Raw genomic sequence first — 115,343 nt, forward strand, 5'->3', positions numbered from 1 at the left:
ACATAAAAAAGCACTGACTCTTTAAGTGGAGTCAGTGCTTTTCATCAAAGCGCTTTAAGTAAAGTGGAATGAATCGTACGCAGGACATCTCCCCGGCTGATCACCCCGACCACCTGTTTCTGATCGTTCACAACCGGTATCTTCTTGAAGCGATGTTTGGCCAGGATGTTCACTACATCCTCCATTTCGTCATCCTCGTGGACAGTGACGATCCCGCGTTTCTTCGCCAGATTCAATATAGGACGATCCTTCAGTTCATCAACGATCTTATCGATTTTCTCGGCTTTGAAGCTTACTGTAAGCAAATAATTAAAGACGATTGCATCCTTCGGCTGGATCCCCCGCAGAATATCGCCGTCACTGACGACGCCTACGATGCGCTGTTCTTTGTCCAGTATCGGCATGCCGCTGATCCGCCGATCAACAAACGTTTTAAGTACATGCTTTACCGTATCCTGTTCGTTCGCTGCTATTACATCTGTTATCATGAAGTCTTTTGCTTTCATATAAAAGCCCACCTTCTATATGGGATGAATGCTACAACTTTATTATACGCTTACATGACTGAATTTGCTAAAAAAAAGACATCTGCCAAATAAGCAGATGTCAAAAATCATCATTCTTTTTCGAAATGCTTCGTACTCCGGACTGTATCGATCGGCCGTACAAGTTTTTCGATTTGTTCGCGTTTTGGTTCCAGGAACGGCGGCAAAGAAAGTTTCTCTCCAAGTGTCTCATACGGCTCGTCTCCCATGAATCCAGGACCATCCGTCGCGAATTCGAATAGAATTCCTGGTGCAACCCGGGAATATAGCGATTCAAAGAAATGACGGTCCACGTAGCCGGATGTCTGGAACTGGAAGCTGTTCATACGTTCGATCCACTCTTCCAATACCGCACGATCCTCTACACGGAAAGCAGCATGGTGCACAGTCCCGAATCCTTGTCTGCCATCTGGCAAAATCGTATTGTGCTCGAGGATGACGCTCGCTCCGTTTCCGCCTTCGCCCACTTCATACAAATAAAGGGATCCTTCTTGGGCAACCGGGCGGAATACCAGTACTTTTTCGAGCATTTCCTTGAAATAATCGATATGCGCTGTCCGTACAAAAATCGGCCCCAGCCCTGTGATGGCAAATTCCAATGGTACTGGACCATTCTGCCATGGTGTCCCGGATGCAACACCCTCATCGAGTTCGTCACTGATCAGCTGGTATTGCTGCTCATCAAAATCCTCGAAGGATAATGTCTTCTTGCCGAATTGCTCTTTGATGCCATGATGTTTCACTTGCAGACGATCGAATCGATTCACCCAATAATCCAATGCTGCGTCAGTCGGCACTCTGAAGGATGTCTTGTAAATCTCATTCGTGCCATGGGTCCCTTTTGGAATACCAGGGAAATCGAAGAATGTCATATCTGTTCCGGCACTGCCTTTGTCATCTGCAAAGAATAAGTGATATGTTTGGATATCATCCTGATTCACTGTTTTTTTGACCAGACGCATGCCAAGTACATATGTGAAGAACTCATAGTTTTTTTCTGCACTGCTCGTAATTGCCGTTACATGGTGTATACCTTTTAAATGATTCATCTTTATCACACTCCAGCCTGATGATGGAATTACCTCGAATTCGAGATAATTATATTATGACGTATCTGCCGCATGATGTCAAACAAATGAAAGCTAAAGAAATAGCACCCACACTTTCAATTTCTTCAATCTCCTTCAATTTTATCTGCAATTGAAATGTGAGCGGCGCGGTTTTTACTCACTGGCTTTTATAAAGAGCCCCAGTTTCAGCCTCGGATCTTCTTTACGATAGATTTCAATTTCAAGCAAAAACAATAGAGCTCATTCTTATCGGACAGAATGAGCTCTATTTCTATAGTTGATATTCTTTTAGTCTCTTTGCTTTTCTTTTTAGCATATAAACACCAAAGGCACCCAATAACGTTATCGGCGCTATCATCATCCCTATCCAAAGAGGCGCTTTGCTTCCGCTCGAAATGATCGGCAGCCAGAATGATAGTATATGCATCAGGACAAGAAATAAAATGGCATTAGATAAATGCTTATATTTAGCCGCTTTTGATTGGGCGTCTGTATATATTTCCAATTTATCCGTCCCGTCGTCTTCTTTGCAAAAATAATACCAGCCTCCAAATGCACTGACCAGCTTCCAGCCATCTTCCTCGAACAGCATGAAATAGTCTTGGTTTCGAATACCGAATTGATAATCCAGCCGATATATCAATTTGGACGGTCCGGCAGCTTCAAAGGTGTAGGTGAACCAGCTGTATCTCTCCAGGATCCACCCTTCCTGCGCCATCCGCTGCAGCCATACCTCTTCTTTCTCGTCGCTCCAAGCCCAAAAAAATTTCCTTATCTTCTTTCTCTCTGACATAATTCTCCCCCTGCTTGCTTTTCACTGATGCCAATCCAGTTTTTTTACCTCATCACTCATGGTTTATTTTGTTTTGGTATAAAGAGCTTTCATTTCTTTTACTGTAATCATGCAATTCTGCCAGAAAGGCATCTTATCCCATTATTATATCGAACCGCGATATATATCGTATAACGATATAATACCATAATCTTTACAATTGAGGCTATCGATATTTTTTATGACGAATGGTAATATAATGGAAAAGGAGTGTGATATTCTGCGTAGTGCTATTTTTGATAAACGTTTCTTATTCTTGACGATAGCTGCCCTTTCGTTTCAAGCGGGTGCCATATTGCTTGCTGTGTATGAAAAGGACGCCTTTGCGGTACTTTTGATAATCGGCATTTTGATGTCGGCATTGTCGGTAAGAAGAGGGATCATTTATTATCATTCCCAAGATAAAAGCGCCTGAACGGTGTCCAGGCGCTTACCAATGCTTGACATCTTTGAAATCCCGCATGATGATGCGCGACTCTTTGATATCCTGATATAATCGATATGGTTTGCTCGCCAGCCGGATCGGCAGCGTGAAAAGGAACTGACTGAGATCATCTTTGTACTCTGTCGTCATCCTGGAAGGCTTGGAAAGGATGCGATTCTGCCATTCTTGCTTGAATTCCTTCTGCAAATCGAGCCGGACATCAATCGCATGATGACATTGAGTACAGCAAATCGTCTTGAGCTTGTCGTTGATGTAGGTAATGGTGAATGGAGACTCCTCGCGACAATGGATACAATATAACTCTGCTTCCATGCAGCTTCGTTTCACTGTTATCTCCTCTTTCCTGTGTCTGGCTTTTTAGAACCCAAAAGGCTTCTGCAGCTTTTTTATCCTTCCTACTCAGAACATTTCGCTATCTGCATGCCAATATCCTGTCTATTTCCATCAATTTATATGCATGTTTTTCAACTCTTCGTATACGATTTTCAATAGTCGTTCTTCTATTCGGGGTCCTTCTTCTTCATCCAGCAGCCCATTCAGCAGAATCGAGAAGACTATTCGTTCACCTGATTTTGTTTCCATATAGCCCGACAAGGAACTGACTCCAGTCAGTGTCCCTGTCTTTGCCTTGATTTTTCCGGCCAGCTCACTATCGGCGAAGCGATTGCGAAGTGTTCCGCCAATCATCCGTTCCGGTTCGCCAGCGACCGGCAGGGAATGTTCAAAAGCATGGGACCAAGGCTCGTTCTGAACATGTACAAGCAATGCTGTCAGCTGCCTGGCAGTTATGCCATTCACATGTGAAAGACCAGAACCATCCCGAATGACCATTTGCCCTGTCGGTAATAGTCCATCAAGATAGCGTTCGATTTGTTCGATACCATCTTCCCAGTTCCCAGCTCTTTCCTTGCTGCCCATATGCTTGACATACATCTCGGCATGGCCATTATTGCTTAGCTTCATGAATGGAAGCAGCAATTGCTGAAGCGGTGCAGATTCCTTGCGCAAAAGCTCCGTCGTCTTTGCTGGAGCCTTTGCTGTTTTACTGCCGCCATCCACCTGAATTCCTGCAGCTTCGAGATTCTCCTGGAACAAATGCAGTACATATTCGGCAGGTTCCCAAACAGCTACCCATTCCTGCTCTTTTTCACCTGGAGCAATTGTGCCTGAAATGACGATATCATTGTTTCCATGCGTTCGAACCACTTCCAATTCTGCTTCACCCTCTTGGGAAATGACTGCATGATTATGTATGGTCACATAATCCGTTGCAGGGATGATGCTCACATTTGGTTTTCCTGATGAAGACGATGCATCCACCACAACCTTTACGGTTCCTGTATCATGATCGGTATCCGGCGCTGCCGTCAAAGCGCTGATTGCGGCACCATAATAGGCCGACTCATCTTTCCAGGTAGTATCTTCACTATATCGTTCCTGATCAAAATATGTATCATCAGCGATGATATCACCATGTATTTTCTTGATTCCTGCTTTGCGAAGCTGTTTTGCCAGCTGCCCGATGTCCATATATGTCAAAGACGGATCACCTTTACCAATCAAATATAAGTTCCCATGAAGCTGTCCTGCCGAGATGCGGCCGTCGGTGGCAATGATCGTTTCGAACCGGTGTTCTGCCCCCAGTCCATCCAAAACAGCTGCAGCAGTCAAAAGCTTCATATTGGATGCAGGACGCATGCGCTGATCGGCGCTTCTTTCATAGAGTGTCTTGCCTGTTTGGCCTTCAGCGATATGGATTGCAACAGCCGCTCCCTGCAATTGTTCCTCGCTTGCCAAGTATTCATTAATCCTTTCTTTCATCGCATCCTCTTTTCCGGCTACGCGGATATGCCCGTGAGGGATCAAACAAGCAAAAAACAAAAGCATTACAGCTAATAATCGCGCAATTTTGCGAAGCATCTGCAATTCCTCCTTTTGCATACCCTGCTTAACCTGTACGTTTTCATCTATATGTATGTAGTGTAACAAACTATCAGATAATTTAAAATATTACTCAAAGGTAAAAAAAAGACACCATCAAAGGGTGTCTTCATTCTTGATATATAAGCATACGGGGCAATGGTCGCTGCCCAGCGTCTCTGCATGTATCTCCGCTTCTTCTATTTTGTCCTTCCATCTCTGGGAGACGATGAAATAATCAATGCGCCAGCCGATATTCCTCTCCCTCACCTTATTCATATAAGACCACCAGCTGTAAGCATCCTCGCGATCCGGATATAGGAAACGGAAACTATCCACGAATCCGGAAGCAAGGAAGGCTGTCATCTTTTCCCGTTCTTCTTTCGTGAAACCGGAATTACCATGATTCGTCTTGTGATTCTTCAGATCGATTTCTTGATGGGCCACATTCAAATCACCGCATAAAATGACTGGTTTGCGGCTGTCCAGCTCCTGCACATACGCAAGGATCCTGTCTTCCCACTCCAGCCGCTCCGCCAATCGCGTCAAATCTCGTTTGGAGTTCGGTGTATAAACCGTCACCAAATAGAAATTATCATACTCCAGCGTGATGATGCGTCCTTCAGGCTCCGTGACGCCTTCTTCCAACCCATATGTGACATGCAGCGGTTCATGCTTCGTGAACACAGCAGTACCGGAGTATCCTTTACGCTCTGCATAATTCCAATATTGATGATAACCAGGCAGATCTAATTCAATTTGACCCTCCTGGAGCTTCGTTTCCTGCAAGCAGAAGAAATCTGCATCTTGTTCCTCAAAATATTCAAGAAAGCCTTTCTTTACACAAGCTCTGATTCCATTGACATTCCATGATACGAACTTCATTTTCTCTATTTCCCCCGTTGTCTGTCTCTAATCTGTGATGTGCAGGATTATTTTCCCTGCATGTGTTCTGCTTTCCATTAGCTGATGCGCTTTGAACGCATCCTCGAGCTTGAATTCTTTTATGCTTGGAAAAGTAATATCTTCTTTTTCTACGAAGCTGATAACTCGATCAGCAATAAACTTCAAATCTTCTGGGCGTTTTTTGCGAGTCGTTCCCAAGCTATAGCCAAGCAGAGACCGGCAGCTTGCGTGGACGTCTGATGTTTTAATCCCCCCGGCTGCGCCGCTCGCATTCCCGTAGTTTACTAATCTACCATAGGGTGCAAGACAAGTAAAACTATCTTCCATTATATTTCCGGCAAGCGAGTCTAAAATTAGGTCAACACCAGCTCCATCTGTCAGGTTCCGAACCGAATCTGGGAAATTATCATAAGTAATACAAACATCAGCACCAAGTTCCAAAGGCAAAGCTGCTTTCTGATCTGCGCTTACGGTTCCTATTATTTTGCCTGCACCTAGTTTTCTTGCAAGCTGAACCAATGTAAGGCCTGTCCCGCCTGATGCAGCATGAACAAGCACAGCTTCTCCTTTGCTGAGTCTCCCAACGCGCTCGAGCAGCATGAACGACAAAAAGGAAGGAACCGGACAAGCCGCAGCGACAGACGAATCAACATGATCTGCAATCGGATAGACAAGCACAGCATTCGCTATAGCATATTCCGCATATGAGCCTGATTTTGCAAATGCGATAACTCGATCGCCGATATGAAGTCCTTTGACATCTTGCCCTAGCTTATCAATGATTCCGACAGCATCCAGTCCTAGTATACCAGGGGTGCCAGACCCCTTTGTGCCCTTTCGCTTTTTTATATCAGCAAAATGGACACTTGCTTTTAATACCCTTATCCTTACTTCCCCGGCTGATGGTTCAGGTACTGTAAGATTTCTAAATTCGAGCACATCTGGACCACCCGTGCTTGCTGCTACAATCGCTCGCATAATAAGCCTCCTATTGATTGGGACATAGATGCTCAAGTCATAATCAGCTTTTCTCTGCATATTTTATCATATTGCAGTATATTTTCCGTTCCACAACTCTCGAGAAAAGGAGCTGTATCATGAGCCAGGTCAACATGGAAGATCTGAAGACGGCAATTGAGAAGCGTATAGGAAAGCTTGAAGAGCTGCAGCAGAAGGATGGATCTTGGCGCATGTGCTTTGAAGGTGCTGTTTTAACAGATTGCTTCTATATAATCACTTTCACTTCATTCGATAGAGAAACAGATACAGTCGAGAAACTTAAAATTGAATTACTGAAAAAGCAGCGAGACGATGGAAGCTGGGCAGCATATCCCGGCGAAAGAAACGGCAACTTATCGGCTACTGTTTTGGCTTATGCAGCACTTCGTTTTTCAGGAATCCCTGCTCAGGAGCTCCGAGCAGCAGAACGCTTCATCAGCACAAACGGCGGCATCAACAAAGCGCACTTTATGATTCGCTTCATGCTGGCTGTACACGGTATGATACCATGGCCAACTTTTTTAAAGTTCCCAATGACCGCTCTGCTTGTACCGACCACATTCCCAATCAATTTCTTCCAATTCAGTTCATACGCCAGAATCCATTTTGTTCCCATGCTGCTGTTATTAAATAAAAAGTTCAAACGGATCAGCTCGCACAGTATCCAGCTTGAACATCTATTATATGAAGAAGAATGGGATGATTTTACGGATGCTCGTTCGCCATTTCGTTCCATTACCAATGAATGGAGCCGTCTGGCTCGCTTGCCAGCTCGGCTGCATCGAGCCGGCTATCGATACGCGGAACAATATATGCAGGAACGTACGGAATCAGATGGAACACTCTACAGCTATGCAAGTGCTACCTTCTTCATGGTCTACGCCTACCTGGCGCTAGGATATGAAGAAAATAATCCTAGGATACAGCAGGCATTAAAAGGGATACATTCTCTTGTCAATGAAAACTGCAACGGCATCCATGTAGAGAATTCCACTTCAACTGTTTGGGATACAGCATTGCTCAGTTATGCACTTCAGCAAGCAGGCGCTCCAGTAAAACAAAAGATGATTCAATCAGCCAATCACTATCTGCTGCAGCGGCAGCATGTCCAAAAGGCGGACTGGCAAATTCATCAGCCAGGAGCCGAGCCAGGCGGCTGGGGATTTTCGGATATCAATACGAATCATCCCGATAACGATGATACCTCCGCTGCACTCCGCGCCATCACAAGGCAGGCCCGTGAAGATCTTTCCATCAAGCGTGCCTGGAAAAAAGGAACGGATTATTTGCTGGCAATGCAAAACAAAGACGGCGGCTGGGCTGCATTCGAGAAGGATACAGATTGGTGGATCCTTGGTAAGCTGCCGATCGAAAATGCTGAAGATGCAGCGATCGATCCATCTACTGCAGATCTGACAGGTCGTGTCATGGAATATCTCGGGACTTATGCCAGTTTGAAAAAAGACCATTCCAATGTGAAAAAAGCCATCCGCTGGCTTTATAAGCATCAGCAGTTAAATGGATCATGGTATGGCAGATGGGGAGTTTGCTATTTGTACGGTACATGGGCTGCTTTGACTGGCCTTGCAGCAGTTGGCATAAAACCGTCAGAAAAACACGTGAAACGTGCTGTAAACTGGCTGAAAGCTGTTCAGCATGAGGATGGCGGCTGGGGGGAATCATGTAGAAGTGCGGAAGTAGGAACGTATGTAGATTTGCCGATCAGTACTGTCGTACAGACTGCTTGGGCAGTTGATGCTTTGATTGCCAGCGGCGAACAGGATAGCAAGGAGGTACAGCAAGGCATCAGCTTTTTGCTGAGAGAACCTCTGCTGCAGGCCTCGATCGACTACCCGACCGGGATCGGACTTCCCGGCCAATTTTATATCCGTTATGAAAGCTATCCGCACATTTTTCCACTGCTTGCTCTGAGCCATTACCGGCTCAAGGCAAAGGCTTAGCTTAGCCAATACTTTTAACCATACCGCCATCAATGACGAAAGCCTGTCCGGTAATATAGGAATTAGCTGAAGAACAAAGGAAAACGGCCATGTTGGCAAATTCTTCAGGCGTACCATATCTGCCCATCGGGATAGCCGCTTGGCTTTGCTCCTGGACTTCATCCAGCCTTTTTCCAAGCTGATCGGCTGTCTTCTGATCCAGTTGGTCAACGCGATCGGTATGTATTTTCCCAGGCCCCAGTGTATTGATTAAAATATTGTCTGGTGCCAGTTCCTGTGAAAGTGACTTTGCCAAGCCGACAATCCCAGCGCGAAATGTATTGGACAACAGCAAGTTATCAATGGATTGCTTAATGGAGGATGAAGCGATATTAAGAATATGACCGCCGCCATTTTCCTTCATGATAGGAGCTGCTGACCGAATAAAACGAACGAAGCTCAATAGATTCAGTTCAAAAGCCTGCTGCCAGTCTTCATCGCTGAAATCCAGCAGTTTACCGGCCGGCGGACCGCCAGCATTATTGATTAGAATATCAATTGAACCAGTATGCTGCTTAGCGGATTCCACTGCACGGGAAATGTCGTTTGCATCCGTAATATCACAAACAGAATAATAAACAAGCGCATTACCTGATTCTTTGATGATGTCATCCCTTGTCTGTTTCAGTGCTTGTTCATCCCGGCTGATGATATGGACACAGGCGCCTTCCTTGGCGAACTGCATGGCTGTTGCCTTCCCCAGACCTTTGCTGGCAGCTGCGACCAATGCTGTCTTCCCTGTCAATCCTAAATCCATAAAATCCCTCCTTACTCTGCTGCTTTGGCGATTTTACTCCTGATCCAGCGAGCTGCTGTGTCTTCTGGAATCTCGTATGTACCGCCTTCACGGAGCAGTTGGTTTTTATACATCGTTTGGACGAGCATGATTACTTTCATCTGCTGTCACTCCTTCCTTGGTCTCATTATACACCGAAGCCGCCGAGCAGACAGGCTTGGCGGCTTGTTCACAGCAATACGATATAATCTCGATGCACGACGGCCCTATGCCATACCGAAGCTGGATCGGACTCCCGGCTGATAAGCATTTCCCTAAGGTCCGCCGATGAAATATCACTGATTCCGCGAGCGATAGTATCTCCATCCGATGTCCTGATATCGACAACAGCTGATGCGGAAAAAGTGCCTTGCACCTCTGTGACACCGATCGGCAGCAAGCTTTTGCCGTTCTGCAGCAATGCCTCGGCTGCGCCGGCATCAATGGTAAGACTGCCTGTCGCCCTGGCATGATGCGTCAGCCATTGCTTGGTTTTGCGCTGTACTTCGGATGCTTCATCCCCGATATATGTCCCAGCGCCGTTCCCTTTGGCGATCTCGAGCAGCGTCGATGACTCATTTGTCGTGCCGATGAATACCGGCACGCCCAACTCGAGTGCAGTCTGGGCTGCCAGCACCTTGGAATACATGCCCCCGGTGCCGACTTTGGACCCGGAAGTCTGTTCGATGGAAGCCTGCATTTCAGCCGGAATCCTATCCAGGCGCTGATAACGCTTCGCATCAGGATATGTATTCGGATTCTTGTCGTATATCCCATCCACATCCGTGATCAAAATAAGCAAATCAGCTTTGACAAGTCCGCTGACATAAGCAGATAACATATCATTATCACCAAATGTGAGCTCCCGGATGGATACAGAATCATTTTCGTTGATGATCGGGATGATATTCCGCTTCAGCAGCTCCTGCAGCGTGTTATAGCTGTTATTATATTGATCGGCATTTGTGAACACATCTCGGGTCAAAAGCAGCTGCGCGCATTTCATATCATATTTACCAAATGCTTCTGTATAGGCTTGTACGAGCAAGCCTTGTCCGATGGCGGCTGCAGCTTGCTTCCCTTCGATCGTCACAGGTCTTGACGGATAGCCGAGCTGACGGAAACCAGCTGCCACTGCACCGGATGATACAAGGATGACCTCGTGCCCCTCCCTGATCAAAGCGGCGATTTGATCGGTATGCCGGCGGATTTTCGCTTCGCTCATTCCCCCACCTTGTTCCGACAGCATGCTGCTGCCTATTTTTACGATTATTCTCTTCATCACTCATTCACCTTTTCGTCCAATAACTCATTTTAGTAACGATTATATAGCAAAATATCGGAAGCTCCTAGCTTAATAACAAAAAACTTCATTGAAAATGAATAAATAGAACAGGGATCGGAGCATCCGCCGAAGCAAGCATAGGAATGATATTTATTAATGATCCAAAGGATGGGGAACGGATAGTATGAGCCCTGGCATCAGGAGGGGCAATAAGATTGAAGCTGGTTTCATAAAAAAGAACAGCACCCCCACGACGCGGCGATGGGGGTGCTGCTTACTGTCTTCCCTACGGATCATCTCAGATAGTTAATGCACTTCGACTGTCCAGCCGAATGTATCTTCCAGCTCGCCCTTCTGGATGCCGACGATCGTATCATAGACCCGTTTTGCTACTTCACCAGTGACACCTTGGTTGATCTCATATGTTTCGCCTTCATGGAACAGTTTTCCGACAGGAGAGATGACTGCTGCTGTACCAGTACCGAATACCTCTTCCAGTCTGCCTTCTTTTTGAGCCTGGATCACTTCGGCGATCGACACACGGCGTTCTGTCACAGGATATCCCCAATGCTTCAATAGATGAAGTACGCTATCTCGTGTGACACCTTGCAGGATGCTTCCATTCAGCTGAGGCGTGACGATTTCACCGTCGATTTTAAAGAATACGTTCATACTGCCGACTTCCTCGACATATTTCTTCTCCACTCCATCAAGCCAAAGGACTTGGGAGAAGCCGGATTCTGCTGCAACTTCCTGCGCTTTCAGGCTGGCAGCGTAGTTACCGCCGGTTTTCGCGTCACCGGTACCGCCTTTGACTGCACGTACATAGTCATTCTCCACTGCGATGCTTACCGGATTGATACCTTCTTTGTAGTAAGCTCCCACAGGGGACAGAATGATGATGAATTTGTAGCTGGCAGATGCAGCTACGCCAAGGAACGGTTCCGTTGAGATGATGAACGGACGGATATAAAGTGATGTTCCTTCTGCAGTCGGGATCCAATCCTTTTCGATCGAAATAAGCTGTCGCAATGCTTCCAAGGCCAGTTCTTCATCCAAGCGCGGAATGCATAGTCTGTCATTCGAGCGGTTCATACGTTCGAAGTTCTTATCCGGACGGAACAGCAGAACCTTACCTTCTTTCGTCAAATAGGCTTTCAAGCCTTCAAAAACAGTTTGACCATAGTGGAAACACATGGCTGCAGGATTTAGTTCGAGCGGTGCATATGGTACGATTTGCGGATCATGCCAGCCAGCTTCGGCAGTGTAATCCATCGTGAACATATGATCGGTAAACACCTTTCCGAATTGAAGCGTGCTTGCTTCCGGTTTCTCTTTTAAATTTTCGCTGCGTGTAAAAGCAAAGGTTTGTTGTTTCAAAGCTAGGACTCCCTGTCATTTTAGATTTTCTTTTTCTTTAAATTGTTCCTAATGATAGAATATTGCGACAACAATATCTTATCAACAGATTATAAAGGAGAAATCAGTCAGTTTCAACCTAAAATTTTAACAAAATCACTATCCATGTGTTACGATGGACAAAGATCAGGGAAAAGAAAAGCAGATACATAAAGGAGGGACGGCATATGGAAACGGGTACAATCATGTGGATCATTTGTGGCATCATCATAGTCGCTGCGCTCGCAATAGCAGCAGTCATGATCATGAAGGCTGCGAAATCCATGCTGGCGACGAAGAACAAAATCAATAAGACGATGGCACCGATGCAAGCGGATATGCAGACGATCAAACAAGAACAGGCTGTACTGCAGCAGCATCAAAAGGATATTCAGGAAAATATCCAATCCATCACAGAAGGAACAAAGACAGTCATCTCCTCGATCAAACAAGCACCCTCAGCATTAAAGCAGCAATTCAAACAAACATAATCTGAAGACAAATAACCAGCAGTCGATCGACTGCTGGTTTCTTTATGCTTCTGTCAATTCATTCAATTGACGCAATATGCCTTCAGCTTGCAGCATGGCTCCCTTTACATCCGTGAGCTCAGCCGAAAATCGTTTGATGCTTTCCTCGGTACGGCTGCTTATTTGTTCATTGCTTTGGGAATGGGTCATGATGTTATCGAATTTAGTCGTTACATCATCAAGCTGTAGCGTCCCGCTGGCAATCAGCTCTTCCGCGGCTGCCATATACTTGCTTACATTGCTGATTTGCGAATGGGTATCTTGAATCAGCGCTGTGACATCGGATACGGATGTTTTCGTCTCTTCCGCCAGTTTCCGGACCTCGCTTGCTACAACGGCAAATCCTTTCCCTTGCTCCCCTGCACGTGCCGATTCGATCGAAGCATTCAACGAGAGCAGATTCGTCTGCTCGGCAATGCCCTCTACCAGGCCTACGATGCTGCCGATTTTAGCAGCTGCTTGCTCCAGCGCTGTCAGTTCTTTCTGTACCATATCCATCTGATCCCCGATGCGCTGCATCCGTTCCTGCTGAAAGACAAGTCCTGCTTGTCCTTCCTCGGAGTGGTTCACGACTTCTTTTGCTGCCTGTTTCGTCTCATTGCTCTGCTCTGTCAGCGTCGCCGAGAATGCAACCAGTCCCTCCACAGCATGGTTCACTTGCATGAATATACTTGTGAGGCTTTCGGAGGTAGCTTGAATACTCTCATGCAGTTTATTCTGCGTTTCGATATGTTCTATATGTACACGTTCATGTTCGGTATTATAAGCATCCAATACGATTTGCTGTTCAATATTGAATATTTTCGTCGTAGTCAAAACTACGGTACGGTAATCATGAAAGTCGGTAATGTGTTTTTCATAAATGGACAGCATCTGCTGCAGAAGGTCCTGGAAAGCCCCCATATACCATTTTGGCCCCAAGCCGATTTTGGCATGTATCAAGGCAATGCGCTTGCGCTTCTCCACATAGTCTGCGTCGACTTTGCCATCGAACATTTCCTGGATGTGGCGCTTCAGCGTCTGCTTCAGCCTGTCAACGGAACTATTATTTTCGATGATCGCCAGCAAGTTATCCTGATTCGTGATGTTTTGATAAAAACGGGTCACGATACTCTCGATCTCCTGTTGGACCAGCGGCTGCATCCTTGCAAGCACACGCAAGTCCCCTTCTGTCAGATGAATCATATCCAGCTGTTTTTTGAGCTCGCCTTCGACTTTCATGACAGCCTTGGTTCCTTTTGTAAAATCGATACCGCCCGCTGAGTCTGTTTTTTTCTCTTTTTTGCGTTTCAATAACATTATGTTCCTCCTTATTGAATCCCCCATTTCCTAATTATCGGTTGAACAGCCAAAAAATGAAGGAGTCCTGCCAAAATACTGGCAGGAATTCTCACAAGTTGCTGGCTCCTTCTCCTTTTTCAAGCCATAATAAAAGCAGAACTTCCGCCAAACGGAAATTCTGCTTTAAGTTCAAGGTAAAACCGTCTCCCCCATCAGCTGGAGATCGACTTGTTTGGCCACATCTCTTCCTTCGTTGATCGCCCAGACGATCAGACTCTGTCCGCGGCGGGCATCACCGGCAGCAAATACGTTCTCGACATTCGTGCGATAGTCTCCGTATGCTGCTTCGACCCGTTTATTCGGTGTTACATTGACGCCGAATTCAGTCAGAAGCGGCGTTTCGGTACCTTCAAAGCCGATGGCGATCAATACAAGCTCGGCAGGCCATACTTTTTCGGAGCCTTCGACTTCTTGGTAGACGAACATACCTTGCTCATTACGGACCTTCTGCATATCAATCGTATGCAATTCTTTCAGATTGCCTTGCTCATCCATGACGAATTTTGTGGTCTGGATGGAGTATTGGCGCGGGTCTTCCCCATAGACCGCCTTCGCTTCTTTATGTGCATATTCCAAACCGAATACATGCGGATATTCGGGCCATTGATTATCGGCACTGCGAGCCAGGGGCAGCTGTGGATGCTTGCCGAATTGGGTGACGCTTTTGGCTCCCTGGCGGACGGCGGTCGCGATACAATCGGCACCGGTATCCCCGCCGCCGATGACGATGACATCTTTACCAGCCGCATCGAATTCAGGCTGAATCGTCCGTTTGTCATCCAGCAGCGCTTTTGTGGAAGCTGTCAAATAATCCATTGCGATGTGGATTCCCTTTGCTTCCCTTCCTTCGATGACAAGATCACGCTGCTTTTGGGCACCTGTACAAAGGATGACAGCGTCATACTGTTCCCGAAGCTCATCGGCACTGATGTCCTTGCCGATTTCCGTATTCAGGATGAAGTCGATTCCTTCCTGGCGCAGTAAATTGATCCGGCGCTCCACCACTGCTTTATCCAGCTTCATATTCGGAATGCCGTACATAAGCAAACCGCCAGCTCGATCGGCACGCTCGTAAACCGTTACGGAGTGGCCGGCTTGGTTCAGCTGATCGGCACTTGCAAGGCCCGCCGGACCAGAACCGACGATCGCCACTTTTTTGCCCGTCCGTTCCTGTGGGATGCGCGGCGTAATCCAGCCGTTCTCAAAGCCTTTATCGATGATTGCCCGCTCGATATTCTTGATGGCCACTGCCGGATCGCTGATTGCCACCGTACAGGAGCCCTCGCAAGGCGCAGGACAGACGCGCCCTGTGAATTCCGGGAAGTTATTTGTCAGCATCAATCTTTCCAATGCTTCTTTCCATTTACCCTTATACACAAGATCGTTCCACTCAGGGATCAGGTTGTAAATCGGACAGCCGGATGTGCTCCCGCCGATTTCCATACCGATATGGCAGAACGGTGTACCGCAATCCATACAGCGAGCCCCTTGTGTCTTCAGTGTAGCATCAGAGAAAGGAGCGGCGTATTCGTTCCAGTCCCCGGTGCGCGTTTTTGGATCGCGTTCCCTTGCTTCTTCTCTTTTGTAGTCGATAAAACCGGTTGCTTTCCCCATACTTCCACCTCTTTCTTAATGTACAGCTGCTGGCTTCTCGGATTCTTTCACTGGCTGCGGCTGCTGGTTCTTCCATACAAATGCTTCCATCACCGCTTCCTCCTGCGAAAGTCCAAGCTCACGCTGTGCATCGATTTGATGCATCATGCTGCGGTAATCGATCGGAATCACTTTGACAAAGTAAGCTAGTTCCGTTTCCCAGTTTTCCAGGATGAAGAGTGCCTTTTCGCTTTCTGTGTAGGCGGCATGCTTCTCTATCATAGTGCGAAGTTCCGCAATCTCTTCTTTATCCGTCAGCTGTTCAAAATCAACCATTTCCTTATTGCAAAGTTGTTTGAGTCCTTCATGGTCGCCTGTATGGATGTAGGCGATTCCGCCAGACATTCCGGCAGCGAAGTTCTTGCCGACTTCACCGAGTATGACAACCTTACCGCCAGTCATGTATTCACAGCCATGCTCGCCGATTCCTTCCACGACAGCTGTCGCACCGCTGTTCCGCACAGCGAACCGCTCACCAGCCTTGCCGTTGATATACGCTTCACCGGATGTGGCTCCATACAGCGCCACGTTGCCGGCGATCACTTGTTGAGCAGCGGATGCCCGGAATGCAGCCGGTTTTTTGACGATCAGTTTTGCACCGGATAAGCCTTTTCCGACATAGTCGTTGGCATCGCCTGTCACTTTCAAGGTCATCCCTTTTGGCGTGAAAGCGCCAAAGCTCTGACCTGCAGAACCATGGAAATGCAGATTCACGGAATCTTCCGGAAGGCCCGCTTCGGCAAATTTTTTGCTGATTTCACTGCCTGCAAGCGTACCGGCCACACGATTGATATTGCGGATCGGCATTTGCAGATTCACTTTTCCTTCGCCGTTGAGTGCCTTTTCCAGCTGCGGCAGTATATCTGTCGTATCCAACGCGATATCGATCTTATGGTTTTGCGGCGTACTGTAAGTCTTCGGTCCATCGATTTGATGAAGCAGTCTGCTCAAATCAAGCTGCCCTGCTTTCCAATGTGATTTTGCTCGTTCGGAAACCTCCAGCACATCTGTACGGCCGACCATCTCTTCCATTGTCCGGAAACCGAGTTCCGCCATGATTTCCCTTACTTCCTGCGCAATGAAGGTCATGAAGTTGACGACATGGTCTGGATCACCCATGAATTTCTTGCGCAGCTCCGGGTTTTGCGTCGCGATGCCGACTGGACATGTATCGATATGGCAGACACGCATCATGACACAGCCCAAGACTACCAATGGAGCCGTTGCAAAGCCATATTCCTCCGCACCAAGCAAAGCAGCCATGACGACATCGCGCCCAGTCATCAGCTTACCGTCGGTTTCCAAACGGACGCGGTCGCGCAAACCATTCAGCATAAGCGTTTGGTGTGCTTCCGCCAGCCCGATTTCCCATGGAAGACCAGCGTGCTTGATACTTGTTTTCGGAGATGCACCTGTACCACCGTCGTATCCACTGATGACGATGACATCAGCGCTCCCTTTTGCCACACCGGCAGCAATCGTACCGACGCCGCCTTTGGCAACCAATTTAACGCTGATCCGTGCATCTCTATTGGCATTTTTCAAATCGTGGATCAGCTGCGCCAAATCCTCGATACTGTATATATCATGGTGCGGCGGCGGAGAAATCAAGCCGACACCTGGAGTGGATTTCCGTACATCAGCAACCCATGGGTATACTTTCTTACCCGGCAGCTGTCCGCCTTCCCCTGGCTTTGCTCCTTGCGCCACTTTGATTTGCAGCTCATTCGCCTGTACCAGATAGGAACTCATGACACCGAAACGGCCGGAAGCAATCTGCTTGATGGCGCTGCGGCGGTAATCTCCATTTTCATCCATCGTATAACGTTTGGGATTTTCGCCGCCCTCGCCGCTGTTGCTCTTGCCGCCTAAGCGATTCATCGCGATCGCAAGAGCTTCATGGGCTTCTTCACTGATGGATCCAAAGGACATCGCCCCTGTTTTGAAGCGAGTCACGATGCTTTCCACCGATTCCACTTCATCAAGCGGAATCGCCTTCTTTTTCTTGAAATCGAATAGGTTGCGAAGGAATCCGAGCCGTTCCTGATCGGCAGCTTCGGTATACTCCTTGAATAAGTCATAGTCGTTTCGGCGGCACGCCCATTGCAGCGTATGGATCGTTTTGGGATTGAACGCATGATGTTCCCCGTTTTTCCGCCATTGGTACTCACTGCCGGTTTCCAGGGCTGCCGTCCTTGATTTATAGGCAGCTTGATGACGTTTTTTCGCCTCCAGGGCAATGGTGTCCAAATCAATTCCATCAATTTGGGACGTCGTACCAGTGAAATACTCGGAAATAACATGATGACTGATACCGACTGCCTCAAAGATTTGTGCCCCGCGGTAGCTTTGTACAGTGCTGATGCCCATTTTGGACATGACCTTGACGACGCCTTCGGTCAATGCGGCAGCATATTCCCTGATGGCCTCAGGATAAGTCAAGTCAATATCGCCATGATCGATTGCTTCCTTCACTGTTGCATACGCCAGATAAGGATGGATCGCATCTGCCCCATAGCCGAGCAGCGTCGCGACATGATGGACCTCCCGCACTTCCCCGGCTGAGGCGATCAAGCTGACCTTGGTCCGAAGACCTTTGCGGATGAGATGCTGATGCAGCCCGCTCACAGCAAGCAGAGCAGGAACCGGTACGTATATATCAGACATCAGGCGGTCAGTCAGCACAAGAACGCTGACGCCCTTCCTGATTGCTTCCTCTGCCTCCTGAAAAATGCGCTGCATGCTCTTCTGGAGGTTTTTCCCGAATAATGTATGGATCTCCTGCAGCTTGAAATCACCGCTTTTATCGGTTATCAGCTGTTCCAGCTGGTTATTCGTAATGACAGGTGATGCCAATTTGATCCGTCTGCAATTCGTTCCATCCGGATGCAGCAAATTGCCCTCTTTTCCAAGATAGGAAAGCGTGCTGGTAACGATCTGCTCCCTGTATGCATCAATCGGCGGGTTCGTCACCTGGGCGAACAGCTGCTTGAAATAATTGAACAGCGATTGCGGCCGGTCCGACAGCACAGAGAGCGGCGTGTCATTCCCCATCGCCCCGATCGGGTCTTTGCCCTCTGATACAAGCGGAACAAGATACTTCTTGACATCTTCATATGTGTAGCCGAATGCCTTTTGTTTGGTGACAAGGTCCTCGACAGCACTATCATCTGCAGCCGTCTGATCGCGGAGCTCCACGATATTATCATCCAGCCACTTTTGATACGGCTCTGCAGCAGCCATCTCCTGCTTGATTTCTTCGTCAGGAATCAAACGGCCTTGCTCCAAATCCAATAGCAGCATTTTGCCCGGGCTGAGCCGATCTTTAAGCAGGACATTCTCTTCCTCGACATCGATGACTCCCACTTCGGAGGAGAGGATGAGATGATCATCCTTCGTCACATAATAACGACCGGGACGCAAACCATTACGGTCGAGGATTGCGCCGATTTGTTTCCCATTCGTGAACGATATGGCTGTCGGACCGTCCCAAGGCTCCATCAATGTGCTATGATAAGCATAAAAAGCACGTTTTTCCTTATCCATATAGGGGTTCTTATCCCATGGTTCCGGAATCATCATCATGGCAGCATGAGCCGGTTTACGGCCCGCTAGCACGAAGAATTCAAAAGCATTATCCATGATGGAGGAATCACTTCCGTCCGTATCCAGAATCGGCAGGATCTTAGCTGCGTCCTTACCGAAAGTTTTGGTAACCAGCTGCTCCTGACGGGCGCGCATCCAATTGACATTCCCTTGCAGCGTATTGATTTCCCCATTATGGATGAGATAACGGTTCGGATGGGCCCGTTCCCAGCTTGGGAAGGTATTCGTACTGAAGCGGGAGTGCACAAGTGCAAATGCACTCTCAAACAGCGGATCCTGCAGATCCAGGTAGAACTGATCGACCTGCGCGGAGGTCAGCATCCCTTTGTAGACGATCGTCTCACTGGAAAAGCTCGCGAAATACAGATGCTGCTGCATTTCTTTTGCTTCGTTTTCCGCTTGCTTGCGGATCACGTACAGCTTCCGCTCAAACGGGAGGCCCTTTTCTGTCTGCTCCCCGATTCCCACGAACAGCTGGCGGACATAAGGCTTCACGTCCTTTGCCATGATGCCGATGTGCGTGTCATCGACAGGTACGGTGCGCCAGCCGATTACGTGCTGACCTTCCGCTTCCACAAGAGAGCTGATTTTGCTTTCCAATTCCTCCTGCTGGGAGTCCTGCGTGTTGAAGAAAATCATCGCCACGCCGTAAGCACCCGCTTCAGGTAAAGAAAATTCGGTCTTTTCGGAAAAATAACGGTGTGGAAGCTGCACCATGATCCCCGCTCCGTCCCCTGATGCAGGATCGCTCCCTTGACCGCCGCGGTGATCCAGCTGACGCAGCAGCTGCAATCCTTTTTGAACGATATAATGGGCTGCTTTCCCCTTCATATGCGCGTACAAGCCGATACCGCATGCATCGTGCTCGAATTCCGGTCGATAAAGGCCTTGTGCTTTTGGTAGAAAATGAAATGCCATTATTAATCCCTCACTCTCTGTCTCGAAACCGACATGTTGTCTTATAGTACATTGTAGGTTTTCTAATTGATCGAAACAATATATAATTTAGATAGAATCAATCTCATTTTGAGATAGAAAGGAGGAGTGCAGCATGGAATTACGTCAACTGCGCTATTTTATCGAGGTTGCCAAACGGGAGCATATGTCGGAAGCTGCAGAATATTTGCTTGTCGCTCAGTCCGCCATCAGTCGGCAAATCAGCAATTTGGAGGATGAATTGGGTGTGGACCTGTTCGAACGCGAGGGGAGAAATGTCAAGCTGACCAAAATAGGACGTACCTTCCTAACCCATATCGAAACAGCCATGCAGGCAATCGATTATGCAAAGAAGCAAATCGATGAGCATTTGGATCCGGAGCGCGGGTCGGTAAAGATCGGCTTCCCGACCAGCCTGGCCGGCCAGCTGCTGCCTACGGTCATTTACTCTTTCAAGGAGGCCTATCCGAATATCCAGTTTCAGCTGCGGCAAGGTACTTATCAATTCCTGATCGAACAAGTATCCCGGGGCGATATCGATATCGCATTTATCGGTCCCGTCCCGCGGGATCATGACCGCATCGATGGCGAAATCCTCTTTACCGAAAGCTTCTCTGCGCTCCTTCCTGTCGCACACAGGTTCGCTGAACGTGAGCAGCTGCAGCTGAAAGATTTACAAAAGGAGCAATTCGTCCTTTTCCCTGAAGGCTATAAATTGAGGCAGCTTGTGATGGATGGCTGCAAGAAGGCGGGTTTTGAACCGACTGTATCATCTGAAGGAGAAGATTTGGATGCAATCAAAGGGCTCGTTGCAGCCGGCATCGGCATCAGCATTTTGCCGGAAAGTACATTTTATGATGCCACCCCGCGGATGACAGCGAAAATTCCGATTACATTTCCGGAAGTGAGGAGATCTGTCGGCGTCATCATGCCCAAAGAGAGGCAAGTGGCACCATCGGAACAACTGTTTTACGATTTTGTCCGTGATTTCTTCTCCCGCTTGCAGCAATTCAGATAAAAAAAACGATTGTGCATGACGCACAATCGTTTTTAGTTTACGACGCTGTCAGCCGGGCTCAAAAGACGGCTCAGCTTTGTCAGTTCGAATTCTTCGAGCATCGCTTGCTTCTGTTTTTCATCCACTGCCCAAACAGCATCTTCAAGAGGACAGCTGATCGGAACCTCGCAATGGATTGCAGCAAGCTTTCTGCTCAAATGTAAATTGTCCAAATCCGACTCGATTTTCTTCCGTACACCATTAGGAAGCTCGGCGAGATTCTCCAGTATATTATCGATGGTTTCAAACTGAGTCAGCAGCTTGATGGCTGTCTTTTCACCGATGCCCTTGACGCCCGGGTAATTGTCGGAGCTATCCCCCATCAAGCCTTTCATATCGATGATTTGCGCCGGAGTCAGTCCCTTTTGTTCCAAAAAGGTGGCTTCCTGGAATACTTCATAGTTTCCCTCGCCTTTTCGCATGATGGCAACGTCCACATTCGGCTGGACAAGCTGCAGCATATCCTGGTCGCCGGTAAGTATCGTCACTTGATGCCCTTCAGTTGCATAAAGGCATGCCAATGTCCCGATGCAGTCGTCTGCTTCATAATTTTCCAGGCCGATGTTGGGGATACCATAACCAGCAGCAACCTGCTTGACCGCATCGAATTGCGGGATCAGTTCGACAGGCGGCGCCTCACGATTGCCTTTGTACGTATCCAGCATCTCGCTGCGGAATGTCTTCGAGCCCATATCCCAGCAAGCAGCCACATGCGTCGGTTCGAAATGATCAACTGCAGCAGCCAGATGACGGATAAAGCCATGCAGCCCATTGGTCGGCATCCCTTTTGAGTTGATCATAAAATAATTACGGTAAGCTGTGGCATGGAATGCGCGGAATAATATCGCCATGCCATCTATCAATAAGATGTGATTTTTCATAACCGTTTCATAGTCTCCTTCTTTTCTTTCATCCTTCTAGTTTATCATACTAGTACAACTTATATATATAGGGTAAAATAAGTCATATTACACCAGGAAGGAGCTAGGAAACTATGACAACAAACTTTGCCAAGGCAACATTCGCAGGAGGATGCTTCTGGTGTATGGTGAAGCCATTCGATCAATGGGATGGCGTGGAATCGGTCATCTCCGGCTACACTGGGGGCCATGTCGAGAATCCCACCTACGAGCAAGTGAAAACAGGGACGACAGGACACTATGAAGCTGTCGAAATCACGTATGATCCAGCGAAGATAACATATCAGCAAATACTGGACCTATATTGGCCGCAAATCGACCCCACCGATGCTGGCGGTCAGTTCCATGATCGCGGTGATCAGTACCGTACCGCTATCTTTTATCATGACGAGGTGCAGGAAGAGCTTGCGCAGTTCTCCAAAAAAGCACTTGAAGAAAGCGGCAAGTTCAAACAGCCGATCGTGACCGAGATCCTGCCGGCAGCTCCCTTCTATCCTGCCGAGGATTATCATCAAGACTTCTATAAGAAAGAAAAAGAAGCTTACGAAGAAGATCGTGCAAAATCCGGCCGGGATGAATTCATCGAAGAACACTGGAATAAATAAAGGAGCGATTTTTTCGCTCCTTGTTTCACACACTTCAGTTTACATAATATAATTATGGTCTACCGATTGTTTGATCAGTTCATATGATTTCCATTTTGCTTCCTTATCATGGATATTGGTTATGATCATGAACTCATCTGCTTGGTAGAGATCCTTCAGTCTTTCAAGCTCCTCTCTTACTTTCTCAGGTGTGCCGATGACACAGCGTTTGCGGTTTTGGCGGATGGTTTCTTTATCCGCTTCCGTCAGCTGACGTTTCTTGATAAGTTCCGGGGATGGAATCTGCGTATCACGTCCTTTGCCGACACTCAGAAGCCAATGATCCTGACTCTCCGCCAACGCTTCCGCCCGCTCTTGTGTTTCTGCACAAACAACAAAAATGCAAACAATCCCATATGGCTTCTCCATGGACACAGATGGACGAAACGCTTCCTTATATATAGGCATCGCATCGGGCTTAGCCGGGCTGATGAAGTGACCGAATACATAACCGATCCCCAGTTCCCCCGCCCGTCTGGCGCTTCCCTCCGATAAGCCAAGCACCCATAATGGCGCAGGATCTTTCACTCGCGGAGAAGCTTTCACCGAGCGATAAGGATGCTCACGCGGAAGTGTATTATGCAGAAAGCCTTGCAGCTCCCGCAGCTTTCTTGGAAATTCCCCCATGCCGCTATCGGCACCATCCGCCAAAGCACTCCTCGTCTGTTCATTGCCGCCTGGCGAACGGCCGACTCCCAAATCGACCCGTCCAGGAAATAATCCCGCCAAGGTATGAAAGGTTTCCGCTACCTTCAGCGGACTGTACTGCGGCAGCAATACCCCTCCTGTCCCGACCTTTATTGAATTCGTCGCACTGGCAATCCGCGTAGCCATTATTTCAGGGGCGACGCTGACCAATCCGTTTGTATTATGATGCTCTGCAAACCAATAACGCTCATAGCCTAGCCTTTCTGCATGCTGTGCAAGCTCTATCGCTTCTTGCAATGCCTCCTCCGGCGTCATTCCCCTTCTGATCGGTGCCTGATCCAATACGCTGAGCTTCATGCGCCCACCTCTTCCCTGCAACTAATTATCCATCTTATTGTAGGTAATGAAACGGGAAGCATACAAGGTATTCGCTCAGGAAATCCATGCAGAAGCATTTTTGATAGGCACATACATCTTTCCATTTGCATACTATTTTCAATTCCTAAAATAAACATCCCGTATAATCACAGAAATAAAACAAACCCTGAAATTCCCCAATCATATAGGAATTTCAGAGTCTGATATGTCATCTAATCCGTTTTATCCATGTGTTGCGACCAAATGCTGGAGAAACCCCTAATCAAAGTTTAATCTACATAACCATCTAGAAATTTACTCGCCTCACTATTAAACTTCCACATTACCCCAAATTTATCGACTAACATTCCAAAGCTTGCTGACCACGGCGTTGAGGATATCGGCATGATCACAGTACCACCCTCTGAAAGCCCTTCAAAGTATTGCTTATTCATTTCTGGATCAGCATCTATAATACTGATCAGGATGGTATTCCCATTTGTGATTTCGCCTGTCGCAGCTTGCATAAAAGGCGGAACATCAGAGATCATTAAAATATTCCCTGCAAACTCGATACGAGAATCCATAATCATATTTTGTTCCTCTTCCTTTATTGGAGCATTTGGATCTTGGCCAACATCACCAAACCTCGCCTTTTTAACACGAGTTGCTGCTAATGTCTTTTCATAAAAGGCCAACGCTTCTTCTGCTCTTCCATCGAATTGCAGATAAGTTATTGCTTTCATATTTTATTCCTCCTTTTCATATTTGAAGTATAATAGGGCATGGGCGACATATGTATGTCATATATCGGAGGGAAATATGAAAAAAATTGAGCGACTTATCTCGATAGTGATGATTTTGTTACAAAAGGAAGTCGTTTCAGCATCAGAATTCAGCCGACTTTTTCATGTGACAAAACGAACGATCCAACGTGATATGGAAACATTACATTATGCAAACATCCCTATTTACGCAGAATATGGTGCTGAAGGGGGATATGCGCTAATGGAAGAGTATAAATTCGATAAGCGATTACTGAATCACAAGGATATTGAAAATATACTTATAGCTTTAGGTGGCGTTGAGGGACTGATTACCGATCAGGGGATCCAAACGACTATTCAGAAAATCAAAGGAATGACCAGCGCAGATATTTCTCCAACACTTGATTTGACTTTCTACGATTGGCCGGGAAGAAGCCAAATCAACGAAGAAGTGCTATTTATCAGGCAAGCAATTGAGAAAAATTGGTTATTGAAATTTGAATATGTGGATCAAATGGGAAATAAAACGTACAGACTCGTAGAGCCCTATAAGTTACATTTCAGGGAGAGGAATTGGTATCTCTTTGGTTATAGTCTAGAACGGGAAGATTATCGGACATTCAAGATAACGAGGATATTACATATCCAAAAAGACGGTTTTTTTGTTCCAAGGACTGACCAGGAATTTCAACATAAAAAACAATATAATGAACAAAAAAATTTGGTTAATGTGCATCTATCGATAGATGTTGCTGTAAGGGATCAATTTATCGAAAGGTATGGGAAAGATGCCATGATAAAAGGAACTGCTGGTAGTTACCTTGCAGTGATTGAATTGCCTGAGCATCAATATGCCTATCAATTTTTAGCCGGATTCGGTAATAAAGTCAAGATCATCAAGCCAAAAGGTTTTATTGCGAAATATATAAAATTTTTGGAGGAAGCAGTGAAACTTTACAAATGAAGTGTTCGTAGATGGTCCATCCAAGATAGTGTACTTAATCGAACGGTGTAGGTGTATATTTACGAGAAATATTATAACTGTCCTTGATACATCTACCATATAATGATGATCTATTTGAATTCTTATTTCTCTAAATTTAAAGCTGGATATTACATTCCTTCCATTTGTTTAACATACCATAATTCCCTGTCCATCCTGAATGTATTATCCTTGTATTGAAAGGGGGAATTGAAATGAGAATATTTGATGCTCATTTTCACATTATTGACTTCGATTATCCTGTTATTGAGAATCAAGGATATACCCCACCCAGCTACGTTACAGAAGATTATCTAACAGAGACTGCTGATTTAAATGAAGCGATTGTATCTGGATCATTTCAAGGTTTTGATCAAGAATACTTACTGAAGGCACTTAAACAAATGGGAACAGCATTTTGTGGCGTTATACAGTTGCCTTATACAGTAACAGATGAAGAAATCTTAAAATTACATACCAATGGAGTAAGAGCATTACGATTTAATATTAAACGCGGCGGATCAGAGGATTTGTCAAAATTTGATTACTTTGCAAGAAGAGTGTACGATTTGGCCGGATGGCATAGCGAACTTTATATTGATGCGATACAGCTACCTGAGATAGCAGCAATCATCGAGAAACTACCTGCTATTTCAATCGATCATTTAGGATTGTCAGAAGAAGGGCTACCACATCTTTTAAGATTAGTAGATAAAGGCATACACGTAAAAGCCACAGGGTTTGGACGAGTTGAACTAAATATTGAAAACGCTTTAAAGTCTATATATAAAGTAAACCCGGATGCTCTATGTTCGGTACAGATTTACCATCAACAAGAGCCAAAAGGCCTTTTGAGCACAAAGACATTGAATTAGTTCAGAGTTTATTTGATGATCAAGCTACGGATAAGATTTTGTATACAAATGCTATGAAGTGGTATTTCAAATAATATTTTAAATGAGTTTTTCTATTGCCTCCCTCATTCCAAGGAAAGTTGAATTTTTAAGTTACTAAGATATAAGAAGGTGATCTTAATGAATTTGAATCAAATTATCTTTAGAGAGGCAAAAATTCAAGATCTTGACAGAATAGTGTATATGTTATCAGATGATATTCTAGGAAGTAAGAGAGAAGATTATAAACACCCCTTGCCTGATAGTTACATAAATGCATTTCAATCTATAAACTCTGACCCAAACAATGAACTGATAGTAGCCTGTTATGGCAGTGAGATTATCGGTGTTCAGCAGATTACGTTTACTCCGTTCATTACTTATCAGGGCGGATGGAGAGCTACAATTGAAGGTGTTCGCACTGCATCTATCGTACGTGGGAAGGGTGTAGGATCTGAATTGATTAAATGGGCAATTCACCGCGCAAAAAAACGTGGATGTCACTTAGTTCAATTGACTACAGATAAAAATAGACCCGAAGCACTTCATTTTTATGAAAAGTTAGGATTTAAGCCATCACACGAAGGTTTAAAGCTACACCTGTAACGCAAAAGCACTTCCCTTATGTATTTTTTTAGCAATGACGCTCCTACTCACATTAATAATCAAGTCAAGGAGTTATCTATTTCTTTTCTCAGTAGGTATCTACCAAAGCATTCAAGTCATCATTAACCATGACTGCATATTACAACCTTTTCCTTCACATATTGATGGATCGGCCGCCTGGATCCATTCAGATGGCTGTCTGGAATTTACAAGATATCATTCACAAACCACAACCTGCCTTGAGAATGATGCCTTGAGCCCCTTGTTGGCAACACAGCGGTCAATTATCACAAAACCCGCCTTCTTGATCATCTCATCCATATCTTCGATAGTCAGGATGACGACTTTATCGGCTATCCTTCGTGCTTGCTTAATAATGGTATATTGTTCCTCCGCAGTGGCACGAGCATACAAATTATAAGGCATGTCAATGATTGCCACATCATAATGACCTTCCTGCTCGGCTATGTCTTTTACAGCCACAGCGCCTTGGTAATTGAAATGCGCGATATTTTTCTGTGCACCCTTCACTACAAGTGGATTTCGATCGGCTCCGAGAATGGGAATACCCATCGAAAGGGCTTCCACGAGGACCGTGCCAATTCCGCAGCATGGATCGATCACGCGGATACCTGCTGGATCCGGAACGGCGATATTCACAACGGCTCTGGCCAAACGAGTGCTTAAGGCCGTCGAGTACTCATGTGGTTTCTTTGAATGTTTCAGCCACAGTGATTCGCTCGCTTGATACTTTCCAAAATACCAGCGTCCTTTAAAGGGAACGATTCCGAAGAGAAAATCCGGATTTTGCATTTTGGCCTTCCCTATAATATTCCATCCAACTTCCTTCTCAATAGCCCGCTGTTCGTCAAATTCTATCTTCCGTCCATCGGAAAGGTCATTAATTTTTATGTAAAGTACCTTGAAGGTTTTGTCATTTAGCTCCAACAGACGGACCTGCTGGGCAATCTCGACGATAGACGCTCCTGAATAGAGAATGGAAAGCCTGCCTTTTATGAATGGACTCCTGCTTGGATCGATTTCTTTCGTGCTTTTGATAATGTTGTCTGCTTCTTGTCCGAAGAGCATTCTTTGCTCCAATTTGCGAAGCGAGTATTCTTCCCTGCTTGTCGTATAAGTGTATAGATATTCCGCTGGTGCAATCACTGCAGTCGTCATGTATCTGCCTTTCTTTAACCGTGATTTCTTTTATAGATATCCATTATAACAGAACCTGTGCATTTGTCCCGCGGCGTATAAAACCACATAATGAAGAAATTGCCGCAGGACTTCCAAGTTTGTTCAGTCATGGAATCCCAGACAGGTCCGAAAAGGGAACAGACAGGTTGGGGAAGGGTTTATCTTAGAAGAGGCATGGAAATGAAAAGAGGGCCAGGCCTCCCAGCAGACCTGGCTTAGATTCTTGATAAGACAATTGACGGATCCTAGGATGGATATTTTGCAATTAATTCCTGAATGCCTTAAGTTGTTGATTTAAGCCTTTGGTAGAAACATATACTTCCTGATAAACACGGAATAATTTTTTGTATCTTTGCACATTTGCAGCAATCGGCTTGAATTCTTTCATTTTTCCAGTAAATACATCGGCACATTCTTCAAGTGTGGAAAACCATCCGGCACCGACAGCTGCCAGCATTGCCGCTCCGACACCAGGACCTTGTTCACTCTTTAAACGCACAATCGTGGCGTCGAAGATATCCGCCTGCATCTGAAGCCATGTATCATTTTTTGCTCCGCCGCCGATAGAGACAATGGTATTGATGACTTTGCCATTTTCACGGAAAATTTGGATGGATTCATGGAGGGAAAATGTGATTCCCTCCAGTACGGCCCTGACAAAATCCTTGATAGAGTGAGCAGCATCCATTCCGATAAAACTTCCGCGAATGATCGAATCAGCAAAAGGAGTTCGCTCGCCGGAAAGATACGGTGTGAAAATCAATCCATTGGATCCGATTGGTACCTTGTCGATTCCGTCCAGCAAAGATTCAAAGTCTTGATCTTTGGCGAAAACATCTTTGAACCAATGAAGGCTGTACCCTGCCGACAGAGTGACACCCATTGTATAAAACGCATCCTTCTTGCCATGATTGAAATAATGCACCCTTCCACCAAAATCCAATTCACCATTGTCTTCATAAGACAAGATGACCCCAGAGGTTCCGATACTGCAAAGGGAGTCTCCTTCCTTTAAGATTCCGGATCCAATGGCTCCGCAGGCATTATCTGCCCCTCCAGCAAACACAGGAGTTGACGGGGACAGCCCTGATGCCGCAGCAAAAGCGGAAGTCAATGTCCCGACGCACTCATGCGATTCCACAAGCGGTGGACATAAAGAAGGTGGAATACCCAGGATTTCACATATCTCCCCACTCCATGTTTTTTCACTTATACTTAATAAGAGCGTTCCGGCGGCATCGGAATACTCGGTCGCTATGTGTCCGGTCATACGGTAACGGACATAATCTTTTGGAAGCAGGAATGTCGATGCCTTGCTGAATGATTCTGGTTCGTTTTCTTTTACCCATAATAATTTCGGTAGGGTAAATCCTTCAAGTGCCGAATTTTTGGTGACTGACAATAGCTTCTCCATGCCGACTCTATCATGGATTTCCTTACACTGTCCGGTAGTGCGTGTATCATTCCACAGGATTGCATGACGCAGGACATTTCCCTTTTCATCAAGTAAGACTAGGCCGTGCATCTGACCGGAAAAACTGATCCCTTCTATGTCCTCGATATTTCCTTCGAATTTCCTTGATAAGCTTTGCAGGGCGTCAATCGTCTGATGTATCCATTCTTCTGGATCTTGTTCGCTGAATCCGGATTTTTCCTGGATCAAAGGATAAGCCCTGGTTTCCTCCAAACAAACCTCTCCCGCTTTGTTTAGGAGCAGTATTTTTACAGCGCTTGTTCCCAAATCTATTCCAAGCACATATTTCAATTCCTCTCCCCCTTTTCACGAAACAATGGGATATACCAAAATGAAATCCCTTCATCCGGTATATCCCCTGATTGCCTATTCTGTCAGGACAGTTAATAAGTACTGATTGATTGTCGCTTTCAACTGTTCTGTACGCCCTGAAGTGTTTTTGATTTCCCCTAATCCCAAAGCATATTCCTCAAGCTTATGAAAGTCCGTTCTATTCTCCACTATCTCTTTTCCTATCCCGCTTTCATAGCTGCTGTAACGAGTTTCGATGAAGTCCTCCAATACGCGATCTTCCAGCAATCTCTCTGCTGTCTTCAGACCCGCTGCAAAGCTGTCCATCCCTGCAATATGTGCATGGAAAAGATCCTCTGCTTCAAACGATCCCCTCCTTACCTTCGCATCAAAGTTTAAACCGCCTTTACCAAGTCCGCCATTTTGCAGAATTTCGTACATCGCCAGAGTGGCAGCATATAAATCGGTCGGGAATTCATCGGTATCCCAGCCAAGCAGCGGATCACCTTGGTTTGCATCAACGGAACCCAATAAACCATGGATGCGTGCGACCCGCAGTTCATGTTCAAATGTATGGCCTGCCAATGTAGCATGATTTGCTTCAATATTGAATTTAAAGTGATCTTTCAAATCATAATTTTGGAGAAAAGCTAACCCTGTGGCTACATCGAAATCATATTGATGCTTTGTAGGCTCTTTCGGTTTTGGCTCGATCAGGAACTGCCCATTGAAACCAATTTCTTTTGCATAATCAACGGCCATATGCAAGAATCTGGCCAAATTATCCTGCTCCAGCTTCATATCTGTGTTCAATAGCGTTTCATATCCCTCACGGCCGCCCCAAAACACGTAATTCTCAGCTCCAAGATCTTTGGCTATTTCGAGCCCCTTCTTTACCTTGGCAGCAGAATAAGCATACACGTCCGCATTGGCCGCTGTCGCTGCTCCATGGACAAAGCGGGGATGGGTAAACATATTCGCTGTATTCCATAAAAGCTTCGTTTTGCTAGTCTTCATATACTCCTTGATCATGGCAACGATTATGTCGAGATTTTTATTTGTCTCAGCCAAGGAACTTCCTTCAGGCGCAATATCTACGTCATGGAAACAAAAGAATGGTACATTCAGCTTTTCGAAAAACTCAAATGCTGCTTCCACACGTGCTTTAGCCAAGTCCATACCTGAGAATCCATCCCATGGGCGCAGCATATTCCCGCTGCCGAATGGGTCGGAACCATCCATGGTCATCGTATGCCAAAATGCAACACCAAACCGGAGTATTTCTTCCATTGTCTTCCCAGCGACCTTTTCCTCCGGGTTATAAAATTTATAGGCAAGCGGATTGGTAGAACCAGCACCCTCGAAGACGATTTTGTCAACGTTTTCAAAATAAGCCATAACATTACCCCCTATTTTTTTTGCTTGAAATATCTACCCAAACAGCCAATATGAGAATCAAACCTTTTACGATGTATTGCCAAAAAGCTTCTATGTTCATAATGCTCATTCCATTGTCGATGCTGGCCATTATCAGGGCGCCAATCAAAGCACCGGTGATTTTCCCTTTACCTCCCATAAGACTGGTCCCGCCAATGACACATGCCGCTATGGCATCCAATTCATACATGTCGCCGGCACTGACAGTTGCCGCATTCAGTCTGCTTGTAAGCAGGACCCCACTGACTCCTGCCAACGCTCCCATCGAGATGAAAACCCAAAGTGTATTCCATTTAATATTGATACCTGATAATGCTGCTGCCTCCTGATTCCCTCCGATTGCATAGACATAGCGTCCAAATGCAGTCTTGTTGGATACGAAAATAAAGATGGCTGCCAGTATCAAAACGATGAATATAGGAACAGGGATTCCCAAATAGCGATTCAACATATAGGTGGCCAACAATATGAAAAAGGAATACACGGCTGCTTTTCCATAATCCATGAAACCATTGGCTACGATCAGCCCCAATTGCTTCCGTTTAAAGCGATTTCTAAAAGTTCCATATACCAATAGGGCAATACTGATTGCCGCCAGGATATACCCTGGTACATATGGAAGATAGCTGTTTCCGATTTGTTTAAAACCTTCATTCATAGGTGCTACCGTTTGCCCCTTGCTGATTCCGATCAATATGCCTCTGAAAACCAGCATACCAGCCAGCGTAACTATAAAAGCAGGTACTGCCCGATATGCCACCCACCATCCCTGCCATAATCCGAGCAATGCTCCGGCAAGAACCGTGATAAGGAGCACAGGTATGGTACCCCAGCCATGCCAGACCTGTAATATAGCGGCTATCCCGCCAAGCAGCCCGACCAAAGATCCGACAGATAAGTCAATATGACCGGCAACAATTATCAACGTCATTCCAATTGACAGTACAGCAATCACCGACATCTGTGTGAATAGATTGGAAATATTCCTGGATGACAGGAACTCCCCTCCGGTGAAAACACTGAAAATAACGGCGATCAACACTAATGCAAAGAGGAGAGTGTATGCTTGATAGTCCAGTTTAAAGCTGATTTTCCGCTGTTTTTCCGTTGCTCCATTAGCCGATGGAAGCGGACTGTTCACTTCGATCCCCTCCTGTTGCGCAAGTCATGATCTTTTCTTGAGTGACATCATCCCTTAGGAATTCCCCAGCAACCGTTCCTTCGGACATGACGATTATTCGATCGGACATACCCATCACTTCAGGAAGCTCCGAAGAAATAAGGACGATCCCGACACCTTCCTTGACAAGTTCATTCATGATTTTGTAGATTTCATACTTGGCTCCTACATCGATTCCTCTGGTAGGCTCATCGAGGATCAATATTTTTGGCTTGTTCATCAGCCATTTGCTCAGTACCACCTTTTGCTGATTACCGCCGCTCAATTGACCAGCCTTTGTTTCAAGGTCGGGAGCTTTTAACTTCATCTTTTCTGTGATAATGGCTGCATGCTTGATTTCCAATGCACGATCAATCACTTTTATATTCATCACTTTATCAAGGGCGGCCAGCGTTGTATTTTTTGTTATATCCATCCCAAGCACCAATCCGTAACGCTTCCTGTCTTCAGAGACATAAGCCATTCCCTCATTGATGGCATCTGAAGGCTTTTTGATGGTTTTCCGTTTCCCATCTATCAAGACAGTTCCTTTCTTCTTGCCTTTGTAACCTCCAAACAGACTGACGAACAACTCTGAACGTCCGGCACCCATCAATCCGGCAAAACCAAGGATCTCTCCTTTTCGAAGATGGAATGACACATCCGCGAGCAATCTTTTTCCTGTTTCATCTGTAAAAGCGTAATCTTTCACTTCCAGGATTTTTTCTTTTCCGATTGCATGCGGCTCATATGGAAAAAGCTCCGTCAAATCACGCCCGACCATTTTGGAGATTATTTTTTGTTCCGTCATATCTTCGATAGGATCGGTACTGATCGTCTTCCCATCCCTCAAAATTGTCACAGTATCGGCAAGCTCCAAAACTTCCCCCAGTTTGTGGGAAATGTAGATACAGGTGACACCTTGGTGCTTTAAGCCATTCAGCAATTGTATCAATACTTTCACGTCACTCTCCGTCAACGCAGCTGTCGGCTCATCCAGGATGAGTATCTCCGTTTTTTTCGTAAGCGCCTTTGCGATTTCCAACAATTGTTGTTTCCCTACAGATAAATCACCCGTTCTGACTTGCGGGTCTATATTCAGTCCGATTTGTTCCAGCTTTTTCTTGGCTTCAGAGTAAATCCTGTTCCAATCGATAAACTTTCTTCTCATCAGATCATCGCCCAGGAAAAGATTCTCTGCAACCGACATTTCCTCCACCAGCGCCAGTTCCTGATAAATGATCCCTATACCTGCATCCTGCGCCTCTTTGATTGATTTGAACTCTGCTTCGTTTCCGTTAATGACAATTTTTCCGCTGTAACTATTCCGAGGGTAAACACCGCTGAGTATTTTCATCAAAGTTGATTTCCCTGCTCCGTTTTCTCCGCAGAGCGCGTGTATTTCTCCTTTTCTAACGGAAAACGTCACATCTTCCAAAGCACGTACACCCGGAAACTCCTTTGTGATGCCTTTCATTTCAAGTGCATACATGCCTGTATGTCCCTCCCGCCACTGATTGATTGTTAGGACTTTTCCAGAGTTCACAAGGTACATCCAGCTTGATTTTCATTTTGATGCCATTCCGTAACCTGTCCTTATGAATAAATAATCTCCGGCTCCATATTACCCAGCAGCTGGCCATTCACTCTCTGGTACGTTTTTATATACATCCTCAAGTGAATGAAATCCATCTTTGATCACGGTATCAGCCAAGTTATCTTTATTCACCTGGATTGGTTCGAGCTTGATGAATGGTACATCCATCTTTCCATTGTTGATGGTGGAGTCAGCTTTGACTTCCTCCCCTTTTGCCAGCTGGACTGCCACTTCGGCACTTTTTGTCGCAATTTCTTTAATCGGCTTATAAATAGTCATTGTCTGTGTGCCTTCTGCAATTCGCTGTACTCCGGAAAGATCGGCATCCTGTCCGGATATGGCCACTTTCCCTGCCAGACCTTGGGCTTCCAGAGCCTGAATTGCCCCGCCAGCAGTACTGTCATTCGATGCCACGACTGCATCGACGTCATTTTTATTTGCGGTCAGCGCATTTTCCATGATTTTGAGGGCTTCATTTGCATCCCAGTTCTTCACCCATTGATCACCGATGATTTCAATATCCCCACTGTCCACGAGCGGCTGCAGGATATTCAGCTGACCTTCCCGGAATAACTTGGCATTATTGTCTGTCGGAGATCCGCCCATCAAGAAATATTTTCCTGTCGGTACTTGTTCTGTGAGGTATTCAGCCTGCATTTCGCCTACACGCACATTATCAAAAGATACATAGGCATCTATATCTGCCCCATTGATCAGACGATCATAAGAAAGGACTGAAATCCCTTCTGCCTTTGCCTGATCTACAACAGTCGAAAGAGCATCGGAATTGATTGCGATTATGACAAGTGTATCTATATCCTGGGACAGCATGTTTTGGATTTGGGACAGCTGTTTCGCTTCATCACCATCTGCAGATTGGACAAGGACTTCTGCACCCAGCTCTTCTGCCTTCTCCACGAAAAAGTCACGATCATGCTGCCAGCGTTCAAGTGTCAAATCTGAAACGGATAAGCCAATTTTAAGTTTATCGCCTCCCTCTCCTCTTCCAGAGTCATCAGTACTGTCTTTACCAACATCTTGACCGCAGGCTGCTAAGACAAAAAGAAGTAAGCTAACCAAGCCCAGCAAAAGTAAGCCCTTACATTTCTTCACGTAACCTACACCTCCGCTTCTTTTGATAATCCATTTTCCATTTGATAATATCATCGAAAACTTAGTTTGTCTATACGATAAACTAAGTTTTGTTTTAAATATTCCATTGCCTGTTCCTGCAATAAACGTATACTAATGCAATCCATTGCCTTATAATGTAAGTGTTTTCACAGATTCCTAAGCACGCTGTCCCAATAGACTAACAGAAATCGGAGGTTTAAAAATGGAGAGAATCAGCAGTTCTATTTATCTCATATTGGAATGGATCACCCGTTTTGCTTATTTGAATGTCCTGTGGATCTTATTCACCTTCACCGGTGGGATTATCTTAGGATTTTTCCCTTCCACCACTGCCATGTTCACCATCATCAGGAATTGGTTAAGAGGAGAGTCCGATGCTGCGCTGCTTGGGACGTTTTGGTCATCATATAAAAAAGAATTTTGGAAAAGTAATAAATTGGGGATATTCGTTGCCATGCTCATGGTGATAATCATCCTTGATATTTGGTATTTGCACTTCCTTCCCCCTGTCTTGTCGTGGTTCCACATTCCTTTGCTGGTATTTATCCTGTTTTCCTTCCTTTTCTTATTTTATCTTTTTCCGGCATTTGTCCATTTTGATTTGAATGTCCGGTCAATCATTAAGCATGCCTTTCTCATCATGCTGATTCATCCGCTGCACACTCTCATGATCATTATCTGTCTAGCTTGTTTAACACTCATGATGTATGCGCTTCCTTCCTTGGCATTTTTATTTGGTGGAAGTGCTTTTGCTTTTACGACTATGTGGCTTTGCCTTCATGCTTTTACTGGAATGAATAAAAAAAACAGCGCATAAAAGGAGGCTGGGACATAACTAATTCCCCAGTGTTTAAAACCGAATCTTATCTTGAGCGCCGCTTCGGCAGAACACTCCGCTTTCCACGGGAACGGCCTCAGCCTCCTCGTGGAAAGGTCACCACTGTGGGGTCTTCAGCTCGCGCTGTTCCCGTAGGAGTCTCCGTTTCTTCCTACACTGGGATAGATAACTAATCAAAAAACCGAACTTATGCAAATTTTCGTATGAAGATTTGCAATATAGTTCGGTTTTTTATTTGGCTAAAACACTTTTGTCCCAGCCTCTTTGGCTTTTTAACCTTTGACTGCACTGGAGGAAATACCTTCCACCACTTTATTGCTGAAAAACAGGAAGGCCAGCAATATAGGCAGCATACTGATGATCAGAGTTGCCCCGATTGCCCCCCAATCCGTCATATACTGTCCAATGAAATTTTGTATCCCGACTGTCAGTGTTTTGTATTCATCCGAACTTATAAAGGTATTCACAAAAACAAATTCATTCCAGTTATAAATCATGTTGATGATCACTGTGGTGGACAATACCGGAACAGTCATCGGAAGGATGATCCTGAAAAAAATCCTATGAACCGAACAGCCATCCATAATGGCTGCCTCTTCTATTTCGCGAGGCAATGCATAGTAGAATCCCAACAAAATCATCAAGGTGATCGGTAAATTATAAGCTGTATACGTGATGACGATCGACCAAGGATTATCTATCATATCCACTTTCAAAAACATGTTGAACAAAGGGATGATGGAAGAATGTATAGGAATCATCAATCCCACCATGAATAGCCCAAGCACCGGTTTGCTTAACTTCCATTTCATCCTGGTAATTGCAAATGCGGCCATACTTGCCAACAAAACGGTAAAGATGATGGCTACTCCTGTAATCCAGACACTATTCCAGAAATAACCTCCTATACCGCTATCCCATACCTTCATATAATTTTCCCATCTAAATGCAGTTGGCAGGGCGAATGGGGATTCCGAAAAGATCTCCTGATTATTTTTCAAGGAAAAAAGAAACAGCCATAAAATCGGGAATATCTGCAACACAGCCACTGCAGCCAAACATACATAAAGAAGCATGTAGCTTACTTTTTTCAAGGGAACGACCTCCTTTTAATATTGCAATTCCTCTTTGGAAGCTGTGACTTTTCGTATAATGACGGTAACAATCAGTGTGATGAGCAATAACAAGAAACCAATGGCACTGCCATATCCAAAGTCATTACTGGAGAATGCTAACTTGTACATATAGGATGCCATCACTTCACTGGCACCATTAGGTCCGCCGCCAGTCATGACATAAATCAAGTCAAAGTACTTCAATGAGCCTACGACCGCCAGGACAATCGTCACTTTCACAACCCCCATGATCAAAGGCAGTTTGATCCTGTACGCAATCTGCAATGGTGTTGCTCCATCTATTCTGGCAGCCTCGACTATCGACTCGGGGATATTTTTCAAGGCAGCATAATAGATCAATATATAAAAGCCTGCATATTGCCAAAGAATCGGAATGAAGATGGCATATAGGACTACAGTCGGTTCTGCAAGCCAAGCGGGCGGGTTTTCCACCCCAACTAAAGCTAACATGCTATTTAAAATTCCATTGGAAGGATGAAAGACTTTGATCCATAGTTGGGCAATTGCCACCGATGATAACAACATTGGAATCAAGTATATTTTCCGTAGTAGATTGGATCCTTTAATCTTAGATGCCAGAACTAACGATATTGCCAAATACGCAATCAGACTCACAGTGGAAAATAATGCAAGCAAGAATGAATGCAAAGCGCTTTCCCAAAATAGTCCATCCTGGATGGCGTTGAAGTAGTTTTCCATACCGATGTACTTCATGGCACCGATACCATCCCAGTCCATCAAGCCATAGTATCCAGACAGCAGCAAAGGAATGAAGATGAATATGCTGATGAGTAAAAAAGCCGGGAGAATATACAATCCGATTATCCATTTATTGGACATCACTTTATCCATTGGGATCAACTCCTTTTTTATGAATGAAGGGCAATCCAGCTATAGGTTTGCCCTTCACTACCGCTGATTATTTTGAGAGAGCCGCTTCATGTTTTTCGGCGAATTCTTCTGGCGTCACCTCTTTTCCGAATAAGGACTGGATCATATCCAAGTGAACCTGGGCCACATCCGCACTCATTTGAACGTCAGCAAATAAGGTGATATTGCTGGCATTGTTCAAGTCATCCAGTACATCTACATACATTTTGGGAAGATCCAGTGAGGCAGCATCCACTTTTGTAGCTGGAATGACCCCTGCTTCCGTAACCGACTTTTTGCCCCATTCTTGTACAAAAAAAGATACGAATTCTTTTGCCTCTTCTTTTACATCCGAATCCTCTGCGACAAACAAACCGACTCCAGGTCCCCCCACATAACTGCTCATATCCCCCTTCCCATCAACTGTCGGGAAAGGAAAATAACCTACGGAATCCCTGAACTCCTGGAGGACATCTTCATTGGTCGTATAATTGGGAAGATCCCATGTCGCGATCAGATACATGGCTGCCTGTTCATTCATAAACATACTTTTTGCTTCCTCATCCGAAAGTCCATTGAATCCTTTCACAAATGCATCCATATCCACCATGTTCTGAACTTCTTCAGCAGCAGAAACCAGAGCAGGATCCTTGAAGGAACCAGAACCGCTGATTGCGTTTGTCAACGCATCCCCTCCGCCGATCCTATCAGCGAAATACATATACCATAAAGATCCTGTCCAGCGATCTTTATTACCCAATGCAATTGGAGCCACACCATTTTCGGACAGTGTTTTAACGACATCCTGAAATTCTTCGTATGTCTTTGGTACTTCCAAACCATTCTCTTCAAAAATCTTCTTATTATAGAATATTGAGGCAACATTCAATTCAAGCGGTAATCCATACGTACTCCCGTCAATCGCATAAGCTTCTGGTATCCCCGACACAAAACTGTCTTTTAAATCCCCTTCCAGCACATCATCCAACGGAGCAAATTTTTCACCTTCCACATATGGCTCCAAATAACCCGCAGCCCATGTCATACCTACATCGGGCAGTTCATTGGAAGTAGACAACACCTTGATTTTATCCTTGTATTGCTCGTTACTCATCACTTCCAGCTTTACCTTTACGTCTGGATTTTCCGCTTCAAAATCCGCAACGATATCTTGCACGATTTCATTATGCTGCTTCGAACTCCCTTCAGGCCATAGATGCATAAACTCAATTGTTTTACCATCCGAACCAGATACATCATCCGAACCGGAACATCCACTGATCAACAGCAACGAGGAAATAACAGCAAAGAAAATTGTAACCGCTTTCTTTTTACTCAATTCATATTCCTCCCCATTATGCTTTTTTTGTAATGGTCTTGTTACTGGAATAAGTTTACCATCGGGAACAATGTTTGTCTAGTGGATAAACTAAGTTTATCATGGTAAAATGGAAATATTCAAACATTAGAATGGAGCTTTTTCATGAAATCATCCCAAACCTTCAATCAGCATGTTGTAAAAAAAGGAAACAAATCATTGGTTTTACAAACCATACAAGAGCAGATGCCTATATCAAGGGCAGATATCGCAGCTGAAACAGGTCTGAATAAAGGAACTGTATCTTCCCAAGTAAGTGAGCTTCTGGAGGAGAATTTAATCCTGGAATCCGGGCCGGGAGTTTCAAGCGGCGGAAGACGTCCCGTAATGCTTCTATTCAATCACATTGCAGGATACTCCATCGGAATTGATATCGGGGTGAATTACATTCTTGGTATTCTTACGGATTTGCAAGGGAATATCAAGAATGAAAAAATCATTTCTTTCAACGATCTATCCTATGAGGAAATCCTCGGGGAACTATATGCTTCGATTGACTCCCTCCTCCTTTCCATGCCCCCAAGTCCCTATGGACTGGTTGGAATCGGCGTCGGTGTACCAGGAACAGTCAATACAGAAGGTGAAATCTTGCTCGCTCCGAACTTGAATTGGCGAAATATCAATCTGAAGGGTGTGCTGGAGGAAAAATATAAAGTACCGGTGCTGATCGAAAATGAGGCAAACGCAGGAGCTTATGGGGAAAAGCAATTCGGTGCCGGAAAATCTTCCAATAATTTAGTATATGTCAGTGTGGGCATCGGGATTGGTGTCGGCCTCATCCTGAACGGTGAACTCTATAAAGGGCAAAATGGATTCTCGGGGGAGCTTGGACATATGAGCATCGAAACGAATGGTCCATTGTGCCGCTGCGGCAACCATGGGTGCTGGGAACTGTATGCCTCGGAAAAAGCATTGATAAATAGAGCGATTGCATCCGGAATCACATCGGTAAATGGAGATAGGATCTCCCTCGAAGAGCTTAACGACCTTGCTGAAGGAGGTGATCAGCATGCTGTAGAAGTATTTGACAAAATCGGAAGTTATCTTGCAATTGGGATCAACAATATTATCAATATTTTCAATCCAGAAAAAATCATCATCGGCAACCGTCTCGCCTCTTCTGCTAAATGGTTAAGCGAATCCATTGAAATGAAAAAGGCACAGACGCTGCGCACGCATCAGGAAGATTTAAAGATTGATTTCTCTGAGCTATCTCGTTATTCAGCTGCCTTGGGTGCTGCTGCTTATGCCAACGAAAACTTCCTGGCTATCGATATCCAGGATGTTTAATTGTTCCGTATTCCTAGAAAAGAGAGGTTATTCAAATGACAATCATTCAAAATCCCATTCTCACAGGGTTTAATCCGGATCCAAGTATTTGTCGCTCAGGAGAAGATTATTATATTGCTGTATCCACTTTCGAATGGTTTCCGGGAGTGGGCATTTATCACTCGAAAGATTTGAAAAATTGGCGTTTGGCATCAAGGCCCCTTAGTCGTATAAGCCAATTGAATATGATGGGTAATCCTGATTCCGGAGGCGTTTGGGCTCCTGCCTTATCCTTTCATGACAATAAGTTCTGGCTCATCTATACCGATGTCAAAGTAGTCGATGGCCAATGGAAGGATTGCCATAATTACTTGGTTACCTGCGATACCATAGATGGTGATTGGTCTGAACCGATATACTTGAACAGTTCTGGATTCGACCCTTCTTTGTTCCATGACGACGACGGTAAAAAATATCTTGTAAACATGGTTTGGGATCAACGAGTCGATCATCATAATTTTTATGGCATCGCTCTGCAGGAATACAATGTTTTGGAAGAAAAACTTGTAGGCAAACGAGAAATCATCTTCAAAGGTACAGAGGTGAAATTAACCGAAGCTCCGCACCTATATAAAATGAACGGATATTATTATCTTTTGACAGCCGAGGGGGGAACCAAATACGACCATCAAGCAACTATTGCACGGTCTGAAAATTTGCACGGGCCATATGAAGTTCATCCGGAAAATCCTTTGATCACTTCTTTTCCGTATCCTAAAAATCCGCTGCAGAAAGCTGGGCACGCATCCATTGTTCAAACACATACCAATGAGTGGTTTCTGGTTCACTTGACGGGCCGACCTTTGTCACAACCAGACAAACCCTTGCTGGACCCGCGCGGATATTGTCCGCTTGGCCGTGAAACCGCGATTCAACGCTTGGAATGGAAAAATGATTGGCCTTATGTTACAGGAGGCAATCAACCTTCCCTAAAAATAGAAGGTCCAACCATCCAAGAGGTGAAATGGGAACGTGATTATGAGGTAAAAGACGATTTTGATTCCGATTCGCTGAATCTTCACTTCCAATCACTGCGAATACCCTTAAACGATAAGATTGCCAATCTTAAAGATAACCCTGGTCATCTAAGGCTCTACGGGAGAGAATCGCTTACTTCTAAATTCACACAGGCCTTTGTTGCAAGAAGGTGGCAGCATTTTCACTTTACAGCTGAAACAAAAGTATCTTATCATCCGACCAATTTTCAGCAGGCTGCTGGGCTGGTGAACTATTATAATACCCAAAATTGGTCTGCCTTGCAGGTTACATGGGATGAAGATAAAGGAAGGATACTTGATTTGACCATATGTGATAACTTTGTTTTTCAGCAGCCTCTCCGAGATAAACAAATCATTATTCCTGAAGGAGTGGAATACATTTATTTGCGCTGTAATGTAAACGCTAACACATACACTTATCATTACTCCTTTGATGGGGAAAAGTGGGGAACACTCCCGATTACACTCCCTTCCCATAAACTATCGGATGATTATATCCATGGCGGCGGCTTCTTTACAGGCGCATTTATCGGGATGCAATGCCAGGATACATCAGGTCAGCAGCTGCATGCTGATTTTGATTATTTTATCTACAATGCTGAAGATGGTACCGAGTCCGACCTCTCTCTAACTCAAAGCTGATCGAGCATCGTATCTTTGCAACTCGATGTAGTCATGGATGGATATATAGCAACACAATAGGAAAAAGAGCGTCACCACTCCTCAATCGGCGGACGCTCTCCTTTATTATTGCCTTTCTTTTGAAAACGGCGGGCCAGCTCTGCCTCCACTTCCTGCAGGCTGACACCTTGATTGGCCAGCAGGACGAAGCTGTGATACAGCAGGTCGCTCACTTCATTTATCAGTTCCTCCTGATCATCATTTTTGGCAGCAATGACGACTTCCCCTGCCTCTTCGATCACTTTCTTGCCTATTTTATCGACACCCTTCTCATAAAGGTAGTTTGTATAGGAATTTTCGACTGGATTCTTTTTCCGGTCTTCAGCTTCATCCATGACAGTATGGAAGATATTCGTTTCTGTCATCGTTTCTCCATTTATTGGTGTTTCGTTGAAGAAACAGCTCACCTCACCCGTGTGACAGGCTGGTCCCTGCGGAATGACACTGATCAGGATCGTGTCATTATCACAATCCAATTTCATATCGACGACTTGCTGGGTGTTGCCGGAGGTCGCCCCTTTATTCCAAAGCTCCTCACGCGATCGGGAATAGAACCATGTTTCTTTTGTTTCCAGTGTCCTTTCATAGGCTTCTGCGTTCATATAGGCTAGCATGAGCACTTGCTTGGTCCGACTGTCCTGCACGATGGCAGGGACAAGTCCTTTGGTGAAATCAGGCTTCACGAATTCGCACTCCTTCCTGTCGGCAGCTTTGTTTCACTTCTTCGATGCTGAAGGTTTTATCATGGAAAATCGATGCTGCAAGTGCAGCTGAAACATCTGTTTCCTGGAATACTTCGGTTATATGCTCGGGGCTGCCGCAGCCTCCGGAAGCAATCACCGGTATGCGGACTTGATCGACGATTGCTTTGGTGAGGGGCAGGTCGTATCCGGTTTTCACACCATCGGCATCCATGCTTGTCAGCAGGATCTCCCCTGCTCCCCTTGCTTGGGCTTCTTTTGCCCATTCGATGGCATCGATCCCGGTATCCTTACGGCCGCCATGCGTGACGACATGCCAGCCATCATCAAAGCGCTTCGCATCGATGGCAGCGACGATGCACTGGGAACCGAATTTCTGTGCTCCCATCGTGATAAGTTCCGGATCAGCAACAGCCGCTGAATTGATGGCTACTTTGTCTGCCCCTGCCTGCAGCATGGTAGTCATATCATCCAGCGAGCGCACACCGCCGCCGACAGTGAAAGGCACGAACACATGCAATGCCGTCTGGCGCACGATATCCATCATCGTTGCCCGTCCTTCATGCGTTGCCGAGATATCAAGGAAGACAATCTCATCGGCCCCGCTTTTTGAATAAGCAGCGGCCATCGCGACTGGATCACCGAGCTCGCGCAGGGAAACGAAGTTCGTCCCCTTCACGACAGTGCCATCCTTTACATCAAGGCATGGAATGATGCGTTTTGCGATCATTTGCTTCCCTCCTTGCCAATGGCCCGCTGACTGCTTTCAAACACACTTTGCAATAGCAGCTGGCCGGCTTTTTCACTTTTTTCCGGATGGAACTGAATTCCGCAAATATTATTCTTCTGCACGATGGCAGGTATGTTTGTACCATACTCCGTGCTGGCGACGATATGATCTTCTGGTGTGTACGCCTGGTAGCTGTGGACAAAATAAACATGCTTGCCGTCATGCTCCGCATAAGCAGGAAAACTCTCGCTTACTTTCAAAGCATTCCAGCCGATATGAGGAAGCAGATGGCTCGTTTCGATTTTATCGATCGTTCCCGGGATGAGACCCAGCCCTGCTGTTTCCCCATGTTCAAAACCTTTCTCGAATAATAGCTGCATGCCGACACAGATACCGATGAACGGTTTACGTGCAGCAAGATCAAGAAGCAGCTCGCTTAAGCTGCGTCTTTTGATTTCTTCCATAGCGGCGCGGAATGAACCGACGCCTGGCAGGATGATATGCGTCGCTTGCTCGAATTGCTCTTTTTCATCAGTCAGGATCGTTTCATAACCCAGCTGTTTGCAGGCATTGGCAACGCTCGCAACATTGCCGACGCCGTAATCGACGATTGCGATCATTCGATCATCCCTTTCGTGCTGTTGACTCCTTTGATATCCGGATTTATTTTTATGGCAATCGCAAGTGCCTGGCCAAGGGCCTTGAACAGGGACTCTGCTTTATGATGCGTATTGGAGCCATAATGCACCTTGGCATGCAGTGTAATACCTGCATGAACGGAGAAAGCCTGGAAGAATTCGCGTACCAGCTCTGTATCGAAGTTCCCCAGTTTCGGATTCTCGAACGCTGCATCAAACACAAGGAAGGGACGCCCGCTGATATCCAGGGCCACAAAGCCCAATGTTTCATCCATCGGTACAAAAGCATGACCGTATCGGTTGATCCCTTCCTTCGAACCGAGCGCTTCTTTGACCAGCTGACCGAGTACGATACCGGTATCCTCCACGGTATGGTGGCTATCGATATGCAAGTCTCCCTTCGCTTCGGTCACGAGGCCGATTCTCGCGTGGCTTGCGAACAGTGTCAGCATATGATCGAAGAAACCTACTCCTGTATTGATTTCGATATTGCTGTGATCGTCCAGATTCACCTGCATATCGATGTCTGTTTCGAATGTTTTACGAGTTTTTTCTGCTTTGCGCATGATTGCATCCCCCTGTCTCATTTAAACCGGATATTGATCGATTCCCCATGGCCTGTCAGCTGTTCCTCTTCTGTCAGCTGAGTGACAGCCGTCCTGGCTTTCTGCAACGCTTGTTTTTCATAGAACGTATATGTTGTTTTCTTGATAAAATCATCCACACTGAGCCCGGACGAGAATCTGGCTGTGCCGTTTGTCGGCAGAACATGATTCGTCCCCCCGTAATAGTCTCCAAGTGCTGTCGGAGCATAAGCACCAAGAAAGACAGAACCAGCGTGTTTGATTTTCCCTAAGGATGATAGCGGATCGGCTGTCTGGATTTCCAAATGTTCCGGAGCGAATGCATTGGATAACTCAAAGCTTTCTGTCACTGATTCTGTCAGGACCAGAGCACTCTTCCCACTGATTGCAGCGCTTGCTATCGCTTTACGAGGCAGCTTTTCCAGCTGCGCTTCGAGCTCCCTTTCCACTGATTCAATCAGCGTCCTGCTGTGTGTCAACAGGACCACTCTTGCATTTTCATCATGCTCTGCCTGAGCCAGTAAATCAGCGGCGATGTAGGCAGGGTCGGCTGTTTCATCCGCGATGATGGCCACTTCAGATGGTCCTGCAATCATATCGATCCCTACCTGGCCAAAGACAAGCATTTTTGCTGCCGCAACATAGGCATTGCCTGGTCCGACAATTTTATCGACCGGTGCGATGGTTTCCGTCCCGTACGCCAATGCGCCGATGGCCTGGGCACCGCCAATCTTATAGATCTTATCCACCCCGGCTATTTCAGCTGCTGCCACCAAGACCGGTGCAATGTCCCCGTTTTCCTTTACCGGTGTGACCATGATGATTTCCTTCACACCGGCCAATCGTGCCGGGATGCTATTCATCAGGATCGTCGATGGGTATACCGCTTTGCCGCCAGGCACATAAATGCCGATCCGTTCCATCGGCAGGACGAGCTGACCAAGCTGTCTGCCGTCTTCAGCCAGCATGATTCGGGACGGGCTGACTTGCTTTTCATGGAAAGCGCGGATATTGGCAGCTGCTTCCTCTAAAGCCATCAATGTTTCAGGTGCCACTTTTGCTTTCGCTTCTTGCATCTCGGTTTCTGAAACAAGCAGCTGTTCCGCTGTCGAGCCATCGAATCGTTCGGTATATTTACGGACGGCTTGATCACCCTCCGCCTGCACATCCTTTAAAATGTCCGATACAGCTTGAAGCACATCCGGATCAAAGCCGCTATCTGCTTTTCGGGTGCAAAACTGCTCCAAAAATCGTCTTCTTGTCAGCTTTTTCATGCTTGTGCCACCTCTTCCTGCAAAGCAGCAAGGTATGGCTGAAGAATATTCCGCTTCATTTTAAGCGAGGATCGATTGGCAATGACTCTGGCAGTGAAATGCTGGATATCTTCGATCACTTCTAAGCCATTCTCCTTCAAGGTTGTGCCCGTCTCGACGATATCGACGATCGCATCTGCCAATCCAAGCAGCGGCGCCAATTCCACAGATCCCTCCAGTTTGATGATGTCGACCGATTCCCCTTTATCGAGATAATATTGCTTCGTGATATTGGTATATTTGCTGGCAATTCGTTTCTTCCGATCCGGCCAGACCTTCCCCTTTTCCGCAGCCACTGCCATCTTGCAAGCCCCAAATGGCAGCGGGAAGAGATTAAAAACATCCGGCTGGAACTCTGCGATGATATCCTCCCCTACGATACCAAGGTCGGCAATGCCATGCTGTACGTAGGTTGTCACGTCCACACCTTTTGCAAAAAAATAAACAGCTTCCTCTGTTTCGACGCTCAACTTGCGTCCCTTTTCCACCAAAGGTGTACTATCGATGCCCCGTTTCTCCAAAAAGCCAAGGAATTGCTTCTCGACACGACCCTTTGTCAATGCGATGACTGGCTTCATTCTTCGATCACCTCATATCCTTCCCCGCGTTGTATCACTCGATAAACACGATCAAAATCCCCTGCTTTCGCTTCCGTCCTGACATCGACTACTGCATCCGGGTATTGATGGCGCAATGCTTCGGCAGCGATAAGCCCTTGTTCATCGGTCAGCAAGCAAATGCGTTCTTTCGCTTGTGGTGCCGGCAGTACAGCAGCAAGTACATCCATATCGAAAGCCAACCCGACTGCACTCATCCTGCCGCCGAATTGTTCATACAATTCATCATATCTGCCGCCGGAGAAGCATTCAGCTCCGCTTTCTGCAAGGAACCCCCTGAACATCGCGCCATTGTAATAAGGAAGCTGTTTGACGCGCCCAAGGTCGACGATGACATCCTGTCCCAGCTCTTCAAGGGCAGAAGCAAGCTGCTGCAGCTCTTGAATGACAGGGAATAATTTAACATCATTTTTCCATGCTTGTGCAAAAGCATCCAAAATGGCTGTCCCGCCGAATGCGTCTGTCAATGCAGCCACTGACTCAGCTGTCTCTTCATTCCCTGTTTCTTTGATGAGGCGGTATACTTCATCCTTCCGCTTATCATGCATTGCCTGCCTGACCTGGGAAGCTGTCACTTCATCGAGTTCCAAGGAAGAAATGAAGGTTTCGAAGATTTCCGTATGTCCCAGTTCGATGCTGTACTGTTCCACTCCAAGCTCCCTGAGAAAGCGGACAGCCGTGAACAGACTTTCATATTCCCCATACAGCCCCGGTGTGCGGATGATTTCGATGCCTGCCTGATGGCTTTCCACACCCGTGTGGTCCTTCTTGAATACAGATCCGGCATAAGCCCATTTCTGCTGATCCGACTGCTGATTGGCAAGGGCCCTGGCAACAGCGATCGTCCAATCCGGACGCAATACTTCGATTTCCCCTTCCTCATCGAACCATTTGAGCATCTTTTTAAGTGTCATACCCGCATACGGATTGGTAAAAGTCGTGCTATACTCAATGACAGGTGTTTCAATCGATTGATAATTCCGTAAATTAACGATAGACTGGAACTTTTCGTATATAGCTACACGATTGACAAGCTGTCGACCGGTCAAATCGCGGCTTCCTGCTGGTAAGAACATCTATAAGCCCCCGATTCTTTCTTTATCATTCTACCACTTTACCATGATAAAGGATTTCTGTTGATTTGAATGTATCATAATGAGATACTAACGTCAACACAAAAAGAAAGGAGCAAGCAAATGATCGGCGATTTTCATGTACATACCCAATACTGCCAGCACGGCGCAGATGATAAAATGGAGGACTATGTCCTGCAGGCAATCGAAAAAGGAATCAGCCACCTCTCCTTTACGGAACACGCTCCCCTTCCGGAAAACTTCAAAGATCCTGCCCCCAAGCGCGACAGCGCGATGGACAGGGACAAGGTCGACGCTTATTTGAAGGAAGGAAAAGCGCTGCAGAAACAATATGAAAAAGACATACAGATCAATATTGGCTTTGAAGTCGATTTTATCCGTGGCTTTGAACAGGAAACCGAGCAATTCCTTGATATGTATGGGCCGGAAATGGATGATGGCATCCTATCTGTGCATATGCTGCAGGCGCCGGATGATTCCTGGTTCTGCATTGACTACAGTAAAGAAGAATTTGGTCGTGCAGCGCGTGCATTCGGCGGACTTACACCATTATATAAAGCCTATTATACTAGTTTGCTAGCATCCATCGAAGCAGATCTCGGCCGCTTCAAGCCAAAACGGATCGGGCACATCACTTTGATTCAAAAATTCCAGCTCGCTTACCCCAAGCCAGCTGACTTCTCCAAGGAACAGCAGCATATCCTGGAGATCATAAAGAGAAAAGGATATGAACTCGATGTGAATACAGCCGGTCTTTTTAAGCCTTTATGTAAGGAGATTTATCCTCCAGCCGAGCTCCTGGAACATGCTGCCGAGCTCGGCATCCCGCTGGTTCCTGGTTCTGACAGCCATGAAGCGATTGGTATTGCGAAAGGTTTCGACCGAATATCAGCTTTTTCTCTTCATCTTCCGCAAGAATTGAATAAGTAAGTATGGAAAAACAGCTGTGCACGGGATGTCTTATGCGCAGCTGTTTTCGAATTTCGTTACGTACCAGACACAGCTGTACCCTTCTTCCCCTTTCTTGAATCCTGGTATCGTTTTAAACTGAGTATTCAAGATTTCTTCCCACTGCAGCCCCATAAAGAAAAGATCTCTTTTTTGTTGTAAACGATTTCAAAAATAACTATAAATAAATTAAGCAATAACTAAATGAGAAGAGGAGGTCTTATGCGTGAAAAGTTTCAAAGCATTGGTTGGGAAGGTGTTTGGCTTATTTCTTATTTCTGTTTTGTTGTTTGCACCGAATGCATCGGCTAACTTCTGGGAGATATCAGGTGATACAATGCTGCATGATCCTTCACTCACGAAGGAAGGAAACGTGTGGTGGGCTTTTGGAACCGGGGAAGTGGATAAAAACGGAATTCGCGTCCTGCGTTCGGAGGATGGGAGACGTTGGGGCGCCACGCCGGTTATTTTTCCGCAGCCACTCCCTTGGTGGAAGCAGTACGTCCCGAATCATGCAAGCAATCAATGGGCGCCCGATGTCTCTTATTACAACGGCAGATACTGGGTATTTTATTCCGTCTCTTCATTTGGATCCAATACTTCCTTGATTGGCCTGACTTCCACAACCAGCATCCAATCCGGAAATTGGCGGGATGATGGACTTGTGATAAGGTCCACTCCAGCTAATGATTACAATGCAATCGACGGTGATCTGGTCATAGATGCAAATGGTGAGCCATGGCTGTCATTCGGCTCATTCTGGAGCGGGATCAAGCTCACAAAATTGGATAAGAATACTATGAAACCGACTGGTACGATCCATTCCATCGCAGCGCGTCCAAATGTTCCCAACAATCCGATTGAAGCACCAAATATTACGTACAGGAATGGGTACTATTATTTATTCGTTTCATTTGATCATTGCTGCCGAGGTGTGGACAGTGACTATAAGATCGCCGTTGGCCGATCCAAAAATATAACGGGTCCTTATGTTGATAAAAACGGCAGGAATATGCTTGATGGCGGCGGTACGATCTTTGATGCTGGCAATGAACGCTGGATCGGTCCGGGGCACCAGGATGTGTATGATAACAACGTCTTTGTCCGCCACGCCTACGATGCAGAAAATAATGGCATTCCACGGCTGCTGATCAACGATTTGTACTGGGATTCCAATGGATGGCCGCGATACTGACGGCAAGGCTGTAGGAGTCTTGTTTTATTGAATCCATTGAAGCAAAATCACCTATGCCCGACACTTATTGAACATGACCTTATCAGGTACTTAAATCTAGAGGCCCCTATATAAAAAACATTTCAATGGAATGTGTCCTATCCAATTATCAGGGAGGTATCAAAACCTTTGGCATCCATTGCCTCCCCCTTTTTCAACTATGAAATTCTCATCCTCGCACCATGGAATTAGAGAATGAATCAGGGAATAATTTTCCTGCAAAGCGCAAAACTTTCGATAAACCCGGGACTACGCGCTTCTTGTTTTTTTCCATACCCTTGATGCCATGTTTAACAAGGGTATCCAAAGACATGCTTGGCATACTTGTAGTACTCTCACCTTTTGTTCCATTCGGTTCAAGATTTGTTTCTGCAACAAGCGGCGGTACTAATTCCATCACATGAATATTTTTCCCTGACTTATTTAATTGAATGCGAAGCGCGTCGGTATACATATGAACTCCTGCTTTCGTAGCAGAATAAACGGGATGAATAGGTGAAGTCAGATAAGATAGACCAGAACTCACCGTTACGACCATCGCTTCATTTTGCTTACAAAGCTGCGGCAGCAAAGCTTGGGTCATCCACATTGTTCCTTTAAGATTTATGTCAACTTCAGCTGTCGCCTGTTCAAGCTCCATTTTTTCATCAAGCAGTTTAAAAGAACGCATAATTCCGGCTGAATTAAATAAAACATTGGCTTCGGGGTAGTTTTCCTTAATGAAACTTGCCATTTTCCGAATTGAATCAAGACTTGAAACGTCCCCTTGTAATCCGATCAGTCCTTTGTACTCTTTCATCACCCGATCGATTGTTTTTTGATTACGGCCGATTACAATCACTTTATTCCCGCGTTTTAACAATTCCTTAGCATAAGCAAGACCAATTCCTGAAGTGCCGCCAGTAATAATGATTGTATTATTTGAAAGCTTCATAGTTCTTCTCCTCCCTTTGGTTACAATTTATGTTTTTTGTAACCTTAAACAAAACGATACCTCGCCCAGTTACAAAAGTCAACTTTTGTAACTGGGCGAGGTATATAGTATAATCGATATATGAAGAATTTAAGTAAAGAAATCATATTGGAAACTGCTCATCGTATGGTAGCTGAACATGGGATGGAAAAAGTCAATCTTTCAAAGGTTGGAAAAGAATTAGGAACGAGTCATGCAGCAATTTATAAATATTTCTCAGGAAAGGAAGCATTATGGACAGAGCTTGCCCTTTCATGGCTTGATAATGAACTGTCAAAACTATTTCCCTTCGAAACTAAAAGTTATTCCTCTACAAAGGAAATCATTCATGATTGGTTTTGGGTTTTGAGTGAATCAAAATACAACGCTTATCATCGCGAACCAGAAATGTTTAAGTTATATACAACGTATATCGATGGAAATCCCCAAGCTTTGGCTCGTCACCTTACCGACTTATCCGGCAGCTTAAAAAAAGCAGCCGGAATTGAAAACAACAGTACATTAAAAGCACTGTTCTTGGCATTTTCATATTTTTCATCCCCCTCCTTTGCAGAAAATTGGTCACAAATCGACTTCAAAGGAGAATTCGAGAATGTCTGGAATTTGGTCGAAGCAGGAATTTAACCTAGAGCCTTCAAGCTAGGAGATGAACATCCCTAGCCCAGAAGAACGAAGAGTAGAATCATATGTCTGCGTGAACAGTTAAGGATGCTGCCAAATGTATCACTGCACCTGCATGGTAATGATCCAAGAGCGGAAAAATGGATGAAAGATCCATATCCATACTAAATGGCCCTGAAAATGCTGCTGGCAACAGGGCCATCCTTCGTAAGTGATTATTGTCTGGCCTAGCCAATGCTGCTGTTCATTGATCTGTAAGGAATTCCTTCAATGTATCTATGGCTAGCTTTTCATCATCTCCATCAACAATCAAGGTAATCTCATCCCCGGTCTTCACGTGTAAATCCATGACTTTCATTATTTCTTTTCCATCTATGGGAACACCATCTTTGGAGATGATGACATCACTAGTGAACGCACATGCCCTGGACACGAATATAGCTGTGTTCCTGGCCTGCAGGCCACGCGGAATACGCACTGACAGCTTTGTCATCAGCATACCGAATGGAACCTCCCTTCCCTGTAAATGATCCCCCTTGAGCCTTTCAGGCCGGAACTTCTCCCTCTACTAGTCCACTTGCCTTGTCGGACGAATGATAATCTCGCTTACGGCCACCGTCTCAGATGTGCTGATTGCATAGGCGACAGCATAAGATATATCCTTGTGGGGCAGCAATGACTAATCTAGCTCCCTCCCCTATTCCGCTTGATACACCCATGATGACAACTCCTTCATTCCGGATATCCGGCACTTGGATTCATCTTTTCTGATGATTTTTCACGCTTTTTATTTAATTTTAGGGTGTGCATCCCACATATAACAAATACTTATATCTTATATCGTGATATGCTTGATAAGCATTTCTATTTGTATATACTGAACGTATAAGGGGAGATGGAAAATGGAATTACGTGTGCTTCGCTACTTCCTTACCGTGGCAAGAGAAGGCAACATCACGAAAGCAGCCAATTTCCTGCACGTGACACAGCCTACCTTATCCAGACAATTAAGGGACCTTGAACAAGCGCTGGGAAAAAAACTGTTCATCCGGAGCAGCCACAGTATTTCCCTTACAAATGAGGGAATTCTTTTAAAAAAGAGAGCTGAAGAAATCGTCTATATGGTCGATAAATTAGAATCGGAATTCAGCTCCATGAAACAAATGGTGAGTGGTGATATTCATATAGGCGGCGGTGAGACCGACGCCATCAGGCATATCGCCCGGATTGTCAAAGACTTGCACGAAAAATACCCAAATATACGCTACCACCTATACAGCGGCAATGAAGAAGACGTGGCGGATCGACTTGACAGAGGCATGCTTGATTTTGGCATATTGATCGAACCAGCTGAGCTATCGAAATACAATCATCTGAATATCCCTGCCAAGGATATTTGGGGTGTCGTCATGAGAAAAGACAGCCCTCTTGCTGCTAAGGATGCAATTACGGCAGCCGACCTGTTAGATCTTCCGCTGATCTGTTCCAGACAGGCCATGAATCAGGGCTATTCCAAAAATGAATTTGCAGATTGGTTCGGCGAAGATCTTGACAGACTGAATATCGTGACGACCTATAATCTTGCCTACAATGCTGCAATCCTTGTGGAAGAAGGCATTGGTTACGCGATCACCCTTGATAAAATAGTGAATACATCAGAAGAAAGCACGCTTTGCTTCAAGCCCTTGGAGCCTAAAATCGAATCGGGATTAAGCCTTGTGTGGAAAAAACACCAGGTTTTTTCTTCAGCTGCGGATACATTCCTTAAAGCAGTTCAAACGGAATTCATCAGACAATAAGCAGAGCTGTCCTGTACGAAAAAAGGATGTCCTTCAACCCTAGGGACATCCTTTTTCCTAACACAATCACAATGTGCTTGTATCGATTACGAAGCGGTAGCGTACATCGGAAGCTAACACTCGTTCATATGCTTCATCAATTTGATCGGCTGAGATGATTTCGATTTCAGGTACAATCTTATGCTGAGCACAGAAGTCCAGCATCTCCTGCGTTTCGCGGATTCCGCCGATCATGGAACCTGCGAATGTACGACGCTGACTAATGAGATTGAACACATTCAGTGCCAATGGTTCTGCTGGTGCACCTACATTCACAAGGGCACCATCCAATTTCAACAGGGAAAGATACGCATCGATATCGATTTTTGCGCTTACTGTATTAAGAATAAAATCAAATGAGCCAGCCAATTCCTTAAATGTGTCCGGATCGCTGGTGGCATAATAATTTTCTGCCCCGAACTGCAGTCCGTCTTCTTTTTTCTTCAGGGACTGAGACAGCACCGTCACCTCGGCACCCATGGCATTGGCAATCTTGACAGCCAAATGTCCAAGGCCTCCCATCCCTACCACTGCCACTTTCTTTCCTGGGCTTGCATTCCAGTGGTTAAGAGGCGAATAAGTCGTGATACCTGCACATAGCAAAGGTGCAGCGGCATCAAGCTCGATACCATCAGGGATTCGAAGGACAAAGTCTTCCGTCACGACGATATGGCTGGAATAGCCGCCTTGGGTAGGCTGTCCATACTTATCGACACCAGCATAAGTCGGTACATTTCCTTCGTGACAGTACTGTTCCTCCCCTTTCTTGCAGTTATCGCATTTGCCGCAGGAATCGACCATACAACCGACCCCTACTCGATCTCCGACTTGATACTTGGTGACCTCGGAACCTACAGCGGTGACGATTCCCGCAATCTCGTGGCCCGGAACGAGAGGATAATCCACCGGCCCCCATTCACCATGAGCGGTATGGATATCCGAATGACAGATACCTGCGAATTTAATCTCTATGAGCACATCATGCGAATCCAGATCACGTCGCTCAATCTCAGCTGCACGGAAAGGTTTGTCCGGACCATCAACAGCTCTTGCTTTAGCGATTACCATATCAACAACCTCCAAAGTAAATAATTTAATCACAAGAGTATCAGCCTATAAATATGTACTGACTGCCAGCTTGATCTCCTGCCTGAAATAATCCTAAGGGATAGAGTGGACTCTAAGTCAAGCGAAAACAAAATATTCAGCATCCAGAAATTAAAATATTGCCGTACACGTGAGACATTGATAAAATGACTTCACATTCAAGGTTTTTAAATCAGTTTGGGAGCGATATCATGAAAACCTATACGATCAGTGAAGTCGCAAAAGAATTAAATGTCACTGCATATACCTTGCGATACTATGATAAAGAAGGGCTCATGCCCTTTGTTGAACGCACAAGCAATGGACAAAGGTTGTTTAAAGAATCTGATATTGCCGCTTTAAAGGTGATTGAATGCCTGAAAGCTACCGGGATGCCCATCAAGGAAATAAAGAATTTCATCGATTGGTGTTCGGAGGGAGATTCCACATTACAGCAGCGGTTCGACATGTTTGTGGAACGTAAAGCCGCTGTGGAAAGACAGATCAAGGAACTTCAGGATACCCTGGGACTCATCGATCATAAATGTTCATACTACAAGGAAGCATTGGAAGCCGGTACAGAAGCAATTCACAAACAAGATAAAATTGATATACCTGCTCAGCGAATTAACGAAGAAGGGATCTGCATCTGATAGTCGATGCAGATCCCTTCTTTTCACTTGTGAAAAATCAGGAGAGGTTTTCTCTTGCCATAGAGTCAGCTCTAAGGTATAGGCTTGATTTATCGCGATGAAGGAGGAATCAAAATGACAATCGAAAACAAAGTAGTGGTAATTACGGGGGCTTCTTCCGGAATCGGGGAAGCAACTGCAAAATTATTGGCCAGCAAAGGCGCCAAAGTCGTCCTGGGCGCTCGCCGGGAAGACAAATTGAAAGCATTGGCCGATGATATCCAAAATGCTGGCGGACAAGCCGCTTATCGGGTCACCGATGTTGTGAACCCGGACGATAGCAAGGAGCTTGTCCAGCTTGCGAAAGATACATTCGGCGGCGTCGATGTCATCTTCCTGAACGCTGGCCTTATGCCTAATGCACCTCTCTCCGCATTGAAAACGGATGAGTGGAACAGCATGATCGACGTGAATATCAAAGGTGTCTTGAATGGCATCGCGGCAGTATTGCCTGCATTCACCACCCAAAAATCCGGTCATATCATCACTACCTCCTCCGTGGCTGGACTTAAAGCCTATCCAGGAGGCGCGGTTTATGGCGCAACCAAGTGGGCTGTCCGTGATCTGATGGAGGTTTTGCGCATGGAATCCGCCCAAGAAGGAACCAACATCCGCACAGCTACCATTTATCCTGCAGCAATCCACACGGAATTGCTGGATACAATCACGGATAAAAACACAGCTGAAGGTATGACTGCCATGTACGAACAATATGGTATCACTCCTGATAGAGTTGCCAATGTTGTAGCATTCGCAATCGATCAGCCAGAAGATACAAATGTTAACGAATTTACAATCGGACCAACTAATCAACCTTGGTAAACAAATCGGCTCACGGGAAAATCAATGGAGGAGGAATGAAGATAATGGCTCTCTCATGGCCGAAAGAAGAATTAGCGAAAATCAAAGGAACAGATGACCTTCACATCTCCCCATTTCGGGATGACGGAGTTACCTATGGCACTCCGACTTGGATTTGGTCGGTGGTGGTCGATGAAAGCCTTTATGTGCGAGCATACAACGGAAAGCATTCACGTTGGTATAATGCTGCGCTAAAGCAGAAAGCGGGGCAAATCACTGCCGCTGGCATGACAAAAGAAGTCGTCTTCGAGCCTGTCGAAGGATCGATCAATGACAAAATCGATGAAGCTTATAAGGCAAAATACAAAAGCAGCCCTTATCTCGAGCCGATGATCGGCAGAAGGACCCGAGCTGCGACAATGAAGATTCTACCACGCGATAATTAGTTCACATCACACACAAGCAAAGCTGTAAAGGCATAAAAAGACTGTACATCCTTAAATGGTGTACAGTCTTTTTTGGGTCTTAGAGGAACAAACCGACAATCGTACCAGTCAATACGGATCCCATGGTAGCCACCAACAGGACTTTCAACCCTACTTTCGCCAGCAGGCTTGCCTGCTTCTGATCGATTGCCTGCACTGTTCCCAGAATCATACCTATGGAAGAGAAGTTAGCAAATGAAATCAAGTAGGCTGATACGATACCTACTGTCTTTGTAGACATATCCGGAATCATCTTAACGAAATCCGTAATGGCAACAAATTCATTGGCAGCCACTTTGGTTCCCATGACAGAGCCTGCATTCAGGATTTCGGAGGCCGGGATTCCCATGATGTATGCTACAGGTGCAAAAACATACCCTATAAGTTCCTGGAAGGTCATTCCTACCAAGCCATCGAGTATAAAGTTGATCATCGCCAGCAGCGCCATATAGGTGATCAGCATCGCTCCCACGATAAGAGCTGTTTTACCCCCTAATAATGTACCGTTACCAATGGCTTCAAAAAAGGATTTATCCGTATTCATTTCTTTGATATCGATGTCATAGTCCTCTTCACTTTTAACAGGAGCTACAATGGATGATAAAATCAGACCTGAAAATACGTTTATCGGCAATGCCACCAGGACATACTCGGCAGGAATCAGCTGTAAATAAGCTCCGAGCGTCGAACAGGATACCGCAACAAGAGATGAAGTAGCAACGATGAACAGACGGTTTGGGTTAAGCTTGTGAATTTGGGATTTTACAGAGATGATTGCAGTTGTATCGCCGAATATCATGGAATTCACGGCCACAAATGATTCGACCTTGGGAAGTCCAGTTATCTTGGACACCAGACCGCCTATATACTTGATAGCCAATGGCAGTATTCTGGTATAAGTTAAAATGGAAAGCAATGCTGATACGAAAATAATCATCATAAGAACATCAAGGAAGAAATAGCCTTTTGTCGATAGGTCACCAAATACAAAGGAGATTCCTTCATGTCCGAAGGAAAGTACTTTGGAAAATACATCTACTATTTTCTTTATGATTGTTCTGCCGATTGAAGTATTCAGCAAAAACCAAGCCAGTATAAGCTGAACAGCCAGCATGATACCGGTTGCTCGATAATTGATATTCTTTTTATCGTTTGACATAGCCCATGCCACAGCGACTAAAACAAGTATTCCTAAAACTCCAATAACAATTGACACTTCATTTACCTCCAACCCTGCAGAACCAACAATAGTCAACAGTGAAATTCCTTTTTTGCTTAGCTTTGGACAATTTTAATGTATGAACGGTTTTGCAAGGAAGAAGAAGTCTTATCCACAGCAATTACGTCTCTATTAAAATTTTGTGCTCCGCCATATGATTATCTTTCATCCATATCTATATGTAAGAATAATCACTGTCAAAAGTACCCCAAAACTATTGTCATCTATTATGACATATTTATTTTTACATGATAACACTTTTAGAATTAGTTATATTATTTTCATTTTTCCTAAAATACTTTCAACTAAGTCGGAGCATTTTCCTAAACGAATCCTAAATCAATAAACACATTATGCCTTCCTGACACAATAAAAATTCCTTCGATTCTGCAAGGTGTGCCAATCTCTTCCATTGTTTTATATAAGTAGATGCACCTGTAAAATCACTTTGGTTATATATCTTATAAAGCCGTATCTCCATCGGTTGATTAAATGGATACCTGAAGCGACATCGTGTATAAGGAAGTATTGTGTTGATCTATATACGATATAAGTTATACTAATTGCGTTTTTCTGCTATCGACAGAACATAATCGCTTGGAATACGCTCCTGACGTTTTATGCATATAAGTGAGCATTTCAGCTGTGCTGGCCTGATTTGTCTTGCAGACCGGTTACTTCTCACCATTCTCCTCCTGATTTATCGATATAAAAAGACAGCCTGCAGCTGCCTGTGACGTATACTTACTTTTTTAGACTGGCAGCATACAAAGGACCATTCAGCGTAATCGCAGTAATGATACGAACCATTTCTTGAGGAGATTCTTTTCTGCCGCTATATGTTCACCTCTCCTTTATAGTTTACCAGATCTAATTTACAAGGTTTCATATCGAAAAAAAGCTGCCGGGAAACCCGGCAGCTTTTTGTCTATCTATTCCCTATCCAGTGCCCGCAATGCAGGTCCTTCCACAACTTCCCCTTCCGCTGTGAAGCGGGAGCCGTGACAGGAACAATCCCATGTATGGTCGGCGTCATTCCAGGAAACCGGGCAGCCATTATGGGTGCAGGAGGCACTCATTTCATGCAGTTCCCCCTTATCATCCCTATAGTAGGCCATTGTCTGTCCATTTTTCTCGAGGATGGCGCCTGTTCCATTCGGCAGATCATCCGGCCTGATAACTGTTTCATTACCGGTGCGGTTCACATCGTCTTCGCCGAGGGTTTCAGGTTCTGCTTCTTCCATTTCCCTGCCGATTCTGTATACATCAGCAAACTCATTATCTTTACCCTCAATCAAATCGGCAAGCAATGTAGCTGCTGCAACCCCGTTGGATAACCCCCATTTTCCGAAGCCGGTCGCTGTGTAGATTCCGGGTGCATCATCACTGACTTTACCGATGAATGGCAGCTGATCCGTCGTAAGCAGGTCATGACTGGACCAATGCTCATAAAGTTCCTCCACGCCGAACTGCTCTTCGGCAAATTGATGGATTTTCTCATAGCGATCGAGAACGGAAGACCCATCTCCTGTCACATGGGACTCACCGCCGACAAGGACATAGTGATCTTCCCCCTTTTTCAGGCTCCGAATGGAACGTTTCGGGGATTCGAGACTGATATACATGCCCTTGGAATAAGGCTTTTTCGACTTGATGGCGATACCGTAGGAGTTTTTCGGATCCATGTTCGAGGAGAAGTATTGATTCTCCACCTGCAGCGGGAAATGTGTGGCGCTTACCACATGATTGGCTGTGATGGTATGCCCGTTTTCGGTATGCACGACTGGACGGGATTCTGTATCGAAGGAAACAGCCAATGTCTGTTCATAGATGCTTCCTCCCCGCAGTTCGATTTCCTTCAGCAAGCCGACCAAATATTTCACCGGGTGGAACTGGGCTTGCTGGCGCATCACGGCAGCTGCTTTGATGGGAATATCCAGCGGCATGGAGTCCGTCAAGTATCCATCGATGTGAAGTCTCCGGTAGGCATCGACCTCTTTTTCGATTATGTCTGCCCCCTCATCCAGCTGCGTATAGATATATGCCTCCTGCTCTTCGAATTCACAGTCGATGCCATGCTCGGCTGCTGTATCCTTCACATAATTGATTGCCCGCAAATTCGCTTGGAAATAATTTTTGGCAATCTCCTCGCCGTAACGTTCTATCAAACCTTGATAAATGATATCATGCTGCGCAGTCAGTTTACTGGTCGTATACCCCGTAGTACCTGAAATCAGCTCGCGTCCCTCGATAAGCACGACACGCCTGCCTCGCTTGATCAGCTCATAAGCTGTCGTGATACCGGCAATTCCTGCACCAATGACCAAAATGTCCGTATCCAGGTCTTGATCCAGTTCTGGATACGATGGCATATCCACTGAATTGCGCCAATAGGATGACGGTTTAACCGAGAAAAGCTTTTTTGCCTGCTCCATAACTGTAAACCTCCTGAATTGCTATCTATTTGGTTATACAGTATCCTGGATTGCTATCGGTCAAACTTCTTCCTGCAAAAGGGAAGTGAAAGTCTCCACTGCCCGCTGCAGCTGCTGGCGGGATGAATCGTCTGCCAGAGCACGAAGCAGACCGGCATAGTAGCTCGACAGCTGTCCGGCCGCCTGTTCCTTGAGCCTCGCTTCTTCCGTCTGCCAGATTTGCTCGTAATGTCGGGTCATAGCGTCTGTATATTCTTGCAGGATTCCGGCTAGAAGCGGCTCCATCAGCTTGAGCAGTTCCTCTTTCAGCTTCTCTTTTTCATTTCCTTGGAAAAAGGCTCTCGGTCCGCGGTACTGCTTCTGCAGTCGCGCCACCGTCCCCTGCTCCAAGCGGAAAATCGTTTTTGGCGGCGCAGTTTCCGGCAGTTTATCATGATCAGGTGCTGCGAATGACAATGCTTCGTCCACTGCCTGCACAGCTTGTTCCAATCCCATCTTCCATCTATCTGCTTGCTCTCGCACGGTTCTGTCGACACGGATTGTAACAGCACGGTATTCCTGTTCCAGCTGTATTTGGATAAGCTTTTCAAACTCGCGTAGCTGGCGGGCCACTTCCTCTTTACCTGCTGCGCCGGTGCTTTTGATCAGTGACGGATTAAAGCATTTCTTGAATAGATCATTTGCTTCCAAGAGCTGCCTTTCCTTTACATAATGCAGCTGTTTCTCGATTCGTTGGGTGATGGCTTGTTGGAATACAGGCTGTGAATAAGTATGAGCCTTATCCAATACCTCCTCCCGCTGCCTTTTATACTGCCTGATTTTCTGCAATTTCGCTTCTTCATCCAAATCCACGGCTTCGGCATATGCTTGAAGCTGTCCATATTGCCTTGTCAATTCCTGCTGGGCGCCTTGGATGATGACTTCTGTCAGTTCGTCGCGTATGAATCCACCAAGATCCTGTTCAAGCCTCTCAAGTCCTGAACCAAGCTGGGCGGAAGTTTGTTTCTCCTGCAGGCCAAGCAAGCTGCTCAAAGCGAAAAGACGAGGCTGCCTGATATGGAAGTTTGCCAGATTGGCTGTTACGTAGGAGGTGACATAATTTATTTCCTCTTCATCCTTAGCCAGGTCGCTGGCATTCACGATAAAGAACATATTGTCTTTTTCCAAGGCTCCTTTTACCTTGCCCAGCTGCTGCAGTACTTGTTCATCCGCTTTAGAGAAAGCATGATTATAGTAAGTGACGAACAAAATGGCATCCGCATGCTTCATGAATTGGAAGGTCACATCCGTATGGCGGGCGTTGACAGAATCGGCTCCGGGTGTATCGATCAATGTGATTCCTTGGCTTAGGAATTCATTCTCCAGATAAACGGTTATTTGCTCAATGAAGCAGCTTATCGTCTCCTTTGTCACATGGTCGCTGAATGCTGCGAACGGGATTTCTCCCTCTGTTCCAAGCTTGGCGTGAACAAAACTGTATCCGTTCTGAACGGCCTGCAGAAACACTTGATGCCTTTTATCGCTTACAAGCTCGGCAGGGTTTTGCGATAAGAATTCCTCCAGACTCATCTGCTTTCCGCTGAGACTCTCGATATCTGCTTCGATCTGCAGGCGGGATTTCCATTTGACGAGCACCGTTCGATGCGGATGCTGGCTTGTTGCCTGCTTCAGCATATTGATGGAAGCTGTCGTCGGATTAGGAGATACCGGCAGCATGCTTTCCCCGAGCAGCGCATTGGCAAACGATGATTTACCGGCGCTGAAAGCTCCAAAGAGCACCAATGTATAATCCTGATGTATCAATTTTTCTTGTCTATTCTTGATATCTTCAATCGCCGCTTGAAAACCTTCCACACCTTGAAGGGCCGCTGCTGCGCGATCAAGATCTTGCACCATCTGTTCCGGAGATCGTTTTGCAGTCCGTCTCTGCTTTTCAATCGATGGTTTTTCCGGCGTTTCAGTCGATTTACCTGGTTCCTCCGGCAGCTCCATCATTTCTTTCATCCGATACCTGTCTGCCAGGGCTTCCCTTGTTTGTTCGATGATATGTGCGTCCCTTTGCTGGCCCGTTTGCTGTATACGCTTGGCAAGTGCTTCAAAGGACTGTTTCAGCTGATCGATTTCCATTTTGATTCGCTCATTTTCTGCGGCTTTTCGTTTCTCCTGCTGTTCCAGGCGTTCTGCTTCTTGATAGGCACTCTGGGTCGTATTGACGGCAGCTTCCACTACTTGCAGTGCGGCTTTTTTAAAGCTGAGCTTAATATGATCCTGAACTGCCGCTGTATACACGAGCGTATAGGTCCCATTCATGCTTGCTCCCGGCTGGACATGCTGCTCCAATAAATCAGCCGGCAGTTCCGCCGCAAATTCCTGCAGCAGGACTTGTACCGATTCCGTATATACATCATGCCTCCTGGCCCAGTCACGCAGCTTGTCACGCAGTCTCCAAGTCAGCTGCTTCTCGATTTGCTGCTGAATCATCCCTTCCGTCTTGGCACGCCGTTGTTCCCGCTCCTCTGCCGTTTTCCGTTTACTGCCGAACAAGCCGACCTTGAAGTCAGGAAAAGTGGATTCCAAATATTCCTCAGCCGCATCACGTACTTCAAAAGGCATCAGATTGGCATTCTTCAAGGTCTGCAGAATCGTCTCGCGACCATCTTCCTCTGCTGCTTTCTGTTTCCCGCGCCAGTTACTGGCTGCATCCGCAGCAGCATCATCCAATTGATGGAGCGTTTCCATCAATATCGCTTCTTTTTCCGCAAGTTCTTGTTTCTTTTCCTGGAGATAGTAAGTGATCAGTCGCTGTCTGCCTCGCTCCACTCCTGCTTTATGCAGCCGCTCTCTGTCTCCAAGCAGGAGATCCATCTTCTCTTTCACAGCAGAAAGCTGATTGCGCTTATGGTCCGTCTCCTTCAGCGTTGTGTAATAAACAGCTTCAGGTGTGATGCCCCACTGTTCGAATACATTGGCGACTCCATGTTGAAAATCATACCAGGAAAGCTCTTCATCACGATGCTTATCGATTTGATTGATGATCAGATAGAATGGCTGCCCTTGATCGGAAAGCTGCTGTAAAAACAGTAAATTCACTTCCGATTGGACATGATTGTAATCAGTCACATAAAACATCGCATCCACAAGATGCAGTGCTGATTCGGTCATCAAACGGTCTGCATCATCACTTGCATCGATCCCCGGTGTATCCATCAAAGCGATACCGTATGGAAGATTGGTTTGATCGTCTTGAATTGCGATTCTTTGAATGTCTTTATTGCGGCAATATGTATCCAAGGTCTCTTTCCGATATGGCGCTGGCAGTTTATATTTCGTATCATCCGATCCATAGGCAAAGACTTCCGGCTCCCCATTTTGGATGGTGACGATATTGGCACTCGTCGGAATCGGACTGGCCGGAAGCACTTGGTCGCCAATCAAAGCATTGATGAGTGAACTTTTCCCAGCTGAAAAATGACCGGTGAAGCAGATGAAGGCAGTCCCCTTTTCGGCCTTCTCCACTAAATCGAGCGCTTTTTTGCTGTATTGCGATGCCTTTTCCGCTTCGAAAAATTGATATAATGCTGCCAGACTGAACAATTCCGTTGTTTCCGCTGTACGCCGCATGTTGCTCCCTCCCCTTATGTATGCGCATTCATATTTTTTATTATAAAACAGGAAAACCGCACTTACCATCGTAAATGCGGTTTTCATTTCATTCTCCCATATATGGAATCCGGACATCGGTGTCCAGGGATCCGGTGAATTGGCTGAATGACAGATCCTTACCTCGGAGCCAGGCGCCGAAGTCAACCTCAGTCGGCTGCTGATTCCCGATGGCAAATCCCATTTTAAGCTCTTTCGGTTTGTAGACAGATGTATGGATCGTACCTGCCCAGTTGCGATAGCTATCGGAAAATACGTCGTAGCTCGGATCGTTCAAGAGTCGGAAGCCTTGAGCTGCATCCATGTCTTCCTTATGATGAGCCTTGATGATCTCGAATCGACGGTTGCTATCCACTAAATGATGCCGGTTTTCTTTCGTCAAAACATCAAAATGGTTCGTACTATAATGAGCTTTCTTTACAGCCGTTCCGCGGGGACTTCCTTCGACCACTCGCCGAACACCATCGGCATCATTGATGACATAGTTGAATGAGTGCCGATGCGGCATTTCAGTCAGCTTCTCGACGGCTTCTTCTGTTGTGGTACAGGTTTCTAAGAGGATGCGAGACAGCATATTACAAATGAATCCTTCTTCCGGAAAACGCTGATGCACGAAGTTATAGCCGATCGTCAAGCCTTTTTCGTTCATACCGTCGATTCGCCCGAGAATCCGCTGGGAAGGACCGATGGTTGCAAAATATTCCGATTCCGAGGGCTGATACAATAGGAAACGTCCTTCATATGTTTTTGGATGATAATCATAATTGCGTGCCAGGAATTCATTCCCCGTCACGATCGAACAGCCGGAATTGATTCTCCATTCCTGCTGGAAGCCGCTGTAATCCATCAACGTCTCTTCGATAGAGAGACCCAAGGCATCACTGAGCCCAGTCAATTCTTCATAAATACCAGGATGATAGCTGCGGAACATACGGAAGGCATCGGCCGGGTCAACCGTAAAACGGCGGCGGTTCCGCTGTTTTTGTTTTTGCTGGTATCCAAATAATGGTGTATGTTTCAAACGCTCTCCCTGCATGAAGCCGAAATCATAATGCGATCCACGGAAGGTGAATACGTCGGAGTATATCTGTTTCATAGCGGACCCTTCTTTTCTGCATAGTATCCTCCTATTATCCAATACGATGCAGGGACGGGGGAAATGATATGCTTGCGGTCCTTCAACATTACAGATATGAAGCTGCGTGGGTATGATTCCAGGATGCTTGAAAATATAACCGTTATACCCACTCCATTTTTGAGTGTTCAGGTGTATCAACAGGCAATGATTTAAGGAATTTCATCTGCGTTAGCCAGCTGCCCGTTCATTTTCAGCTCCTATTCATCTGGTTTGGATTCCTTTGTTCTTTTGCTAGGCAATAGGATGACAAGCAGAAGTACTTTAATGATCTGATCAAACCAATTCCGGACCTTCCCGGTATTCGACTTCATCAAATCTTTCATGGAAATCTTCCCCAAACGTTATTCTTTGTAATGCACAACAAGTTCGCCCTAGCTCATACTGCAATTGATATTGAAATTGCATAAAAAAGAGACTGCTTCATTTAGCAGTCTCCTTCATTACGGATTAAATCAGCACCAAGCTGCCCCGACAATGATAAGCAAGATGAACAAAACTACTATCAGCGCAAAACCTGCGCCGTAACTGTACCCTCCGCTCATGATAACACCTCCATATGAATTAATATAATGTATGTATGGACTTCAGCCTTTGTATGGTCACTCACCCATTTTGATCTGAACGTTATTGTCCTTTTGCCAATTTGGATCGTTTCTATTCATGAAGCAGCAAAACAATCCCCAATCATCCCTTACAGCAACACATACAATACATCATCCTTGTCATAATAGGAGGTGTACTAATGGGTTCTGGATACGGAGCAGGATTTGTGTTTATTATTGTATTGTTCATCCTTTTGATCATTCTCGGTGCATCTGGGTACGGCGGTTACTGATGTGATTTTTGTGCTCTTTATCAAGATCGGCAGGTCGAATGGCCTGTCGCCTTTTGCATGGTTTGAACCTATGTTCGTTTGGCCTTTTCTTATTTTAAAAAAAGAAGCAGCGGTATGCTGCTTCAATCATCTTCACTATCGTAGGTGATGGTCACAATTTCCCCGGATTGTGCGTTGATGACAACCTCTGCTTCATCATCAGCCGTTTCGAGCTCAAGCTCATACACAGGCAATCCATCCTCTTCATCGAACTCGGCGTTTGTCACGGTGCCGCCGACTTCGTCAGTGGCGATTTTGACAGCTTCGTCCATCGTGATTTTCACTTCAGCCTGGGAAGCTTGTTTTTGGGAAGGCGAAGTCCCCTGCTTATCGGATTGCTGCTGATCATCAGCCGATTGTTCGTTTTGCTCTTGCTTTTGATCATCAGCTGATGCTTGATCCTGGTCTTCTTTCGTTTTTCCCGGTAAAGTTTTCTGTATGCTGCTTTCCTTCAAACTGATCACTTCCCCGGTATTTCCATTCAAAGTCAGATCATACCGTCTTTCCCCGTTTTCCAGATCAATATCATATCTTGGCTCGCTGCCGCTGCGGTCCAATTCAATTTCTGTCACTGTCGCATTATATTGTTTCTCTGCCTGCTGCCGTGCTTGATCGATTGTCATCTCCGGTTCACCAGCGGACGCTTGCATCCGGTAAATACCAAATACAGCTGCGACAAGCACGACAATGGCGGCAGGGATAATCCATTTTTTCTTCATATCGATCGCCTCCAGCTATCATTGTATAGCCAGTATATATCTTGTTCATTAAAGAAATGGTGATTGCTTTATTAGAATTTCATGAGAAGCTAGAGTGGCAGCCGGATCGTGAATGTAGATCCTTTGCCCAGGATGCTGTCCACTTCAATCTCTCCATCATGCAGTCCTACCAGCTGTTTGGCAATGGCCAAGCCAAGGCCGCTGCCTCCCTTCTCGCGGGTGCGGGCTTTATCGACCCGATAAAATCGATCGAAAATACGCCGCTGATCTTGCTCATCGAGTCCTTCGCCCTGGTCGGTGACGGACAAGACCGCTTCATCCCGAGCAGCTTCAACAACGATTTCGATTCGCTCGTCACTGTATTTTATGCCATTGCTCAGCAGTATATAGACAACCTGCTTCAGCATATTGGCATCTGCTTTGACGACAACCTCCTGCTCGATATGAAGGCTGATTTCCCTCTGGTGAGCTGTTTCCATAGCTGCAGCACAGCCTTCAGCTATTCTACCGAGATCGACGGGTTCTTTTTGCAGCAATGCTGGGTCATCTTTTGCCAAAATCAATAATTGGTCTACCAATGCCTGCATCCGTTCTGTCTCGCTATGAATCGCTTGGACAGCTTCCTGCTGGACAGCAGGATCATCCGCCCCCCATCGATCCAGCAGCTTGCTGTAGCTCTTGATGATGCTGATTGGCGTTTTCAGTTCATGCGAGGCATCGGAAACGAACTGCTGCTGCTTGGTAAAGTTCTCTTCCAGCTGATCGACCATTTCATTGAAAGTATCACTCAGGGTCTGCAATTCATCATTACTTCTATTTTCCATTTCCATACGCTTCCATTTCCCGCTATTGCGGATTGTCTGCATGGCTGAAGTCAGGGCAAGGATCGGCCGCAGCAAGAAGCTGCCCAGCAGTCGGCCGCCGAAGATCGAGGGAATCAAAATGATCAGCCCAGCTATCGTCAGGCTGTATTTCAATACTTGAAACGTCTGCTGAAGACTGACAAGCTCTTCGACAACCTGCATCGTATAAATGCCATTATCCCGAATCACCGGGATGGATACTACTGCATACCAGCTGCCGTCATGATAAAAGGTTTGATCCCGTTCCTGTGATGTGAAAGTAAATGGGAGCTCCCGGTATTTTTCCGCTCTTGTTATCACACCTTCACTTTTGCCGTCAGAGCCAATGAATCGCACCATTCCTTCAGTCGGCAGATCCGCCTGAAAAAGACTGCTGCGCGATGTATCCTTCCAATCGACAGTCGCAGCTGTCTCAGCCAAAGCACGGCCTTGTTCATGCAGCCGTTCGACACTGTTATCCAGGCTTACCTCCCGGAACAGGAAGTAAATGGACATATTCACGACCAATAACAGGATCACGAGGGTAACGATTATGTATAGCTGGATCCTTGTGCGCAGCTTCACTTCTCTTCATCCTTGATTGTATATCCGACTCCCCGCACCGTCTTGATCAGCTTATGTTTTTCATCTGCATCGATTTTTTTCCTTAAATAGCGGATATACACATCGACTACATTCGTGTCTCCCGCATATTGGAAGCCCCAAACCCTCTCCAGCAGCTGATCCCGTGTCAGAACTTGCTTTTCGTGCTTCATCAGGAATAAAAGCAAATCATATTCGCGCGGTGTCAGCTCCAATTCCTTTTTGCCGCGTTTGACCGTTCTTGTTTTCTCATCAAGCGTCAAGTCACCGACCTGGAGCACTGGCTCTGGCACGACAGCCATCACGGTATGACGAAGGTGGGCTCGAATACGCGCCAATAATTCTTCAATCTCGAATGGCTTCGTCATATAATCAGTGGCACCAAGATCAAAACCGCTCACCTTATCCGGTACAGCATCTCTTGCCGTCAGCAGCATGACCGGTACATGGGCATCTTGCTTGCGGATGCGCCGAAGCAGCTCCATCCCGCTCAATGATGGCAGCATCACATCCAGCAAGATGAATTGATAGCTGTTAGCATAAAATGCTTCCAATGCATCCAGGCCATCGTACTTCACATCAACAGCGAAGCCTTCATGCTCCAGTTCCAGCTGAAGCAGCCTCGCCATTTTCTTTTCATCTTCCACTACCAGGATTGTCGTCTGATCCATAGGCTGGGCTCCCTTCCTCAGATCGATTTGATTTCTCGATAATTACCGCCAAAGTACAGCACCGGATCACCATCACGCAGCAGCAAGTCCTCGACTTCCCCAATGATGATCATATGATCGCCAGCCATCACTTTGTCGACTGTTTTACACGCCAGATTGACTAGGGCATCTTCTACGACCGGTACGTCATGCAGCGCAATGATCGGCACGGGCTCTTCTTCTTTCTGTTTGGCAAATACCATACTGATATCCTTTTGTTCCTCTCTCAGGACACTGACACCGAATGTGGGATTTGTCTGTAAAACATTATATAAGGACGCTTTTTTATCGATTGAAACAGCTATGAGCTTCGGCTCCAGTGATACAGACATAAAGGCATTCACCGTCATCCCTTTTGTCTCACCTGCCACATCGGTTGTAACAATGGTAATACCTGTCGCAAATTTCCCCATTGCATCTCTGAACGTACGATTATCCATTCTGCTCCCCCGTTCCATATGCTATACGTAAAACTATACCATGTCATTTGTGCTGCCTGTCAATTATTCTATCCTTACAGAGGGCTTATTGTGCAGAAAAAAGAGAGGCTCAATGCCCCTCTTGGTTTACATAATGATATTATTGTAAATTTAATCTTTTTCTTGAGAAAATACAGTTTCATAAATCGCTTCAGGATAAGTTGCGATGACTTCCCCATGCTTATCCGTATCCAAAACATAAGAGCCATTGCTATAACGATCATTGGCATTCAGATTCATAGGCTCAAGAATATGATCCTGTTTATCCTTCGTCACCAGATGAATCGCTGCAGCATCTTCCAATACATAGAATCCGACGATCCGATGCGGATTCTTCTTGAGTTCACGAAGCATCACAACACCTCGTTTTGCTCGGCCGCTTGGCTCGAATTCCTTCAATTTCATCCGTTTTGCAGACCCCCTATGTGTGATGACGACTACACTTGGGGAATGCTGCTGGCCAAATGTCTGGGCACCGACAATATATTCATCTTCCTTCAACTGCATTCCTTTCACACCTGCTGCCCGTATGCCGATCGGAGTGACCTCTTCTTCGGTAAACCATAGGCCATATCCCGAATTCGTTGCCATGAATAGCTGTTTGTTACCATCAGTCAGGGCTACGTGGCACACTTCGTCGTCCGCTTTCAGATTGATTGCGGTAAGTGACTTGTTAGCGCGTGTCGCTTCGTAAAGCTTGAGCTCACTGCGTTTCACCATGCCATTTTTAGTGAAGAAGACAAGGTAGCCGGCTTGTTTGAAATCACGGACCGGAATGCTGGCAATGACTTTTTCGTCCTTGTCCATGCTTGCGATATTGGCAAGATGCTGCCCTTGGTCTTTCCAGCGGATATCCGGCAGCTCATGCACCGGCATGAATATGAATTTCCCTTTATTCGTGAAGACGAGCAGCTTGTCGGTTGTATTGATCTCCTGCATGCCGATCAGATGATCTTCTTCCTTGATAGCCAAATCTTCCCCATTGGAAGCCTGATAGGATCGAAGGCTTGTCCGTTTGATGTAACCATCATGTGTGACAGTCACCAATACGTCCTCGGATGCGACCATGACCTCGAGGTTGATTTTCAATTCCTCGATTTCATCTTCGATCTGCGTGAGGCGGTCGGTGTGATAATTTTTCTTGATTGCCCGCAGATCCTGCTTGATCACTTTAAGCAACGTCTTTTCGTTTTTAAGGATATCCTCGAGCTTTTGGATCTGCTCATCCAGCTCGTCTGCTTCCCGCTGCAGTGCGGTGATATCCGTGTTCGTCAAACGATAAAGCTGCAGGTTCACAATCGCCTCTGCCTGGGCCTCGGTAAAGCCGTAAGCTGCCTCGATCCGCTGTTTGGCATCGGCTTTATCCTTGGAAGCGCGGATTGTCGCAATCAACTCATCCAGGATGGAGATTGCTTTGATCAGACCTTCGACGATATGCTTGCGGTCTTTTGCTTTTTGCAAATTGTAAGCAGATTGTCTCGTAACGACTTCCTTTTGGTGTTCGATATACGCATCAAGCAAGCTCGCCAAACCAAGCAGCTGCGGCGTCTTGTCTTTGATGGCGACCATGTTGAAGTTGTAAGAAATCTGCAAATCCGTATTTTTGTACAGATAATGCAGGATCCCCTGTGCATCCGCCTCTTTTTTGAGCTCGACGACGATTCGCATACCGGTGCGGTCGGTTTCGTCACGAACCTCTGCAATACCTTCCACTTTTCGGTCTAGGCGGAGCTCATCCATCCTTTTGACGAGATTCGCTTTATTCACTTCATACGGAATTTCATCTATGACGATTTGCTGCTTGCCGCCTTTGATATCCTCGATGCTCGTTTTGCCGCGAACGATGATTTTGCCTTTTCCCGTCTCATACGCCTTCTTGATTCCATCGACGCCCTGGATGATGCCGCCTGTCGGGAAATCCGGTCCCTTCATGACCGTCATCAGTTCATCCACCGTGCTGTTCGGCTTGTCCATGCGCATGATGACGGCATCGATCACTTCGCCAAGATGGTGCGGAGGTATTTCAGTGGCATAACCAGCAGAGATACCCGTTGAACCATTTACGAGCAGATTCGGGAACTTGGCCGGGAGAACAGTCGGCTCCGCGTTCGTATCGTCAAAGTTCGGGACGAATTCGACGGTATTCTTATCGATATCCCGCAGCAGTTCAGAAGCGATGCTGGATAGTCTCGCTTCCGTATAACGCATCGCTGCCGGCGGGTCACCATCCACACTGCCGTTATTCCCATGCATCTCAACCAGCACATTGCGTACTTTCCAGGTCTGACTGAGCCGGACCATCGCTTCATATACCGAACTGTCCCCGTGCGGGTGGAAGTTACCGATTACCGTACCGACAGTCTTGGCTGCCTTCCGGAACGGTTTATCATGTGTGTTCCGCTCATCGAACATCGCGTATAAAATCCGGCGCTGCACCGGTTTGAGGCCATCCCGGGCATCCGGCAGCGCTCGGTCTTGAATGATATATTTACTGTATCTGCCGAATCGGTCTCCGATGACTTCCTCCAATGGCAAATCCAAATAGTTTTCCAAAAGAAATCCCCCTTAGTTATGCAGCTTATCGTTTTCGAGGATATTCCCGTCTTCTTCCATACCGAAAGCGACATTACTCTCGATCCATTTACGCCGCGGTTCCACTTTGTCACCCATCAGTGTCGTGATCCGGCGCTCTGCACGGGCGAAATCCTCGATCGTCACACGGATCAGCGTTCGTGTCTCGGGATCCATCGTCGTTTCCCAAAGCTGATCGGCATTCATCTCGCCTAGTCCTTTGTAGCGCTGGATGGCATAGCCGTTTTTCATTTCCTGGATGATTTCACGCATCTCCTCATCGCTCCAAGCATAGCGGATGACTTCTTTTTTTCCTTTGCCTTTGGATAGCTTGTACAAAGGCGGGAGGGCGATGAATACTTTGCCTGCTTCGATCAATTCCTTCATATACCGGTAGAAGAATGTGAGCAGCAGGATCTGTATATGCGCGCCGTCGGTATCGGCATCCGTCATGATGACCACTTTGTCATACTGTACATCCTCCAAAGTGAAATCAGCTCCGACACCTGCACCTATTGTATGGATGATCGTCGAGATCTCCTCATTTTTCATGACATCCTGCAGTTTGGCTTTCTCCGTGTTGATGACCTTACCGCGCAAAGGCAGCACCGCCTGGAATTTCCGGTCGCGTCCCTGCTTGGCGGAACCGCCGGCGGAATCACCCTCCACCAAATACAGTTCGTTCTTTTGCGGATTGCGGGATTGGGCTGGTGTAAGCTTCCCGCTCAGCAATGTATCTTTCCGCTTCTTCTTCTTGCCGCTGCGCGCATCTTCGCGTGCCTTGCGCGCTGCTTCCCTTGCTTCCTTGGCCCGGATTGCTTTCTTTACGAGCATACCTGCAATATCGGGATTCTCAGAAAGGAAGTAAGAAAGTTTCTCCGATACGAGGGCATCGACCGCAGAGCGGGCTTCGGAAGTACCCAGCTTGCTCTTCGTCTGTCCTTCGAATTGAAGCAGTGCCTCCGGTATCCGGACACTGACGATTGCTGTCAATCCTTCGCGGATATCTGTCCCTTCGAGGTTTTTATCTTTTTCTTTCAGCAATCCATTCCGGCGTGCGTACTCATTGAAGACGCGTGTCATCCCGGATTTCGCTCCTGCTTCATGGGTACCGCCGTCTTTGGTGCGGACGTTGTTGACGAAGCTGAGCATCGTTTCTGTGTAACCATCATTGAACTGGAAGGCAAAGAATATCTCGATTCCTTGCTGCTCGCCTTCGAAGGCAAGGACGGGATGGAGCGTATCCTTCTCCTCGTTCAGATAGTCAACGAAAGACTGCAGGCCGTCAGGATACACATATGTCTCCTCTTTCCCGCTGCGCTTATCCGTGATATGGAACGCCACACCCTTAAGCAGGAATGCCGCTTCGCGCAGACGTTCAGCCAGCGTATCAAAATTGTAGCTGGTGGTAGAGAACATGGACGGATCCGGCTTGAAGTGGATGCTCGTGCCTGTCTTTTTCGTCTTGCCTTGCTTCACAAGCGAAGTGACAGGCTTGCCGCCATTTTCGAATCGCTGCGTATAAATATTTCCATCCCGATGGATCGTCACTTCGAGCCATTCGGACAGGGCATTGACGACAGATGCCCCGACGCCGTGCAAGCCGCCGCTCGTGCTATAGCCGCCCTGGCCGAATTTACCGCCTGCATGCAGCACAGTGAAAATCACCTCGGGAGTAGGCCTTCCGGTAGCATGCATACCCGTTGGCATACCGCGGCCGAAATCCTCGACAGAAATACTGTTATCCTGATGAATTGTCACATTGATTTTTTCTCCGTAGCCTGCCAGTGCTTCATCGACACTGTTATCGACTATTTCATAAACTAAATGATGCAATCCCCGGCTGTCAGTGCTACCGATATACATGCCGGGCCGCTTCCTGACCGCTTCAAGCCCCTCGAGCACTTGAATCGAGTCATCTGAATAATGCGATGCTTGTTTTACCAATGCCACATCGGCTCCCTTCTTCGAACAAAAAAACTGTTTCCAAGTCATTCATCCATCCGTTCGCTGGAAAACGACAGTACGTTATGTTCATCATAACGCAAACATATGTTCTTGTAAACTGGCTCCCTTGCTTTGCAGAGTCCAGTGTATGCCTAATTAAAAGTAGCAGAATAATGCCAGTCAATCAATCCACATTTTGGGTTTTCATATAATTAATCGTCCATTTGGTGCCATTTTCATCGTGTTTTGCTTTCATAAGACAGTCTGGATCCATCTGGAATATAAATCATTGCTATCATTGTTCTTATTTTCACATTTATGTATACCTGCCCTGGGGGGCAGGCCAATATCAGGTTCCGCAAAATGTTTGGAAAGGCTCCTTCGGCTCAGGCGGATCTTCGGTGAATTTTGAGTCGACCGGCTCATAACTGAAGGGATCAGACACAAGCTCACACAGCCGATCAAACAGCGTATAATCACCATTTCCGGCAGCATCCAGTGCTTCCTCCACCAAATGATTGCGCGGGATGATGCTGGGATTGGATTGACGCATCAAGTCACGTGCAGCCTCGATTCCTTCAGCTCCGATCCGGTCATCCCAGCGCTTTTTCCATGATGCAAAGCCCTCCGCCTGTTCAAGTGCAGCTGTATCGCCTATCGTCAATGCGCGGAAGGTATTCGTGTAATCCGCCCCCGCTTGCTCCATCCAGCCAAGTATATCCTCCACAAGTGCTTCATCGCCCTCTTTTGCACCTGTGATTCCAATTTTCCTGTACATGATATCGAGCCAGCATTTCCTATAAATCTGCGGAAATTCACGGAGCGTGTCTTCTGCTTGTTTCACTGCCTCTGCTGGAATCGAATCGAATAAGGGAAGCAATGCTTCGGCAAATCGCGCCAGGTTCCAAGCTGCGATCGGCGGCTGGTTGGCATAGGCATAGCGTCCCTGGATATCTATGGAGCTGAAAGCCGTCATCGGCTTGTATGCATCCAGGAAGGCACAAGGGCCGTAATCGATCGTTTCGCCGCTGATCGTCATATTATCCGTGTTCATCACGCCATGGATGAAGCCGGCACCCACCCATTTCGCCAGCAGTTCCGCCTGTCGTTCCATCACCGCTCGGAAAAAGCGCACATACTTATCAGGCTCTCCAGCCAGCTCAGGATAATGACGCTCTATGCTGTAATCTGCCAAGGCTATCAAGTCGGTTTCCGAACAAAATCTTCTGGCATATTCGAATGTCCCCACCCGGATATGGCTTGACGCAATCCTGGTTAATACCGCGCCAGGCAATGCCGTTTCCCGGTAAACCGGTTCACCCGTGGAAACGACAGCCAAGCTGCGCGTCGTCGGGATGCCGAGCCCATGCATCGCTTCACTGATGATGTATTCCCTGAGCATCGGCCCAAGCGCTGCACGTCCATCCCCGCCCCTGGAATACGGGGTGCGGCCAGCGCCCTTCAACTGGATATCCACTTTTTGGCCCGATCGATTTTGCCATTCCCCGAGGAGGATGGCCCTTCCGTCCCCAAGCATCGTGAAATTGCCGAATTGATGACCCGCATATGCTTGTGCAATCGGCTGTGCCCCTTCAGGGAAGGAGTTGCCTGCCAAGTGATCGAGAGCACCTTCTTGTCCGATGCCAAGCTGTTCAGCCAGTTCCTCGTTCCATTTTACCATTTGCGGATCCCTGACCGGATTTGGTGACATCCTGGTATAAAAAGTCTCAGGCAATGCCGTGTAGGAGGCATCCAATTTTCCATCTAAAACCACGATTCTTCCTCCTTCATTTTTCTGCATTGGTTCCATTATACGCTATTGATACAAGAACCCCATCTGCCTGTATGCAGATGGGGTATGTTCATTTGCCGGATGGCCCGACAAGTACGCTATGTGCGACTTTGATACATAAATCCATCAAGACCGTAAAACCTTCCTGTTCCAAGTAAGCAGCTGCTCCTTCATCATGAACGCCTTGCTGGGCCCAGAATACGCGAGCATTCGTCCTGCTTGCTTCCCTTGCCAATCCCGGCAGGTACTCCGATCGGCGGAAGACATTGATGATATCGATCTCATCGGGTACATCAGCCAAGCTGGGATAGGCTTTCTCGCCGAGGACTTCGGTCACATTCGGATTGACCGGTATGATCCTGTAGCCTGCCTGCTGCATCGCACGGGAAACACCGTGGGATGTCCTGTCCGGTGAATCGGACAGTCCCACTACCGCAATCGTCTTCGCTTTCCGCAATATGTCACGAATCTGTTCATTTTCCGGATTCTGGAATGCCATTTGACATACCCCCTTCTTTCAGAGCAGACCTTCCTGTTCGAGGAAGTCCCTTGCGACGTCCTCAGGCTGCTTCTTTTTGAAATCGACTTGGTAATTCATCTCTGTCATCTGCTCATCTGTTATCTTGCCCGCAAGCTGACCCAATATGTCCGCAAGCTCCGGGTATTCCTCAAGTGTCTCCTGGCGCATCAGCGGAGCACCTTGGTACGGCGGGAACAGATTCTCAGGATCATCCAGTGTGACAAGATCCAAATCCCTGATATAACTGTCGGTCGAGTAAGCATCGATGACATCGACATCATCGGCTTCGATCGCCTGCTGACGGATGCCGGGATCCAGCGTCCTCAGCTCCCCGAACTCCACGCCATAGACATCCTGGATGCCCAGATAACCATCTTCCCGATCGCTGAACTCCAATGTGAAGCCCGCTGTCATCTCATCGTCCATTTTCCTAAGGTCCGCAATCGTCTGCAGGTCATTCTCCTCCGCATAGGATCGTTTCACAGCAAGTGTATACGTATTATTGTACGCCATCGGTTCCAGATATGCCATTTCGAAAGCTTCTGCCATACCTGCTTTGGCCTGCTCATACACTTGCTGACCATCATTGCTTTCTGCTTGTTCGCCTAATAATGTCACCAGAGCAGTACCGGTGAACTCCGGATAAATATCGATGCTGCCATTTTGCAAGGCTTCGAAAAGAAAATCTGTTTTCCCTAGATTCGGTTCCAATTCGACTTGTAAATCTGTCTGGTCCTCGATAAGCAATTTGTACATATTGATCAAAATTGTCGGCTCGGCATTCAGCTTGCCGCCTATCACCAAATCAGGCTGATCATCCTGCGCTGCCGCAAAGGGGGCCACGACCCCAATGACAGCCACGATAACCAGGACAGCCAGCGACTTGAAACCGAATCTGCGGCTGGTGCGCTCGAAAATCCGGATGACCAAATCCAGCAGGATGGCAAGCAATGCTGCCGGAATGGCACCAAGCAGGATGAGGTTCACATCTCCGCCGCGGTCGATGCCCAACAGGATGAGTTCCCCGAGTCCGCCAGCGCCGATTAAAGCGGCAATCGTGGTTGTACCGACGATCATCACCATAGCTGTCCGGATACCTGCCATGATGACGGGCATCGCCAATGGCAGCTCGACTTTGCGGAGGCGGCGGAAACCATTCATTCCCATGCCCGTTGCTGCTTCTTTCAAAGCTGGATCGACTTCGGCGATCCCGGTGTATGTATTACGAAGTATCGGAAGCAATGCATAAATGATGAGTGCTGCAACTGCCGGCTTCGTGCCGATTCCGATCAACGGAATCAAAAACGCCAAAACGGCTAGACTGGGAATCGTCTGCAGGACTGCCGCTATCGCGATGATCGGTTCGGCAAGCTTTTTGGACCGGCTGAGCAAAAGGCCGAGCGGAACGGCTATGGCAATACTGATCAGCAAGGCAATGATCGATATTTGCAAGTGTTCAGCCAATGCCGTCCATAAGGAATCACTGCGCTGTTCGAATACTTCCAGGAATGCTTTCATTGGGTCACCACCCCATTCCTGACTTCGGTTTTGCCGGCAAGGTAACGCAGCAGCTCCTGCTGTGTGACAGTCGCTATCAACTCTTCACCTTTTGTGACAGGCAGGATACTGGCACCTGCTTCCTCGAAAGCATGCACTGCTTCCAGGACATTCATATCACTCGGCACAGCGAGGACATTCTGCTGCTTCCCATGCTCGACGGCACAAAGCAATTGGCCGTCATCGCTTGTCAGGATATAGGCTTGATCTGGATCGAAATCGCCTGCTTCGTATGCTGTCTGCGTCAGGATATGGGAAACAGATTGGGCAGCGACGATATCGATGGCAGTCTGCCAAGGTGATTTTTTATCCCCGATAAAGCTGCGGACAAAGGAGTCACGCGGCTCCAGTATCAATTTCTGCGGCGTGTCGACCTGAATGATTTCACCGGCATTCATGAGGCAGATACGATCTCCCAAAGCTGTCGCTTCATCGATATCATGTGTGACAAACACTATCGTTTTCTTGATTTGCCGCTGCAATTTCCGGATATCCTTTTGCAGCCCTTCCCTGCTGATCGGATCCAAGGCGCTGAAGGGTTCATCCATCAGCAAAATCTGCGGATCGGCTGCCAGTGCCCGGATGACACCTACGCGCTGTGCCTGTCCGCCGGATAGTTCGGAAGGTTTCTTTTTCAAGTAGATGGACGGCTCCATCCCCACCATCCGCATCAATTCCTTGGCCCGATCATGTATTTCTTTCTTCTTCCACTTTTTCATCTCCGGAACGACAGCGATGTTCTCTTCGACTGTCATATGCGGAAATAATGCGATTTGCTGCAGGACATAGCCAATGTTCCAGCGAAGCTCATGGATGCTATAATCTTTTAATTGCCTGCCATCTATGTATATCTCGCCAGCCGTTGGCTCGACAAGCCTGTTGATCATCTTCATCGTCGTCGTTTTGCCGCATCCGCTTGGTCCGATCAGCGTGAGGAGTTCCCCCTCCTGCACTTTCAAATTGAAATCCTTGATGGCTTCCGTACCATCCGGGTATGTCTTATGTACACCTTTGAACTCAATCATACCTTCACCTCGTATTATGTACTGAATAGTTTTTTACCCTTGCTTCTGGTAAGTTAATCCTATACTATGTAAAAAGTTATGCCCTTCCATGATACTTCGTGCTAAAATGGATAAGCAAGCAACAGGAACGCCTAAGCAGTTAAAGGAGAATGAAAATGGAGTACGTGTTATTCATCCTGCTCGCCTATATCATCGGTTCGATTCCATCTGCCCTGATTGTCGGCAAGGTAAGCTATAATATAGATGTAAGAGAGCATGGCAGCGGAAATCTCGGTGCTACGAACACGTTCCGGACACTCGGTAAGAAAGCCGGGACCATCGTGCTGATCGCCGACATCCTGAAAGGTACGATTGCAACCATCCTGCCCGTTCTGTTCGGAATGGACTTATACCTGCTCGTCATCGGACTCGGGGCGGTCATCGGTCACGTATACCCGATCTTCGCCCGTTTCAAAGGAGGGAAAGCTGTCGCGACATCAGCCGGGATCATCCTGGGTGTCAATGCCTGGCTCTTTGTCATCATCCTGGCAAGCTTCGTCGTCGTTTTGCTCCTCAGCAAATATGTATCACTTGCCTCCATGACAGCGGGTGTCGTCGGTGTCATCGTCTCGATCTTCATTGCACAGGATGTCATTTTATCCATCGTACTCGGGCTCTTGGCGATATTCATCCTATACAAGCATCGGCAGAACATCGTCCGTATCATCAGACGGGAGGAACCAAAAGCTTCCTTCCTAGTGAAAAACAATTCCAAGTAACGGGATTGTTTTTTTCATTGCACCTGCATACCCGGTTCGGAAAATTGAATTACCAGCTTCGCATCGGGTATACTTTAAGCTAGTCCATGCGACTTTTGAAAGGAGTACAATCATGCAGCACCTACACACATCAACTAAAAAACAGCTGCCTTCAAAGGCGGAACGACATAAATTATTCGGCTCCGTGCCTCCAGGCAAGAAGACAAAACCAGAAAATAAAGCCGATATGGCCGACTTACAGAACACGAAAAAGAATTTCCTTTTCCATATAGATGCAGTCGGAATCGCGAAGGTCAAACACCCGATCCAGGTGATCAGCAATACCAGCCCGGCGATGCAGACAACGATCGGAACATTTGAATTCACCTCCTCCATCCAGCAGGACAGCAAAGGGACGAACATGAGCCGCTTCACGGAGCAGCTGGATTTGTATCACAAAAATGGCTTCACCGTTTCCGTGAAAAGCTTACAGACCTTTGTCGCTGAGCTTGCCGATCGCCTGAAGCAGGACGATGCACGAGTGAAAGTGACATTCCCATGGTTCTTTGAACGAAGCGGTCCTGCTTCCGGGATGACTGGATTGAATCATGCGGATGCCACATTGGAGGTCGCTTACGACAAGCAAACAGGCTTCCGGACCACGGCTAAGCTTTCCGGTACGGTTACGACACTTTGCCCCTGCTCGAAGGAAATCAGTGAGTACAGTGCACATAATCAGCGTGGTATCGTGTCAATGGAAGTACAGCTGACAGATGCATTCGACGAAGATGTGCGCGATTGGAAAGAGGATTTGCTCGAGGCTGCGGAAAGCAATGCAAGTGCCCGTATCCATCCTGTCCTGAAGCGTCCGGATGAAAAGATGGTCACCGAGACTGCCTACGAGAATCCGCGCTTTGTCGAAGACATGGTCCGTCTTGTGGCAGCGGATTTGTATGAACTGGATTATGTCGAAAAATTCACTGTATCCTGCAGCAATCAGGAATCGATCCACTTGCACGATGCCGTGGCGACATTGAGCTACGACAAGCGCGACGAAGAGGAATAAGCCGATGGACAAGGTATTCTTAGCCTTGATCCGTTTTTACAGGCGCTTCATCAGCCCCCTGACTCCGCCATCCTGCCGCTTTTATCCGACATGCTCCCAATACGGGCTGGAGGCAATCAAACGGCATGGGGCATGGAAGGGCGGCTGGCTCACCGTCAAGCGCATCTCAAAATGTCATCCTTTTCACCGGGGTGGATTCGATCCTGTACCAGGTGCGAATTGTGAGCATCATCACCATGAAAAAAAGCAGTGATCCCCAATCAAGGGGTCACTGCTTTTTATTTTGGCAATAAGTGAAATCTTTCCAACTGCTCCCATTGCCGTTCAGCCTGGAGGACACGCAGCTGATGTTCCCCTATCAGATCGAAATGCAGTAAATCCTCATGCTCATCTATCCATGCTTCCTCCAGACCATATTGCGCCCCCCACTCTATCAGCTTCTGCCGATCGGCACAGCCCGCTTTCGTTACCGTTTTTGCTTCCGGGAACCGGGCATCCAGCCAATAGTGGGTCAAAAAGGCAATCTCCCCGCGGCGGACCTGCTCCTTCCACCGCTGCAACTCACCGCGTCTGATCCCGAATGCCATCTGTTATGCTTCCAGCGCTTTCGAATAAGCAGCATGCCATTCGGGCAGTGAACGTCGTATCGAAACAGGTCGGAAATTTTCTTTTTTCACGACTGTATGGGTAGTTGTACCGGATACACAGAGTTTGCCATCCTCATTTTTGATTTCATAGCCATACTGTGTCCGGATTCCATCATAGGAGCGGAGCCATGTATCCACAACCGGCTTCTCCCCATAACGAACGGGGTAGTGAAAATTCAGCTGGGCATCCACAACCGGGGAAAGAAAGCCATCCTCTTCCATGCCTGCGTAATGCAAACCTAATGTCTCGATGAAATCAGTTCGCCCGATCTCAAACCAAATAAGATAATTCGCATGATACACGACTCCCATTTGATCTGTTTCTCCATATCTTACATTTATTTCTGATGTCGATTTCTTCATAAAGCACTTCTCCTTACCATTTCCCAAGCATTCTCTATATCTTTCTTATTCAATAAATCCATTTCCAGCTTTTCTTCCTCTTCGACAAGGCGGAGCGATTGGAACTGAATCGCTTCATCGAGAAGATTCGTAACGAATCTGGCATTGCCGGAAACAGCTTCTGTTTCCAGTCGTTCCCTAAGGAGAGCTTCCGCTTCTTCCGAGAGCGTATATGCATAATTTTCCATTGCATGCTTAAAAATAGCGACGAGCTCTTCACTGTTGTAATCAGGGAAAGTGAAATATTTCTTGAAGCGTGAAGCAAGTCCTGGATTGCTGTCGATGAATTGCTTCATTTCCTGCTGGTATCCTGCCAGTACCACGACGAGATTCTCATTATGCTTCGTCATTTCATCCACAAGCGTGTCGATTGCTTCTTTACCGAAATCCTGTGCACCTCGGAATAAGCTGTACGCTTCATCGATGAATAGTACCCCTCCAAGGGCATCACGGATGACCGTTTTCGTCTTAGCTGCTGTCTGGCCGACATAACCAGCTACCAAATCACTTCTTGAAGCAACTACCAGATGCCCTCTTTTCAGCAGACCGCGCTCTTTTAAAATCTCCGCATAGATCTTGGCGATCGTCGTCTTACCGGTTCCCGGATTGCCGGTAAAGACAGCATGCAGCTGAATCGGCACTGCCGGAGCCCCTTTTTGTTTCCGCTCCTGCTGGATTTGGACAAAGGAAGACAGCTTTTTGACCTCTTCTTTGATCGATTGCAAGCCGATCAATTGATCCAGCTGCTGCAATGGTTCTGATTCTTTTTCATTTCGGTCTGGATCTTTCACGTCTTGGGCGGATAATGTCATATGATCGATCCATGACTCCGTCGTCAATTTGCGATCGGCTCCCTTCTGGAAGATGATACGCAATACAATATCCCGGACAGAGCGGGCATTTCCGAATGTTTCATCGACCCGAGCCTGTTCGATTTTGTCCTCAACCAGGCGCAATGCTTCCTCAGTGAAGAAAAAATCGTTGGCAAGCGCCGTATTTTCGGCAATCTGCAAAAGCTCCTCGGTTTCAAAATCCGGTAACTCGATGTAATTCTGATCTGGAATACGGCTGCGCAGTCCTGGATTGGCAAACAGGAATTGACGCGTCTCCTCGGGATAGCCTGCCAGGAAAACAGCAAATTTCCCGCCGTATTCGCTGCTTGTCATACTGGAAACAAGCGTGTCGATCACTGCCTGTCCATAATCATTTCCGCTTTGGCCTTCCCTTTTCAGACTGTACGCTTCATCAATGAACAACACGCCGCCGATCGCCTGCCGCACATAATTGGTTGTATTTTCTTCGCTTTGGCCAAGATACGAACCAACCAGATGAGAGCGGTTCACCTCGACGACATGATCGGAGTCCAACAGCCCAAGCTGGTGGTAAAGCTTGGCCAAAAGACGTGCAATCGTCGTCTTCCCGGTTCCGGGATTGCCGGTGATGACCATATTCAGACCCGGTTCATCCACCATCTGGAAACCAAATTGCTTCCTTTCCTGCTGATAGCGCAGATAATGGTAATAATCATGAATATATGTCTTCACATCCTGTAAACCTATCAGTTGATCCAGGGCTTCAAGCGGACGGCTTTCACTTGCCTGGCTTAATACATCAGGCAGTGCATCCTGTACAGCTTCCAGGGATTTCAATATCTGCAGGACGGTTGCATTCATCGCAGTGACAGGTGATCCTGTCTTCCTGTTTTCAATCGTTTCGATGGTCTGTTCCAAGAGTACCAGTAAATCCTCCAGTTCCTCATAGGAACGATTGTATGCCGCCGCCAATTTGCTTGCGCCATTCAACCTGCGTGGATAAGCTTTCATTATATCATTCAGCTGACCATACAAGCTTTGGGATTTCTTTAATTTTGCAGGGTCAAAATCTGTTTCCCGCACCGACCATACTGGCAAATCCGTATCCATCAATGCCTGATAATATTGACTTACCTGTGCAAATTGATCGATTTCAAGCACAATTGGATGTGTCCGCTCCGATTCTGCCAGCAGCTGTCTGCTGATCGGATCCTGCTTTTGCACACGCATGATCCGGTAAAAAGCTATGATTCGATACAAGCCCTGTTTTAGGGCTTCTTCCCCTGAATCCAGCTTTGATGCCATACGTAACGCCTCTATCTCTGATAGAGGCGGTGAGATGTCCATTGAACTCCATGCAATCACTTGTTCTTTCAGGGTTTTCTCTGTCTGAGCCACAAGTATGCCCCCTTTTCTACCATCATTTTAGCATACCGGAGCCATACAGGTGAACTGGTGTGTCCTTAATCGATCCATTCCTGCAGCTGTTCCTTCGTCACGGGACCGGGAATGATCCGCTGCTTGCCGGATTCATCGACCAGAATGGTAAAAGGAACCGCTACTTGGCGGAATTGATGCGCTACAGTACCTTCCACATCCAAATAGACAGGCACCTGAAGTGCGCTTTTCCCGATGAAATTCTTCACTTGCTTCACGCTTCGCTCACTCTTTGTCGCATTGATACTGTATACGCCGACCTTACTGCCTACCAGAGCACGAAACTCCTCCAGCTCGGATAGATCCGACAAGCATGTATCACACCATGTAGCCCAATACGTTATCACAACAGGCTTCCCATCGGCTGCTTCTATCAAAGCTTCAACCGATTTCAGCTCTGCTGTACCGGCTTTGGCGATGGTTGGAAAGATGAACAAAAAAGCGCACAAGAGGATCAGTCCTCGTTTCATGCAAATTCCCCCTTCGCCGTTTATTGTAAGCGGAAAGGAGTCAAACTAACCAAAAAAGAAGCAGCCATTCCGGCTGCTTCCCATAGATACTTATGCGTGCTGTAATTTGTCACGAAGGACCATGTTCAAGATTCCGCCATGACGATAATAATCGATTTCGACTTCACTATCGAAACGTGCTATAGCTTCGAATTCAGTCACTTTTCCATCTTCTGCAGTGGCTTTCACTTTGACGATATCACGCGGAGACACATTCTCATCGATTGCAACATCGATGCTCTCACGGCCAGTCAGACCAAGTGAATCAGCACTTTCACCAGGCTGGAACTGCAATGGCAGCACACCCATCATGACGAGGTTGGAACGGTGGATCCGTTCAAAGCTCTGTGCGATGACGGTTTTGATACCGAGCAAGTTCGTACCTTTTGCAGCCCAGTCACGGGAGCTTCCCATACCATAATCTTCTCCGGCAAAGATAGCCAGTCCAGTCTGATCAGCTTGGTATTTCATTGCTGCATCATAAATCGGCATCACTTCATCCGTCGGCCAGTATGTTGTGTAACCGCCCTCGGTTCCCGGTGCAAGCTGGTTGCGGATGCGGATATTCGCAAATGTACCGCGCATCATGACCTCATGGTTGCCTCGGCGGGAACCATAGGAGTTGAACTCTCGAGGTGTCACACCTTTGGCTTGCAGATATTTACCAGCCGGCATATCCTTGGCGATTGCACCAGCCGGGGAAATATGGTCGGTGGTGACAGAGTCGCCGAACTTCCCGATTACACGCAATCCTTGCAATGGCTCGACAGTACCGCTTCCTCCGGAGATGTTCTCGAAGAAGGTCGGGTTTTGGATATAAGTGGAATCCGGATCCCATTTATAGAGTGGTTCGTCTGTCGTAGCAATCGCATTCCATTTCTCATTGGAATGGAAGACATCCTCATACTCCTTACGGAAGATTTCCGGTGTCACGACTTCAGCTACTGCATCACGGATTTCCTTAGGAGATGGCCATAGATCCTTGAAATATACCGCGTTGCCATTTTTATCCGTTCCGATCGGATCTTTGTACAAGTCGATATCGACTGTACCCGCCAGCGCGTAAGCCACAACCAATGGCGGCGAAGCCAAATAGTTCGCCCGGACAAGCGGATGGATGCGGCCTTCGAAGTTACGGTTCCCCGAAAGGACGGATGCGACAGTCAAATCACTGGATGCAATCGCTTCCTCGATTTCAGGGGACAACGGACCTGAGTTACCGATGCATGTCGTACATCCATAGCCGACAAGCGTGAAGCCCAATTGGTCGAGATAAGGTGTCAATCCTGCATCTGCCAAGTAGCGAGTAACTACCTTGGAACCAGGAGCCAGGGAGGTTTTCACATATGCCGGGACGCTAAGTCCTTTTTCCACGGCGTTCTTGGCGAGAAGTCCTGCCCCGAGCATGACATACGGGTTGGATGTATTCGTACAGGATGTGATCGCAGCAATTGCGACAGCACCTGTTTTCATCGTGGATGTCTTGCCATCCGGATGGCTGATGTCCACCGATTTATCGAATTCACTCTTATCAAGGCCGAATCCTTGGTTGCCGGCTGGTGCCGTGATCGAATCAACGAATGATTTCTGCATGCCGGAAAGCGGAATCAGATCCTGCGGGCGCTTCGGACCGGATAGGTTCGGCTCCAATGCAGACAGATCGATTTCCACCAATTCTGTATACTCGGGATCGCGGACATCCGGAGAGTACCAGAAGTCGTTTTCCTTTGCATATTTCTCCACAAGATCGATTTGTTCCTTGCTTCTTCCAGTCAAATGCAGGTAGTTCAATGTCTCTTCATCAATCGGGAAGAATCCGCATGTCGCCCCATATTCCGGCGCCATGTTGGAAATCGTCGCTCGGTCGGCAAGCGGCATATCCGCAAGGCCCGGGCCGAAGAATTCGACAAATTTTCCGACTACGTTCTTTTGACGCAGCACCTGTGTCACTTTCAGCGCCAAATCTGTCGCTGTCGAGCCTGCCGGCATCGTACCGACGAATTTGACCCCGATGACATCCGGTGCAGGGAAGTAAGACGGCTGTCCAAGCATGCTTGCTTCCGCTTCGATACCGCCGACACCCCACCCAAGGACGCCAAGACCATTGATCATCGTCGTATGGGAATCCGTACCGACAAGCGTATCCGGATAAGCAATATAAGTTCCGTCTTCCTCTTTATTCTCGTGGACCACACTAGCCAAGTATTCCAGGTTGACCTGGTGCACGATACCGGTTGCCGGCGGAACGGCACGATAGTTATCGAATGCTTTTTGTGCCCAGTTCAAAAATTCATAACGTTCTTTGTTTCGCTCAAATTCCAATTCCATATTCACTTTCAGTGCGTCTTGCGTGCCATACTTATCAACCTGTACGGAGTGGTCGATGACAAGGTCAACAGGGATTTCCGGGTTGATCCGGTCTGCATCCCCGCCAAGGTCTACCATCGCTTTTCTCAGGGAAGCGAGATCCACGACCGCCGGTACCCCGGTGAAGTCCTGCAGGATGACACGGGAAGGCTTGAATGGTACATCGGTGATGTCCCCATTCCCCCAATTTGCCAAGCCTTCCACATGCTCGTCCTTGATTGCAAAGCCATCATGCTGACGGATCAGTGATTCGAGCAGCACACGAATGGAGAATGGCAAGCGGGAGACTGTTCCAAGCCCCTTCTCTTCAAGCGCTTTCAATTGATAGTAATTGTACGTCTTTCCGTTTAATTCAAACTGCTTCTTTGCATTGTATGAATTATTTCCCACCATCGTATGAACAAACCCCCTTGTGAATTAGCCTGCTTATCACGATTCTATGATAAAGCAGCACGAGCTAACATCGATTTGCACTTTTTATTCTAAATGAAAACGATTCATAAGTAAATTAATTAAGAGCAAAAAACACGCGTAAAATAGGGAATCCTAGCGCATTTTGCAGCCTACCTATAGATTTTGACAACCCTCGAATAAGCCCTTTCACATAAGGGATAATAGTTGATGTGGAGGTGAGGAAATGGGAGATCAGAAAGGGAAACAGCGAAAACATCCAGAGAAGGTGAATGAGCCGCTGAGCGGGTCGAAGAAAGTGAAAAACAAAAATCATAGCAGACAAAAACATCATAGTCATCACGACATGTAAAAGAAAACATGGCCTCCTCGCAGGGGCCATGTATAAATATTATAAGGTTACAGGCAGGGACACCCTGAATGTGCTACCCTTGATTTCATTTCGAAGGATATCAAGGCTGCCATTATGCTTGTCCAGTATTTGAGCACAAATCATCAATCCAAGTCCCGTACCTTCTTTCTTTGTCGTAAAGAAAGGCTCCTTGAGCTTGGCAAGCACCTCATCCGGGATACCAGGCCCTTCATCCACGACATCCACTATACATTCTTCACCTTCTTGCCGCTGACGTATATCAATCTTGCCGCCATTCGGCATTTCTTCAAGTGCATTCTTGATAAGATTGATGAAGAGCTGTTTGATTTGAGATCTGTCACAGAGCAGCCTGCTATTCGATCCTTTTTCAAAATTGATCTGGACATTCTGCAGCCTTGCTTGTGAGTACAGCAGGGTGATGACATCCTGCAGCATTTCATGGATCGATTCCGATTCTTTGTTTTCCGCTACAGGTTTTGAAATGAATAGAAGCTCGGAAGTGATGGTTTCGATTTTCTGTATCTCATCCACCATGATCTTGTAATACTCTTCTTTGCGGCTGATACCCGCCTGGATGAGCTGGAGGAAGCCCTTCAGACTCGTAAGCGGGTTACGGATTTCATGCGCTATCCCAGCTGCAAGCTGTCCTGCCACACTCATTTTTTCCGAACGGAACATCATTTCCTCGATTTCTTTTTTATCGGAGACATCCTTGGCAACCCCGATATAATAAGGGGCATCTTGCTCCTTTACAAGTGAGATGCTGGCCTCCATCCATATATGCTTCCCCCTGTTATCCACAGCCGTGAAATGGAATCGCTGGGGCCATTCCGTCGCTGATTTGAACCTGTTTTTCAGGACAGGCACTTCACATGGATCCAAATAAGTCAAAGAAGACGTGCCGAACAATTCCTCTGGCAAATAGCCCAGCAGCCGCGTGACCGACGTGGAAGTATACCGAATCATCCCATCACTGCTGCAGACGAATACGATATCAAAACCGTTTTCATCGATCCATCGCAGCAGCGGTGCCGGAAGTTCAGCCAAAGAATGTGCCTCAAAGCCTGTCGAATCAAATGAAGCCGCCCTTGCCTTTTTCTCTGTCTTATAGTCGTCTTCGTTCAAGCTCCTTCGCCCCCTTTTATGTGACCTTCGTGCATCTATGTATGTATAAGTCCTTTTGTAATGTATGTTACTACAATTAAGCAAAAAACAAAACGCTCGTGCCATGATTTTCCTAAAACTTGTATGTCCTCAGTCTATGAAAAAAGACTTTCTCACTGGAAGAAAGTCTTTTCACACCATCAGGTGACTTGCAAGCTTCTTTCAAGCCGTTTGTACTTCCAAAGCATTGCAATCCGCCAGGAAGCGATCATGCCAAAGGCCAGCAGGAAGAAGACACCGCCCATCTCCCCTATTTCGATCGTCTGGCCGATCGCCACTTTGAGTAAAACCCGGACAAACACGAGACCGACAAGTATGATTGCGAATGCCTTCGAAGGCTTCAGGAAAATCTCCTGATCCCTGACTTCAAAATTGGAAGTCAGGATCAGCAAACTGGAAAAAATGATTCCTGCCCCCAATGAAAACCAAACCTCCGGCCAAGGTACACGGAACACCGGAAAAATGAACATCAGCGCTCCGGTACTCATGAAAAGGGGCGGCAGGATGATTTTCTTGGCCGTAACCGGTCTGGCTGCAGCCCGCATCCGTATCATGGCAACAGCCAGTCCCATACATGCCACCAGGATGGTACTGATGATAACAGGTAATGTCATACCCTTACCTTCTTTCAATTTACATTTCTTTAAGCGAGAATACGCTCCACAGTCTCAATCACTCGGACATCCTCGAAAGGCTTCGTAATAAAATCCTTTGCGCCAAGCTCGATCGCTTGCATGACGATGCGCTGCTGACCCATTGCAGAACACATGATCACCTTGGCATCCGGATCCATCCCGATGATCTCCTTCAAGGCTGCAAGCCCATCCTTATGCGGCATCGTGATATCCATGAACACAAGATCAGGATGGGTATCACGAAACTTTGAGACTGCTTCCAGTCCATCCGCAGCCTCCCCGACAACCTCATGATTGTTCTCGGTAAGCAGACCGCGCAATGTCTTCCGCATGAATTTTGCATCATCAACTATCAATATTTTTGCCACTTACATTCTCCTCACTGCTTGAACGATCTTGTGCGATGGACAGAATGATCGTCAGGGCGATACCGACAACGGTAAGATATACCCCCAGATCAAAAAGTGTCGCTGTAGCCAACTCCAGTTCCCCTAGTACCGGCAAATGGATATACGTGAAGGTATGGCTCAGGAATGGCTGTCCGAATAGGAATGACCCAGCACTGGTCAGGACCGCAATCAGCACACCCATCACCGTCAACACACGATAATTGATCGGCAGAACCTTGCTGACCGTCTTAAATCCATATGCCATATACATAAGCACCAGTGCAGCAGCAGTTCCCAGACCTCCGATGAATCCACCGCCCGGGGAATTATGGCCTGCAAAGAACAGATAGACCGAAAACCCTAGCAACAAGAAAGAGATGAGCACGGTTGTTGTTTTGAAAATTAAATTATTCGGTGAAAATTCCACAATCGACACCCTTTCCCTACATATTTTAAACTACTTCGCAGCATTTTTCACGATTTAAAAACCGTAAAAAGAGAAAAAACCGCCAAGATAAGCTGTTATCCTTGTTGTCAAATCGAATAGAAGCAAAATGCCGATCAGAATCAGGAAATAGCCGCTCACTTCATGCAAGAGCTTACCCGCTCTCTGCAATTTTTGCAGACGATATCCGAAAAAACCACAAACAAAAAAGGGAATGCTGAAACCAAGGACATAAGCCGACATCAGCGGGACGGCTTGAAGCGGCTGCAGTGCAGCAGTCGTCATGATCCCCGCCAATATCGGGCCTGTACATGGCGTCCAGCCCATGGCAAAGGCCAGTCCGATCAGGAAAGAACCCGCATATCCAGACGGTCTGTCCTTAAAACGAAACAAGCTTCCGGATGACTGCCATCTCCCTCCCAGCAATCCTATCTGTATCGCTCCCAATAGGATAAGGAAAGCTCCCCCGATGACACGTATGTATGCTTGATAAGCAAAAAGTAATTCAGATAATGCCAGTGCACTGTAGCCCAGCAATAAAAAAATCGCCGAAAACCCAAGCAAAAAGAAAATCGTATGCAAGAACCATCCATAGGCATGCGATTTTCCGCTGGATGAAGCCGGATTAACTCCAGTCAAATAGGATAGAAATGCCGGATAAAGCGGAAGGACACACGGGGATAAAAAGGATAGAAATCCTGCAGAAACAGCCAGCAGTATCGAAACCTCCACAAGATACCTCCTCCTTGATCATTCGGCAAGCAAAAGGAATCCCCATATAGGGATTCCTTCCATTAACTCATTCTACTATAGCATAATTCAGGACATACCAACAGTTTGGGCATTGTGATCTTCAATGACTTGATTATTGACATAAGGATGGAAGAACAACTCGCCGATACCGATCACGACGGTGGAAATCAAGGATGCCAGCACAACATTATCATCAGGATCCAGCAATGCTTCCCCCAACACCCAAAGCACGATGAATGCGAGGACGGCATCACACACTGTCGCAATTGCATTCCGCTTGGTAAAATCACCATCCGGCTTGCTCCGATCCCCTGATCGGCTGAGGATAAACAAATCCCCGATCACATAAGCAGCGATCGTCAAGACGACACTCATAAGCAGCGTATCACCGAATTCCGCATCGAACATCAGAGTGAAAACAATCCATAAAACAGCTAAAATCATGATGAATTTGATCAATAGTGCCTTTACATGTTTCATTTTGCCCACTCACTCCTTTTCTTCTTTACTTTTACCTTCATATTTGCAGAATAAAACCTATTGTCTGCATTATGAGTGTTGCCTGCTTCCTGTATTTCATACCTTTGCCGGCACTTACCAGCCGCCTTCTTCTTTCATTGCTGCAATATTTATGCTGACCAAGAGCTCATCAATGGCATGACGATCCGGCTCTTCTGGAAGCATGGAATCCTCTGCTGCCTTCCGGAGATCTTCATCCAACGACTCGATAAGCTCCACTGCTTCACCAAATGTGTATTTACCATTCCTGCAGTCAAGCAAAAAACCGCGATTTGGCCTGTAGGTGCTGAAATCGCCTGTTTCCAGTATCTCAATCGCGCTGGTCAGCAGCCTTACGCTATGCATAAAGAATTTCGTGTCGTACTCATACTGCTCGATCAAGTCCTGTCTGCCGGATCTGCTGGAATTTCTCTGCTTAAGCTTTTGGATCTGGGACTCGGCATAGCCACCAAATTTTTTGTGGATTGCTTTAGAAAGGAATAAATGCCGATCATCGATTAACCGCTGCCCCAAGTCTGTCACTTTTAAGTACTGCTCTCCATTCAAAAATAATATTTCGATGTTATTGGGCACCCCAGCCATAGCATCCTTGACGAACTTCGTGATATGGATGATATTGATATCGATATCATCTTTCATGTTTTTGAAGTTTTTACCGCCGCTGCTGTTATATTCATTGAAGGAATCCAGCCCCAGGAAGTAACTTGCAGGCGGGATGCATATTCCTTTGAAATCTTTATCAGAATCCTCGGTATTCGTGCCATATGCATAACTTCCCGTTGGAGCCAGGATGATTGTTCTCTCTTCCAGCCAGTCAAACATTCAGCATCTTTCCCCCTTCTCCATCCAGTGATAGTTTCCGCATAAATCCAGAAAATATAAAATAGATGAAGCTTGAAATAACATCAAAAAAACCACGTTTCCTGCTAAATCTCTAAGCAGAAAACGTGGTTTTTCGATTTCATTGAAATCTTTTTGCAATGCCAAATCGCCAACTTGAAACGTCAAAGCTATATAGAAATAATTGCTTATTTACCTTGTTGGTTATTCATTGCGCGCATCATTTGGTTGATTTTCTTTTGTGATGGTTTTTGACCCATTTGCATCATCATTGTACGAAGCATCTGTTCATTAATTGGCGGGTTCTTCTTCAGATAATTCATCATGTATCTTCTGGCGATGAAAAATCCAAGCGCAACGCCGATAATCAATGCAGCCAGTGCTATAAGTACGACCCAGATCGGACTCATATTGGCTTCCTCCTTCAAAATATCTCTAATCTAGTATAGACAATCAAAAGGAAGAATACAATAGATGAACCCGTGATTGCAAGTCATTTTTTATGATCGGGGCGATCCAGCCGCAGTTGTTGGCCGCAGGTTCGATGATGAAAAAGGATGAATCGAAATGGCGCAGCTGTGAGAAGATGGTCTCTTCAGCGGTCGTCAAGGAATCGCAGACAACGCGGAGGCAGTGCTGATCAGCTTCGATTTGCACATTGTCATCTTGATGGAGTGCTTGCTGCAGTGATGCATCGGGAGGAAATTCATTTGTGATATAGTCCAGCTGCTCCTGTACATATGCGGTTTTCTCCTCCTGACTGGAGAGGAAAAAGCGATATAGGATATCCGATTTATAAAAATAACGGAAGTAGATCTCATGTTTCACCCAATAGACAAAATACTCTTTCATAAGCTTGTCCCTCCTTCTCCCTTTGAAAGAATAGTATACGTGAGACAGCGTTGCTTAATCCCTCGGAACTTGTAGCAAAGAGACACGAAGATGCAGAGTTTTGCTCGGATTTTGTCGTATAAGAAAATACCGGTCACAAGCGTGACCGGTATTTTCATCAATTCAATATGGATTTCACTTGTTCGATGACATTTTCGACTGTGAAGCCGAATGCTTCGATCAATTTATCACCGTTGCCGGACGCACCGAACGTGTCGATGCCGATGACCTTGCCTTCCAGGCCTACATATCTTTCCCAGCCAAGCGGGGAAGCCATTTCAATACCGACACGCTTCTTCACTGCAGGCGGCAGGACACTATCCTTGTAGGACTGGTCTTGCAGTTCGAAACGATCCCAGGATGGCATGCTGACGACAGAAGCATCGATATCCTGCTCACGAAGCGCTGCCTGCGCACGTACAGCAAGCTGTACTTCCGATCCGCTCGCCAGAAGCAAGACATCCGGTGTTTCTTTTTGTGCTGGGCTGACAACATATGCCCCCTTCTTCACACCCTCATATGCCGCTTGCTGTGTCGATGGCAATGTAGGAAGATCCTGACGCGTCAGGACTAATGCAGTCGGAACTTTTTCGGATTCCATCGCCAGTCTCCAAGCAGCCTGTGTTTCATTGCCATCGGCAGGACGGACAACGCTCAAGCCAGGCATTGCTCTTAGGGATGCCAGCTGCTCGATCGGCTCATGCGTCGGACCATCTTCACCGACAGCGATGGAATCGTGTGTCAATACATAAGTCACAGGCGTCCCCATCAAAGCGGACAGACGGATTGCCGGACGAAGGTAATCGCTGAATACGAAGAATGTTCCGCCATACACTTTCAGGCCGCCATGAAGCGCCATACCATTCAAGGCAGCACCCATCGCGAATTCACGCACACCGAACCAGATATTGCGGCCGCTGTAGTTGGCCTTGGAGAAGTTCTCTTCTTTTGCAAGCAGCGTCTTGTTTGAACCGGCAAGGTCCGCGCTTCCGCCAAACAAAGCCGGCACAGTATCAGCGATTGCATTCAGTACTTTTCCGGAAGCAGAACGAGTGGCAGTCACATCTTTGCCTTCCTCATACGTCGGAAGCGCATCTGCCCATCCTTCCGGAAGCTCACCCTTGATTGCAGCAGACAGCTCTTTTGCAAGCTCGGGATATGCTTCTTCGTACTTGGCGAATAGCTCATTCCAAGCGTTTTCAGCTTCGGCGCCATTTTTGGCAACCTTCTCTTCGAAATCGGCATAGACCTCTTCCGGTACATGGAAGTCCTCATGCTCCCACTTGTAAAATTCCTTCGTAAGTTTTACTTCATCCACACCCAGCGGCGCACCATGGGAGGCGCTTTTCGCTGACTTGTTCGGCGAACCGTAACCGATGACAGTCTTCACTTCAATCAGGGTAGGCTGCGTTGTGTTTGCTTTCGCTTCTTTGATTGCTTCACGGATTGCATCCACATTCGTTCCTTCTTCGACACGAATCACTTGCCAGCCGTACGCTTTGAAGCGGTCTTCCACATTCTCAGAGAAGCTGTGATGAAGGTCGCCATCAAGCGAGATATCATTTGAATCATACAGGACGATCAGCTTGTCCAGGCCAAGGTGACCGGCAAGCGATGCCGTTTCGTGCGAAATACCTTCCATCAAGTCACCATCACCGCAAATAGCGTATGTATAGTGATCCACGACTGGGAAACCATCCTTGTTGTATTTGGCTGCAAGATGCGCCTCGGCCATTGCCATACCAGTAGCCATGGCGATGCCTTGTCCAAGCGGACCAGTCGTTGCTTCGACACCATCCGTATGATGCACTTCCGGATGTCCTGGTGTACGGGATCCGAACTGACGGAATGATTTCAAGTCATCGATGGATACCTTATATCCGGATAAATGCAAGAGGGAATACAGCAGCATGGAACCGTGCCCTGCAGACAATACGAAACGGTCCCGGTTGAACCAGTGGGAATTCTTCGGATTGTGGACCATGAAATCGGTGAAAAGCGTATACGCCATCGGTGCGGCCCCCATCGGCATACCCGGATGGCCGGAATTAGCAGCTTCGATCGCATCGATTGATAACGTACGAATTGTATTGATTGAAAGCAATTCTGTAGTCTGAACCATGTGAACATCCCTTTCATCTAGCAAATTATGTACTCTTTTTCATCCTATACCTAAATGCTCCGATAGACAAGGATTTATACATAGAAAAAGAAGGGATTGGCTGAGCATGATGCCAGCCATCCCTTCTTAATTATCTTCCCGCATTTTCTTTACTTTATCCGGTGTAACATCGTTTCCTTCCGGATCAATGATCGTCATGGTCTTGAATTGATTTTTGAACGAAGTGCGGACATTCTTCAAGTATTCCTGTCTAAGCTCCTTCTGCTCTTTCTGTTCGCCAAGGCTGAGACCTTCCGTTTTCGCTTTATGTGCCAACGCATTTATGCGTGCCAGTTTTTCTTTGGATATCATGTGTATATGCTCCTTTAAGCATTAAAGTTCATACACACTATGTTACCTGCTACCGTCCTCCGATTCAAGCGAAAGATATTCCTGGTACCTTCTATGTACGGTCGCCTTCGATACCTGGAAGCCCATACCGCGAAGAACAGAGCTGATTTCCTGAAAGGTGAGCTTGTTGTTTCTCAGCCTGATCACCTCTTGGATCGGAAAGTCAATCCGCTCCCTGCCTGGTGCTGCCTGCTGGTTGCCCAGATTCTTACTCGGATCATAACCGGCTTCAATCGCCCGCCTCATGCCCCGTTTTATCTTCATATTATGAATCTTCCTTTGGTACTCCTCGACAATACCGACAATCTGGAGCACCATACCATCCGATTCAGAAAGCTGGAATTCACCATGCTGGCTCAGCGTGTAGACCTTGACCTCCAGCTTTTGCAAGTGATGGAATAAAGCAATTTTGGTGTTGCCCCTGCCCAGCCTTGTTTCATCCTGGATAAGAAGGCAATCCGCTTCACCTGCTGTGAATAGATCCAGCATGCGGAAGATACCCGGGCGTTCAATCTCATAGCCGCTCTGTCTCTCTTCTATGATATCGATGACCTCTATATCGGCGGAAGCAGCAAGACTCATGAGCTCCTCGCGCTGCCGCTCAATCGAGCTTGCCTGCTCGTCCTTTTCTGTACTGACTCTGCAATAGATGACTGCTTTCATTGATGTACCCTCTCACTTCAGCTAATTAGACACTCATAATAAGTGTAAAGTATAAGAAGAAAAGCGTGAAGCCGAAAAGCACATAGTAGAATAGATCTGATTTCGCTAATTTTTTGAACATGGTTGACCCCTCCGTATTTAAGAACGTGCGTTCTCATTTGTTAATTCCATTATATACGAACATAGGTTCTAGTCAAGCGTTTTTTCGAACGGATGTTTGTATATTGAAATCTATCGTGTTATACTGTATGTAATAAAAATATATGCACGGGGTGTTCGATACATGATGAAACTATCGAAAAGACAGGAAGCGATTCTAGCATACATAAAGGAGCAGGTTCTCGATAAAGGCTACCCGCCATCCGTCAGGGAAATCGGGGAAGCAGTAGGCTTGGCATCCAGCTCCACGGTACATGGCCATCTTTCCAGACTGGAGAAAAAGGGACTGATTCGGCGCGACCCTACAAAGCCGCGTGCCATCGAGGTCCTTTCATTGGATAGCGAAGAACAGACAGATATCCCGCGCAGCGAAGCGAATTATGCGCCGGTAATCGGGAAAGTGACGGCAGGTATCCCGATCACCGCCGTTGAGAATATCGAGGAATACGTACCGGTACCAAGCCATCTTGTAGGTCCGGATGACAATATTTTCGTGCTTGTGGTTGTCGGGGAGAGTATGATCGAGGCCGGCATCCTGGACGGGGACATGGTCATCGTCAAACAGCAGCAGACCGCTCAGAACGGGGAAATCGTCGTTGCGATGACAGAGGACAACGAAGCAACGGTCAAACGATTCTTCAAGGAAGAGAACCAGATCCGCCTGCAGCCGGAGAACAGTACAATGGAACCGATCATCCTGGATAATGTCAGCATCCTGGGAAAAGTAATCGGTCTATATCGCTCTATCCAATAGAAAATCGGCTTCGGCCGTTTTTTTCATATATTTTACACAATTCCACCCTTCTTTCGACACATTTTTTGGGTATATTAGAATATGCTTTTACCAAAAGCTAGAAAGCAGGTGGAATCGTGAAGCTGTTTTACAAGCTTGTGTGCAAAATACGAGGCCGTCATAAGATTGATAGTGTTACAGATTCATGCAAATGCGGGTATACGAGAAGCTACCGTAAGGAAGAACACAGCATGGATGATTATTATCTTAAGGAACGCTGAGCACAGAATAAAATAAGGAGCTTGCCCTTTGCGGCAGGCTCCTCTTTTATATGGAGTATTATATATGCAGTGCGCTGAACCGAAAAAACTCATCCATCCGTTATGACGCGATCGATCTTGGATGGGTTCTTTCTTTTCCTGAATTCTCCCGCCGCCATACCAATCGATTTCCGAAATACTTTATTGAAATAATTTGCGTTTGAGTACCCCACCCTTTCTGCAATCTCTGTGATGGGCAATCTTGTTGTCATCAGCAAATCAACGGCTTTTTGGATCCTGATTCTTGTAAGATACTTCATAGGTGTCGTATCCATATGATTCTGAAATTGCTTGACCAGATGATATTTGGAATAGCCTGATACTGCGGCGATGTCACTCAATGAAATGGGAGCAGCATAGTGTGTCTGGATATAGGATAAAGTTTTCGTGATTTGACCGGAAGGGTCTTTCTTTTGCTTTTCCATATTCTTCACGAATCGATGACACTCCATGATATATTCGTAAGCTCTGGCAGATGCCTGATAAGCATCCGTAATCCTATTTTCGATGGTATCCTGATATATTGCGAATAATAGCCGGATAAGCTTCGATTCGGGAGAAATCCGCAATACCGGCCCATTATGTTCATCGATGAAACGCCAGCACTCCAACGCTTTACTGCCTACCAAGGTAATGAAAATGAATTCCCACCCGTCACTGTCCTCCGGAAGGTAGTAGCGATGTGCACCGGGAATTTCGACAAGGAATGCTTCCCCCGCCTTAAGTGAATGGATCTTTCCATCCTTCTCAAGATTCCCCGTGCCCGATAACGTGTACTGAAAGATGTATGTGCCAATATCCTGTCTCTTCAATCCATCCCAGTCATAGCTCATGCCCGGTGATTTTTTATCCCTGCCCAGCAATAGGATGTTTGCTGTTTCATCTATTTCGGCTTCCTGAAAATGAAAGCCGTAGACGCCGTAATCTTTTTTCTCATTTCTTTGATTCGTATCAATGATCGTCTCTCTCCCTTATCATCCTAGATTCAAAAAGAAATCGACATCAATCAAAGTCTGACTGTCCCTTTCGCTACTGAATACGCCGGCAGCATGTCACCATGTGCTTCAATCAAATCATCGCACATGCTGATGATGTCATCCATGGAAAGTTCGGCAGCTGTATGCGGATCAAGCAAGGCTGCTTGATAGATTTTTTCCTTTGATTTTGTCATTGCCGCTTCGATGGTCAACAGCTGTGTATTGATATTGGAACGATTCAAAGCTGCCAGCTGCTCCGGAAGCTCTCCCATATATGCCGGGGTGATGCCATTTCGATTTGCGATGCACGGTACTTCGACTACTGCATTTCGAGGCAGGTTCGCAATCAGACCGCCAGTGTTCACTACATTTCCTCCGAAAACGAACGGTCGATTTGTTTCCATCGCTTCCATTATACGGGAACCGTATTCATGCGAACGTTCATGTGTCAAGCTGTGGTCATTCATCAGCTCTTGTTTTGTTTTCTGCCAACTTTCAATCTGTTCCTCGCAGCGTCGCGGATATTCATCCAGCGGTATGTTAAAACGTGAAATCAGCTCCGGATATTTTTCTTTAATGAAATAAGGATGATACTCTGCATTATGCTCAGAGGATTCCGTCACGTAATATCCGAACTTATCCATCAGTTCATAACGAACCATATCATGATGTTTTTGCTTTTGCTTCTCCTTGGCACGTTTCTTGATTTCAGGATAGATATCCTTGCCATTGGATTTGATCTCCAGCAGCCATGCCATATGGTTGATACCAGCAATCCGTTCTTCGATATTCTCATACGGAATCTCGAGATCCCTGAGCAAGTCTTTTGTACAAACCTGTACACTGTGGCATAAACCGACGACTTTGACATTCGAAAAACGGGCAACAGCCCCGGTGAGTGCAGCCATGGGATTTGTATAATTCAACAGCCATGCATCCGGGCAAACCTCTTCCATGTCCCTTGCGATATCCAGCATGACAGGGATGGTGCGCAATGCCCGGAATACCCCGCCTATTCCGACGGTATCGGCAATCGTCTGGCGAAGGCCGTACTTTTTGGGAATCTCAAAATCGATGACAGTGCTCGGCCGATAGCCCCCTACTTGAATGGCATTTATGACATACTTGGCACCCTGCAAGGCTTCCTGGCGGTTTTTATATGCTTTGATTGTAACTTCTGCCTGCAACGAACGCTTCAGTGCATTCAGCAGCAATTCGGACTCGGCCAATCGCGCTTCATCGATATCGAACAACGCAAACTCGAATCTCTGTAAAGCTGGGGACAACATGCAATCTCCCAGTACATTCTTTGTAAAAATGGTACTACCTGCTCCGATGAACGTTATTTTACTCATTTGACTGCCTCCCTGAAATCGTACTGGATATTACTTGCTTGCAACTGATGATACAGCGCTTTCATCCGGCAGGCAATGGTAAATAAAAAAGAGAAAAGGGTAAAATATTGTTATCTATATTTATTGATAAAAGCCTTGTAAATCAAGCTTGACGAGGAAATACACATCTCGATTGATCCTTGGGAAGTACTTTATTCACTTCTATCATTACCGAAAGGATTCCGAGGGAAAAAGGACAAGGCCTCCCGTGATCAACTTCTTACGGCCGCTGCAGCTGGATCGTTTCTGTATAATTTGATATGTATAGTGAATTTGAATTATCAGTGCGAAGATACATGTTACATAAGGAAAGCCTGCCTACACGGCAGGCTCCCCTTTTAAATCATTCTGTTTCATCGCTGAATGCAGTGCACGGAGCAGGATACCAGGAGTCGCTTTTTCGTACGTCTCTCCTAAAAGCTGCCGGGCACCTTCCAGTATCCGCTTGTTTCCCATCAAAGCTGACAGCTCATGACCTTTTACGGAAATATCGTCAATGAAAACATCCCGATAATCCTTTGCGTTTGTTACCGCGCCGGTGATGAAGCCTTCCTGCAGCAGCACTTCTGTATGATGCACGACATCATACGGCGTGCATGTCCCCACAGCACACCGGTAATCTCTTGCTTTCGTTCCTTGGAGTTGGTCTGCTTCTAGCTGTTCCAGTATTTCGTGAAATAATGTCACGCGTAGTTTTGGCATGAAATCTCCTCCTTGTTCATGCTTCCATTGTTCCACAGATGGAGTATGAGCAGGACGGAAAGTTTGTACATTATTTCACAATAACGTGACAAGTCAGGTAACAATATAGGCAGCACTTTTTTATGGAGCACCATACTCGAAATCCTGACCGATGCTTTATAAAAATGTGACGACACCCTAGGGGCGCCGGGCAAAATCACCATACAGCCACTCCAAAAAATGACAGAATCCCAAAAGCTTTTCACATATGAAGAGTTTTACAGCATCATATTATCGAAAGAAGTATCTTTGAAATGCTATTACATGCTATTCGACGAAATACAGTCGATGCTGTTGGAGGATAAACACGCAGTACAGCCTGAAGAAATCAAGGGCTTTCTCTATTCCTATACTGCCAATGCAATCATCGGATTAATAATCGAATGGTATCGCCGCGACTTCCGGGGGTCCGCTAATCAAATGAATGTACTGTTGGTGAATATCCTGAGATTAAAGATTTAATATCCAAACAAGCATCCTTAGGCAGCATGATCATTATCATTATTTTTATTTGGTATCGTTCGTTTACCCAGGGAATACAATCCGGATGCAGCCAGTCCAGCAAAACCTCCCGACCACAGCCGCAATACAATGTCCATTTCAGTGAACGGCCAAGCAAGGGCTCCCACCAATAGACCTATCAGCAGGCTCATCAATGGCAGGAACCTGTTATTTACAGTAACTGTCTTTTTAATCAGCTGCACCAACGCAACGACAACAGGACTGATAATCGAAGCAAAGGCCATTACCTCTTCCATGATTCCTCATCTCCTCCGATTTCTTTTGTCTGGATAGATTCTAGATGCAATACGTGGTTTTCCTTCAACGATTCAGATGTCCCAAGTCACGTGATAATCAAACCGTTCACTCGGATAAGCAAATAATAAGTAAAAGTGATGGATCTTTGCGACCAAGATGAGAATGATCAAGTCCTTCCTTCCATAACACGTTACCGTATTTTTCTTAGGTTTATGACACCATTTATTAAGCCACATAAAAAAAGCCGATTCCCGGTTTAGGGAATCGACCTAAAAAAATCCTCGTGGACGCATTACTGCGTGACAATGATCGGACCATTTTTAGTCAGGATAATCGTATGCTCCAATTGCGCTACGAAGCTGTTTTCGGTAGCATAGGTCCAGCCGTCTTCTTTCTGGAACACTTCTTCTTCAGCGGTTGAAATGAATGGTTCGAATGCGATTACCATCCCATCCTTCAATAATTCATCATCCGTTGTATCCCGATAATTATAAATATGGTCAGGAGCTTCATGTATGGTACGTCCAATACCATGTCCAGTAAGATTGGTGATGACGGTTAGGTCATGCTGTCTTGCTGTTTGGAATACCGCTCTCCCGATTCCGCTTTTCTTGGAGCCGGGTTTTGCTTTCTTGAGGCCCGCTTCAAATGCCTCTTTAGCAACGTCGCAAATCTTCGTCAGGATTGCCTCCCCTTCTCCTACGACAAACGAGATTCCAGTATCTGCGAAATAGCCATCCTTTGAGCCGGATACATCGACATTCACCAGATCCCCTTCCTGAATGACTCGCTGCCCCGGAATACCATGCGCCACCTCATCATTGACACTGATACAAGTGAACCCCGGAAAATCGTATTCACTTTTCGGAGCCGAAACTGCGCCTTCCTTCTCAAACATTTCCCCAGCTATATCATCAAGTTCTTTCGTCGTTACGCCAGGTACCGTCCTTTGTACCAATTCATCCCTGATGGAGGCCACAATCCTGCCTATTTCCTTCAGGGCCTTAATGTCTTCTTCTGTTTTTGCAATCATTTTCCTACCTCGCTATCTTTTATCTTCATTTAAGTATATACGGTCCGCATAGAAAAAACCCTGACACCAGCGGTCCAAGGGTTTTCGTACTAATCACGCCCATAGGTGAAATTGCATTTTGAACGGAATTTCACTAGTTATACGCCATTATAACATAATGTACATATTCCTTTCCTCAAAAACATTCATGACTGCCCACATAAAAAGAAAAACCCCTGACACCAGTGGTATCAAGGGTTTCCTCTATTAGAAAAAGTGGGCTGCTTAGCAACGTCCTTAGTTATCTTTCTTTTCATCTACTATTCTCATTAGTACGATACAAATTAAAATTAAAACAATAAATGTTCCTATGTGATCAGGTTGATTATTAAGAATATAGATGTTTACTGGATAGTTAACAATTAAGATTAATGTTGCAATAATAATTAAGATACGGTCTAGTTGTTTCACGATTTACTCCCTAGTATTATTTATTTCTCCAAAGTACCATTATTCCACTTGGAGGAAGTGTTGGAAAAGCAAAATCCATATTTTCAACCAGCAGAGACTTTATGTACAATAAAACGTGATGTCCAGAAAACTTAGACACACTTCTAATAACTGGACTGATGCCAGCTATAGCAACACTTTATCCATCCTGAGTAATAATATAAATGATATTTATTAGCTAAAGAGCTCTATTTAACATTTTTTGCGGTTTTTATATACGACCTGTAGCCTTTTCTCTTTGGTTTAAATATCGAATTTGTTTTATGATGTCGAGCACGACTGAGCATAAAAATTGAACTTATTCATTGCATCTGATAACGTGCCTACAGCATAGAAACTTTCCTTTGAACGTCCAACACACCCTATTAATGGTGAAGATAAAAATTTAAGCATCTCATATATTTCTTCTAGAGAAGGAGGTGTATCGAAATCACCATTATGCCTCAATGTCCTATATATATCTTTTACCTCTAATAAGCCCTCCGTGACCGGGTCATTACTTTCTACAACAAGGCTATCAACAACAGCTTGCAATAGTTTTCCTGACCTCTGGATTTCTCTCCTTTCTGAATCTAAACAACTAATATCAACTTTACCTGCTTGTGAAAAGATTTTTTTATATGCATCAGCTTGTAATGGTATTTGGTTATGGAATCTTATTATTTTCTCTAGCGAATCTATATCTATTAATACTACTTTATGATCTATAGCTCGTTTAACTAACCGTTCATTAGTAAAAGAAAAACCTATCACTGCTATAAAATCAGCTGAATGCAACTTTTTGTGATCCTTTAACGTATCAAAATTAACTTGCCCATCTGTAACGACACCTGTATGTGTTGATTTTGCATCAATTGCTACTGTATAAGAATATTTTGGGATACTAGGTGAATGTATTAAGACATCAGTTTTACCTGCTCCCCCAAGCCAAGATGTATTAAAACCTAGATTTGAAAATGCAGCTGCAATAGCTCGTTCAAATCTTGCAGGATTAGATGAATCTTTTGAAGCTAAACGTAGTTCAGTAAGATAGTCATTTACCTCTAAGTGTTCAGCCTTAGTCTTAATGTCTCCAATCTCATTAGTAACTTCTATATTTAATTTATTTTGTATCAATACCTTATCTAATAATTTCTTAGCTCTTTGCGTTAAACAATACTTACCCGGACTCTCTTCTTGTACAAGTAATGCGCTTTGCATGATTTTTATACGTTTTCTAATTTCCTCAATCTTTTCTGTCTGAAATCCATAAGATACCTTAGCAATTACAGCTAGTTCTTTAACAGATAAACTTCCTTTTTCTAATTCTTTTAACATTTCGAAAACAAATAATACTTTTGCATGTAAACAGTATACTAAATCTAAAATCGATTTAGTCGTTAACCATTTTTTAGCCAACCCTGTAGCCTCATATAAATTTCTTGATTTACGCTCGAGGAAATCTATATTGGTTAAAGTCGTAACAAAAGAGTTAGCCGAAGAAGCGGATATATTATAAGTTTCTCTTGAATAATTAAAGAAAGATTCTTTATCTATTGTTGAGTACATTAGTTGTATATACCCATCAAATGTATAGCGAAGTTCAGAGATATTACCCGGGATGTAACCTATCGACGACTTTCGAGATTTAAATTCTTCCTGATTCATTTGAATTAATTCTTCTGCCCATAGTGAAACAGTGACTCCCTCTTCATTAATGGTGGGATCTCCAAAAGTTTCAATTTCTTCGGGTTTTACGTATTTAATATCCTTGACAAATTCCCTGCCCTTATCAGTTAAACAATATGTATTCTTAAAATCATTAAAACTCACTAAATTTAATTGTCTGAACCATGTTAACCTATTTGAGACCTCTGACTTGGTATCCCAATTTAGCTTATAGTCATTATTAGCTATATTAAGTAATTCCTTAATCGCTATTGGCGAATGAAGTTTCACTAGAAGTTCACCAATGAACCTAACATTAGCGCAGAATACCGCTGTTAAGTATAAATCGTCTTCAGAATCTAAGCATCGTTTACCTTCATCGGAAATCTTCCATATTCCATCTTCTTTGTATATTAGCCCAATAGGTCTCAACCATCTGCAAAGATGTTCTAAAGTTGCTTGACTTGTACTACCTGGAAACTCCATTTTAGTAGCATATGGTACTTTATCTACTATCGCTTTTAAAATTTCTCTTAGAATGGTAGGTTGACCTAAGTCCCCTCTTGGAATTTTAGGAAGCGAGAATACTTTAGCATTCCATTCTCTATGTATAGGATATTCATCTGGATTAATTGAGTTCAAATTATACACCTGCCAAATTTTAGTTATTACACAATTCATTATATACCATAACTAAATGCCTAGCTAAAGAAACTATACTCTCAATACAAATAAAATAAAATTATAAACAAGTTCAACTAATTAGTTATATGGTATAATGGTGGATATTGTTAAAATGGAGAATATGTGGTAGTTACTAAAAAAGAGGAAATAGCTGGCAGTATCGCATCAAGTTCACAAATCCCATTACTAAGGAAATAACGGAGGTATCAAAAGGAGGTTTTAAAACTAAGAAAGAAGCCCAATCTATCGCAGTAATTCATGAGCAGAGGTTAGCTACTGGTCATGAGGTAATCACTAAAGACGAGCTGTTAAGTGAGTATCTAAGGATATGGATTACAGAGTATAAAAAGGATAACGTCAGGAAGAACACCTATATACTTCATGAGCGTAATATTGAAAAGCATATTATCCCCTACTTCCAACTTATTAATCTCAAAGAAGTTACAGCGCTAAGATATCAAAAGTTTATAAATCACCTTAAAGCAAAAGGATATAGTACACGTACAATAGAGATAATTCATCAAACTATGTATAGTGCCACGCAGACTGCGGTTAAGCCATTAAAGAAAATAAGTGAAAATCCATGTGAAGATGTGACGCTTCCCCGTAATACGCGCAGAATGGCAGATAAGATACAGTATATTGATTCAGATAGGATATCTGATTTCCTCTTCCATGCTCGACGTGATAACTACATGTACTACATGTTCTTTAAAACTCTAATTGAGACAGAAATGAGAAAAGACGAAGCACTTGCATTGCAAAGATCAGACATCGATTTAAAAAAGGGATATATAACAGTTAATAAAACTCTGGACTTTCAAGCTAAACCTGGAGAAGACCTATTTGGCTTAACGAAGACATACGAGCCGAATAGAAAAATCAAACTGACTAACACACTTACAAAAGAGCTAGCAACACTTGGACAAGCTCAATGATAACAAATTAGTACTCAATGATATTATCGCCATGACCTTGATTTAATCTTTTGCCGCGAAGACGGTAGTATCTTACCTAAATCATCTCTATATAATGCTTTCAAGCGGATACTTAAACAAGCACAAATAGAAAAACTCCCGATTCATTCCCTAAGACATACTCACGCAGTCTTATTGTTAGAATCAGGAGCTGATATGAAGTTTGTACAAGAAAGACTTGGCCATAAGTCGATCAGTATCACTTCAGATATTTATTCTCATATATCACCAAAGAGCGAAAAATCGAGCGTAGATGGATATGAAAAATACACTCAGTCAATTTATGACTGATATTTTTTAGCCAAATTTGGTGGTCAAAAAGTGGTAAAATCTAACTTTGGGGTTAGCAGCCTACTTTTTGACCACCAGTGAAATGGCTTTAAATCAACGTTTTTCGCTTAAAAGTCTTCCATATACTGATCGCGTTCCCATGGGTGCACTTGTGTGCGGAACATATCCCATTCGATTTCTTTTGCTTCGATGAAGTGTTCGAATAGGTGATCGCCCAATGCTTCGACGATGATATCGTCGGATTTAAGCTGTTCAAGAGCATCGAATAGTGTAGCTGGAAGATCTGTTACACCGTTCTTTTCTCTTTCCGCTTTGTCCATGACATAGATGTTGCGGTCGATGGATGCTGGTGCTTCCAGGTTGTTCTTGATTCCGTCAAGTCCTGCAGCAAGCAATACGCTCATTGCCAGGTATGGGTTCGCAGATGGATCGACGCTGCGGACCTCGATGCGTGTGCTTGCTCCGCGAGCGGATGGCACACGGATCAATGGGCTGCGGTTCTTGCCGGACCATGCAACGTAGCATGGAGCTTCGTAGCCAGGTACCAGGCGTTTGTATGAGTTTACTGTCGGATTCGTTACAGCAGTGAAGTTGACCGCATGCTTCAATGTGCCTGCGATGAACTGATATGCTGTTTCGGAAAGCTTCAGCTCGCCGCTTTCATCATAGAAAGCATTCTTGCCGTCTTTGAATAGGGACATGTTGCAGTGCATACCGGAACCGTTGACACCGAATAGCGGTTTCGGCATGAATGTGGCATGCAGGCCATGTTTTCTGGCGATTGTCTTCACTACCAGCTTGAAAGTTTGGATATCATCCGCATGCTTCAATGCGTCTGCATATTTGAAATCGATTTCGTGCTGCCCTGGTGCCACTTCGTGGTGGGATGCTTCGATTTCAAAGCCCATTTCTTCCAATTCCAACACGATATCGCGGCGGGTCGTTTCACCCAAGTCCGTCGGGGCAAGGTCGAAGTATCCGCCTTTATCATTCAATTCCAGTGTCGGTTCGCCTTTTTCATCGAGTTTGAACAAGAAGAATTCCGGCTCTGTACCGATGTTGAATGCACTGAATCCAAGCTCTTCCATTTTTTTCAGGTTGCGCTTCAAGTTATAACGCGGGCAGCCTTCGAATGGCTCTCCTTCAGGAGTATAGATATCACAGATGAAACGTGCCACTTTGCCTTTTTCACTAGTCCAAGGGAATACAACGAAAGTATCCAGGTCCGGATAAAGTTTCATATCGGATTCCTCGATGCGCACAAAGCCTTCGATGGATGATCCATCAAACATCATTTCGTTGTCCAAAGCTTTGTCCAATTGGCTAAGCGGGATTTCCACGTTTTTGATTGTGCCAAGCAAGTCGGTGAACTGCAAGCGAATGAACTTTACGTTCTCCTCCTTGATGATCTTGATTACATCTTCTCTAGTAAATTTCGCCATTCTTTCTCCTCCTCTATTAATGGAAGAATCGTGATAACTCTCCCTGACGTAACGAAGCTTTACCCAAACGTCCGGTGTCCATCAATTCCTGACGAAGCATTTGTCGCAGTGCCTTGTCGGAGATCTCCGGTGCGATCGGGGTCTCAAGCGTATCTGCTGACGGTTTTTCTTTATAAGGCAGCATTTGCTTGATACCGGCAAGATTGATTCCTTTATCGATCAATTCCTTGATCTCCAGCAGCCGATCCACATCATTGAATGAGAAAAGCCGCTGATTGCCTTCTGTTCTTGCTGGGAAAATCAGTCCGTTGTCTTCATAATAACGGATTTGTCTTGCTGTTAATGCAGTAAGTGATTTTACAATACCAATAGAGAACAAGGGCATAGATCGGCGATTCATGTCACTCATTTATCGTCCATCCCCTTTCCTTATGTACTCTACGTCTATTATATACGTAGGTAATTTTAAATGTCAACACGTGTCAGCTTAGTTGACATGAAATTTTTCAGTTTGCTTGATTCGTTGATATCAAGCCTTTTTCCAGTAGATTCTGAGCTGCATCGATGATGGCCAGCTTCACATGGGCATAAGTCAAACCTCCCTGGACAAAAGCCGTGTATGGCGGACGGATCGGTCCATCTGCCGTCAGCTCGAGACTGGCACCTTGGATGAAGGTTCCAGCTGCCATGATGACGTCATTTTCATATCCCGGCATTGGCGCCGGATGCGGTGTCACATGTGCATTGACTGGTGATGCATGCTGGATTGCCTGGCAGAAGGCGACCATTTGATCCGCTGAATGAAAATTCACTGATTGGATCAAATCAACTCGCTTGGCATCGTATTTCGGTGAAGTAGAAAATCCGAGCAGCTCCAGGAACCTGGAGGTGAAAATGGCTCCCTTCAGTGCTTCACCTACGACATGGGGTGCCAGGAAGAAACCTTGGAACAGCTCCTGCAGCATCCCCAATGTTGCTCCCGTCTCTTTTCCGAGACCAGGTGCGGTCAAACGATTGGCACATAACTCGATCAGGTCCGCCCGCCCGGCGATATAGCCGCCCGCACGCACAATACCGCCGCCTGGGTTCTTGATCAAAGATCCGGCAATCACATCAGCCCCGACATGAAGCGGTTCTTTGGTTTCTGCGAATTCCCCGTAGCAGTTATCGACAAATACGATGATCTCCGGATACTTCTCTTTTACGAAGGCGATCATCTCCCCGATCTCAGCAACAGAAAACGAAGGCCTGTCGGCATATCCTTTCGAACGCTGGATTGCCACGACCTTCGTCTTATCGGAAAGCTTCGCTGCCAGAGCCGGATAATCGATTGCACCTGCTTCGGTCAAATCGACTGCATCATATGTGACACCAAAATCCTTCAGGGACCCTGTATCTTCCTGCCGGTTCCCGATGACACCTTCCAGTGTGTCGTATGGTTTACCGGTGATATAGAGAAGCTCATCTCCCGGGCGAAGGATACCGAAAAGTGCCGTCGTGATCGCATGCGTCCCGGAAACAATCTGCGGCCGTACAAGCGCATCTTCCCCGCCGAACACTTCAGCATATACTTGTTCGAGCGTCTCGCGGCCAAAATCATCATAGCCATAGCCGGTGGTCGGATTGAAATGACTGTCGCTCACGCGCTGGTTCCGGAATGCATCCATCACTCGTTTCTGATTTTCTTCTGCAATGCGATCTATCTCTGCGCGCTGGGCGCTTGTTTCTTCTTCCGTTCTTCTTGCTGTTTCTTTTATCATGCTTCATTCTTTCCCTTCAATTGATGAACAAGCGGGTGATCCGGCAATACATAGCCGCTCACTTCATAAGCATCCAATTCTTCATTGTAATCCCGTTTCGTCAGGATCGTTTCTTGGGCAAGCTTATCCAGGAGACGCCCGCCTGTCGCAGGTACGATTGTATCATAAAATTCGCTTGTTTCCTGGATCATTTCCTGCACTTTTTCCAGTAGGCGGCGTCGATCTTCTTCCTTGAATGCCGATATCTGCATATATGGATGAGCGCTGGCAATGAAATCCTCCGTCAGGAGATCCGCCTTGTTATAGACTGTCAGAATCGGCAGATGATCTGCTCCGAGTTCTTTGAGCAGCTTCAGCACTGTGGCCTGCTGCTGTTCGTGATCCGGATGGGCGCTATTGACCATATGAATGATGAAATCCGCTTCGGTCACTTCTTCCAGTGTCGAACGGAAAGCTGCTATGAGTGCTGTCGGTAAATCCTGTATGAAGCCGACGGTATCGGTCAGCAATGCCTGGAAACCGGAAGGAAGCCGCATCCTGCGTGTCATCGGATCCAGCGTGGCAAACAGCTGATCCTGCTCCAAGCTGTCATTTCCGGTAAGGCGGTTGAAGATAGTCGATTTACCGGCATTTGTATAGCCGACCAAAGCAATCTGGAATGCCTGATTCGCTTTGCGCCTTTCCCGATAGCGGGATCGGTGCGAAACGACCGCTTTCAGCTGATGTTTGATTTCATCGATCCGGCGGCGGATATGCCGTCTGTCGGTTTCCAGTTTTGTTTCACCGGGGCCCCTCGTCCCGATTCCGGCCCCAAGACGGCTCATTTCGGTACCCTGCCCATAAAGTCTTGGCAGCAAGTACTGCATCTGTGCCAGCTCCACCTGCAATTTTCCCTCGCGGGTATGCGCACGCGTCGCAAATATATCAAGGATCAGCTGACTCCGGTCGATGACACGGACGCCGATATGGTTGCTGATATTCTTCAGTTGCCCTGGAGACAATTCATCATTGGAAATGACGAGGAGCGGCTCTTCCTGCTCGACGAGCTCAGCAAGTTCATCCAGCTTCCCTGCGCCGAAATATGTTCCAGGATGCAGGCGCTCCCGCTTTTGCGTGACGATTCCCGCCACGGTTCCGCCCGCTGTCTTTGTCAATGCCTCCAGTTCATCGAGCGATGATTGGAATCGCTCCAATGTCTGATTCTGATGATGGACTGCCATCAATAGTACACGTTCCATGCTGTCACCCTTTCCATATGTCATTATACCCTATCAGATAAGGAAAAAGCCTTCGCTTTATGCGAAAGCTTGGAAATGACCGGAGGAATGACATCCATGCTTCATGGAGAAGCCGATTTACTTCACCACATCCCCTGTATTGACGATCCTGATTTTTACTTCGTAGTCCACTTCTGCGTTCGCAAAGTGTTCATCCCAATCCTTTTTCATCTTTTGATATTCCCTTGGGTAAGCGATCCGGAAACTATCGGAGAATCCGACGACTTCCGTTTTATAATCATCCTGAAGCTTTTTCATCGTTTCCTTCATCAATCTCTTGACTTCTTTTTCTGCCAAGCGTCTCAATTCTTCTACGTAACGTTCGGACAAACTATGGGCAGACTGGGACCAATCTTCCGTTATCCATCCATCTGCTTCACTTTGTACCAGGAAGGATAGACGCCCATCCTGTAATTTCGGCTTTACCTTCGTCTTGTAATGCTGTACTTCGTATACAATCGTATGATCTTTATCATCCTGGAATTCAAGTAAACCAGCCTTCCCTTCCCCGCTCATCCAGTTTATCCCTTCCACCTCTTCCGTCGTCAGGAAACCGGCGAGCTTCCTGTCCTTCCCTCTTATTATGCCGGCCCCGTCCACTTTGATCGTATTATTTTCCTTCACGACATTCGGCAAGGTAAAGCTGATCCGGGAAGCCAGATTGGCAGCAACCTCACCTAAGCGTACTGGAGGCAGGATTTTCAGCGTGCTTGTTTTATTATCGAAAATGCTGCTGATATAGCTGCTGGGTATCTCCCCTTCGATGTTCGTGTCCAATACATCAAACGTTTTCTGCTCGCTTAGGACAACATACGGGCTAAGGCGTGTCACATTATCACGCATGATCTGATCGAGCATAATGGAAAGATCGTATTTGCGCGCTATTTCTTGATTGATGATGATGGATTCCAGATGATCCGTGTACACAGGATAAGGCAGCTGAAGGGAGATGGAACGCAGAATATCCTGGACCGACTCCCCTTCAAGGGTAACGTCTTGATACATTTTCCCTTGCGGCGCTGCCCCTTGCTCTCCTTTTTTCTTGGTACTGGCAATCTGCGTGGTATGCTTGATCGGAGTCTGCTCATTCTCGCTGCTATCGATGCCAAAGCCGATCACAAACGACATTTCCTCGATATCAGCGCTGTCCCAGCAGCCGGACATGAATAACAGCGAAGCAATTGCACATAGACAGAGATCACGTACCCTTTTGTGTCTCTTCACTGTATTTCAGCCTCCTCACAATCGCAATGATCAACAGCAGCGATGGAACGAGGAAAGAAAAAGTAAAGCTTGTCCAGCCAATCATCGTCCCCATCTTTTCCAACTGATTCAAATCCTGAGGAATCAAACAAATGATATAAACTGCAGCCAAAAGGAAATAATTCGCTTTCTTATATGATATACGCGTCAGCTGGGAGATGCCTTTGGCCGCCACATATTGACAGACCACATATGTCGTGAACATCTGGATCAGCCAAACGACCAAGAACAGCGAATCAAAACGTTCAAAGAGGATGCCTTCGTATTCGTATTCCTGGATGAGGGCAAATGTCGGCCATTTCTGATGTTTCATCCTATCTACCGATAAACCGCCGGTAATGATGACGACAGCCAATAAATAAAGGGATACCGGTATGACTATCCCGATCAACGCCACCTTCTTCGCGTCTTTGGGCTTCTGCATCATGGCAACGAATACGAGCATGAATTCCAATCCGCTGAAAGTGAGGAACGTCGGAGTGACTCCCTTCAATACAGGAGCTACTCCAAGTCCGAATACAGGCCGCAGATTATCAATTTCAAATACTTTGAAACCAAGACAAAATACCAGGATGAAAATGAATAGACAAACAGGCGTCAATAGCTCGATCAGCCGGGCAATCGGATTGATGCCGCCCACCAGCAGGTAAATGGCAACCCAGTACATACTGATCAGAATGACAGGAATCGGCGTTTCTTCCAGCAAATAAAACTGTGTCAATTCCCCCATGGATCGTATTTCAAACGCGCCGATCAAAAGCGCGTATCCGATGAAACCAATGCTTAATATCGTCCCCAGCCATTTGCCGACGATCAGCTTGTTGAATTCGAAAAAGGTAAGGCGGTCAAAGCGAAGGCTCAAAGTCACGATGATAAGGCACGAAAGATAAGCGCATATGCCGCCCAACAGTACACAAATCCATAAGTCCGGCGTTTCGACTTTCATGGCCAGATTCCGCGGCAGGGTAAAGATACCTACTGCAATCAGTGTTGTTGCAAGCAACGAAACCATTTGTACGGTCGTGATCCTAGTCGTTCCCATTTTCATCTGCCATATCTCCTAATATTTCTTTCTTCTGACCTGGTCCTTCGGGAAGTATTCTGCGGGACGATTTCTCATCGTAAACAAAGGCATGCGGAGAAAGAAGTCCTTCCAGTCTTCTTTGCTGTATAATGTGCCCGGAGTGATATAAGGGACTCCAAAGCTGCGCAGCTTGACCGCATGGACACAGAGTGCCAAAAAGAATAAACTGATCCCGTACAAACCAAGGAAAGCAGCGGAAAACATGGCCAGGAAACGAAGTGCCCTCAGCGCGATGCCCGCTCCGTAATGAGGCGAGACAAAGGATGCGATGGCCGTGGCGGCGACGACAATGACCATGATCGGACTGACCAGCCCAGCCTGCACCGCCGCTTCCCCGATGATCAGGGCACCGACCAACCCGACCGTTTGCCCTACCGGCCGTGGAAGCCTGAGACCTGCTTCCCTCAACAATTCAATCGATACTTCCATCAGCAGCGCCTCGATGATCGTCGGAAACGGAACCCCCACCCTCGTCCCGGCTATGGCCAAGGCTAAATCAGTCGGAATCAGCCCTTGATGGAAAGATACGAATGCAATATAAAAGGACGGCAGGAATACACTCAAAAAGGCAGCTACATACCGAAGCAGCCGAATGAGGGACATTGGGATCCAGCGCTCATAGTAATCCTCCGGTGATTGCACCATCACGGAGAATGTCGCCGGCACAATCAGGGCATATGATGAGCCATCAAGCAGGATCCCGACCCTTCCCTCCAAAATCGCCCCCATCACGCGGTCGGGCCGTTCCGTTGCCTGTACTTGCGGAAAAATGGACATATAGTTATCCTCTATCAGCTGTTCAATATAGCCCGTATCCGCCGCATGGTCTATATCCATATTTTGTATGCGATCCTTGACTTCCTTGACCAGCTCTTCATTGGCGATGTCCTTCACATATACCACGGTCAGCTGTTTGCTCGTTCTCTCCCCAACATTAAAATCCGAAAATGTCAAATTGGGGTCCGTCGTCATCCTGCGCAATATTGCTGTATTATCCCGAATATTTTCGATGAAACTCAGACGGGGCCCCCTGACAAGCGCTTCGGTGATCGGCTCGTCCAAATTACGGGAAATCCATTTTTTGGCACTGAGCACAAATGCTTCATCCAGTCCCTCCGCCAACAGCAGAACAGATCCAGACAGAAGCTGCCGTATCATTTTATCCGTGTCCTTCAGAGCCTTTATATCACTGACTTCCAGCGCATGATAAAGCAAGTAATCCTTTATATTTCCACTCTTGAATAGATGGAAGCCAGACTTAGACTGCTTGCTGTGCATCAGCGGATGAAGGATGGATTGCTGCAACAGCTGCTGATCGACCAATCCATCGATATGGACGATCGTGCAGCTTCGATTATCCATTCCCAATTTGAATTGACGGAAAATGATATCGGAGCTGTCACCGACGATACCTTTGATATGTTCCACGTTCTGCGCTAATTTTGCAGACAGGACAAATTGATTCGGAAGGAAGGTCTGTTCTTTTCGTTTGTGGACTTTTTTGCGGAGCCCTTTTAATTTATTGGCCAGTACAGTACATAAGACTGGTACAAGGACAACAACGATCGTACCGATCCACACATCCAACCGCAGAAGAAATTCAAATATATTTTCCATCATGTGCACTCCTTGATATGTATACTGCCCCAGCAAATTCC

Annotated in this window: 108 protein-coding genes and 2 pseudogenes; 28 read left to right on the forward strand and 82 right to left on the reverse strand. The window is 46.1% G+C overall.

Annotated elements, in window-relative coordinates; all coding sequences use genetic code 11:
• Positions 1 to 44: 44 nt before the first annotated feature.
• The 3 genes from MHI54_RS00005 to MHI54_RS00015 all read right to left on the reverse strand — a co-directional run bounded on the left by MHI54_RS00005 (position 45) and on the right by MHI54_RS00015 (position 2,408).
• The gene (locus MHI54_RS00005; protein ID WP_095215180.1) at positions 45 to 506 is read right to left on the reverse strand and encodes a CBS domain-containing protein; all 462 of its coding nucleotides are present in this window, start codon (positions 504 to 506) and stop codon (positions 45 to 47) included.
• 110 nt (positions 507 to 616) lie between these two features.
• A complete protein-coding gene (locus tag MHI54_RS00010) occupies positions 617 to 1,594 on the reverse strand; it encodes a ring-cleaving dioxygenase (RefSeq protein WP_095215179.1) in 978 nt (325 codons plus the stop codon).
• Between the two features lie 292 nt (positions 1,595 to 1,886).
• Positions 1,887 to 2,408 carry a DUF2812 domain-containing protein gene (locus tag MHI54_RS00015; protein WP_095215178.1) on the reverse strand — a complete coding sequence of 174 codons (522 nt, stop codon included), beginning with the start codon at positions 2,406 to 2,408 and terminating at the stop codon, positions 1,887 to 1,889.
• Positions 2,409 to 2,646: 238 nt separating this feature from the next.
• Between MHI54_RS00015 and MHI54_RS00020 the strand changes: the two genes are divergently transcribed.
• On the forward strand, positions 2,647 to 2,862 hold the full coding sequence (locus MHI54_RS00020) for a hypothetical protein (protein ID WP_340082076.1): 216 nt from the start codon (positions 2,647 to 2,649) through the stop codon (positions 2,860 to 2,862).
• Between the two features lie 15 nt (positions 2,863 to 2,877).
• On the opposite strand, the gene MHI54_RS00025 is transcribed toward MHI54_RS00020, so the two are convergent.
• The 4 genes from MHI54_RS00025 to MHI54_RS00040 all read right to left on the reverse strand — a co-directional run bounded on the left by MHI54_RS00025 (position 2,878) and on the right by MHI54_RS00040 (position 6,696).
• On the reverse strand, positions 2,878 to 3,219 hold the full coding sequence (locus MHI54_RS00025) for a bh protein (RefSeq protein ID WP_095215176.1): 342 nt from the start codon (positions 3,217 to 3,219) through the stop codon (positions 2,878 to 2,880).
• A 117-nt stretch (positions 3,220 to 3,336) separates the two neighbouring features.
• Positions 3,337 to 4,812: a D-alanyl-D-alanine carboxypeptidase/D-alanyl-D-alanine-endopeptidase gene (gene dacB, locus MHI54_RS00030; RefSeq protein WP_340082077.1), complete on the reverse strand. Its 1,476-nt coding sequence runs from the start codon at positions 4,810 to 4,812 to the stop codon at positions 3,337 to 3,339.
• Positions 4,813 to 4,929: 117 nt separating this feature from the next.
• Entirely contained in the window at positions 4,930 to 5,697 is a 768-nt protein-coding gene (locus MHI54_RS00035; RefSeq protein ID WP_095215174.1) for an exodeoxyribonuclease III, read from the reverse strand.
• 27 nt (positions 5,698 to 5,724) lie between these two features.
• Positions 5,725 to 6,696, reverse strand: a complete 972-nt coding sequence (locus MHI54_RS00040) for a zinc-binding dehydrogenase (protein ID WP_340082078.1) — start codon at positions 6,694 to 6,696, stop codon at positions 5,725 to 5,727.
• 119 nt (positions 6,697 to 6,815) lie between these two features.
• Between MHI54_RS00040 and shc the strand changes: the two genes are divergently transcribed.
• A complete protein-coding gene (gene shc, locus MHI54_RS00045) occupies positions 6,816 to 8,678 on the forward strand; it encodes a squalene--hopene cyclase (protein ID WP_095215170.1) in 1,863 nt (620 codons plus the stop codon).
• 1 nt (position 8,679) lies between these two features.
• On the opposite strand, the gene MHI54_RS00050 is transcribed toward shc, so the two are convergent.
• From MHI54_RS00050 to MHI54_RS00065, 4 genes are all read right to left on the reverse strand, one after another.
• Positions 8,680 to 9,474 carry an SDR family oxidoreductase gene (locus tag MHI54_RS00050; RefSeq protein WP_340082079.1) on the reverse strand — a complete coding sequence of 265 codons (795 nt, stop codon included), beginning with the start codon at positions 9,472 to 9,474 and terminating at the stop codon, positions 8,680 to 8,682.
• An 11-nt stretch (positions 9,475 to 9,485) separates the two neighbouring features.
• On the reverse strand, positions 9,486 to 9,614 hold the full coding sequence (locus MHI54_RS00055) for a hypothetical protein (protein WP_255374703.1): 129 nt from the start codon (positions 9,612 to 9,614) through the stop codon (positions 9,486 to 9,488).
• A 68-nt stretch (positions 9,615 to 9,682) separates the two neighbouring features.
• A complete protein-coding gene (gene proB, locus MHI54_RS00060; RefSeq protein WP_340082080.1) occupies positions 9,683 to 10,774 on the reverse strand; it encodes a glutamate 5-kinase in 1,092 nt (363 codons plus the stop codon).
• Between the two features lie 309 nt (positions 10,775 to 11,083).
• A complete protein-coding gene (locus MHI54_RS00065; protein WP_095215167.1) occupies positions 11,084 to 12,157 on the reverse strand; it encodes a branched-chain amino acid aminotransferase in 1,074 nt (357 codons plus the stop codon).
• Positions 12,158 to 12,363: 206 nt separating this feature from the next.
• On the opposite strand from MHI54_RS00065, the gene MHI54_RS00070 reads away from it, so the two are divergent.
• Positions 12,364 to 12,666: a hypothetical protein gene (locus MHI54_RS00070; protein WP_095215166.1), complete on the forward strand. Its 303-nt coding sequence runs from the start codon at positions 12,364 to 12,366 to the stop codon at positions 12,664 to 12,666.
• A gap of 42 nt (positions 12,667 to 12,708) precedes the next feature.
• Here MHI54_RS00070 and MHI54_RS00075 read toward each other — a convergent pair whose 3' ends face one another.
• The 3 genes from MHI54_RS00075 to gltB all read right to left on the reverse strand — a co-directional run bounded on the left by MHI54_RS00075 (position 12,709) and on the right by gltB (position 20,223).
• Entirely contained in the window at positions 12,709 to 14,004 is a 1,296-nt protein-coding gene (locus MHI54_RS00075; protein ID WP_340082081.1) for a globin-coupled sensor protein, read from the reverse strand.
• A gap of 171 nt (positions 14,005 to 14,175) precedes the next feature.
• Positions 14,176 to 15,660 (reverse strand): glutamate synthase small subunit, encoded by a 1,485-nt coding sequence (gltD, locus tag MHI54_RS00080; RefSeq protein ID WP_340082082.1) that lies wholly within the window; start codon positions 15,658 to 15,660, stop codon positions 14,176 to 14,178.
• A gap of 15 nt (positions 15,661 to 15,675) precedes the next feature.
• On the reverse strand, positions 15,676 to 20,223 hold the full coding sequence (gltB, locus tag MHI54_RS00085; protein WP_340082083.1) for a glutamate synthase large subunit: 4,548 nt from the start codon (positions 20,221 to 20,223) through the stop codon (positions 15,676 to 15,678).
• A 133-nt stretch (positions 20,224 to 20,356) separates the two neighbouring features.
• On the opposite strand from gltB, the gene MHI54_RS00090 reads away from it, so the two are divergent.
• Positions 20,357 to 21,259, forward strand: a complete 903-nt coding sequence (locus MHI54_RS00090) for a LysR family transcriptional regulator (RefSeq protein WP_095215162.1) — start codon at positions 20,357 to 20,359, stop codon at positions 21,257 to 21,259.
• A 32-nt stretch (positions 21,260 to 21,291) separates the two neighbouring features.
• Here the strand turns inward: MHI54_RS00090 and MHI54_RS00095 are convergent, their stop codons facing one another.
• Positions 21,292 to 22,179: a 5'-3' exonuclease H3TH domain-containing protein gene (locus MHI54_RS00095; RefSeq protein ID WP_095215161.1), complete on the reverse strand. Its 888-nt coding sequence runs from the start codon at positions 22,177 to 22,179 to the stop codon at positions 21,292 to 21,294.
• Positions 22,180 to 22,292: 113 nt separating this feature from the next.
• On the opposite strand from MHI54_RS00095, the gene msrA reads away from it, so the two are divergent.
• Positions 22,293 to 22,823 carry a peptide-methionine (S)-S-oxide reductase MsrA gene (gene msrA / locus MHI54_RS00100; protein WP_095215160.1) on the forward strand — a complete coding sequence of 177 codons (531 nt, stop codon included), beginning with the start codon at positions 22,293 to 22,295 and terminating at the stop codon, positions 22,821 to 22,823.
• Between the two features lie 39 nt (positions 22,824 to 22,862).
• Here the strand turns inward: msrA and MHI54_RS00105 are convergent, their stop codons facing one another.
• Together MHI54_RS00105 and MHI54_RS00110 are read right to left on the reverse strand one after the other, a co-directional pair.
• Positions 22,863 to 23,867, reverse strand: a complete 1,005-nt coding sequence (locus MHI54_RS00105; protein WP_095215159.1) for an LLM class flavin-dependent oxidoreductase — start codon at positions 23,865 to 23,867, stop codon at positions 22,863 to 22,865.
• Between the two features lie 290 nt (positions 23,868 to 24,157).
• Positions 24,158 to 24,613 carry a VOC family protein gene (locus MHI54_RS00110; RefSeq protein WP_340082084.1) on the reverse strand — a complete coding sequence of 152 codons (456 nt, stop codon included), beginning with the start codon at positions 24,611 to 24,613 and terminating at the stop codon, positions 24,158 to 24,160.
• Positions 24,614 to 24,689: 76 nt separating this feature from the next.
• Between MHI54_RS00110 and MHI54_RS00115 the strand changes: the two genes are divergently transcribed.
• From MHI54_RS00115 to MHI54_RS00125, 3 genes and pseudogenes are all read left to right on the forward strand, one after another.
• On the forward strand, positions 24,690 to 25,598 hold the full coding sequence (locus MHI54_RS00115) for a YafY family protein (protein WP_340082085.1): 909 nt from the start codon (positions 24,690 to 24,692) through the stop codon (positions 25,596 to 25,598).
• Positions 25,599 to 25,831: 233 nt separating this feature from the next.
• A pseudogene (locus MHI54_RS00120) lies at positions 25,832 to 26,565 on the forward strand (amidohydrolase family protein).
• An 85-nt stretch (positions 26,566 to 26,650) separates the two neighbouring features.
• The gene (locus MHI54_RS00125; RefSeq protein WP_095216658.1) at positions 26,651 to 27,115 is read left to right on the forward strand and encodes a GNAT family N-acetyltransferase; all 465 of its coding nucleotides are present in this window, start codon (positions 26,651 to 26,653) and stop codon (positions 27,113 to 27,115) included.
• A 216-nt stretch (positions 27,116 to 27,331) separates the two neighbouring features.
• Here the strand turns inward: MHI54_RS00125 and MHI54_RS00130 are convergent, their stop codons facing one another.
• The 6 genes from MHI54_RS00130 to xylF form a co-directional block, all read right to left on the reverse strand.
• Positions 27,332 to 28,294: an RsmD family RNA methyltransferase gene (locus tag MHI54_RS00130; protein WP_095216657.1), complete on the reverse strand. Its 963-nt coding sequence runs from the start codon at positions 28,292 to 28,294 to the stop codon at positions 27,332 to 27,334.
• A 286-nt stretch (positions 28,295 to 28,580) separates the two neighbouring features.
• On the reverse strand, positions 28,581 to 30,080 hold the full coding sequence (gene xylB, locus MHI54_RS00135; protein WP_340082086.1) for a xylulokinase: 1,500 nt from the start codon (positions 30,078 to 30,080) through the stop codon (positions 28,581 to 28,583).
• Between the two features lie 75 nt (positions 30,081 to 30,155).
• On the reverse strand, positions 30,156 to 31,478 hold the full coding sequence (gene xylA, locus MHI54_RS00140; RefSeq protein ID WP_340082087.1) for a xylose isomerase: 1,323 nt from the start codon (positions 31,476 to 31,478) through the stop codon (positions 30,156 to 30,158).
• 4 nt (positions 31,479 to 31,482) lie between these two features.
• Positions 31,483 to 32,658, reverse strand: coding sequence for a sugar ABC transporter permease (locus tag MHI54_RS00145; protein ID WP_340082088.1), 1,176 nt, complete (start codon positions 32,656 to 32,658; stop codon positions 31,483 to 31,485).
• On the reverse strand, positions 32,633 to 34,168 hold the full coding sequence (locus MHI54_RS00150) for a xylose ABC transporter ATP-binding protein (protein ID WP_095216653.1): 1,536 nt from the start codon (positions 34,166 to 34,168) through the stop codon (positions 32,633 to 32,635). The genes MHI54_RS00145 and MHI54_RS00150 overlap by 26 nt, the downstream gene beginning before the upstream one ends.
• Positions 34,169 to 34,300: 132 nt before the next feature.
• Positions 34,301 to 35,386, reverse strand: a complete 1,086-nt coding sequence (gene xylF / locus MHI54_RS00155) for a D-xylose ABC transporter substrate-binding protein (RefSeq protein ID WP_340082089.1) — start codon at positions 35,384 to 35,386, stop codon at positions 34,301 to 34,303.
• A gap of 223 nt (positions 35,387 to 35,609) precedes the next feature.
• Between xylF and MHI54_RS00160 the strand changes: the two genes are divergently transcribed.
• Entirely contained in the window at positions 35,610 to 36,224 is a 615-nt protein-coding gene (locus tag MHI54_RS00160; protein ID WP_095216651.1) for a DUF624 domain-containing protein, read from the forward strand.
• Positions 36,225 to 36,517: 293 nt separating this feature from the next.
• On the opposite strand, the gene MHI54_RS00165 is transcribed toward MHI54_RS00160, so the two are convergent.
• The 3 genes from MHI54_RS00165 to MHI54_RS00175 all read right to left on the reverse strand — a co-directional run bounded on the left by MHI54_RS00165 (position 36,518) and on the right by MHI54_RS00175 (position 39,590).
• The gene (locus tag MHI54_RS00165) at positions 36,518 to 37,339 is read right to left on the reverse strand and encodes a carbohydrate ABC transporter permease (RefSeq protein WP_095216646.1); all 822 of its coding nucleotides are present in this window, start codon (positions 37,337 to 37,339) and stop codon (positions 36,518 to 36,520) included.
• Positions 37,340 to 37,354: 15 nt separating this feature from the next.
• Positions 37,355 to 38,233: a sugar ABC transporter permease gene (locus MHI54_RS00170; RefSeq protein WP_095216645.1), complete on the reverse strand. Its 879-nt coding sequence runs from the start codon at positions 38,231 to 38,233 to the stop codon at positions 37,355 to 37,357.
• Between the two features lie 67 nt (positions 38,234 to 38,300).
• Complete coding sequence (locus MHI54_RS00175; protein WP_095216644.1) at positions 38,301 to 39,590, reverse strand: extracellular solute-binding protein; 1,290 nt, start codon at positions 39,588 to 39,590, stop codon at positions 38,301 to 38,303.
• A 144-nt stretch (positions 39,591 to 39,734) separates the two neighbouring features.
• Here MHI54_RS00175 and MHI54_RS00180 point away from each other — a divergent pair, with 144 nt between their 5' ends.
• Entirely contained in the window at positions 39,735 to 40,919 is a 1,185-nt protein-coding gene (locus MHI54_RS00180) for an ROK family protein (RefSeq protein ID WP_095216643.1), read from the forward strand.
• Between the two features lie 35 nt (positions 40,920 to 40,954).
• Positions 40,955 to 42,598, forward strand: coding sequence for a glycoside hydrolase family 43 protein (locus tag MHI54_RS00185; RefSeq protein ID WP_340082090.1), 1,644 nt, complete (start codon positions 40,955 to 40,957; stop codon positions 42,596 to 42,598).
• A gap of 71 nt (positions 42,599 to 42,669) precedes the next feature.
• Here the strand turns inward: MHI54_RS00185 and hisIE are convergent, their stop codons facing one another.
• Genes hisIE through MHI54_RS00220 form a run of 7 tightly spaced genes read right to left on the reverse strand, consistent with a single transcriptional unit; the run spans position 42,670 to position 48,296 of the window.
• The gene (hisIE, locus tag MHI54_RS00190) at positions 42,670 to 43,320 is read right to left on the reverse strand and encodes a bifunctional phosphoribosyl-AMP cyclohydrolase/phosphoribosyl-ATP diphosphatase HisIE (protein WP_340082091.1); all 651 of its coding nucleotides are present in this window, start codon (positions 43,318 to 43,320) and stop codon (positions 42,670 to 42,672) included.
• Positions 43,310 to 44,068, reverse strand: coding sequence for an imidazole glycerol phosphate synthase subunit HisF (hisF, locus tag MHI54_RS00195; RefSeq protein WP_095216640.1), 759 nt, complete (start codon positions 44,066 to 44,068; stop codon positions 43,310 to 43,312). The genes hisIE and hisF overlap by 11 nt, the downstream gene beginning before the upstream one ends.
• Positions 44,065 to 44,688, reverse strand: coding sequence for an imidazole glycerol phosphate synthase subunit HisH (gene hisH / locus MHI54_RS00200; protein WP_340082092.1), 624 nt, complete (start codon positions 44,686 to 44,688; stop codon positions 44,065 to 44,067). The genes hisF and hisH overlap by 4 nt, the downstream gene beginning before the upstream one ends.
• Positions 44,685 to 45,272, reverse strand: a complete 588-nt coding sequence (hisB, locus tag MHI54_RS00205; protein WP_095216638.1) for an imidazoleglycerol-phosphate dehydratase HisB — start codon at positions 45,270 to 45,272, stop codon at positions 44,685 to 44,687. The genes hisH and hisB overlap by 4 nt, the downstream gene beginning before the upstream one ends.
• Before the next feature lie 17 nt (positions 45,273 to 45,289).
• Positions 45,290 to 46,564 (reverse strand): histidinol dehydrogenase, encoded by a 1,275-nt coding sequence (gene hisD, locus MHI54_RS00210; protein ID WP_095216637.1) that lies wholly within the window; start codon positions 46,562 to 46,564, stop codon positions 45,290 to 45,292.
• Positions 46,561 to 47,181 carry an ATP phosphoribosyltransferase gene (hisG, locus tag MHI54_RS00215; RefSeq protein WP_095216636.1) on the reverse strand — a complete coding sequence of 207 codons (621 nt, stop codon included), beginning with the start codon at positions 47,179 to 47,181 and terminating at the stop codon, positions 46,561 to 46,563. The genes hisD and hisG overlap by 4 nt, the downstream gene beginning before the upstream one ends.
• Positions 47,178 to 48,296 carry an ATP phosphoribosyltransferase regulatory subunit gene (locus tag MHI54_RS00220; protein WP_095216635.1) on the reverse strand — a complete coding sequence of 373 codons (1,119 nt, stop codon included), beginning with the start codon at positions 48,294 to 48,296 and terminating at the stop codon, positions 47,178 to 47,180. The genes hisG and MHI54_RS00220 overlap by 4 nt, the downstream gene beginning before the upstream one ends.
• Positions 48,297 to 48,416: 120 nt before the next feature.
• Between MHI54_RS00220 and hisJ the strand changes: the two genes are divergently transcribed.
• Both hisJ and MHI54_RS00230 read left to right on the forward strand, forming a co-directional pair.
• Positions 48,417 to 49,244 carry a histidinol-phosphatase HisJ gene (gene hisJ / locus MHI54_RS00225; protein ID WP_340082093.1) on the forward strand — a complete coding sequence of 276 codons (828 nt, stop codon included), beginning with the start codon at positions 48,417 to 48,419 and terminating at the stop codon, positions 49,242 to 49,244.
• 274 nt (positions 49,245 to 49,518) lie between these two features.
• Positions 49,519 to 50,457 (forward strand): glycoside hydrolase family 43 protein, encoded by a 939-nt coding sequence (locus MHI54_RS00230; protein WP_233135107.1) that lies wholly within the window; start codon positions 49,519 to 49,521, stop codon positions 50,455 to 50,457.
• A gap of 208 nt (positions 50,458 to 50,665) precedes the next feature.
• On the opposite strand, the gene MHI54_RS00235 is transcribed toward MHI54_RS00230, so the two are convergent.
• On the reverse strand, positions 50,666 to 51,430 hold the full coding sequence (locus tag MHI54_RS00235) for an SDR family NAD(P)-dependent oxidoreductase (RefSeq protein WP_340082094.1): 765 nt from the start codon (positions 51,428 to 51,430) through the stop codon (positions 50,666 to 50,668).
• Between the two features lie 120 nt (positions 51,431 to 51,550).
• Between MHI54_RS00235 and MHI54_RS00240 the strand changes: the two genes are divergently transcribed.
• Complete coding sequence (locus MHI54_RS00240; protein WP_340082095.1) at positions 51,551 to 52,093, forward strand: TetR/AcrR family transcriptional regulator; 543 nt, start codon at positions 51,551 to 51,553, stop codon at positions 52,091 to 52,093.
• 241 nt (positions 52,094 to 52,334) lie between these two features.
• Here MHI54_RS00240 and MHI54_RS00245 read toward each other — a convergent pair whose 3' ends face one another.
• Positions 52,335 to 52,589, reverse strand: a complete 255-nt coding sequence (locus MHI54_RS00245; RefSeq protein WP_095216631.1) for an HPr family phosphocarrier protein — start codon at positions 52,587 to 52,589, stop codon at positions 52,335 to 52,337.
• 403 nt (positions 52,590 to 52,992) lie between these two features.
• Between MHI54_RS00245 and MHI54_RS00250 the strand changes: the two genes are divergently transcribed.
• Positions 52,993 to 53,889: a LysR family transcriptional regulator gene (locus tag MHI54_RS00250; protein WP_340082096.1), complete on the forward strand. Its 897-nt coding sequence runs from the start codon at positions 52,993 to 52,995 to the stop codon at positions 53,887 to 53,889.
• 66 nt (positions 53,890 to 53,955) lie between these two features.
• Here MHI54_RS00250 and MHI54_RS00255 read toward each other — a convergent pair whose 3' ends face one another.
• Positions 53,956 to 54,996 (reverse strand): NAD(P)-dependent alcohol dehydrogenase, encoded by a 1,041-nt coding sequence (locus MHI54_RS00255; RefSeq protein WP_095216629.1) that lies wholly within the window; start codon positions 54,994 to 54,996, stop codon positions 53,956 to 53,958.
• Positions 54,997 to 55,226: 230 nt separating this feature from the next.
• On the opposite strand from MHI54_RS00255, the gene MHI54_RS00260 reads away from it, so the two are divergent.
• The 3 genes from MHI54_RS00260 (at position 55,227) to MHI54_RS00270 (ending at position 56,953) form a co-directional block, all read left to right on the forward strand.
• A complete protein-coding gene (locus tag MHI54_RS00260; RefSeq protein ID WP_095216628.1) occupies positions 55,227 to 55,667 on the forward strand; it encodes a MerR family transcriptional regulator in 441 nt (146 codons plus the stop codon).
• A gap of 114 nt (positions 55,668 to 55,781) precedes the next feature.
• Positions 55,782 to 56,528, forward strand: a complete 747-nt coding sequence (locus MHI54_RS00265) for an SDR family oxidoreductase (RefSeq protein WP_340082097.1) — start codon at positions 55,782 to 55,784, stop codon at positions 56,526 to 56,528.
• A gap of 44 nt (positions 56,529 to 56,572) precedes the next feature.
• Positions 56,573 to 56,953 (forward strand): DUF2255 family protein, encoded by a 381-nt coding sequence (locus MHI54_RS00270; protein ID WP_198946053.1) that lies wholly within the window; start codon positions 56,573 to 56,575, stop codon positions 56,951 to 56,953.
• A 79-nt stretch (positions 56,954 to 57,032) separates the two neighbouring features.
• Here the strand turns inward: MHI54_RS00270 and MHI54_RS00275 are convergent, their stop codons facing one another.
• The 6 genes from MHI54_RS00275 to MHI54_RS00300 form a co-directional block, all read right to left on the reverse strand.
• Positions 57,033 to 58,208, reverse strand: coding sequence for a nucleoside transporter C-terminal domain-containing protein (locus MHI54_RS00275; protein WP_095216625.1), 1,176 nt, complete (start codon positions 58,206 to 58,208; stop codon positions 57,033 to 57,035).
• A 935-nt stretch (positions 58,209 to 59,143) separates the two neighbouring features.
• On the reverse strand, positions 59,144 to 60,646 hold the full coding sequence (locus MHI54_RS00280; RefSeq protein ID WP_340082098.1) for an FAD-dependent oxidoreductase: 1,503 nt from the start codon (positions 60,644 to 60,646) through the stop codon (positions 59,144 to 59,146).
• A gap of 60 nt (positions 60,647 to 60,706) precedes the next feature.
• Entirely contained in the window at positions 60,707 to 64,267 is a 3,561-nt protein-coding gene (locus MHI54_RS00285; RefSeq protein WP_158221564.1) for a dynamin family protein, read from the reverse strand.
• A gap of 88 nt (positions 64,268 to 64,355) precedes the next feature.
• A complete protein-coding gene (locus MHI54_RS00290) occupies positions 64,356 to 65,402 on the reverse strand; it encodes a C45 family peptidase (protein ID WP_095216622.1) in 1,047 nt (348 codons plus the stop codon).
• Positions 65,403 to 65,641: 239 nt separating this feature from the next.
• The gene (locus tag MHI54_RS00295; RefSeq protein ID WP_255374715.1) at positions 65,642 to 65,767 is read right to left on the reverse strand and encodes a hypothetical protein; all 126 of its coding nucleotides are present in this window, start codon (positions 65,765 to 65,767) and stop codon (positions 65,642 to 65,644) included.
• Positions 65,768 to 65,896: 129 nt separating this feature from the next.
• A complete protein-coding gene (locus tag MHI54_RS00300) occupies positions 65,897 to 65,986 on the reverse strand; it encodes a YjcZ family sporulation protein (protein WP_095216621.1) in 90 nt (29 codons plus the stop codon).
• A 200-nt stretch (positions 65,987 to 66,186) separates the two neighbouring features.
• Between MHI54_RS00300 and MHI54_RS00305 the strand changes: the two genes are divergently transcribed.
• On the forward strand, positions 66,187 to 66,279 hold the full coding sequence (locus MHI54_RS00305) for a YjcZ family sporulation protein (protein WP_095216620.1): 93 nt from the start codon (positions 66,187 to 66,189) through the stop codon (positions 66,277 to 66,279).
• 122 nt (positions 66,280 to 66,401) lie between these two features.
• On the opposite strand, the gene MHI54_RS00310 is transcribed toward MHI54_RS00305, so the two are convergent.
• The 10 genes from MHI54_RS00310 to MHI54_RS00355 all read right to left on the reverse strand — a co-directional run bounded on the left by MHI54_RS00310 (position 66,402) and on the right by MHI54_RS00355 (position 79,083).
• On the reverse strand, positions 66,402 to 67,037 hold the full coding sequence (locus MHI54_RS00310) for a PepSY domain-containing protein (RefSeq protein WP_095216619.1): 636 nt from the start codon (positions 67,035 to 67,037) through the stop codon (positions 66,402 to 66,404).
• 89 nt (positions 67,038 to 67,126) lie between these two features.
• Entirely contained in the window at positions 67,127 to 68,464 is a 1,338-nt protein-coding gene (locus tag MHI54_RS00315; protein WP_095216618.1) for a HAMP domain-containing sensor histidine kinase, read from the reverse strand.
• A complete protein-coding gene (locus tag MHI54_RS00320; protein ID WP_095216617.1) occupies positions 68,461 to 69,153 on the reverse strand; it encodes a response regulator transcription factor in 693 nt (230 codons plus the stop codon). The genes MHI54_RS00315 and MHI54_RS00320 overlap by 4 nt, the downstream gene beginning before the upstream one ends.
• 17 nt (positions 69,154 to 69,170) lie before the next feature.
• Positions 69,171 to 69,632, reverse strand: coding sequence for a flavin reductase family protein (locus MHI54_RS00325; RefSeq protein WP_095216616.1), 462 nt, complete (start codon positions 69,630 to 69,632; stop codon positions 69,171 to 69,173).
• A 150-nt stretch (positions 69,633 to 69,782) separates the two neighbouring features.
• A complete protein-coding gene (gene parC, locus MHI54_RS00330) occupies positions 69,783 to 72,224 on the reverse strand; it encodes a DNA topoisomerase IV subunit A (RefSeq protein ID WP_095216615.1) in 2,442 nt (813 codons plus the stop codon).
• Positions 72,225 to 72,236: 12 nt separating this feature from the next.
• On the reverse strand, positions 72,237 to 74,189 hold the full coding sequence (gene parE / locus MHI54_RS00335; RefSeq protein ID WP_095216649.1) for a DNA topoisomerase IV subunit B: 1,953 nt from the start codon (positions 74,187 to 74,189) through the stop codon (positions 72,237 to 72,239).
• A gap of 349 nt (positions 74,190 to 74,538) precedes the next feature.
• Entirely contained in the window at positions 74,539 to 75,963 is a 1,425-nt protein-coding gene (locus tag MHI54_RS00340) for a YdiU family protein (RefSeq protein WP_340082099.1), read from the reverse strand.
• 88 nt (positions 75,964 to 76,051) lie between these two features.
• Positions 76,052 to 76,480 (reverse strand): CoA-binding protein, encoded by a 429-nt coding sequence (locus tag MHI54_RS00345; protein WP_095216614.1) that lies wholly within the window; start codon positions 76,478 to 76,480, stop codon positions 76,052 to 76,054.
• An 18-nt stretch (positions 76,481 to 76,498) separates the two neighbouring features.
• On the reverse strand, positions 76,499 to 78,019 hold the full coding sequence (locus MHI54_RS00350) for an ABC transporter permease/substrate-binding protein (protein ID WP_095216613.1): 1,521 nt from the start codon (positions 78,017 to 78,019) through the stop codon (positions 76,499 to 76,501).
• Positions 78,016 to 79,083: an ABC transporter ATP-binding protein gene (locus MHI54_RS00355; protein ID WP_095216612.1), complete on the reverse strand. Its 1,068-nt coding sequence runs from the start codon at positions 79,081 to 79,083 to the stop codon at positions 78,016 to 78,018. Before MHI54_RS00355 ends, MHI54_RS00350 begins: the two co-directional genes overlap by 4 nt.
• A gap of 155 nt (positions 79,084 to 79,238) precedes the next feature.
• Here MHI54_RS00355 and plsY point away from each other — a divergent pair, with 155 nt between their 5' ends.
• The 3 genes from plsY (at position 79,239) to yidD (ending at position 81,139) form a co-directional block, all read left to right on the forward strand.
• Positions 79,239 to 79,841, forward strand: coding sequence for a glycerol-3-phosphate 1-O-acyltransferase PlsY (plsY, locus tag MHI54_RS00360; RefSeq protein WP_095216611.1), 603 nt, complete (start codon positions 79,239 to 79,241; stop codon positions 79,839 to 79,841).
• Positions 79,842 to 79,953: 112 nt separating this feature from the next.
• Complete coding sequence (gene folE2, locus MHI54_RS00365) at positions 79,954 to 80,886, forward strand: GTP cyclohydrolase FolE2 (protein WP_095216610.1); 933 nt, start codon at positions 79,954 to 79,956, stop codon at positions 80,884 to 80,886.
• Between the two features lie 4 nt (positions 80,887 to 80,890).
• The gene (yidD, locus tag MHI54_RS00370) at positions 80,891 to 81,139 is read left to right on the forward strand and encodes a membrane protein insertion efficiency factor YidD (protein ID WP_095216609.1); all 249 of its coding nucleotides are present in this window, start codon (positions 80,891 to 80,893) and stop codon (positions 81,137 to 81,139) included.
• 25 nt (positions 81,140 to 81,164) lie between these two features.
• On the opposite strand, the gene MHI54_RS00375 is transcribed toward yidD, so the two are convergent.
• The 5 genes from MHI54_RS00375 to acnA all read right to left on the reverse strand — a co-directional run bounded on the left by MHI54_RS00375 (position 81,165) and on the right by acnA (position 87,453).
• Positions 81,165 to 81,473 carry a hypothetical protein gene (locus MHI54_RS00375; RefSeq protein WP_095216608.1) on the reverse strand — a complete coding sequence of 103 codons (309 nt, stop codon included), beginning with the start codon at positions 81,471 to 81,473 and terminating at the stop codon, positions 81,165 to 81,167.
• A 3-nt stretch (positions 81,474 to 81,476) separates the two neighbouring features.
• Positions 81,477 to 81,896, reverse strand: coding sequence for a thioesterase family protein (locus MHI54_RS00380; protein ID WP_095216607.1), 420 nt, complete (start codon positions 81,894 to 81,896; stop codon positions 81,477 to 81,479).
• A complete protein-coding gene (locus MHI54_RS00385; RefSeq protein ID WP_340082100.1) occupies positions 81,893 to 84,145 on the reverse strand; it encodes an AAA family ATPase in 2,253 nt (750 codons plus the stop codon). Before MHI54_RS00385 ends, MHI54_RS00380 begins: the two co-directional genes overlap by 4 nt.
• A 65-nt stretch (positions 84,146 to 84,210) precedes the next feature.
• Entirely contained in the window at positions 84,211 to 84,654 is a 444-nt protein-coding gene (locus tag MHI54_RS00390) for a TlpA disulfide reductase family protein (RefSeq protein ID WP_095216606.1), read from the reverse strand.
• Positions 84,655 to 84,744: 90 nt separating this feature from the next.
• Positions 84,745 to 87,453, reverse strand: coding sequence for an aconitate hydratase AcnA (gene acnA, locus MHI54_RS00395; protein WP_340082101.1), 2,709 nt, complete (start codon positions 87,451 to 87,453; stop codon positions 84,745 to 84,747).
• 244 nt (positions 87,454 to 87,697) lie between these two features.
• Between acnA and MHI54_RS00400 the strand changes: the two genes are divergently transcribed.
• A complete protein-coding gene (locus MHI54_RS00400; RefSeq protein ID WP_095216604.1) occupies positions 87,698 to 87,823 on the forward strand; it encodes a small acid-soluble spore protein P in 126 nt (41 codons plus the stop codon).
• Positions 87,824 to 87,862: 39 nt separating this feature from the next.
• On the opposite strand, the gene MHI54_RS00405 is transcribed toward MHI54_RS00400, so the two are convergent.
• The 12 genes from MHI54_RS00405 to MHI54_RS00460 form a co-directional block, all read right to left on the reverse strand.
• Complete coding sequence (locus MHI54_RS00405; RefSeq protein ID WP_233135102.1) at positions 87,863 to 88,969, reverse strand: ATP-binding protein; 1,107 nt, start codon at positions 88,967 to 88,969, stop codon at positions 87,863 to 87,865.
• A 179-nt stretch (positions 88,970 to 89,148) separates the two neighbouring features.
• Positions 89,149 to 89,622 (reverse strand): cytochrome c biogenesis protein CcdC, encoded by a 474-nt coding sequence (locus MHI54_RS00410; protein WP_095216602.1) that lies wholly within the window; start codon positions 89,620 to 89,622, stop codon positions 89,149 to 89,151.
• A gap of 29 nt (positions 89,623 to 89,651) precedes the next feature.
• Entirely contained in the window at positions 89,652 to 90,011 is a 360-nt protein-coding gene (locus tag MHI54_RS00415; protein ID WP_095216601.1) for a response regulator, read from the reverse strand.
• Entirely contained in the window at positions 89,989 to 90,459 is a 471-nt protein-coding gene (locus tag MHI54_RS00420; RefSeq protein ID WP_095216600.1) for a Na(+)/H(+) antiporter subunit B, read from the reverse strand. Before MHI54_RS00420 ends, MHI54_RS00415 begins: the two co-directional genes overlap by 23 nt.
• Before the next feature lie 54 nt (positions 90,460 to 90,513).
• Positions 90,514 to 91,209: a cytochrome c biogenesis protein CcdA gene (locus MHI54_RS00425; RefSeq protein ID WP_095216599.1), complete on the reverse strand. Its 696-nt coding sequence runs from the start codon at positions 91,207 to 91,209 to the stop codon at positions 90,514 to 90,516.
• An 87-nt stretch (positions 91,210 to 91,296) separates the two neighbouring features.
• Positions 91,297 to 91,710 (reverse strand): YndM family protein, encoded by a 414-nt coding sequence (locus MHI54_RS00430; RefSeq protein ID WP_340082102.1) that lies wholly within the window; start codon positions 91,708 to 91,710, stop codon positions 91,297 to 91,299.
• Positions 91,711 to 91,824: 114 nt separating this feature from the next.
• Complete coding sequence (locus MHI54_RS00435; protein ID WP_340082103.1) at positions 91,825 to 92,571, reverse strand: nucleotidyltransferase domain-containing protein; 747 nt, start codon at positions 92,569 to 92,571, stop codon at positions 91,825 to 91,827.
• Positions 92,572 to 92,777: 206 nt separating this feature from the next.
• The gene (locus tag MHI54_RS00440) at positions 92,778 to 92,999 is read right to left on the reverse strand and encodes a YneF family protein (RefSeq protein ID WP_095223217.1); all 222 of its coding nucleotides are present in this window, start codon (positions 92,997 to 92,999) and stop codon (positions 92,778 to 92,780) included.
• A 43-nt stretch (positions 93,000 to 93,042) separates the two neighbouring features.
• Complete coding sequence (sirA, locus tag MHI54_RS00445) at positions 93,043 to 93,441, reverse strand: sporulation inhibitor of replication protein SirA (protein ID WP_095214800.1); 399 nt, start codon at positions 93,439 to 93,441, stop codon at positions 93,043 to 93,045.
• 157 nt (positions 93,442 to 93,598) lie between these two features.
• Positions 93,599 to 95,602 (reverse strand): transketolase, encoded by a 2,004-nt coding sequence (gene tkt, locus MHI54_RS00450; protein WP_340082104.1) that lies wholly within the window; start codon positions 95,600 to 95,602, stop codon positions 93,599 to 93,601.
• Positions 95,603 to 95,728: 126 nt separating this feature from the next.
• Positions 95,729 to 95,953 carry a DUF896 domain-containing protein gene (locus MHI54_RS00455; RefSeq protein WP_340082105.1) on the reverse strand — a complete coding sequence of 75 codons (225 nt, stop codon included), beginning with the start codon at positions 95,951 to 95,953 and terminating at the stop codon, positions 95,729 to 95,731.
• Between the two features lie 42 nt (positions 95,954 to 95,995).
• Positions 95,996 to 96,655 (reverse strand): recombinase family protein, encoded by a 660-nt coding sequence (locus tag MHI54_RS00460; protein WP_095214797.1) that lies wholly within the window; start codon positions 96,653 to 96,655, stop codon positions 95,996 to 95,998.
• A gap of 283 nt (positions 96,656 to 96,938) precedes the next feature.
• On the opposite strand from MHI54_RS00460, the gene lexA reads away from it, so the two are divergent.
• A complete protein-coding gene (gene lexA, locus MHI54_RS00465) occupies positions 96,939 to 97,568 on the forward strand; it encodes a transcriptional repressor LexA (protein WP_095214796.1) in 630 nt (209 codons plus the stop codon).
• 349 nt (positions 97,569 to 97,917) lie between these two features.
• Here the strand turns inward: lexA and MHI54_RS00470 are convergent, their stop codons facing one another.
• From MHI54_RS00470 to MHI54_RS00480, 3 genes are all read right to left on the reverse strand, one after another.
• Positions 97,918 to 98,700, reverse strand: a complete 783-nt coding sequence (locus MHI54_RS00470; protein ID WP_340082106.1) for an AraC family transcriptional regulator — start codon at positions 98,698 to 98,700, stop codon at positions 97,918 to 97,920.
• A 173-nt stretch (positions 98,701 to 98,873) separates the two neighbouring features.
• Positions 98,874 to 100,199 carry an alpha-glucosidase/alpha-galactosidase gene (locus tag MHI54_RS00475; protein WP_095214794.1) on the reverse strand — a complete coding sequence of 442 codons (1,326 nt, stop codon included), beginning with the start codon at positions 100,197 to 100,199 and terminating at the stop codon, positions 98,874 to 98,876.
• A gap of 357 nt (positions 100,200 to 100,556) precedes the next feature.
• Positions 100,557 to 100,940, reverse strand: coding sequence for a hypothetical protein (locus tag MHI54_RS00480; RefSeq protein ID WP_095214793.1), 384 nt, complete (start codon positions 100,938 to 100,940; stop codon positions 100,557 to 100,559).
• A 219-nt stretch (positions 100,941 to 101,159) separates the two neighbouring features.
• Here MHI54_RS00480 and MHI54_RS00485 point away from each other — a divergent pair, with 219 nt between their 5' ends.
• Entirely contained in the window at positions 101,160 to 101,441 is a 282-nt protein-coding gene (locus MHI54_RS00485) for a TetR-like C-terminal domain-containing protein (RefSeq protein WP_340082107.1), read from the forward strand.
• 17 nt (positions 101,442 to 101,458) lie between these two features.
• On the opposite strand, the gene MHI54_RS00490 is transcribed toward MHI54_RS00485, so the two are convergent.
• The 3 genes from MHI54_RS00490 to MHI54_RS00500 all read right to left on the reverse strand — a co-directional run bounded on the left by MHI54_RS00490 (position 101,459) and on the right by MHI54_RS00500 (position 105,549).
• A complete protein-coding gene (locus tag MHI54_RS00490) occupies positions 101,459 to 101,737 on the reverse strand; it encodes a holin (RefSeq protein WP_340082108.1) in 279 nt (92 codons plus the stop codon).
• A gap of 293 nt (positions 101,738 to 102,030) precedes the next feature.
• Positions 102,031 to 102,771, reverse strand: a complete 741-nt coding sequence (gene map, locus MHI54_RS00495; protein WP_095214791.1) for a type I methionyl aminopeptidase — start codon at positions 102,769 to 102,771, stop codon at positions 102,031 to 102,033.
• A gap of 750 nt (positions 102,772 to 103,521) precedes the next feature.
• Positions 103,522 to 105,549 (reverse strand): hypothetical protein, encoded by a 2,028-nt coding sequence (locus MHI54_RS00500; protein ID WP_340082109.1) that lies wholly within the window; start codon positions 105,547 to 105,549, stop codon positions 103,522 to 103,524.
• 347 nt (positions 105,550 to 105,896) lie between these two features.
• On the opposite strand from MHI54_RS00500, the pseudogene MHI54_RS00505 reads away from it, so the two are divergent.
• The 3 genes and pseudogenes from MHI54_RS00505 to MHI54_RS00515 all read left to right on the forward strand — a co-directional run.
• A pseudogene (locus MHI54_RS00505) lies at positions 105,897 to 106,058 on the forward strand (site-specific integrase); the annotation flags it as partial.
• 228 nt (positions 106,059 to 106,286) lie between these two features.
• Positions 106,287 to 106,529: a hypothetical protein gene (locus MHI54_RS00510; RefSeq protein WP_340082110.1), complete on the forward strand. Its 243-nt coding sequence runs from the start codon at positions 106,287 to 106,289 to the stop codon at positions 106,527 to 106,529.
• A 45-nt stretch (positions 106,530 to 106,574) separates the two neighbouring features.
• Positions 106,575 to 106,859 carry a tyrosine-type recombinase/integrase gene (locus tag MHI54_RS00515; RefSeq protein ID WP_095214783.1) on the forward strand — a complete coding sequence of 95 codons (285 nt, stop codon included), beginning with the start codon at positions 106,575 to 106,577 and terminating at the stop codon, positions 106,857 to 106,859.
• 107 nt (positions 106,860 to 106,966) lie between these two features.
• Here MHI54_RS00515 and glnA read toward each other — a convergent pair whose 3' ends face one another.
• The 7 genes from glnA to MHI54_RS00550 all read right to left on the reverse strand — a co-directional run bounded on the left by glnA (position 106,967) and on the right by MHI54_RS00550 (position 115,305).
• The gene (glnA, locus tag MHI54_RS00520; RefSeq protein ID WP_095214782.1) at positions 106,967 to 108,301 is read right to left on the reverse strand and encodes a type I glutamate--ammonia ligase; all 1,335 of its coding nucleotides are present in this window, start codon (positions 108,299 to 108,301) and stop codon (positions 106,967 to 106,969) included.
• 16 nt (positions 108,302 to 108,317) lie between these two features.
• Complete coding sequence (locus MHI54_RS00525; protein WP_095214781.1) at positions 108,318 to 108,710, reverse strand: MerR family transcriptional regulator; 393 nt, start codon at positions 108,708 to 108,710, stop codon at positions 108,318 to 108,320.
• Positions 108,711 to 108,807: 97 nt separating this feature from the next.
• A complete protein-coding gene (locus MHI54_RS00530; protein WP_095214780.1) occupies positions 108,808 to 110,061 on the reverse strand; it encodes a methionine gamma-lyase family protein in 1,254 nt (417 codons plus the stop codon).
• Positions 110,058 to 111,299, reverse strand: coding sequence for a GTPase HflX (gene hflX / locus MHI54_RS00535; RefSeq protein WP_095214779.1), 1,242 nt, complete (start codon positions 111,297 to 111,299; stop codon positions 110,058 to 110,060). The genes MHI54_RS00530 and hflX overlap by 4 nt, the downstream gene beginning before the upstream one ends.
• A 117-nt stretch (positions 111,300 to 111,416) precedes the next feature.
• Positions 111,417 to 112,562 carry a Ger(x)C family spore germination protein gene (locus MHI54_RS00540; protein ID WP_340082111.1) on the reverse strand — a complete coding sequence of 382 codons (1,146 nt, stop codon included), beginning with the start codon at positions 112,560 to 112,562 and terminating at the stop codon, positions 111,417 to 111,419.
• A complete protein-coding gene (locus tag MHI54_RS00545; RefSeq protein ID WP_095214777.1) occupies positions 112,537 to 113,649 on the reverse strand; it encodes a GerAB/ArcD/ProY family transporter in 1,113 nt (370 codons plus the stop codon). Before MHI54_RS00545 ends, MHI54_RS00540 begins: the two co-directional genes overlap by 26 nt.
• A gap of 12 nt (positions 113,650 to 113,661) precedes the next feature.
• Positions 113,662 to 115,305 (reverse strand): spore germination protein, encoded by a 1,644-nt coding sequence (locus MHI54_RS00550; RefSeq protein ID WP_340082112.1) that lies wholly within the window; start codon positions 115,303 to 115,305, stop codon positions 113,662 to 113,664.
• Between the last annotated feature and the right edge of the window lie 38 nt (positions 115,306 to 115,343).

The organism is Terribacillus sp. FSL K6-0262, assembly GCF_037977385.1.
GTDB lineage: Bacteria > Bacillota > Bacilli > Bacillales > Amphibacillaceae > Terribacillus.

Bases quoted from the DNA above. Each gene is read 5' to 3' on its own strand.
- MHI54_RS00390 (WP_095216606.1), bottom strand. From the start codon at position 84,654: ATGAAACGAGGACTGATCCTCTTGTGCGCTTTTTTGTTCATCTTTCCA.
- gltD (WP_340082082.1), bottom strand. From the start codon at position 15,660: ATGGGGAAAGCAACCGGTTTTATCGACTACAAAAGAGAAGAAGCAAGG.
- tkt (WP_340082104.1), bottom strand. From the start codon at position 95,602: ATGGTTCAGACTACAGAATTGCTTTCAATCAATACAATTCGTACGTTA.
- hisH (WP_340082092.1), bottom strand. From the start codon at position 44,688: ATGATCGCAATCGTCGATTACGGCGTCGGCAATGTTGCGAGCGTTGCC.
- MHI54_RS00075 (WP_340082081.1), bottom strand. From the start codon at position 14,004: ATGTTATTGAAACGCAAAAAAGAGAAAAAAACAGACTCAGCGGGCGGT.
- MHI54_RS00350 (WP_095216613.1), bottom strand. From the start codon at position 78,019: ATGAAAGCATTCCTGGAAGTATTCGAACAGCGCAGTGATTCCTTATGG.
- hisF (WP_095216640.1), bottom strand. From the start codon at position 44,068: ATGATCGCAAAACGCATCATTCCATGCCTTGATGTAAAGGATGGCACT.
- MHI54_RS00470 (WP_340082106.1), bottom strand. From the start codon at position 98,700: ATGAGCTATGACTGGGATGGATTGAAGAGACAGGATATTGGCACATAC.
- MHI54_RS00485 (WP_340082107.1), top strand. From the start codon at position 101,160: ATGACAGAATCCCAAAAGCTTTTCACATATGAAGAGTTTTACAGCATC.
- MHI54_RS00310 (WP_095216619.1), bottom strand. From the start codon at position 67,037: ATGAAGAAAAAATGGATTATCCCTGCCGCCATTGTCGTGCTTGTCGCA.
- MHI54_RS00430 (WP_340082102.1), bottom strand. From the start codon at position 91,710: ATGAAACATGTAAAGGCACTATTGATCAAATTCATCATGATTTTAGCT.
- MHI54_RS00055 (WP_255374703.1), bottom strand. From the start codon at position 9,614: ATGAAAGTAATCATGCTCGTCCAAACGATGTATAAAAACCAACTGCTC.
- MHI54_RS00250 (WP_340082096.1), top strand. From the start codon at position 52,993: ATGGAATTACGTGTGCTTCGCTACTTCCTTACCGTGGCAAGAGAAGGC.
- MHI54_RS00530 (WP_095214780.1), bottom strand. From the start codon at position 110,061: ATGATAAAAGAAACAGCAAGAAGAACGGAAGAAGAAACAAGCGCCCAG.
- acnA (WP_340082101.1), bottom strand. From the start codon at position 87,453: ATGGTGGGAAATAATTCATACAATGCAAAGAAGCAGTTTGAATTAAAC.
- MHI54_RS00260 (WP_095216628.1), top strand. From the start codon at position 55,227: ATGAAAACCTATACGATCAGTGAAGTCGCAAAAGAATTAAATGTCACT.
- lexA (WP_095214796.1), top strand. From the start codon at position 96,939: ATGATGAAACTATCGAAAAGACAGGAAGCGATTCTAGCATACATAAAG.
- MHI54_RS00550 (WP_340082112.1), bottom strand. From the start codon at position 115,305: ATGATGGAAAATATATTTGAATTTCTTCTGCGGTTGGATGTGTGGATC.
- MHI54_RS00125 (WP_095216658.1), top strand. From the start codon at position 26,651: ATGAATTTGAATCAAATTATCTTTAGAGAGGCAAAAATTCAAGATCTT.
- MHI54_RS00460 (WP_095214797.1), bottom strand. From the start codon at position 96,655: ATGAAAGCAGTCATCTATTGCAGAGTCAGTACAGAAAAGGACGAGCAG.
- MHI54_RS00435 (WP_340082103.1), bottom strand. From the start codon at position 92,571: ATGTTTGACTGGCTGGAAGAGAGAACAATCATCCTGGCTCCAACGGGA.
- msrA (WP_095215160.1), top strand. From the start codon at position 22,293: ATGACAACAAACTTTGCCAAGGCAACATTCGCAGGAGGATGCTTCTGG.
- hisJ (WP_340082093.1), top strand. From the start codon at position 48,417: ATGATCGGCGATTTTCATGTACATACCCAATACTGCCAGCACGGCGCA.
- MHI54_RS00440 (WP_095223217.1), bottom strand. From the start codon at position 92,999: ATGAGTCCGATCTGGGTCGTACTTATAGCACTGGCTGCATTGATTATC.
- shc (WP_095215170.1), top strand. From the start codon at position 6,816: ATGAGCCAGGTCAACATGGAAGATCTGAAGACGGCAATTGAGAAGCGT.
- MHI54_RS00010 (WP_095215179.1), bottom strand. From the start codon at position 1,594: ATGAATCATTTAAAAGGTATACACCATGTAACGGCAATTACGAGCAGT.
- MHI54_RS00380 (WP_095216607.1), bottom strand. From the start codon at position 81,896: ATGAAGAAATCGACATCAGAAATAAATGTAAGATATGGAGAAACAGAT.
- map (WP_095214791.1), bottom strand. From the start codon at position 102,771: ATGATTGCAAAAACAGAAGAAGACATTAAGGCCCTGAAGGAAATAGGC.
- MHI54_RS00035 (WP_095215174.1), bottom strand. From the start codon at position 5,697: ATGAAGTTCGTATCATGGAATGTCAATGGAATCAGAGCTTGTGTAAAG.
- MHI54_RS00305 (WP_095216620.1), top strand. From the start codon at position 66,187: ATGGGTTCTGGATACGGAGCAGGATTTGTGTTTATTATTGTATTGTTC.
- sirA (WP_095214800.1), bottom strand. From the start codon at position 93,441: ATGAAAGAGTATTTTGTCTATTGGGTGAAACATGAGATCTACTTCCGT.
- MHI54_RS00525 (WP_095214781.1), bottom strand. From the start codon at position 108,710: ATGAGTGACATGAATCGCCGATCTATGCCCTTGTTCTCTATTGGTATT.
- MHI54_RS00280 (WP_340082098.1), bottom strand. From the start codon at position 60,646: ATGGAGCAGGCAAAAAAGCTTTTCTCGGTTAAACCGTCATCCTATTGG.
- MHI54_RS00490 (WP_340082108.1), bottom strand. From the start codon at position 101,737: ATGGAAGAGGTAATGGCCTTTGCTTCGATTATCAGTCCTGTTGTCGTT.
- MHI54_RS00300 (WP_095216621.1), bottom strand. From the start codon at position 65,986: ATGAGCGGAGGGTACAGTTACGGCGCAGGTTTTGCGCTGATAGTAGTT.
- MHI54_RS00070 (WP_095215166.1), top strand. From the start codon at position 12,364: ATGGAAACGGGTACAATCATGTGGATCATTTGTGGCATCATCATAGTC.
- MHI54_RS00400 (WP_095216604.1), top strand. From the start codon at position 87,698: ATGGGAGATCAGAAAGGGAAACAGCGAAAACATCCAGAGAAGGTGAAT.
- hflX (WP_095214779.1), bottom strand. From the start codon at position 111,299: ATGGAACGTGTACTATTGATGGCAGTCCATCATCAGAATCAGACATTG.
- MHI54_RS00355 (WP_095216612.1), bottom strand. From the start codon at position 79,083: ATGATTGAGTTCAAAGGTGTACATAAGACATACCCGGATGGTACGGAA.
- hisD (WP_095216637.1), bottom strand. From the start codon at position 46,564: ATGAAAAAGCTGACAAGAAGACGATTTTTGGAGCAGTTTTGCACCCGA.
- MHI54_RS00255 (WP_095216629.1), bottom strand. From the start codon at position 54,996: ATGGTAATCGCTAAAGCAAGAGCTGTTGATGGTCCGGACAAACCTTTC.
- MHI54_RS00240 (WP_340082095.1), top strand. From the start codon at position 51,551: ATGAAGAATTTAAGTAAAGAAATCATATTGGAAACTGCTCATCGTATG.
- plsY (WP_095216611.1), top strand. From the start codon at position 79,239: ATGGAGTACGTGTTATTCATCCTGCTCGCCTATATCATCGGTTCGATT.
- yidD (WP_095216609.1), top strand. From the start codon at position 80,891: ATGGACAAGGTATTCTTAGCCTTGATCCGTTTTTACAGGCGCTTCATC.
- MHI54_RS00015 (WP_095215178.1), bottom strand. From the start codon at position 2,408: ATGTCAGAGAGAAAGAAGATAAGGAAATTTTTTTGGGCTTGGAGCGAC.
- MHI54_RS00320 (WP_095216617.1), bottom strand. From the start codon at position 69,153: ATGGATCAGACGACAATCCTGGTAGTGGAAGATGAAAAGAAAATGGCG.
- xylA (WP_340082087.1), bottom strand. From the start codon at position 31,478: ATGGCTTATTTTGAAAACGTTGACAAAATCGTCTTCGAGGGTGCTGGT.
- MHI54_RS00480 (WP_095214793.1), bottom strand. From the start codon at position 100,940: ATGCCAAAACTACGCGTGACATTATTTCACGAAATACTGGAACAGCTA.
- MHI54_RS00245 (WP_095216631.1), bottom strand. From the start codon at position 52,589: ATGCTGATGACAAAGCTGTCAGTGCGTATTCCGCGTGGCCTGCAGGCC.
- dacB (WP_340082077.1), bottom strand. From the start codon at position 4,812: ATGCTTCGCAAAATTGCGCGATTATTAGCTGTAATGCTTTTGTTTTTT.
- MHI54_RS00510 (WP_340082110.1), top strand. From the start codon at position 106,287: ATGTACTACATGTTCTTTAAAACTCTAATTGAGACAGAAATGAGAAAA.
- MHI54_RS00110 (WP_340082084.1), bottom strand. From the start codon at position 24,613: ATGAAAGCAATAACTTATCTGCAATTCGATGGAAGAGCAGAAGAAGCG.
- MHI54_RS00455 (WP_340082105.1), bottom strand. From the start codon at position 95,953: ATGATATCCAAAGAAAAACTGGCACGCATAAATGCGTTGGCACATAAA.
- MHI54_RS00545 (WP_095214777.1), bottom strand. From the start codon at position 113,649: ATGAAAATGGGAACGACTAGGATCACGACCGTACAAATGGTTTCGTTG.
- MHI54_RS00345 (WP_095216614.1), bottom strand. From the start codon at position 76,480: ATGGCATTCCAGAATCCGGAAAATGAACAGATTCGTGACATATTGCGG.
- MHI54_RS00220 (WP_095216635.1), bottom strand. From the start codon at position 48,296: ATGTTCTTACCAGCAGGAAGCCGCGATTTGACCGGTCGACAGCTTGTC.
- MHI54_RS00115 (WP_340082085.1), top strand. From the start codon at position 24,690: ATGAAAAAAATTGAGCGACTTATCTCGATAGTGATGATTTTGTTACAA.
- glnA (WP_095214782.1), bottom strand. From the start codon at position 108,301: ATGGCGAAATTTACTAGAGAAGATGTAATCAAGATCATCAAGGAGGAG.
- MHI54_RS00095 (WP_095215161.1), bottom strand. From the start codon at position 22,179: ATGAAAAATCACATCTTATTGATAGATGGCATGGCGATATTATTCCGC.
- MHI54_RS00290 (WP_095216622.1), bottom strand. From the start codon at position 65,402: ATGAAACAGATATACTCCGACGTATTCACCTTCCGTGGATCGCATTAT.
- MHI54_RS00325 (WP_095216616.1), bottom strand. From the start codon at position 69,632: ATGGATAATCGTACGTTCAGAGATGCAATGGGGAAATTTGCGACAGGT.
- MHI54_RS00265 (WP_340082097.1), top strand. From the start codon at position 55,782: ATGACAATCGAAAACAAAGTAGTGGTAATTACGGGGGCTTCTTCCGGA.
- MHI54_RS00160 (WP_095216651.1), top strand. From the start codon at position 35,610: ATGGAGAGAATCAGCAGTTCTATTTATCTCATATTGGAATGGATCACC.
- MHI54_RS00235 (WP_340082094.1), bottom strand. From the start codon at position 51,430: ATGAAGCTTTCAAATAATACAATCATTATTACTGGCGGCACTTCAGGA.
- MHI54_RS00285 (WP_158221564.1), bottom strand. From the start codon at position 64,267: ATGCGGCGTACAGCGGAAACAACGGAATTGTTCAGTCTGGCAGCATTA.
- MHI54_RS00270 (WP_198946053.1), top strand. From the start codon at position 56,573: ATGGCTCTCTCATGGCCGAAAGAAGAATTAGCGAAAATCAAAGGAACA.
- MHI54_RS00020 (WP_340082076.1), top strand. From the start codon at position 2,647: ATGGAAAAGGAGTGTGATATTCTGCGTAGTGCTATTTTTGATAAACGT.
- MHI54_RS00005 (WP_095215180.1), bottom strand. From the start codon at position 506: ATGAAAGCAAAAGACTTCATGATAACAGATGTAATAGCAGCGAACGAA.
- MHI54_RS00475 (WP_095214794.1), bottom strand. From the start codon at position 100,199: ATGAGTAAAATAACGTTCATCGGAGCAGGTAGTACCATTTTTACAAAG.
- MHI54_RS00130 (WP_095216657.1), bottom strand. From the start codon at position 28,294: ATGACGACTGCAGTGATTGCACCAGCGGAATATCTATACACTTATACG.
- gltB (WP_340082083.1), bottom strand. From the start codon at position 20,223: ATGGCATTTCATTTTCTACCAAAAGCACAAGGCCTTTATCGACCGGAA.
- folE2 (WP_095216610.1), top strand. From the start codon at position 79,954: ATGCAGCACCTACACACATCAACTAAAAAACAGCTGCCTTCAAAGGCG.
- hisG (WP_095216636.1), bottom strand. From the start codon at position 47,181: ATGAAGCCAGTCATCGCATTGACAAAGGGTCGTGTCGAGAAGCAATTC.
- MHI54_RS00180 (WP_095216643.1), top strand. From the start codon at position 39,735: ATGAAATCATCCCAAACCTTCAATCAGCATGTTGTAAAAAAAGGAAAC.
- MHI54_RS00150 (WP_095216653.1), bottom strand. From the start codon at position 34,168: ATGTATGCACTTGAAATGAAAGGCATCACAAAGGAGTTTCCGGGTGTA.
- hisB (WP_095216638.1), bottom strand. From the start codon at position 45,272: ATGCGCAAAGCAGAAAAAACTCGTAAAACATTCGAAACAGACATCGAT.
- MHI54_RS00185 (WP_340082090.1), top strand. From the start codon at position 40,955: ATGACAATCATTCAAAATCCCATTCTCACAGGGTTTAATCCGGATCCA.
- MHI54_RS00090 (WP_095215162.1), top strand. From the start codon at position 20,357: ATGGAATTACGTCAACTGCGCTATTTTATCGAGGTTGCCAAACGGGAG.
- MHI54_RS00050 (WP_340082079.1), bottom strand. From the start codon at position 9,474: ATGGATTTAGGATTGACAGGGAAGACAGCATTGGTCGCAGCTGCCAGC.
- MHI54_RS00410 (WP_095216602.1), bottom strand. From the start codon at position 89,622: ATGACATTACCTGTTATCATCAGTACCATCCTGGTGGCATGTATGGGA.
- MHI54_RS00170 (WP_095216645.1), bottom strand. From the start codon at position 38,233: ATGGATAAAGTGATGTCCAATAAATGGATAATCGGATTGTATATTCTC.
- MHI54_RS00040 (WP_340082078.1), bottom strand. From the start codon at position 6,696: ATGCGAGCGATTGTAGCAGCAAGCACGGGTGGTCCAGATGTGCTCGAA.
- MHI54_RS00105 (WP_095215159.1), bottom strand. From the start codon at position 23,867: ATGAAGCTCAGCGTATTGGATCAGGCACCGATCAGAAGGGGAATGACG.
- proB (WP_340082080.1), bottom strand. From the start codon at position 10,774: ATGAAGAGAATAATCGTAAAAATAGGCAGCAGCATGCTGTCGGAACAA.
- MHI54_RS00375 (WP_095216608.1), bottom strand. From the start codon at position 81,473: ATGGCATTCGGGATCAGACGCGGTGAGTTGCAGCGGTGGAAGGAGCAG.
- MHI54_RS00295 (WP_255374715.1), bottom strand. From the start codon at position 65,767: ATGAAAGATTTGATGAAGTCGAATACCGGGAAGGTCCGGAATTGGTTT.